Raw genomic sequence first — 114,156 nt, forward strand, 5'->3', positions numbered from 1 at the left:
TGATATCAATCCTGCGAGTGCCCACACAGATTGTCTGATAAATTGTTAAAGAGCAGTGCGAACAGTGCGTTAGCGTCCTGTCGCGAGGTGGCGTATATTACGCTTTCCTCCTGCAGAGTCAACCTCTATTTCAGAAGTTTTTCTCCGGCGGCGCAGTCTCCTGTGCCTTTCAACCCGTTTCCCGTTGCCGGTGTGCCGTGTCGATGGAGGCGCATTATAGGGAACGGCTCAGATAGCGCAAGTGCAAATGATAACTTTTTTACTGACCGTTCAATTTGCACTCAAAAGGTATGCTAAATAAGCAAAAACCCCGCAAAAGGGCAAAAAAAACGGGCCAGAGGCCCGTTTTTCGACTCACGTCATTACTGATGTGCAGTAATGACGTCGTTTTCCACATCCATTTCGATGGTTTTGCCTGGCACCAGCGAACCGGCAAGGATCTGCTGAGCCAGCGGGTTCTCAATCTGCTGCTGTATCGCACGTTTGAGAGGTCGTGCACCATAGACCGGATCGTATCCGTTCTCGGCCAGCAGTTTAATTGCATCATCGGAGATGTGCAGCTGATAGCCGCGTTCATCCAGACGTTTATACAGCCGCTGCAGCTGAATCTGCGCAATCGACGCGATGTGTTTTTCAGCCAGCGGATGGAACACCACCACCTCATCAATACGGTTGACGAATTCCGGACGGAAATGCTGTCCGACCACACCCATCACAATATCTTTCATTTCCGGGTAGCTGAGATTGCCGAACCGTTCCTGGATTAAATCTGATCCCAGGTTAGAGGTCATGATCACCACACTGTTACGGAAGTCGACCGTACGACCCTGCCCATCCGTCAGACGCCCATCATCCAGCACCTGCAGCAGAATGTTGAAGACATCAGGATGCGCCTTCTCGACTTCATCCAGCAGAATGACCGAATAAGGACGACGCCGTACCGCTTCGGTCAGATAACCGCCCTCTTCATAGCCGACATAGCCCGGAGGTGCGCCCACCAGCCGCGACACCGAATGTTTTTCCATAAATTCGGACATGTCGATACGCACCATCGCATCGTCACTGTCGAACAGGAAGTTAGCCAGCGATTTACACAGTTCGGTCTTACCTACCCCGGTAGGTCCCAGGAACAGGAAAGAACCAATAGGCCGGTTAGGATCAGAGAGACCTGCGCGACTACGGCGGATGGCATTGGATACTGCTTCAACCGCTTCATCCTGTCCGATGACCCGGCCATGCAGATCCTGTTCCATGCGCAGCAACTTATCGCGCTCACCTTCCATCATTCGTGCTACCGGGATACCGGTCCAGCGCGCCAGCACATCGGCAATCTCCACATCCGTTACGCGGTTGCGCAGTAACTTCATGGTTTTGCCTTCCGCCTGAGTCGCTGCGGCTAGCTGTTTTTCCAGCTCCGGAATTTTACCGTACTGCAGTTCTGACATCTGAGCGAGATCGCCCTGACGACGAGCCTGCTCTAAGTTCAGACGCGCCTGCTCAAGTTCAGCTTTAATATTCTGCGTGCCGGACAGCGAGGCTTTCTCGGTCTTCCACTCATCTTCCAGCTCGGCATATTCGCGCTCTTTCTGGTTCAGCTCAGTTTCCAGCATCTCCAGACGTTTGATACTGGCATCATCCGACTCTTTCTTAAGCGCCTGCTGCTCCAGCTTCAGCTGGATGATGCGGCGCTCAAGGCGATCCAGTGACTCCGGCTTCGAGTCCATCTGCATACGAATGCTGGATGCCGCCTCATCAATCAGGTCAATCGCTTTGTCCGGCAACTGGCGGTCAGCAATGTAACGATGAGACAGAGTCGCCGCTGCGACAATCGCCGGGTCAGTAATCTGCACATGGTGATGCAGTTCGTAACGCTCTTTCAGGCCACGCAGAATAGCGATGGTGTCTTCAACACTCGGCTCAGCCACAAAGACTTTCTGGAAACGACGCTCCAGCGCAGCATCTTTTTCAATGTACTGACGGTACTCATCAAGTGTGGTGGCGCCCACGCAGTGCAGTTCACCACGCGCCAGCGCAGGCTTAAGCATATTACCCGCGTCCATTGCACCGTCCGCTTTACCGGCACCTACCATGGTGTGCAATTCGTCAATAAACAGAATGACGTTGCCTTCCTGCTTCGACAGATCACTCAGCACGCCTTTCAGACGCTCTTCGAACTCACCGCGATATTTCGCCCCGGCCACCAGCGCACCCATATCCAGCGCCAGTACCCGGCGGCCTTTCAATCCTTCAGGGACTTCACCGTTAATGATGCGTTGCGCCAGCCCTTCGACTATCGCGGTTTTACCCACACCAGGCTCACCAATCAGCACCGGGTTATTTTTGGTACGGCGCTGCAGAACCTGGATCGTGCGACGAATCTCTTCATCACGACCAATCACCGGATCGAGTTTGCCCTTCTCGGCACGCTCCGTCAGGTCAATGGTGTATTTTTTTAATGCCTGGCGCTGATCTTCAGCCCCCTGATCGTTCACGTTGTCTCCTCCCCGCATCTGTTCAATCGCACTGCTGATTTTTTCGCGCGTTGCACCCGCTGCTTTAAGCAGATCGGCCAGTGAACCACGTGATTCAAGGGCGGCCAGAACAAATAATTCAGATGAAATGAAGTTATCGTTGCGCTTCTGCGCCAGCTTGTCGCACAGGTTTAATACCCGCACGAGGTCAGATGAGGGTTGTACATCCCCTTCGCTGCCTTCAACTTGTGGCAGGCGATCGATGGCCTGCTCAACCTGAGCGCGTAAGGGGGTAACGTTGACACCCGCAGAAGTCAGTAAAGGTGAAACCGATCCGCCTTCCTGTTTGAGCAATGCGCTCATCAGGTGCAGAGGTTCAATGAATTGGTTGTCGTGTCCCAGAGCCAGGGACTGCGCGTCGGCGAGAGCCAGCTGAAATTTATTAGTAAGACGATCCAGACGCATAATTCCTCCCATTACAGGTCAAAATGCTACTGGAGATTAGATGAGGTCATCCCTCAAAATTTCAAGGTTAATGACCTGAGATTTGAGTAAAAAATACGCTAACTGGACCGTCTTATGGCGTAAGGTTATAACAGCCAGATCAAAGTTGCCATACGCCCGGTGATCCCATCGCGGCGGAAGGAGAAGAAATCGTCGCGCTGCGTAAAGGTACAACGGCTGTCGGCACTGATTGATTTCACGCCTGCTGCCTGCAGTCGCATACGCGCCAGCAGCCCGATATCCGCGTAAAATTTGTCGCCTGAAGGGCGGAAAGCCTGCACGACGCGAGGATCCTGAGCCATAAAGGCCTCACGTACTTCTGCACCGACCTCAAATGCATCCGACCCGATTGCCGGACCCAGCCAGGTATGGATCTGGTCCGGCGGGGAACGAAACTGCGCCAGGGTATTTTCCAGTACACCCGCACACAGTCCGCGCCAGCCAGCATGTGCCGCCGCCACTTCCGTCCCATCCTGCGAACAGAACAGAACCGGCAGGCAGTCAGCGGTCATGATGGCGCAGACGACGCCGGGCTGATCGGTGATACAGGCATCGGCACGTAGTGGCGTACCTCCTCCTGTGGCCAGACGCACAACATCAGTGCCATGAATCTGATCCAGCCACTGCGGCATCGCAGGCAAGCCCGCCTCTTCCATCAGTAACTGTCGGTTACGCGTTACCGTATCCGGATCATCCCCCACGTGACCGCCGAGATTCAGTGCATCCCAGGGCGATGTGCTGATGCCGCCCTGTCGCTGCGTCGAGCAGGCCCGAACGCGTGACGGAGCGGGCCATTGAGGCGTAATCAGATTCATCACCAGTTCATCTGGTCTTTAAATTCTTCGGTGTCTGCTTTTAACGCCGCGATCAGATCAACCATATCCTGCGGAAGCGCCGCATGGAATTCCATTTCAATCCCGCTGATAGGGTGATAAAGACGCAGCATGGTGGCGTGCAGAGCCTGACGATCGAAACCGCGCAGCGTAGTGATAAATGCCTCTGATGCGCCTTTTGGCGGACGCGGACGGCCACCATAAAGCGGATCGCCCACCAGCGGATGGCTGATGTGAGACATATGCACACGGATCTGGTGAGTACGACCCGTTTCCAGCCGCAGACGCAGACGGGTATGCGCGCGGAAGTGCTCCATAATGCGGTAATGTGTCACCGCTGGCTTACCCATCGGGTGAACCGCCATGTGGGTGCGTTTGGTTGAGTGACGACTGATAGGCTGTTCAACCGTGCCGCCCGCCGTCATATTACCAATCGCGACCGCTTCATATTCACGAGTGATTTCGCGACGTTGCAGCGAGTCCACCAGATGCGTCTGAGCCGGTACAGTTTTCGCCACCACCATTAAACCGGTGGTATCTTTATCCAGGCGGTGTACGATGCCCGCGCGTGGCACATCCATAATCGCCGGATAGTGATGAAGTAAGGCGTTGAGTACCGTGCCATCCGGATTACCGGCGCCAGGATGAACCACAAAGTCGCGTGGTTTGTTGATGACAATAATGTCTTCATCTTCATAAACAATGTCGAGTGGCAGATTTTGCGGTTCCCAGCGCTGTGCCTCTTCGATCTCAGCGTCAATCGCGACCAGCTCGCCGCCCAGCACTTTTTCTTTAGGTGTGTCGACTATGACGCCGTTTACTGTTACGCGACGGTCGAGGATCCACTCTTTTATGCGGGAACGTGAATAATCAGGGAACAATTCCGCCAAAGTCTGATCTAAGCGTTGTCCGAGTTGTGATTCGGATACCGTTGCGGTGAGTTGAACTTGTTGTGCCATATACAGCTTCTTCGTTAACGTTGGGTTTTCACGGCGATGCCGTTTAATATAATGTGCTATCGTACCTGGTCATTACCGGGAGCTATACGGACAGCTTCCGCCATAACATTTGAGGATAATCACTTCGTCATGACGCGTATGAAACATCTGGTGGCTGCTGCCACACTGAGCCTGGCACTTGTTGGTTGTTCCGGCTCAAATGACGCGGTACCGGACAGCCCGCCTTCTGAAATCTATGCTACAGCGCAGCAAAAGCTGCAGGACGGTAACTTTAAAGCCGCGATTAAGCAACTGGAAGCGCTGGATAATCGTTATCCGTTCGGTCCTTATTCGCAGCAGGTGCAGCTGGATTTAATCTACGCGTACTATAAAAATGCCGATCTGCCCCTGGCACAGGCTGCCATTGCCCGCTTTATGCGTCTTAATCCTACACATCCGAACATTGACTACGTCATCTATATGAAAGGTCTGACGGACATGGCGCTGGATGACTCAGCACTGCAGGGCTTCTTTGGTATCGATCGTTCTGACCGCGATCCGACGCACGCTCATGATGCCTTCCGCGACTTCTCCCAGCTGCTGCGCAGTTACCCGAACAGTCAGTATGCAGCCGACGCTCAGAAACGTCTGGTTTATCTGAAAGACCGCCTGGCGAAATATGAGCTGTCAGTGGCGCAATTCTATACTAAGCGTGAGGCGTATGTCGCGGTTGTTAACCGGGTAGAAGGTATGATGCGCGATTATCCGGATACTCAGGCAACACACGATGCGCTGCCGCTGATGGAAAATGCTTACCGCAATCTGCAGCTGAACGCTGAAGCAGACAAAGTGGCCAAAATCATTGCAGCGAACAAAGGCTGATAGCCCGATAGTTTTTCAGCCATAAAAAAAGCAGCCTGCGATGGCTGCTTTTTTTTGCTCAAAGAACAGTCAGAAGTGGATCTGATGCCAGCGAGCTATCTCATCAAGCATGCCGTGTTAATCGTTTCGCTTCAAGCCATTTCAGCCAGTTTCTCAGCCTTTCTCACAGAATGTCGTGACTGACAAAAAGTGACATTTTTTCGTGACCGAAATCGCACATTCAACGCTTTTTCGCGCTATGCTGAAAAGACCAAGACGGAAATGACAGAGAGGTAAGAACGATGATTCTGAACATTACCAGTAAACAAATGGAGATCACTCCGGCAATCCGAAGCCATGTTGAAGACCGTCTCGCCAAGCTCGAAAAATGGCAAACTGACCTGATTAACCCGCATATTGTCCTGTCCAAAGAGCCCAAAGAATTCGTGGCTGACGCCACCATTAACACACCTAACGGGACTCTGGTGGCCAGCGCCAAGCATGATGATATGTACACCGCGATCAACGATTTGATTGCGAAGCTCGAACGTCAGCTGAATAAAGTTCAGCATAAGTCTGAAGCACGCCGCGCCAGTGCCAGCGTAAAAGATATTATCCCCGCCGACGAAGAGTCCTGAGTTTGTTAACGCGCCTTCGGGCGCGTTTTTTATTGACAGCTTTTAAGCAGTACGGTTACTCTCAGGTCACTCTCTTTTCGGACATTCCCATGAAACTTGATCTGTTTTTCTTCGCTTTCTTTTTTACCTTCCCCTGAACGGGAGGCCATTCGTCGTGTGAAAATGAAAGCGAAGACGAACAACGAAGCCTCCCAACCGGGAGGCTTTTTTATTGGATAGCATACAGGTGAGCCCTATGAATCCCGACAATCCATTGCTGGCGCTACGCGATAAGATCAGCGCAGTGGATAAAAAACTTCTGACGCTGCTGGCCGAGCGTCGTCTGCTGGCAGTGGAAGTCGCGCAAGCGAAACTGGCAACGCATCGCCCGATTCGCGATGTGGAGCGCGAACGTGCGCTACTGGAGAATCTGATTGTGCTGGGTAAAGCGCATAAACTGGATGCGCACTACATCACCCGCCTGTTCCAGCTGGTCATCGAAGATTCCGTGCTGACTCAGCAGGCACTGCTGCAGAAAAACCTCAACCATCCCCATGCGCATGCCGCCCGCATCGCTTTCCTTGGTCCGAAAGGCTCTTACTCACACCTTGCCGCACGCAACTACGCGTCACGTCATTTCGACAGCATGGTGGAGTGTGGCTGCCTGAAGTTTCACGACATCATCAAGCAAGTGGAAAATGGCGTGGCCGATTACGCGGTGATGCCGATTGAGAATACCAGTTCGGGCTCTATTAACGACGTCTACGATCTGCTGCAACAGACCAGCCTCTCTATCGTGGGCGAGCTGACATTACCTATCGACCACTGCGTGCTGGTGAATGGCCCTACCGCTCTGCAGCAGATTGAGACGGTGTACAGCCATCCTCAACCCTTCCAGCAGTGCAGCCAGTTCATTAACCGCTTCCCGCACTGGAAAATCGAATATACCGAGAGTACCGCGGCAGCGATGGAGAAAGTGGCAGCGATCAACTCACCTAAGGTGGCAGCGCTGGGTAGTGAAGCCGGTGGTGAGCTCTATCAGTTGCAGGTGCTGGAACGTAATCTGGCCAATCAGCAGCATAACCATACCCGCTTTATCGTGCTGGCCCGTAAACCCATTGAGGTATCGGATCAGGTCCCGGCGAAAACCACGCTGATCATGGCAACCGGCCAGCAGGCGGGTGCGCTGGTCGATGCGCTGCTGGTTCTGCGTCAGCACAATCTGATTATGAGCAAGCTGGAGTCCCGCCCGATTAATGGCAATCCGTGGGAAGAGATGTTTTACATTGATGTGCAGGGCAATCTGCAATCAGAGCGGATGCAGCAGGCACTTCAGGAATTGCAAACAATGACCCGTTCTCTGAAAGTTCTGGGCTGCTATCCCAGCGAGAATGTGGTGCCAGTTGACCCTGGCGAATAATAAGAAAAGAAAAAAGGCATCCGGTTGGATGCCTTCTTCATCTATGGACGGCTGTCATTGGCCGAACGCAGCAGGCTGCGACTTTCCACCAGGAAGCGTTTCGCGTGATCGCCAAACCACTGCTCTACCCGGTTAAAGCTGGCAATAAACGCCTGCTTGTCACCCTGCTCCAGCAGTGCAATCGCTTCACCAAACCGCTGGTAATAGCGTTTGATCAGCGCCAGATTGCTCTCAGATGACATGATGATATCCGCATAAAGCTGCGGGTCCTGCGCGAACAGCCGTCCCACCATCGCCAGTTCCAGCCGGTAAATCGGCGACGAGAGCGCCAATAGCTGATCGAGATTGACGTTCTCTTCAGCTAAATGCAGCCCATAGGCAAAGGTGGCAAAGTGGCGCAGCGCCTGTATAAAAGCCATGTTCTGGTCATGCTCAACCGCGCTGATACGGTGCAGACGCGCACCCCAGACCTGAATCTGCTCCAGGAACCATTGATACGCTTCCGGCTCTCTTCCATCACACCAGACCACTACCTGTTTTGCCAGGCTGCCGCTGTCCGGGCCAAACATCGGATGCAGCCCCAGCACAGGACCGTTATGAGCGGCCAGCATCGCCTGCAGAGGCCGGTTTTTCACTGACGCCAGATCCACCAGGATACAATCTTCAGGCAGTGGCGGCAGCTGAGCAATGACCTGCTCGGTCAGATGAATCGGCACACTGATGATCACCATGCCGGCATCACCAAGCAGTGACTCAGCCTGTGGCCAGTCCTCTTTATCCAGCGTTTTGACCGTATAGCCTGACAGCCCCAGCATTTTTTCAAACAGTCGGCCCATCTGGCCTTTTCCACCGACGATTACCACCGGGCGCAGTTCAGGACAGAGGGTTTTAAAGCCTTTGTCATTTTCGCTGGTATAGGATTCGCGCATCACACGACGCAGCACATCTTCAATCAGATCCGGCGGCACACCCAGGGCTTCAGCTTCTTTGCGACGAGAAGCCAGCATAGACGCTTCCCGTTCAGGGACATAGATAGGCAGACCGTAACGGCTCTTGACCTCCCCTACTTCCGCTACCAGTTCCAGCCGTTTAGCCAGCAGATCCAGTAGCGCTTTATCAACACTGTCAATTTGATCGCGTAATGCGGTCAGTTCAGCCATCATTGCTCTTACACCTCTTGTGACAGACGCGCCGACAGCACTCCCTGCAGATCCTGATGCATCTCACGCAGCAACGTTTCGGTCACTTCCCAGTTGATGCAGGCATCAGTTACGGAAACGCCATACTTCATTTCGCTGCGTGGCTGTTCAGAAGACTGGTTACCCTCATTGATATGGCTTTCCAGCATCAGACCAATGATTGAACGGTTACCGTCTTTGATCTGCGCAATAGCGGATTCCGCTACGCCAGGCTGACGGCTGTAGTCTTTGTTCGAATTGCCATGGCTGCAATCTATCATTAAGGCTGGACGCAGTCCCGCTTTGAGCATCTCTTTTTCACACTGCGCGACATCTTCAGGACCGTAGTTCGGCGCTTTGCCACCACGCAGAATCACGTGACCGTCCGGATTGCCCTGCGTCTGCAGCAGGCAGACCTGACCAGCCTGATTGATCCCGACAAAACGGTGCGGCATTGCAGCAGCACGCATGGCGTTGATTGCCGTTCCCAGACTGCCATCGGTGCCGTTTTTAAAGCCGACCGGCATCGACAGGCCCGAGGCCATTTCTCGGTGCGTCTGAGATTCTGTCGTCCGTGCGCCAATGGCAGACCAGCTGAACAGGTCGCCCAGGTATTGCGGGCTATTCGGATCCAGTGCTTCAGTCGCTAGCGGCAGGCCCATTTCAACCAGGTTCACCAGCAGCTGACGCGCTATGTGCAGACCCGCTTCCATATCAAACGAGTTATCCATGTAAGGATCATTAATCAGCCCTTTCCAGCCGACAGTCGTACGAGGCTTTTCAAAATAGACGCGCATCACGATATAAAGCTGATCTTTCAGCTCTTCAGAAAGAGTTTGCAGACGACGAGCATATTCAAGCGCCACTTCGGTATCGTGAATCGAGCAGGGTCCGCACACCACCAGCAGACGCGGATCGCGGCCGGCAATAATGTCAGAGATAGTCTGGCGGGACGCCGCGACCTGATCCTGCTGTTCAGTAGTCAGTGGAAACTTCGCTTTCAGCTCTTCAGGTGTAATGAGTACCTGTTCACCGGCGATATGCACATTGTTCAGCGCGTCTTTTTGCATGATGGCGATCCTTTAGCTCGTATTAGCTGATTGTGGCTCCTCATTGAGGAATGCAAATACTGTATCACAGGCAATACACAGCGCAATATTATATGTACACATTTATTACCACAGATCAAACACTGCGAAGCTTACTAATAAAATAATCTTATAATTCATGACTATAATTAAAAAACACACAAAACGGCGAGTCATCGTTGTGTAATTATATGTTTACACATGCGTGTGTTGCGTTTCTGCTCCCCACAGGCAGAATGAAAGAATTATTCTGTTAAAACTGAGAGAGTTATGTGCCCATCGCTACAGAAAATTTATCTGCGACCGTTTGAGCTCAGTGACATAGCGACATTTACTGCTGCGGTTAATGCCTCTCTGGACAGCCTGATCCCCTGGATGGTCTGGGCGCATCACGATTATCAGCCTCACGAAGCAGAAAGCTGGATCCGCTTTACTCACTGGCAGCGGATGAAGGAGGAAGCAGAAGAGTTTGCGATTGTCGATCAGCATGACCGGCTGCTGGGAGGCGCAGGCATACGCTTTGCCCGTCATCCGGGTGACACCAGCGCAATTGGCTACTGGGTTCGCAGTGACGCACAGCGTCAGGGGATCGCGAGCCGCGCGGTAGCAAAGCTGCTGCCGCTCGGATTTTCACACCCGGAGACACGGGTGATTGAAATTCTGGCCGCTGAGGATAACCTGGCTAGTCGGGGCGTAGCGCAGAAGTGCGGTGGCCAGTTTATTGGCTGCCGCTATGGCCTGATCGTATTAAAGGCGGGGCCGGTGAATACCGCGATTTATCATTTTCAGCGGCCGGATGCCGGTTAACTGCTGCCATCTGGCTTCCATCAGAAAAAAAAGGGGCTGGCAGATGCCAACCCCTTGTTTGCTATTAACTTTCAGATGTCGCGTTAGCGATACCTTAGTTAAGACGCTTTTTCAAGACACCATTGATACAAAAGGTTTTTATATATAAAACAGTTAGTTATTCCTATCTCTGGTGCAACCAAATGCTGACACGTACATGCTGAGTAGTCAATTTGTGGACATCAAACTTGTTAGGGGGTTAAGCGCTGCTGCTTCTTCTAAATGGTCAGGAGCGAAGTGAGCATACTTCATGGTTTCGCGGATGTTAGCGTGACCCAGTATTCTTTGCAGCACCAAAATATTGCCACCGTTCATCATAAAATGGCTGGCAAAAGTGTGCCGGAGCACATGAGTTTTTTGGCCTTCTATAAGCTGGATAGTTGTAGTAGCCAGCATCTTTTTGAAGTCCTGATAGCATGGCTTAAACATCCTGCCCTGTCGTTCCTTCAACTCGTCATAAAGCCATTGCTGGATAGGGACCGTTCTGTTCTTGCCGCCTTTGGTTTTAAAGAATGAAAGTTTATTGGGTGATAGCTGTGAACGGGTCAGGGATTCCGCTTCAGTCCAGCGCGCCCCAGTAGCCAGGCAAACTTTACATATCATTTTTAGGTCTGGCTTTCCGTAAAGCTCGCAGCCATTCAGAAGTTCAGTGATCTGCTTTAAGGTAAGCCAGGACATTTCCTTTTCATCTTCCCGAAACGTCCTGACTCCTTCCAGTGGGTTAGGTAAAGACCATTCCCCTAAACGCTTTAGCTCATTGAAAACAGCGGCAAGATAGTTTTGTTCTCTATTAACCGTTATAGGCTTTACTTTCCACTTTGATTGGTCATCGTGATAGCCGTTAGAAATCTCGCCTTTAAGGCGACGATCACGATAATGCGCCCAATCTTTGGCAGTCAGTTGAGAAGCTATTGGGTCTCCTAATCCGGCACACACAATATCTAATTTTGCCTTCCGCGATTTGACGGCCTTAAGTGACTGCCCGTGCAAAGAGTCCCAAAGTGTGATTAATTCGCTGAGCTTGCGGCGATCCTCCTTCTCTTTTATCCACGGTCTGTTTTCGGCCTCCGCACGGGTGTAATCTTCAAAAGCTACCGCTTCACCTTTCGTTGCAAAGGATTTGCGGACACGGCGACTGCCACGGCCATCTAAATAAAAGTCAGCTAACCATTCACCAGAGGGTATTTTTTTGATTGCCATTTAACCAACCCAAAGATTTATATTGAATCTATAACGAAACCATCAATGAATATTATTCACCTATCTAATTTTTTTGATTATAAAGTTTACGTTACCTTTCGGTATCACATCTGATACTGAGCATTCAAAGGATGCGGACTCACTTGAAAGCTTTAATTTATTCCCCGGAAGTCGGATGACATCATAAATATCTAAAACTCCATCAATACTAATAAGCCACATCCCATTACTTATAGTTTGAGAAGAAGTATCTAAGCAAAATATGTCACCGCTTTTATCTACTGCGATTTGATCATTAATATTTCCCAAAAATAACGATGCGTCGCCTAACCAATAACCAGTTTCAACTAACTGACCATTTGTTAAGTAATACTTGTGAACTTTAAGTGTTTCGTCATCATCCCTCGCTTGTGAAAAATCCTCTGGATACATTGAGCCGTAACCAGTAGCGAGCCAATATAGTGATACGCCTGTATCAAGTGCACATGCGATTACTACTTCGCCGGGAAAGTGTTCTCTTCTCAGCCAGGCACTCATCGTGCCAGAGGGGATACCTAAATGCTCACCCAGCTGCTTCTGCATAGTAAAACCATATGCATCCATCAGCCTTTTAAGTACGACCTTTCCACCTGATGACTGCATAGCTTCAAGTAAACGTTCGCCAGTGATTGAATGGCTGGCGCTTGCCTTCCGTTCTACTTTTGCATCATCACCATTTACGAGCCATCTTACATCTGCACCTGTATCAAGGGCGCACATCACTATGTAATCGCCGGGCAGCTTGCCGCGTTTAATCCAGTTATGAACTGTTCCCACAGGTATTTTTTTAAGTTCGGCATAAGCCTGCTGCGTTCTAACCCCATAAGAAATAAGCATTCTTGTGAGAATCTCACGTACATTTTCAAACACGCCGCTCATAAACCCCCTTAAAAAGCCAATTGGATCGTTTACAACAGATCAATTGACCAGTATTATCCCTACCAAGTTAACAAATGCACGCCAATGCACCAGACACACTACTAACAGGAGATAATCACGTATGAGTCCTCAAATTACAATACCGAGCGGTCCCGATCTGATGACATATGAGCAGTTCGCACAAGCTTATGGCTACAGCCTTCGTACCGTGAAACAGATGGTTGAAGACGGTGATCTGCTTGTTATGCCACGTAAAAAAATTGGTGGTGCTGCACGCATCAACATGGTTGCCTTCCGCGCGCGTTTGCTCGCTCAAGGTGTCAATTGCCGTTACGTCGCTGCGTAACAACTTAATTATTTAAGTTGAGCAAAGGAATGACCATGTTTGATTTCAAGACTTCCACCCATAATGACTTTGACGAAGCGTGCCGCAAGTTTGCGCTTACTCATAATATGACTGAGCTGGCTCAGCGCGCAGGGATGAAGGTGCAGACCCTTCGCAACAAGCTGAACCCAGAACAAGTCCATCAGCTAACCGTTCCTGAAGTGCTGCTACTGACCGATTTGACAGAAGACGCAACGCTGATGGATGGGATGCTGGCGCAACTTCACTGCCTGCCATGCGTGCCAGTAAATGAGCACGCCGCTGAAAAGTTTTCTGCTTATGTGCTCAATGCTTCTGCTCAGGTCGGAACCCTTGCTGCCAGTGCTGCTAATCACGCCAGCATTACCACCTCATGCCGTCGCGGAATTGTTGAAGCTGCTAATACCGGCATTCGCTGCATGATGCTGGCGGCTCTCGCTGTTCAGAGTCGCGTTCACTCTAACCCTGCGCTGTCAGGTACTGCTGACGTGTTAAGCGGTATCGGTGCATCAATCGGTATGGTCTGAGATATGGCGTTTTCAGTGGCTCCGCTTCTGAAGCGGCAAAGCCCGTCCCACGCATACGGCCACGGCTGGATTGCGGCAGATAAGGGCAGACGCTGGCACCCGGCAATTTCACAGGCCGAACTGCTGGCAGGTTTAACGGGTAAGAGGAAAGAATCATGGGTTACAAAGCTGAGAGTATCACTGTTCAGATGAACGCGGGGCAGCGTGCAAGTGCGCTTAATCATATCTCTGCGCTTCGTACCATGATGTACGGCGATTGCAGCCACGAACTCAAACGCTTTATCGCAGATATGCGTAATAAGCGCGATCACCAGGCTGAACAAAATGGCCGCGCACTAAGCGCACTATTCTTCCTGGCAAATATCAGCAAAGAACGTCACAGCGTTGATTTCAGTGAACTGACGAGTGACGAATTAACGGCGCTGATTAGCGCGATGAATCACTTAAAGGCAGTCGTGAGTTTATTTCCAAAGAATCTGACGTTACCTAATTAATTAACCCAACGAAATTAAATGGCGTAAACCCGCCGGGCATTTTTTTGCCCGAATTCAGGAGAAAGAGAAATGCGAAATATCCAGACCCGTAATTTTAAAGCAGACGAAGACGCGCTTAATGCCTTGCTGAGCAAGGCCAAAACTGAGCAGCGTTCTGATGATGCGCTGTCCGTTTCTATCCGCCTGGCCGCGCTGGCAATTCATGCCCGCAAACAGGAAATGTCAGCGGCGGAAATCATCGAGCTTCTGGACAAAGAAGCAGAACGCTTTGAGAACCAGGCGAAGGAGCTGCACTGATGGCTGATTCAATGGACATGGTACAGCAGCGCGTACAGGAAGAGCTGGCGCGCAATCTGGCTAACGCTACTCACCGCCCGACAGGGGCGAGTGAGTTTTTCTGCATGTCGTGCGGCGAAGAAATACCGGATAAGCGCCGCCGCGCACTGCCGGGCGTTTCCCTCTGCGTGACCTGCAAAGAAATCAGTGAGCTGAAAAGCGTGCATTACAAAGGGGCGGCATTATGAAAACCATCCTGAAATGGGCCGGCAGCAAGTCCGGCCTGATGCCTGAGCTGATTAAGCACCTGCCTGCAGGTGATCGTCTGGTTGAGCCGTTTGCCGGTTCCTGTGCCGTTATGATGAACACGGATTACCCTGCCTATCTGGTGGCGGATGTTAATCCTGATCTGATTAACCTTTATCGTCAGGTTAAAGAGCATACCCGCCCGTTTATTGTCGTGGCGTTATCGCTCTTTAATCAGAACAAAACGGAAGAGAATTATTATCAGGTCCGCGAAGACTTTAACTTCAACGCGGCACTGCCACTGCTGGAACGTGCTGCGCAATTCCTATACCTGAACCGCCACGGCCACCGTGGCCTTTGCCGCTATAACAAGCGCGGCGAATTCAATAATCCTTACGGCTATTACAAACAGCCATATTTCCCGCTGGCCGAAATCGAGGCTTTTGCCCTGAAGGCACAGCGCGCAACGTTTGAGTGCCAGGGTTACAGCGAAACATTGGGAATGGTCCGTGCCGGTGATGTCGTGTACTGCGATCCGCCGTATCACGGCACGTTCACCGCTTATCACACCGATGGATTCAGCGACGATGATCAGCATTCACTGGCCTGCATCCTGCTGGGTATCTCTGAGCGCAACCCGGTGATCGTTTCAAATAGCGACACCCTGTTTACACGCAGTATCTTCCGTGAATTTGACCTGACAAAAGTCACTGCCGCCCGCTCTATTGGCGTGGCCGCCGGTGAAGGCAAGCGCGCGTCCGAAATCATCGCAGTGCGTCACATGAGTCTGGCGGTGTAATGACTCAGGCTTTCGCATACCCCTGGAACGCCCCTAAAAAGGCAATAAATCCACAGCTGGACCCGGCGGAAGTTGCGCCGGTGTCCGCGCTTTCAAACCTGATCAGTCTTTATGCTGCAGATAACGAGCAGGAGCAGCTGCGCCGTGAGGCAATGAGTGATGAGGTTTGGGACCGCTACTTTTTCAACGAGTCCCGCGATCCTGTCCAGCGCGAAATTGTGCAGGACAGAATTGTCAGTCGGGCAAAGATGGCCCGCGAACAGCAGCAACACAATCCCGATTTGGTTATCGTGGCCGATGTCAGCGCCCAGCCTTCGCACATCAGCAAGCCACTTATGGAGCGCGTTAAGTTTTTCCATAATCTCGGCAGGCCGCAGGCTTATTCCCGTTATCTGCGCGAAACCATCCGCCCCTGCCTTGAAAGGCTGGCCCGCGTGCGCGAAAGCCAGAGTTCAGCCTCCTTCCGGTTTATGGCCGGTCATGACGGGCTGGACGGCCTGCTGGCGTTGCCTGAAATGAACCAGAATCAGGTCAAGCGTTTATCAACGCTGGTCGCTGCGCACATGAGCATGTGTCTGGATAAGGCCAGCGACCATCTGTTCGTCAGTGACGACGTGACGCCGGAGCAGGTCCGCCAGGCATGGGAACTGGTTGCGGCTGAAGCGATGCGTCTGGACGTAATCCCCCCGGCCTTTGAGCACCTGCGTCGCAAAAAGCGCCGACGCAAACCTGTGCCTTATGATCTGATCCCGCCCTCGCTGGCACGTATGCTCTGCGCGGACTGGTGGTATCGCAAGTTATGGCAGCTGCGTTGTGAATGGCGTGAAGAGCAGCTGCGCGCTGTCTGCCTGGTCAATAAAAAAGCATCCCCCTACGTCAGCTTTGAAGCGTTGATCCATAAGCGTGAGCAGCGCAGGAAGTCTCTGGAGTTCTTCCGCTCACATGAGCTGGTCAGCAATGAAGGCGATACGCTGGATATGGAAGATGTGGTGAATGCCAGTAGCAGTAACCCGGCACACCGCCGTAATGAAATGATGGCCTGCGTTAAGGGGCTGGAGCTTATCGCGGAAATGCGCGGCGACTGCGCCGTGTTTTACACCATCACCTGCCCGTCACGTTTCCACGCAACGCTTAACAACGGCAGGCCGAATCCAAAGTGGACCACGGCCACCGTTCGCCAGAGCAGTGATTATCTGGTCGATATGTTTGCCGCCTTCCGCAAGGCCATGCATAAAGCCGGAATGCGCTGGTATGGCGTGCGGGTTGCTGAGCCGCATCATGATGGCACCGTACACTGGCACCTGCTGTGCTTCATGCGTAAAAAGGAGCGCCGTTCAGTCACCGCACTGCTGCGGAAATTTGCCATTCGCGAAAATCGCGAAGAGCTTGGCAACAATACCGGGCCACGCTTTAAAGCTGAACTCATCAACCCGCGCAAAGGTTCACCGACCAGTTATATCGCTAAATACGTCAGTAAAAATATTGATGGCCGTGGCTTGGCTGATGAAATCAGTGCAGAAACAGGTAAATCACTGCGTGACAGCGCAGAGAACGTCGGGGCGTGGGCGTCACTTCATCGCGTTCAGCAGTTCCGCTTCTTTGGCATTCCGGGCCGTCAGGCTTACCGGGAACTGCGCCTGCTTGCCAGTCAGGCGCTGAGAAATCAGAGCGATAAAAAAGCAGGTGCGCCGGTGCTTGAAAACGCGCAGCTCGACGCCGTGCTGGCCGCAGCAGATGTGGGCTGCTTTGCCACCTACATCATGAAACAGGGCGGCGTACTGGTTCCACGTAAACATCACATCGTCAGAACCGCTTACGAGCTTAACGACGAGCCAACCCCTTACGGCGATCACGGCACCCGCATTTATGGCATCTGGTCCCCGTTAGTGGCTGGCCGCATCTGCACGCACGCAACGAAGTGGAAAATGGTTCGTAAGGCCGTTGACGTTCAGGAGGCGACAGCCGACCAGGGCGCTTGCGCCCCTTGGACTCGTGGCAATAACTGTCCCCCTGATGAAAAACTGAACATTTCAGGGGGCAATCCGGTATCTGTTGAACCTATAGAGCCAGTTGAAACGCCTCTGTATGGTCCGGCAGATTTCTACAATATGACCAGAAAGCAGCGCCGGGAACTGCTGGCGCGTCTCCGGGTGGTGAAGCCGCGCCAGAAAAAAAGTTATAAGCAGGAAATTGACGACGATCAGCGGGCGCTTTTGGTAGCGGAGTTACAGGTAAGAGGATTTACAGGTAAGGAAATGGAAATAAATCTGCTTCTGGCCAGTGGCAGTATCAGTTCTGGCGCGGGGATGAGAATTTTTTACCGGAACGGGCGGCTGCAGGAAGACGATAAGTGGCGTCAATGGATCTGAACTAATAAAGCTGGCATAAGCGAAGCCGCTAACGGCAGGTAATAAACGCTTTATCCAATCAAAATAACAGCTTGGAATCGCTGGAAATCGTAGTTTTCATTTTCAGATTAGGACCGATTGAAGGAAAAAACATTTCACATTTCGTAACGCATCTACTACTGTATGGTTATACAGTCTTTAGAGTAAAGGGAGGGATAAATGGACACTCAAGATTTGGCACCGATAAACCGTAAGATGGCTTGCGTTCAGTTCATTGCTGAGGTGTCGCTTATAGCGAATTGCAAGCAATCTGATATGAAACTGGCGATGAGTATCATCGCTGAGTTAGCGCATTCGAGCTGTGAAAAAGTCCCCGACGATGAGATTTTTTACGCTGCGGAATAGCCTGAGTCCACAGCCAGGCATATTGATAACGTTGCTGGCGGCAAAATTTTTTTTGGCGCTGGCAAGGTTGAACAACGAGTACCGCGAGGCGTTAGGCGATGGCCGGAAGCGATTCAAATTTTCAGGTAGTTTACAGGGGCGAAAACCTGACTGATTATGCGCTTGGCGGATTGGTTTTCTTTCAGCGGCCTAAAGAGAACGGCGGCGGTTTCTGGCTTGGCCGGACGTATGATAGGGTTTTCTGGTTTGAGATCTCAGCCCCTGTCTCTCTTTCGCAGGGTCTGCTTTACCTGCAGGCGATGAACAATCCTCTCCAAGTGGACAGGGAATATACGTCACTAGATAACAATCTATCCCTGTTCTGACTCTTTGCGCTTGAGTGCATTTCTATGCTGTATTATTTCTTAACTACAAATGCCTTCAAGTTAGCTTTGCCGCAAAATCATGTCTCATTTATAATCATCAGATGTTATTCTGAATCAAATTTAGTAAGTTGATTTATAAGGATTTTATGAAAGCGATAGATCTCTTCTGTGGCGCAGGCGGCTTAACCGTTGGTCTCAAAATGGCTGGCTTTGATGTAGTTTCGGCTGTTGAAAAGGAGCCTATTGTTTCTGAAACTTACCTAATGAATCATCCTGATGTTTCGCTACTAACTGGTGATATAAGGGAACTAGATCCTCTTGAAATCATGCAAGGTCTGGATTTGCAGCCTGGACAGTTAGATTTGCTTGCAGGATGTCCCCCGTGTCAAGGTTTTTCAAGTCTAAGAACAAGAAATAAAAACCCTTCTGTTAACGATGAAAGGAATGATTTAATTTTTTCGTTTTTGGATTTTGTTAAATGCTTTTTACCGAAAGTAGTGATGTTAGAAAATGTCCCGGCATTAGCCAAAGATTATCGTATAAAGGTTTTTGGAGATGAATTGAAAGCACTCGGCTATTTCATCGACTCAAATTCCGTTGCTATAGAAGACGCTTCTTTCTTTGGAGTCCCCCAAAGAAGAAGACGTATGGTTATGTTAGCCTCAAGATTAGGCAACTTGCCACGAGCAGAAAAAAATGGTGATAAAGTTACAGTTAAAGATGCTATCGGAAGCCTTCCATTGCCGGAATTAAGCGACGATGTATTACATAACATTAAAGAAAATAGAACAGAAAAAGTAAAAAAAATCATAAGCTTAATTCCAAAGGATGGAGGAAGCAGAGCCGATTTGCCGTATGAATATTGGCTTCCTTGCCATAAGAAATATCCTGACGGATTTAGAGACGTCTATGGTCGTATGAAATGGAATGCTGTATCACCCACTATAACAAGTGGATGTACGAATCCATCTAAAGGTAGATTTCTTCATCCTACACAGGATAGAGCAATCACATTAAGAGAAGCTGCTTTACTACAGACGTTTCCATCAGACTATTACTTTCCAATTATTCATGGAAAAGATAAAGCAGCCCTCATGATTGGTAATGCTTTACCACCCGAATTTATAAAACGACATGCTGAAGTAATAAAAAAACATCTCTTTGAATTAGGACAATAAAATATGGATAACTCTCTATTTCTAAGCTTTCACGGACGTATAATTGACCACTTGGGCATTCAAATGTATCAAAGCCCAACAGCAGCTATTGCGGAGATGGTTTCTAATTCATGGGATGCTGATGCTACTGAAGTCAATATTACCTTGCCAACACATGAAGATTTTTCCATTACAATAAAAGATAATGGTATTGGTATGACTCAGGATGAATGCCAGAATAAATTTCTTACTGTTGGATATGACAAACGAAAACATAATGCTAAAATTCTTTCGAGAGATCTTAAACGTCCATTGATGGGCAGGAAAGGTATTGGTAAATTTGCTGGATTTGGTATTGCGTCCGTTATAACTGTTACAACGATCAGTAAAGATACTGGTGAAAAGACTTCATTCGTACTCGATATTGATAAAATACGTGATTCATCTAATGACGATTATATTAGTACTTCGAAGCTTACCATAGATCTTATAGATAGAGTTGAACCTAATGATGAGCTAAAAGCTAATCACGGAACAATAATAAAATTGACGGGGCTAAAAATCCAGCGCTTGATTTCTGCTGATTTTTTTGCAACATCAATGGCACGGCGTTTTTCAGTTAATGCTGCTGCTGCAAATTTCTTTGTGAGTGTAGATGGAAATATTATTCCAACTGAAAACTTCCTAATAAAATCTGAAATGTCTTTCCCTAAAGATTACCGGCCAAATGAAAAACCTGAAGGTCTTACAGAGATAGACCAGGATGGCTGGGGTACTGAAATGATAGGTGAACATAAAATAAAATGGAGGGTTTTCTTCTTAAACGAAACTATCAAAGAAGAAGAACTACAGGGGATTTCTATATTCTCCCATGGAAAGCTTTCTCAAAGGCCTTTCATGTTTAACCTAACGGGCGGATTACCAAGCCAGAATGGCCCGGAATATATGACTGGAGCAGTCATAGCGGACTATCTCGACGAGTTTGAAGTAGATGTCATTTCAACAGAGCGCCAAAGATTAAATTGGGGCCATCATCACTTAGCGACACTGGAGGAGTGGGGTAAATCGCGTATCCGAAATTTGTTAAGAATATGGAAGGACCGCAGAGCGGAGGAAAAAACGAAATTAATCGAAGACAAAGTATCTGACTTCAGCTCAAGAATTGAAAAGCTCGCACCTAGCGAGAAAAAAATCATTATGACTGCATTGAAAAAACTAGCAAGCATCAATCAAATTAATGCAGAGCAGTTTAAAGATTTAGGCAATTCAATACTTACAGCTTGGGAAGGTGGTCGTCTCAAAGAGTTAATTAGACAAGTTGCTGAAGTTCCTGAGATGGATAGCGAAAAACTTCTTTCTATGCTTATAGAAGCCAATACAATTCAGGCACTTCATACGGCTGAATCAGTAAAAGCAAAACTAGATACAATAACTGGTTTAGATTCACGAATCCGAAATCGTGAATTAGAAAATGCTGTTCGAGATTATATTGCTAACAATCCGTGGCTGATTTCGCCAAAATGGGAAACATTCGCAAAAGAAAGAAATGTTTCTGATTTAGCGCTTGAGGCTGCCAGAGATTCAGGATTAGATAAAGACGAAGACTTTAATGGTCGGGTAGATTTAGTTCTTGCAAGTGGCGAACATCTATTGATTTTGGAGTTTATGCGTCCAGGTTTAACCATAGACCTAGACCATCTTGTAAGATTTGAGACTTATGTTGATACTTTTAGAGGTCATTTGGAAAGCTCAACAGGTTCTAGGTTCAATACTGCCACAGGTTATTTAGTTGCAGATAAGATAGCCAAAAAGAACCCAGCATTTTTAAAAAAGGTAAAAAAACTTAAAGAAGATGGCCTTGAAACTCTTACTTGGGGTGATTTGCTTTCTGAAGCAAAACGTCAGTGGCAAGAGTTTTTAGACCATCTCGTTGAGCGCTCTCCCGATGATAAGAGAATCCGAGCGTTGATCGGCCCGGAAGCATTGAAAAGTGCTGATGATGTAAAGCCTACTGACCCGGCTCAGCAAGTGCATTGAGCGCATGAATCCGCATGATCCCTGAAGGATCTTTTACCCTTAGGCCCGCCAGTAATGGCGGGCTTTTGTTTATGTCATGCAGGTGCATGAAAACCACTGCATAAAGCGGGCAGGCGTGGCGGGGCTACGAGCGCGCGCAGAAGCACCCACTCTCTGACAAACTATTGTTGACTTTATTAGACATCAACGTGATATTAAGATTTATCTTAAATCGTGAGGGTTCTAAAAATGAAAACTACATATGGTTACGATTATCAATATCTGCCTAAAGGGAATTCAAGGCCTATTGATGATGGAGATATAGTAAGCTGCTCATCAGAAGAGAACGCGTTGCTTATTCTCCCTAACGTAGGTGATTACGTAAATATCTCTAACGATGATTCCCGCTCTTCTTTCTCTGGAGTTGTCAAAACAAAGCTTTTCAATTACGTTAGGATGAACGATGATCACGTGCATTGCATTATTAATATTGTAGTTGAAGAGTCTGACCTCGACTGGGGTAGTCTTATTAAAGAATAGGGGAAAGCACCTGTTTCTCAGGTGCTTAAATTAATAAACGAATTTATTTAATCTCATATGATAAGCATAAACTCTAAGCTAGACTTCCCAATCATTACTCTTTTGACTGCTGTGCTATTTATAAATGCATATTGTTTTAAAGTCGGCGAAGCCATCTATTTCGGCTACCCCACATACTATATAAACCTTGACCTCACTAGTGTAATAAATATTTCTTTAAAGCTATTAATTTACTTTTTCACTATAATCGGTAGCGTAGTACACTTTTTTGGTAATGATGGGAAACTCAAGGCCGAAAACATTAAATATTTACTTTGGGTAATCATCGCATTTACTGTGCTCTCATATATATACAATATAAGAAGTGGAAAAACAGATCCGGTAATCTATCTTAATGGGGGCGTTTTTGGGATTGCATCTTGGTTCACAGTATATATTTCTTCAGGCATGCTAACTAAAAAAGAAGGTGCTCTTGAAGTAAACTTTTGGGCTTTGACTGGAACAGCTATTGTGATGGCGATATCAAGTTTTTTAGCTGGGGTCAACTATCATAACCAGTTTGCTTCAAGTTTATGGGAAACAGAAGATAAAAAATTAGTCGTAGGGGAATTTAGTGGGTTGTTTATTTTGAAGGAGTGTAAAGATGGTAAGGGCATTTTCTACTTAAAGGAGATAAAAGACAGTAAGTTTGTTGAGGTTATAAACAATGTGGAGCAGGTGTCCAACCCAAGGTGTTACAATATTAAAAAGGGTGCTTAACGCACCCATTTATCTATTAAAGGGTGTACGTTTCAAACCTTATAATCCTCTCGCCCACCCACTCATTCAATTCCTCAAAGCGTCTCTGCAATGGCATAAGTTCATTACGCACAAACACTTTGCTGGCCTTTTCAACGTCTCCAAACCCGCCCGTGTTGCTGGGGATAATCCCCATCAGCTGCGGCGGTACGCGATGCACGGCCAGCATGTCGTCGCGGCTCACGTTCTTGATGTTCAGAAACTCATCCTTCGCCGCCACCTCTGACAGCGGGATAATCTGGATGCCATCCTTTTTCCCGTTCGGGCTGTACATAAACAGGTTGCGGAAGTTGCCAGGGCCCTTTGCGCTTTTCATGGCACCGCGGATATTGTCCACGTCCTGCTGACTCTGCGCCGGGTCGGTCATGTACATGATGAAACCGGCATGACTGCCGTTAAGGTAATACTTACGACGGAACAGGGTGGCGGACTCGTTCAGCAGCGCCGACGGGATAGCCGACAGGTAGCCCGGCAGGCCGTAAATCTCCTGATTGATGTCCGGCTCCATCAGGTGAAACACGCTGTCCTTCGCAAACTCATACGGCTCCGTGTTAATGCCGTAGTGCGCATACCAGTAGGTGTCCAGGTCCAGACCGCGACGGGTGAACTTCGCCAGCGATGGCTCCAGCTTCAGCGCGTTACCGAGGCGGCTGGTCCGCTTCTCCAGGTAGGCATTGCCGAAAATCAGGTAATCAAGCGCAAAGCGGCTGAACGCCTGCTGGCTCAGCAGCCGGTGCGGGATAAAGGTACTCGCCAGAATATTACACTTTACGCTGATGGGTGAGCTGTGATGCACGGCGGCGCGGAACGTGCGCGCCAGCCCGTCTACGCTTACCGGCGGTTCATACCAGCGATCATTGATTACGCACTCCACGTAGTCCAGCAGTTCGCGGCGGTCCAGCACCGGGATCGGGTCGCCAAAGGTAAACGCCTCCGACGCTGCCCCGCTGGTCATGTTTTCCGGCTGCGGCACGGGCTGCGTGCGGGTGCGGTTCCTGCGTTTGCTCATTAATAAATCTCCACAATGTTCTGCGTGTGTGCCGCCTGTCCCTGCAGCGGCTCGTTTGCCAGCGCGTGCATGGTCGCCCAGGCTAAATCGCCGTGGCTGACTTCTTCGCTGCGGCTGGTTTCATAGGTCGGACGGTTGCCGCTGGCCGTGGTGGCCTTGCGGATAGACATAAACGACTGCGCGATGTCGAGGTGGCTGGCGTCAAACTCCAGCCGCCCGCTGGCGATGGTGTCGTAAGCCTTCAGCACCAGGGCGTTCTTCACGTTCGGGTTATAGACAAACTCCTTCACCTGCGGGAAAAATGCTTTGACGTTCTCATACACACCCAGCCCGACACCGGTGGAGTCGATGCCGATATAGGTGACGTTATACTGCTGCGTCAGCGTCCTGATGGCGTCAGCCTGCGCCCGGAAGTCCATCCCGCGCCACTGGTGGCACTCAAGGATGCGGAACTTACCGCCCGGCACGGCGGGTGGTGCCATGACCACACACCCGGCGCTGTCGCCGTTCTGCGTTCCCTTCGCCGGGTCATAGCCGATCCATACCTCTTTCCAGCCGAACGGCCGTAGCGCCAGCGCCTCAAAGTCGGTCCAGACTTCCCAGCTGTCCACCATGCACTTCTGCAGCATGGCCAGCTGGAACACCGACGCCAGATCGTCCATAAAGACGCACATCAGCAGGTTCTGGTAATCCTCCGGGCTGTAGCGCGTGCGCAGCTGCTCCAGGTCAAACAGGTCACAGCCGCCGCGCACCGCATCTTCAACCGTGACAATCTGGCGAAACTGGCCGTCTTCGCAGAGGCGACCGGCGGCCAGTGACTGATGGCTGAGGTCGATATCAACTTTTTCCGCTTTGGTCCGGCCCTTGTTGAACTGCGAACCGGACCAGAACGGATAGGCGCTGTGCGTGAGGCTGGACGGGGTGGAAAAGTAGGTTTCGCGCCACTTCTTGTGCAGCGCCATGCCGGACGCCACTTTCTGCAGTTCCTGAAACTTCGGGATCCAGAAATATTCATCCAGGTACAGATTGCCGTGATAGCTCTGCGCGGTGCGGGCGTTGGTGCCTAAGAAGTACAGACACGCGCCGTTGCTGAGCGTCATCGGATCGCCCTTCAGGTCTACGTCCACCTCGCGGGCAAACTCAATAATGTACTGCTTGAAGACGTGCGCCTGCGCCTTACTGGCTGACAGGAAAATCTGATTGCGGCCGGTGGTCAGCGCATCGATCAGCGCCTCGCGGGCAAAAAAGAAGGTCGCACCAATCTGGCGCGACTTCAGCAGGTTCCGGACCGAATATTTATTTCCGGCTTCCCACCACTGGCGCTGATAGCCGAACATCGAGCCGTGGAAAACCTCCTGCAGCTTCTCAATCTGCTCGTCGCTGAACAGATTCTTTTCAGGTGGCTTACGCGGGCCTTTGTTCCGGTTCTCCACGTTCGGATTGAGGTCCGCTTCATTGCCACCGTTGCTGAATTTACCGATCCGGGCGTGACGCTCTGACTGGCGCGCCAGCAGGTCGATTTCCTTAAAGTCCTTCCCTTCCTTCTGCTCCTTCATGATGAGCTGGCAGTAGCGTGCGGCGGTGGTCAGCTGCATCTGATCCAGCGGGCCATAGTCGCCCCACTTATCGCGTTTTTTCCAGCTGTGAACGGTTGCGGGTTTCTCTCCCAGCATTTCAGCAATGCGGGCGATGCGGTATCCCTGAAAGTACAGCAGTAAAGCCTGCCTTCGGGGATCGAGGTCGTCGGGGGCGGGTGTCATGTTCATGCAGCCAAAATACGGCCCCGCCGCCGCCTTTTCCGCCATCCCGCATTGTGTGGTTTCCCGCACAACGTCCGCGCGTTGTTTCGATACCCCTGCCGCCGCAACCATAGGGCCTCACAGAGTTTTACTGACCGGAGCCTGGACAATGGCAAAGAAAGCAAAGCGTTTTCGTATCGGGGTGGAAGGTGCCACCACGGACGGGCGCACCATCGAGCGCAGCTGGCTTGAACAGATGGCGGCAAATTACAGCCCTGAGCTGTACACCGCCGTGATCAACATGGAGCACATCAAGGGCTATACGCCTGACAGCCCGTTTCGCCGCTTTGGCGTAGTGGAATCGCTGGACGCCGAAGAAATCAGTGACGGCCCGCTGAAAGGCAAGCTGGGGCTATATGCCGTGATTAACCCGACGGATGAGCTGGTCACGCTGACCGGCACCATGCAGAAAATCTTTACCTCTATGGAAATCCGCCCGGAGTTCGCGGACACCGGCGCGGCCTATCTGATTGGCCTGGCCGTGACCGACGATCCGGCCAGCCTCGGCACGGAAATGCTGCAGTTCAGCGCCAGCGCCGGAGCGAACCCGCTGGCAAACCGCAAGCAGCATCCTGACAACGTTTTCTCTGCCGCTGAAGAAACCCTGATCGAGTTTGAGGACGTGGCCGACGTAAAGCCCGCGCTGTTTACCCGCATCAAGGCGATGTTCAGCAAGCACCAGCAGACCGACGCGGCCCGCTTCAGCGACGTGCATCAGGCCGTTGAGCTGATTGCCACGGAGCAGCAGGACCTGAGCGCGCGCATTGAAACGGCGCTGAGCGAACAGGCCGACAGCCTGAAATCACATTTCAGCAGTGCGCTGGGTGAGGAAGTGCTGAAGCGCGAACAGCTGCAGGCGGACTTCACCGAACTGCAGCAGCAGCTGAGCCGGGAAGATGGCCGCCAGCAGGTCCGCCCGCGCACGCAGGGTAACGGCAGCGGCGGCGAAGTGCGCACCGACTGCTGATACAGCGGCGGCAAACCTTTTTAACGAACAGAGAAAGCAAAGCGATGAAAAATACTACCCGTTTTAAGCTGAATGCTTACATGTCGGTGCTGGCAGAAATCAACAAGATTGACCTGTCCGCGCTGAACAGCAAATTCACCATTGAGCCGTCCGTGTCGCAGACGCTGGAAAGCAAAATTCAGGAGTCGTCCGCGTTCCTGCAGGCCATCAACATCATGCCGGTCAGTGAGCAGAGCGGCGACCGGCTGGGGCTGGGGATCGGTACCACCATTGCAGGCACAACCGACACCACCCAGAAAGAGCGCGAGCCGACCGATCCGACCTACATCGACGGCGACGGCTACAAATGCACCCAGACCAACTTTGACACGGCGCTGCCTTATTCAAAGCTGGACATGTGGGCGAAGTTCAGCGATTTCCAGGTGCGCATCCGTGACGCCATCGTGAAGCGTCAGGCGCTGGACCGCATCATGATCGGCTTCAACGGCCTGAAGCGTGAAAAAACCTCCAACCGCGTGCAGAACCCGCTGCTGCAGGATGTGAACATCGGCTGGCTGGAAAAAATCCGCCAGGAAAAACCGGCGCAGGTGCTCGGTCAGCATATCGGTGACGACGGCAAGGTGGTGTCGGACAAAATCACCGTGGGTAAAAACGGCCTGTTCCGTAACCTGGACGCTGTGGTGATGGGTGCGGTATCGGAAAAAATCGGCGTGCAGTATCAGGACGACACCGAACTGGTAGTGATCTGCGGACGCCAGCTGCTGGCTGACAAGTATTTCCCGCTGGTCAATCAGAGCCAGCCCAACACCGAAGCGCTGGCCGCTGATCTGATCATCAGCCAGAAGCGCATCGGCGGCCTGCAGGCCGTGCGCGCGCCGTACTTCCCGGCGAATGCGCTGCTGATCACCCGCCTGGATAACCTGTCCATCTACTGGCAGGAAGAGACGCGCCGCCGCTCCATCATCGACAACCCGAAACGTGACCGCATCGAAAACCTTGAGTCGGTCAACGAGGCTTACGTGGTCGAGGACTACGACTGCACCTGCCTGGTGGAAAACATCGAGCTACTGGAGCAGGAGCCGGAAAAAGAACCGGGCGAAATGAGCGAAACGGAAATTGCACGCATCGCCGCCGTGGCGGCCAGCGTGGTCAAGTCCATGAGCGGCGCGGACAGTTCAGCCGCCAGCGCGGACACCACGCAGACCGGTGATGCCGGTGATGGCAGCAAAGGCGGAGCGTAACCCGTGACCAACCCTTTCCGCGCGCATACGCGCTTTATTCAGGCACAGGAGGCCGCCCGGTCGGGCGGCAGTGGCCGCAGCACAAAGGGCTATGACCTGATGCTGTTGCAACTGAACGAAGACCGCCGCCGCCTCAAGGGCATTCAGTCCAACGTCCGTAAGGCCGAAATCAAGGTGGAGGTGCTGCCAAAGTACGCCGCGTGGGCTGAGGGCGTACTGAGTGCTGACGGCGCACAACAGGACGACGTGCTCATGTACGTGATGCTGTGGCGCGTTGATGCCGGTGATTATGCCGGTGCGCTGGCGATTGGCCGCCACGCACTGAAGCACGGCTGGGCGATGCCGCTGGGACAACGCACCACGGCGACAGTGCTGACTGAAGAAATTGCCGACGCGGCAAAGGCCGCCATTCTGGCAAAGACGCCTTTTGATCCGGCCCTGCTGCTGGAGGCGCTGGAAGTTGTGGACGCGCACGACATGCCCGATCAGTCACGTGCCCGCCTGCACAAGTCCATCGGCTGGGTGCTGACGGAAAGCAGCCCGGCATCCGCGCTGAACCATCTGAAGCGCGCCCTGCAGCTTGACGAAAAATGCGGCGTTAAAAAAGACATTGAGCAGCTGGAGCGGAAAATCCGTAACGCCAGCTGATAACCGGACGTGCCCACGCGCGGGGCGGCACGGGGTGGCGACAGGCAGCGCCGCATCAAAACCCCGTCCACCGCCCACCTATTCAGGAGTAACAGAGCAATGGAATTTATCGCGCCACAGAAGGCGACGGGAACCCCGGACATCATCCCCAATAACTCATTCTGGCCGGACGTTGATCTGGCGAAGTTCCGCAGCGTCATGCGCGTTGACGGCACCGTGACGCCGGAGCGTCTGCGTCAGGTGGTGCTGACCGCGATGGCGGAGGTTAACGCGGAGCTTTACCCGTGGCGTGAGCGGCAGGAGCTGGCAGGTCATAACGGCCTGGCTGACGTTCCGGCTGAGAAACTGGCCGGTGAGAGCGTGCGCCTGCATCACTACATGAACGCGGTGTGGTGCTGGACCCGCGCGGTGCTGAACGAGCGTTATCAGGATTTTGACGCCACCGCGACAGCGGTTAAGCGCGGCGAAGAACTGAGTGATGCCAGCGGCGATCTCTGGCGCGATGCGCGCTGGGCTGTCAGCCGCGTGCAGGACATGCCGCACTGCACCGTGGAGCTTATCTGATGAAAGTGCGTGCGCAGCAGTATGACACGGTGGACGCACTCTGCTGGCGTCACTACGGGCGCACGCAGGGCATGACGGAACAGGTGCTGCAGGCAAATCCGGGGCTGGCGGAGCACGGCCCCCTCTTACCGCACGGGCTGGAGGTGGAGTTGCCGGACGTGACAGCGACGGCCACCGTGCAGGCCGTCCAGCTTTGGGACTGAATCATGTGGGAAAAAATCAGCACCTTTTTAACCTGGTGCATTGCGGTGGTAATGGCGTGGCTGGGCGGCATGGACCTGAAAGACATGTCCACCGTGGCCGGTGTACTTATCGGCCTGCTGATGGCGCTTATCAGCTGGTACTACAAACACAAAACCTATCAGCTTCTGGCAAGCGGGCGCATTACGCGGAGTGAATATGAATCTGCAAACCGTTAAACGCTGCGCCGTTGGCGTGGTGCTGGCGCTAGCCGCCACGATGCCCGGTTTTCAGCTGCTGCATACCTCCGTGGAAGGGCTGCGGCTGATTGCCGACTATGAGGGCTGCCGCCTGCAGCCGTACCAGTGCAGCGCGGGAAAGTGGACCGACGGGATCGGCAACACGTCCGGCGTTGTGCCGGGTAAATCCATCACGGAACGGCAGGCGGCGGGGAATTTCATCACCAACGTGTTACGCACTGAGGCGGCACTGGCGCGCTGCGTGGCGGTCTCTATGCCGCAGCAGGTTTATGACGCGCTGGTGTCGCTGGCGTTCAACGTTGGCACCGGCAACGTGTGCGGCTCCACGATGGTGGCGTTGCTAAAAAAGGGCCAGTGGCGCGAGGCGTGTTATCAGCTGCCGCGCTGGGTGTACGTGAAAGGCGTATTCAATCAGGGGCTGGATAACCGGCGCGGGCGTGAGCTGGCCTGGTGCCTTAAAGGAGTCTGAAATGCAGATGATTAAAACATGGTGGTTTACGGCATTACTCACCGTCCTGCTGACGCTGGTCAGTATCAGTCACGGCAGCTTTGCGGGCTATCCGCTGGCGGCGATGTTGTGGGCGGAATTCATCGCATGGGCTTTCATCGGTTTTTCCGGGCTGTTCTGCGCAGCAACCCTAACCGGCAGGGAACGCAAGCGGACGTTTGCCTGGCTGCGGCGGTTTGCGCAGCTGGCTGACCGCGTGCCGCTGAGGTGGTATCACCGCCTAGTTATCGCCGTGGTGATGTGGACAGCGGGCTGGAAGCTGACGGTGCTCATGAGCCTGAACGCATTGTTTTATCGCTGGATGATCAGGCCTGAGCTTAAGCAGGCCGCAGCATGACGCGCGCACTGGCCGCCATCGTGCTGATCCTGCTACTTGTTGCCGGGGTGCAGTCTTACCGGCTGAGCAGCGCCCACAGCAGGATTGATACACAGCAGACCACTATTGCGGGCCAGGGCAAAAAGCTGAGCCAGAAAAACAGCCAGCTGATCGCCCTGAACATCCTGACGCAGACCAGAAGCCAGGCGCAGGCGCAGCTTTACGCTGCCGCCGAACGCAACGGCCAGCTGCTGCGCGAGCGGCAGCGAAAGATTGAGGAGTTGAAACGTGAAAATGAAAACCTTCGCCGCTGGAGCGATACCGCTTTGCCTGATCCTGTTGTCCGGCTGCGGCAGCGACCGGCCCTCGCAGGAGGTGAATCTTACCGTGAGTGGCTGTCCGAAAATCACCCGCTGCCAGCTGGACCCGGCAGCGCCGCGCACTAACGGCGACCTTCTGGCCCTGCTGGACGAAACGGAGGCCGCCTGGGCGGCATGTGCCGGTAAGGTAGATACCATCATCAGATGTCAGGAAAAAGACGATGAACAAGCCGCAGTCCTTACGCAGCGCCCTGAATAAGTCTGTCCAGTATGTGGCCGATAACCCGGACCGCCTGCACCTGTTCGTGGACAGCGGCCAGCTGGTCGCCACGTCCGCCGCGTCCCTGTCGTGGGAGTATCGCTATACGCTGAACGTGGTGATAACAGACTTCACTGGCGATCAGAACCTGCTGATGGCCCCGGTGCTTTTATGGCTGCAGGAAAACCAGCCCGACGCGCTGCAGAACAGCGGGGCGCGCGAAAGGCTGTTTTCGTTTGAGGTGGATATTCTGTCGAATGACCGCTGTGACATCAGCATGGACCTGAAGCTGACCGAGCGCGTGATAGCGACGGTTGAGGACGGGAAGGCACACATTGAGGCGGTGCCGGAGCCGGACGCGCCGGAGGAATTCTGGGCGGTGAAACGTGCCTGAACTGCATGAAGTGGATGCCTGGCTGGCGGCGCTGCTTTCCCAACTGGAACCGGCGGCCCGGAAAAAGATGATGCGGGAAGTGGCGCGCGATGTGCGCCGCATTCAGCAGGCAAACATCACCGCGCAGCGTTCCCCGGACGGCACCGCATGGGAGCCGCGCCGCGTCAGTGCCCGCAGCAAAAAGGGCCGCATACGTCGCGGCATGTTCGCGAAGCTGAAAACGGCAAAGTATCTGAAGGCGCAGGCGAATGCAGACGCTGCTGAGGTTGCCTTTGTTCCGGGGGTGCAGAAGCTGGCCCGCGTCCATCACTACGGCCTGCGGGACCGGGTAAGCCGTCGCGGCCCGGTTGTTAAATATGCTGAACGTCCGTTGCTAGGCCTGAATAATGATACAAAAAACATGATAAGAGAAAACTTGCTTCAATGGCTTGTTGCATAAGCGCTACTGTTTTGCTTACGGATGTATTTTAACGCTATTCCATTCCAACCCTTCTCGCGTAAGTTTTGGCGAGCATATTTCACTATCTCCCCAGACCGGCCTTTTTTCAGTATAAAATAACGTTCTGAAAGTATGTTGCATACGAAAATCGAACAGTTCTTTTCCATACTGACTTTCAAGAAGAATGTGAATGGCGGCGATTGAATTAATTAACTCTTCAAGAGTTGCTAAGTTTTTTGTACTACCTCTGTCATGTTTGACACTGTTATAAGCATGATACCAACTTAAAGACTGGGTTGGGTTGCTATTATTCCAGTTTGAAAATGGCTGGAAATTTCCAAGACCCGGATAAAAAGGCAAAGAAACTTCGTAATCATTTAGCTTAAGTAATGGCAAACACCATATATAATCTGTAGTAGTGTAATGTCTATTTTGAGCTGCAACGCCATTAGCTTTTAGTAAAGCTTTCCAAAGATACTCAACCTCAGTGCAAGCTATTATTAAAAGCTCTCTAATTCTATTTCCATAAGCACTGAAATTTCCTTGCTCCGGCTCTACCGTTCTGAAAATCTCAGTTAACTCCTGGATAATGTTATCGTATGCGAGCGTTTCGTCCGCCCTTTCAGTAGTAGCTATCTGTGTGTCACTCAGCAAAGGCTCGCCGAAATTCATTCTTGCATAGTAACTTCCTGCGTCACTTACTGTTATAGTTTTTATTATTTTTACTGGCCCACCAAAGCTATTGCTGCTTAAAAAAACACCCAAGGCATCATGTAACTCTTGCTCTGTGTAATGATATGGAATTGTATTGTTTGCAGAATTAATTCTTTCAAAAGCAAAATATTGTTCCCAATCCTGAACGCCAACATGCTCATTCGATTTAGGCTCATAAGGGTAGTAATATATTTTACCGTCTCGGATCTGCGCGTACCCTACCTGGCCGTTCTGAGTTTGGTATACGTAACTTTTCATAAAAAAACCTGAGGCATTTTGATTTGTGCCATACATCTTACACAGTACACAGCGTGTATGAAAAATATAATCATGCAAATCTATTAGCATGAACATAAATCTTACCGAAATCATGCGTCTTATCACCAACCTGATCCGCACCGGCACCGTGTCCGAAGTGGACCCGGTGAACTGGCTGTGCCGGGTGAAAACGGGCGATCTCGAAACTAACTGGATTAACTGGCTCACACTGCGTGCCGGTAATACACGCACATGGTGGAAGCCAACCGTGGGGGAGCAGGTCGTGCTGCTGAGCCTGGGCGGCAACCTCGAAACTGCCTTTGCGCTACCTGCCATCTATTCCGAAGCCTTCCCGCCGCCTGACTACTCGGAAAACGGCACCACTACCGTGTTTAAGGACGGCGGCTGGTTTCAGTACGAGCCGGAAACCGGCCAGTTGCTGATAAAGAACATCAGAAGCGTGCGCATTGAAGCGGCAGACGGCATTCAGCTGATCACCGATGCGCTGGGAATAGAGGCCAGCCAGACACGTATTAACGGTGACACCACGATGAACGGTGATGTGACCCACGGCGGCGGTTCAATGAGTTCAAACGGCGTAATTGCTGATAAGCACTTACATGACGGGGTGAAGAAAGGCACCGATACGTCAGGAGGCCCGCAATGATGTACCTCGGCATGAACCGCGACACCGGCGAAGCCATTACTGACATCGAACACATCCGCCAGAGCGTGCGCGACATTCTGATCACACCGGAAGGCAGCCGCATTGCCCGGCGTGGTTACGGTTCGATGTTGTCCGCGATGATTGACTGGCCGCAGAACGAAGCCACCGAACTGCAGGTAATGGCCGCCACCTATACCGCACTGAGCCGCTGGGAGCCACGCATCCGGCTGGCCTCGGTAAACATCACACGCAATGCGGACGGCTCTATGCAGGTTGATCTGAGCGGCCAGCGCGCCGACGGCTCACCGCTTTCTCTGACGGTTTCAACGGGGGTGAACAGTGGCGGTAATTGATCTTTCCCAGCTGCCCGCACCGCAGATTATTGAGGTGCCGGACTTTGAATCGCTGCTGGCAGAGCGTAAAGAGGCGCTGATTGCGCTTTATCCGGCGGATGAACAGGCCGCCATGCGCCGCGTGCTGGCGCTGGAATCTGACCCGATTGTTAAAAGCCTGCAGGAGAACGTCTACCGGGAAATTCTGCTGCGCCAGCGCATTAATGAGGCGGCCCAGGCGGTGATGGTGGCTTACGCAATCGGCAGCGATCTGGACCAGATGGCCGCCCGCAATAATGTGCAGCGCCTGACCGTTACCCCTGCAAACCCCGACGCGGTGCCGCCGGTGGATGCAGTAATGGAAGCGGACGATGATCTGCGCGTGCGCGTGCCGGAGGCGTTTGAGGGGCTGAGCGTGGCCGGACCGACGGGCGCGTATGAGTTTCACGCTAAAAGCGCCGATGGCCGGGTGCAGGACGTGTCCGCCATCAGTCCTTCACCGGCGACGGTGCTGATCACCGTCCTGAGCCGTGAGGGCGACGGAACGGCGGCAGCGGATTTGCTGACTACAGTGGACACCGCGCTGAACGCAGACAGCGTGCGCCCGGTGGCCGACCGCGTGACGGTTCAGGGGGCGACCATCCGCAGCTACAGCGTGAAGGCCAGACTGCACCTGTTCGACGGCGTGGCCGCCGGTCCCTGCCTTGAGGCGGCGAACGCGAAGCTGGCCGATTACCTGACCGAGCAGAAAAAGCTGGGCCGCAGCGTGCGGCGTGAGTCCTACGGGGCGGTGATGCGCGTGGCCGGTGTGGACTGGGTGGAAATCACCGAACCGGCGCAGGACATTATCATGGACCGCACGCAGGCGGGCTACTGCACTGGCACGGACATTTCCGTGGCGGGCGATCAGGGGGTGACATGAGCAACAGCAGCCTGTTGCCGCCCGGCTCGTCTGCGCTGGAGCGCCGCCTGGCAGAAGCCTGCAGCGGCATTTCCGGGCTGAGCGTGCCGCTGCGGGATTTATGGAACCCGGCCACCTGCCCGGCGGGCTTTCTGCCCTATCTGGCCTGGGCGTTTTCGGTAGATCGCTGGGACGAAAGCTGGGCGGAGAGCGTCAAGCGGCAGGTGGTGAGAGATGCGTTTTACATCCATCAGCATAAGGGCACCATCAGCGCCATCCGTCGCGTGGTTGAGCCGTTCGGCTTCCTGATCCGGGTTATTGAGTGGTGGAAAACTAACGAGCCGCCGGGCACGTTCCGGCTGGACATCGGCGTGCAGGACCAGGGCATAACTGAAGAAACCTATCAGGAACTTGAGCGGCTGATCAGCGATGCGAAGCCCTGCAGCCGTCACCTGCTGGGAATGTCCATCAATCTGCAGGTCAGCGGCGAAACACGCATAGCGGCGGCCAGTTACGACGGTGATGACCTGACCATTTATCCGTATACCCCGGAACTTATTTCCGTCAGCGGTGCAGTTTATGGCGGCGCGGCGGTTCACATTATTGACCTGATGGAAGTGGGACCATGACACAAAAATACTATGCAATCGTAACCAACCTGGGCGCGGCGAAGATTGCCAACGCTGCCGCACTCGGTACAAAACTGAATATCACGCAGATGGCCGTGGGCGACGGCGGCGGTACGCTGCCGACGCCGAACGCCAGCCAGACGAAGCTGGTTAACGAGGTGCGCCGCGCAGCCATCAATACGCTGAGCATTGACCCGGCCAACGCCAGCCAGATGATTGCCGAACAGGTGATCCCCGAAACGTCGGGCGGATTCTGGATCAGAGAAATGGGGTTGTTTGATGCCGACGGCACGCTGATCGCGGTCTGTAACACGCCGGAAACCTACAAACCTGCACTGCAGGAAGGCAGTGGCCGCACGCAGACCGTGCGCATGATCCTGATTATTAACAGCACCGACGCCATCACCCTTAAGATTGACCCGTCCGTGGTGCTGGCAACGCGTAAATATGTTGATGATGCTGTGATCGAGGTGAAAGCCTACGCTGACAACGTAATGAAGAATCATACCGATGCGAAGAACCCGCATGACCAGTACATGCAGACAGCGAATGCGCTGGCAGAAATCAAAGACGCCGGGCTGATTGCTGACCTTCTTAAAAATCTCGGTTTAACAGAAAAGTTTTCCGGGCGTATTATTGGCCGCCAGATTTTTACCACGCCGGGCGCGATCAACTATAAACCCACGGCAGGAACGAAACGCATCAGGATTATCCTGACCGGCGGCGGCGGCAGAGGTTACGGCTATCTCGCATGGGGTAGCAACTTAACAAGCCGTGGTGCAGGTGGTGGCGCAGGCGGAACGGTCATCGCATGGCTGAACGTGGACGACGACAAAACTTACCCCGGTGTGGTAGGCCGCGGCAGCGATGAAACCCTGTCAGCAACAAGCAGCACATTCAACGGCCTGCTGACGGCGGGCAACGGCGTTAACACTTCATCAGGTGATGCGGGCGGCGTGGGCGGAACAGCTGTCGGTGGTGATTTGAATATTCAGGGCGGTGACGGCAGCGATGCACCAGGCATTATCTCGACGACCACAAACCCTTATCGGGGCGGTTCTGGTGATGGCGGTGTAAGTTACTGGGGTGGCGGCAAGCGAAGCGGGGACGGTAATACATCCAGTAAAGGAAAAACTTTTGGTGCTGGAGGTGGCGGCTCTACCCGTGCCGATCCTTTTATCGGCAACTACGGCTCGGACGGCGTTATTTACATTGAGGAATTCAGCTGATGAAAATTTATGCCCGGATTGAAAATCAGTGCGTTGCTGAAATCGTATCGCTGAATGTGAAGCCTGAAAAACTCTATCATCCGTCACTGGTATGGGTTGATATCACCGCGCTGCCCGAAAAGCCTGATGTTAATTATAACTATAGCGACGGTGTATTTAGCGCCCCGGCTACAGAAGCTGAGAACGCGGTGCTGATTGCCAGCAGCAGGCTGGCCGCTGAAATGGATGTGGCAAACCGGACAATAGCGCCGCTGCAGGATGCAGTTGATATCAGCATTGCGACAGACGAGGAGACTACCCGACTGTCAGAATGGAAGCGTTACCGGGTGGAACTGAGCCGCATCGATACCAGTAAGGCACCGGATATCGAATGGCCCGCAAAACCGCAGTAACAATCAGGCCCGCAACGGGCCTTTTTTCATTGTGTGATTTTCCACACAATGCCATCAGGGTGCGCCCGCGCCCGCGACCTTTCACCATAGCGGAACCCCTTCACAGGAGAACCGCCACATGGCACAGGATTATCACCACGGCGTGCGCGTTGAGGAAATCAACGAGGGCACCCGAACCATCACCACAGTAAGTACCGCGATTGTCGGGCTGGTCTGCACCGGCGACGACGCCGACGCGGCCACCTTCCCGCTTAACCGCCCGGTGCTGTTAACCGACGTACTCACCGCCAGCGGCAAGGCCGGGGAATCAGGTACGCTGGCCCGCTCACTGGACGCCATCGCCGATCAGTCAAAACCCGTCACCGTCGTCGTGCGCGTGCCGCAGGGCGAAACTGAAGCGGAAACCACAGCTAACATCATCGGCGGCGTGACCGACGGCCAGCGCACCGGCATGAAGGCGCTGCTGGCCGCGCAGTCCGTTTGCGGCGTAAAGCCCCGCATTCTCGGCGTGCCGGGCCACGACACCAAAGCCGTCGCCACCGAACTGCTGGGCGTGGCGCAGAGTCTGCGCGGCTTTGCCTACCTGTCCGCGTATGGCTGCAAAAGCGTTGAAGAGGCGATTGCCTACCGCAGCAACTTCAGCCAGCGCGAAGGGATGCTGATCTGGCCTGACTTCATCAGTTTTGACACCGTGCTGAAGGCTGACGCAACGGCCTACGCTACCGCCCGCGCGCTGGGCCTGCGTGCCAAAATCGACGAGCAGACCGGCTGGCATAAATCCCTGTCAAACGTTGGTGTAAACGGCGTCACCGGCATTTCAAAAGACGTCTTCTGGGACCTGCAGGATCCGGCCACTGATGCGGGCCTGCTGAACCAGAACGACGTGACCACGCTGATCCGTAAAGACGGCTTCCGCTTCTGGGGTTCCCGCTGCCTTAGTGATGACGCGCTCTTTCAGTTTGAGTGTTACACCCGCACGGCGCAGGTGCTCATGGACACGATGGCAGAAGCGCAGATGTGGTCGGTTGACGGCGCGCTGAACCCGTCACTGGCCCGTGACATCATCGAAAGCATCCGCGCGAAGCTGCGCAGCCTGGTGAATCAGGGCTATCTGATTGGCGCGGACTGCTGGCTGGACGAGAGCGTGAACGATAAAGACACGCTCAAGGCGGGCAAGCTGCTGATCGATTACGACTACACGCCGGTGCCGCCACTGGAAAACCTGCTGCTGCGCCAGCGCATAAGGAGACTGAAAGATGGCATTACCCCGCAAACTCAAGCACCTGAATGTGTTCAACGCAGGCAACAACTGGCAGGGGCTGGTTGAGTCCGTGACGCTGCCGAAAGTCACCCGTAAGTTAGAAAAATATCGCGGCGGTGGCATGGCCGGTGCGGTGGACATCGACATGGGCCTGGATGATGGTGCGCTGGATACGGAGTTCACCGTAGGCGGCACTGAAGCGCTGCTGTTTAAGCAGCTTGGCACCGAAACCGTGGACGGCATCCAGCTGCGCTTTACCGGCGCCATTCAGCGCGACGATACCGGCGAAGTGCAGGCGGTAGAGCTGGTCACGCGCGGACGCTATAAGGAGCTGGACTCCGGCGAATGGAAAACCGGTGAATCCAGCACCACCAAAGTGTCCGCAACCAACAGCTACGCAAAGCTGACCATTAACGGCGAAGTGGTTTACGAGATCGACATCGTGAACATGATCCACATCGTGGATGGTAAGGACCTGATGGAAGCGCACCGCAACGCGCTGGGCCTGTAATCACAACGGCAGGCCGCGCGCCTGCCGCTTATCTCTATTTTTAACGGAAAAGCATCATGACTGATAAAACCGCTCCAAATGAAAAAGTCGTCGAGCTGGATACCCCGATCCTGCGCGGCAAAACCGAAATCACCTCCGTCACCGTGCGCAAGCCGCAGTCCGGTGCGCTGCGCGGCACCCGCCTGCAGGCGCTGCTGGACATGGACGTGAACGCACTGATCACCGTGCTGCCGCGTATCACCACCCCGGCCCTGACCACGGCGGAAATCAACGAAATGGACCCCGCCGATCTGGTGAGCCTGTCTGTAGAGGTGGTCACTTTTTTGCTGAAGAAGTCGGTCCTGTCGGATTTAGCGACGGCCTGACGGTAGACGATCTGGTGGCGGATATCGCTACCGTCTTTCACTGGCCGCCCTCCGTTACCGAGTCCATGACGCTGACGGAAGTTCTGGAGTGGCGGCACAAAGCAATCCTGCGACACAGGGCCAGCGATGAGTGATAAAAATCTGCGTTTGCAGGTCGTGCTGGGCGCAGTCGATAAGCTGACGCGCCCCTTCCGCAGCGCCCGCGACAGCACACGGGAGCTGGCTGGCACGCTGCGAGGCACCCGCAACACCCTTAAAGAGCTGGACGCACAGGCCGGGCGTATCGACGGCTTTCGCAAGACCCGCTCACAGCTTGCCATCACCGCGAATAACCTTAAAGCCGCCCGCGAAGAAGCGGCCCGGCTGGCCGTGCAGTTTACGGAAACAAACAGGCCCACAGCTGCACAGGCCCGCGTGCTGGAGCAGGCAAAAAACCGCGCCAGCCAGCTGCAGCAGACTTACAACGGGCTGCGCCTGTCGGTGCAGCGTCAGCGTGAGGCGCTGGGCGCTGCCGGTATCGACACGAAGAAACTGAGCCAGGCACAGCGCGAACTTAAAAGTCAGTCTGACGAGGCGCGCGCCGCCATTGACCGGCAACAGCAGTCGCTTAAAAAGCTGGGAGAACGGCAGGCAAAGCTGAGCGCGGTACGTGAGCGATATTCCCGATCGCTTGAGGTGCGCGATCGCGTGGCCGGTGCGGGAGCGGCAACGTCTGCCGCCGGGCTGGCAATGGGTGCGCCGGTACTGGCCGCCGTGAAATCTTCAGCGGCAATGGAAGACGCCATGAAAGGCGTGGCAAAGCAGGTTAACGGGCTGCGCGACGACAAAGGAAACCGCACAAAACAGTTCTATGACATGCAGGCCGCCGTCAAGGCCGCCAGTGAGCAGCTGCCGATGGAAAACGGCGCGATTGACTACGCCGCGCTGGTTGAGGGCGGCGCGCGCATGGGCGTGACGAACCAGAACGACTCCTATGAGGACCAGAAACGCGACCTGATGGCCTTTGCCACCACGGCGGCGAAGGCGTCGACCGCGTTTGAGCTGCCTGCCGGTGAGCTGGCCGAAGGGCTGGGCAAGATTGCGCAGCTGTACAAGATCCCTACGCGCAACATCGAGCAGCTGGGCGACGCGCTGAACTACCTGGACGATAACGCCATGTCCAAAGGTTCAGACATCATCGACGTGCTGCAGCGCATGGGCGGCGTGGCTGACAGGCTGGACTACCGCAAAGCGGCCGCGCTTGGTTCGACATTCCTCAGCCTGGGGGCGACGTCGGAAACCGCCGCCAGTGCAGCGAACGCCATGGTGCGCGAGCTGTCCGTAGCCACCATGCAGAGCGACCGGTTTATGGACGGCATGGATCTGCTGAAACTGGACCCGGCGAAGATTGAAAAGCAGATGACCACGGACGCCATGGGCACCATCCAGCGCGTGCTGGAAAAGGTCAACAACCTGCCGAAAGACAAACGCCTGACGGCTATGACGATGGTTTTCGGCAAGGAGTACGGCAAGGATGCGGCCAAACTCGCTAACAACATGCCGGAGCTGAGGCGTCAGCTGCAGCTGACGCAGGGCGACGGGGCGAAAGGCTCCATGCAGAAAGAGTCGGACATCAATAAAGACTCGCTTTCTGCACAGTGGATGCTGACCAAAACCGGCGTTTCCAACACCATGAGCGGCCTGGGCGATTCGCTGCGCACGCCTCTGATGGACATCATGAACATGGTGAAGAAAGTCACCGGCGTGACCCGTCGCTGGGTGGAAAATAACAAGGAGCTGGCTGGAACGCTGGTGAAGACTGCCGCTGTTCTCTCATTACTTGTGCTGGGTGCCGGGGCTTTTCTGGTGAGCCTCGCGGCTTTTTTTGGACCGCTTGCTTTGCTCAGGTTCAGCTTTAACGTGCTGGGGATAAAAGCATTCAGCGCCTTTGGGCTGATTAAAAGTGCCATCGGCTTCGTGGGTAACGGCGTGCTGTGGCTGGGACGGCTGATGATGGCAAACCCGATTCTGGCCGTTATCGGGCTGATTGCCGCCGGGGCGCTGCTTATCTGGCAGAACTGGGACACGCTGGGACCGAAACTTGCCGCCATCTGGGACGCTATCAGCACAAAGGTCAGCAGTATCTGGACCGCGATCCGCACCTACATCAGCACAAAGTGGGGGGAGATTGTCGCCGACGCGAAGGCGCTGCCCGCGCGTTTTCAGGAAGCAGGTTCACAGATGATTGACGGCCTGATGGCGGGCATCAGCCAGAAATGGGATGCGATTAAAAACAAGCTGTCGTCCCTGACCGACTACCTGCCGGACTTTCTGAAGCCGGGCGGTGATAAGACCGGCGGGCCGCAGCTGCCGCGACCGGCGACAGTAAAAACGGGCGGCGGTGTATCCCTGCCGCCGGGCGGGTTCCCCGGATTTGCGGGCATGTACGACAGCGGCGGCTTTATTCCGTCCGGGCAGTTCGGTGTTGCCGGTGAAAACGGGCCGGAACTGGTCAGCGGTCCGGCGAACGTGACCAGCCGCCGGAGCACTGCACGGCTGGCAGCACTGGCTGCACTGACGCTGGGCGGTGCCGGAGCGACGGCGGAGGCGAAGCCGCTGCACCCGCTCAGCCTGCCGGTTCAGGATTACCGGCAGGAAACACCACGCATGAGCGGCAGCGCTACACAGGGAGCTGCGCCGCAGATTCACGCCTCCTTCACCATCGTGCAGCAGCCGGGGCAGAGCCAGCAGGATCTGGTTGATGAGGTGATGCGCAGGCTTGAGGCAAAAGAGCGGCAGGCGCAGGCCCGCGCCCGCAGCAGTTACCGGGACAGGGGAGGATTTGAGGAATGATGATGACGCTGGGCTTATTTGTTTTCATGCTGAGGACGGTGCCCTATCAGGAGCTGCAGTATCAGCGCAGCTGGCGTTTCCCGTCAAACAGCCGCGTGGGCGTGAGGCCATCGCTGCAGTTCTTAGGCCCGGACAACGACACGCTGACGCTTTCCGGCGTGCTGCTGCCGGAGATTACCGGCGGCAGGTTGTCGCTGTTCGCGCTGGAGCAGATTGCGGAGCTGGGCCGCGCGTGGCCGCTTATCGAGGGCAGCGGGACGATTTACGGCATGTTCGTGATTGAAAGCCTGAGCCAGACCAAGGCGGAGTTCTTCAGCAGCGGTGTGTGCCGCCGCATTGAATTCACGCTGACGCTGAAGCGCACCGATGAATCGCTGGGCGAGATGTTTGGCAGCCTCAGCGATCAGCTGTCTGCCATGCAGGGCGCAGCCGCCACCGCCGCCGGTAAGGTGAGCGCCGCAGCGGGAGGATTATTTTCATGATGACCAGCCCGTGGATTAACGGCCAGCAGAACTCACCGGCGTTTCGGCTGACAATGGACGGCGCAGACATCACGCAGAAGCTGGAAAAGCGCCTGCTGAGCCTGACGCTCACTGACAACCGGGGGTTTGATGCGGACCAGCTGGACATCGAGCTGGACGACGCAGACGGCCAGCTGCAGCTGCCGCGACGTGGCGTCGTGCTGTCGCTGTCGCTGGGCTGGCAGGGAGAGGCGCTTTTTCCGAAAGGCAGCTATGTGGTTGACGAAATCGAGCACAGCGGCACACCTGACCGCCTGACGCTGAGGGCGCGCAGCGCGGACTTCCGGCAGACGCTGAACACGAAGCGGGAGAAGTCCTGGCACAAAACTACCGCAGGCGAAATTGTCCGGGACATGGCCGGGCGGCACAAACTGAAGGCGGCGATGGGTGAGGACATGGCGGCCGCAGAAATTGACCACCTTGACCAGACCAACGAATCAGACGCCAGCTTTCTGATGCGCCTGGCTAAACAGTGCGGCGCAGTGGCCTGCGTCAAGGACGGCAATCTGCTGTTTATCCGCCAGGGACAAGCGAAGACGGCAAGCGGTAAGGCGCTGCCGGTGATCACCCTTCAGCGCAGGGACGGCGACAGCCACCGCTTCAGCCTGGCAGACCGCGACTCTTACACCGGCGTAATCGCCAGCTGGCTACACACCCGCGAACCGGCAAAGAAGCCTGTAGCGAAGGTGAAGCGCAGGCGACGTAAAACCACGGCGAAGAAGAAAGAGCCGGAGGCAAAGCAGGGTGATTACCTGATCGGCACGGATGAAAACGTGCTGGTACTGAGCCGCACTTACGCAAACCGGGGCAACGCAGAGCGTGCTGCCAAAATGCAGTGGGAACGCCTGCAGCGCGGTGCTGCAACGTTTTCTATTCAGCTGGCAAAGGGGCGCGCGGAGCTATACACGGAAATGCCGGTGAAGGTCAGCGGCTTCAAACAGCAGGTAGATGCCGGGGAATGGATCATCACAACGCTGACGCACAGCCTGAGCGCGGACAGCGGATTTACTACAAGCTTAGAACTGGAAGTAAAAATCGATGAATTAAGTATGCAATAGTAGATTTAGCTATTCAATTGATCGCTAAATCGTTAATATTTGCTGAAAATTTCAAGAGGAAGTATCTGAAATGATGAACTGTCCAAAGTGTTCCCATGCAGCCCACACGCGCAGTAGTGTTGTGCTTTCAGAGAACACAAAAGAACGTTACAACCAGTGCCAGAACATCAACTGCGGTTGTACCTTCAAATCCTTAGAAACTGTTACTGACATAATTATGTGCCCTGGAAAAATCAACCCTGCCCCACCACATCCAACGCGCATAAGAGCTGCTCAAACACAGGGCAATTTATGGCTTTAAAATTCTTGTAATACGCCAGATTGAGGGCACTGATTATTCAGTGCCCTTTTTTGTTTGGTCATTAGAATGTGGGTTTAAAAGTTGCAGCAGCCAGACGATCATCCATAAAAGCAACACCCTCTTCAGTATTCATGCTTGCCATCTGTTCACAGCTTTTGTCCCCATCCTCATATGTAAAGCCCTGCGTAACTGAATCGTTGGTGACCGTAATATCTTTTATTACCCCAGCTTTCCACGAACGTTTAGGTGGATTATCTCCGTAGTAAGCGAAGCAAACCGTGTCAACCAAACTACGTGCCTGCAGTAACTCTATTTTTTTGAAATTATACGAGACGTATAAAGTGCCATTAACAAGGGATGGTGGTCGGGAAAGATTTAGCTGCTTGAGGCTGTGTAAGAGAGGTGCAGGGATCTGGTCAGGTTTAGCAGCATAAGCTGAAGCCCCAAGAGTCAAACCAGCAAGACAGATGCAAAACTTTTTCATTGGGTATTCCTTCACGTTTGAGTCGCAGTAATCACAACGATTATGACCACAACTGACCGCAAAAAAAATCTGCGTAGCCAATCCGTGGACAAGGCCATAAAAAAAGGGGCTGGCATCACGCCAACCCCTTGTTTGCTATTAACTTTCAGATGTCGCGTTAGCGATACCTTAGTTAAGACGCTCTTTAATACGAGCAGACTTACCAGTACGCTCACGCAGGTAGTACAGTTTGGCTTTACGCACAGCGCCACGACGTTTAACAGCGATGCTGTCAATGACAGGTGAATGAGTCTGGAATACACGCTCAACGCCTTCGCCGTTAGAAATTTTGCGAACAGTGAATGCAGAGTGCAGACCGCGGTTACGAATAGCGATAACCACGCCCTCGAATGCCTGCAGACGTTTTTTAGAACCTTCAACGACCCATACTTTCACTTCCACAGAATCACCCGGGCGGAAGGAAGGTACGTCCTGTTTCATCTGCTCTTGTTCAATTTGCTTGATAATGTTGCTCATAATTAAATCTCATATCCTGGGTAAACTGATAGTCGGGGAAGATCACTCTTCCACATCATCGTTTTGTTGCTGCCGAGATTCCCGCTGGAACTCATTCAGCAACCTTGCTTGCTCTTCAGTCAGAGCCAGGTTTTCCAGAAGTTCAGGTCTTCTCAGCCAGGTACGGCCTAGCGACTGTTTCAGACGCCAGCGGCGAATATCAGCATGGTTACCTGACAGTAATACTGCCGGGACTTCCACGCCGTCTAACACTTCAGGACGGGTATAGTGCGGACAATCCAGCAAACCGTCAGAGAACGAATCCTCATCGGCTGACGCCTGCTTGCCGAGTACGCCTGGAATAAACCGGGCAACTGCGTCAATCATCGTCATTGCTGGCAGTTCCCCGCCACTGAGAACGTAATCACCGATTGACCATTCTTCATCAATTTCGGAATGAATTACACGCTCATCAATTCCTTCATAGCGGCCACAGACCAGAATTAACTTGTCCCGTGCCGCCAGTTCGCAAACGCCCTGTTGGTCCAGTTTACGACCCTGAGGTGAAAGATATATCACTCTGGCGCCATCACCTGCCGCTGCTTTCGCTGCGGAGATGGCATCCCGTAAGGGTTGTACCATCATCAGCATTCCCGGTCCGCCGCCGTAAGGACGATCATCCACGGTACGGTGCCGGTCGTGCGTGAAGTCACGAGGACTCCAGCTCTGAATGCTGAGCAGACCGTTTTTTACAGCCCGGCCAGTTACCCCGTAATCGGTAATAGCGCGAAACATTTCTGGAAACAGGCTGATAACACCAATCCACATTGTATTCGCCGTTACGTTACCGTTCGATTCGGAGATCAAAAACCAGGATCCCAATCTACCTCAATGACGCCAGTAGAGAGATCGACTTTCCTGATAACCTGTTCATCAAGAAACGGAATTAACCGCTCCTGAGCACCGAATGCATCTTTCAGGTTTGCCTTAACGACGAGTACGTCGTTCGAGCCGGTTTCCATCATATCGATGACTTTACCCATCTCGTAACCTTCGAGGTTAACCACCTTGCAGCCCATAAGGTCTTTCCAGTAGTAGTCGCCCTCTTCCAGCGATGGCAACTGCGTCGAGTCAACCTGAATTTCGCAATTGGTTAACTGAGCCGCCGCATCCCGATCGTCAATGCCTTTGACTTTGATGATCAGGTCCTGATTGTGGTGCTTCCAACCTTCCAGTTCGACCTGCTGCCATTTACCGGCGCGCTGGATGAACCAGGGTTGGTAGTTGAAGATGCTTTCAGCGTCTTCAGTGGAGGAAAACACTTTGAGCCAGCCGCGAATACCGTAGGCGGCTCCCATCTTACCCAATACAATCGGGTTAACAGGAGGCTGTGCGGCAAGTTGTCTGCTCATGCTCACCACCGTGACAGATTAAGCTGCTTTCTTAGCTTCTTTGACCAGCGCGTTAACGCGATCAGAGAGTGTTGCGCCCTGGCCAACCCAGTGCTCGATACGGTCCAGATCCAGACGCAGACCTTCAGCCTGACCAGATGCGATCGGGTTGAAGAAACCAACGCGCTCGATGAAACGACCGTTGCGTGCATTGCGGCTGTCAGTAACGACGACCTGATAGAACGGACGCTTTTTAGCGCCGTGACGTGCCAAACGAATTGTTACCATAACATCCTCTTCAGTTAATAAAACACCCGGCCCCCATCGAGGAACGGGGTCCGGGTGCTGTATAAAAAGCCCGAAAATTTTACTCATTTTGGCGAAAAAAGCAACCTAAACCGTGCCTTTCCGGGCTTTTTTGTGGAACGCTTAGCGGCCGGGGAATCCTGGTGGCATCATACCCTTCATGCCGCGCATCATTTTCGCCATACCGCCTTTCTTCATTTTCTTCATCATACGCTGCATGTCGTCGAACTGCTTCAATAAGCGGTTAACGTCCTGCACCTGCATTCCGGAGCCGGTTGCGATGCGGCGCTTGCGCGAGCCTTTGATAATTTCTGGTTTCTCACGCTCTTTTCGTGTCATCGAGTTGATGATGGCTTCCATACGTACCAGCACTTTGTCATCCATCTGCGATTTCACATTGTCAGGTAACTGTCCCATACCCGGCAGTTTGCCCATCAGGCTGGCCATGCCGCCCATGTTGCGCATCTGCTTCAGCTGCTCAAGGAAGTCATTGAGATCAAAACCGTCGCCGGTTTTCAGCTTCTTAGCCAGTTTCTCCGCCTGGTCGCGGTCAACCTTGCTTTCGATATCTTCGATCAGTGACAGCACGTCACCCATGCCAAGGATACGTGACGCAATACGGTCGGGATAGAATGGTTCAAGCGCTTCGGTTTTTTCACCGACACCCATGAATTTAATCGGCTTGCCGGTGATATGGCGAATTGACAGCGCTGCACCACCGCGGGCATCACCGTCGACCTTGGTCAGGATAACCCCGGTCAGCGGCAGCGCTTCATTAAAGGCCTTCGCCGTATTTGCGGCATCCTGACCGGTCATGGCATCGACCACAAACAGCGTTTCTACCGGCTTAATTGCGGTATGAACCTGTTTGATTTCGTCCATCATCGCTTCGTCAACGTGCAGACGACCGGCGGTATCCACCAGCAGCACATCGTAGAACTTAAGGCGGGCTTCACGCAGCGCATTGTTGACGATGTCGACCGGCTTCTGACTGAGATCGGACGGACAGAAATCCACGCCAACCTGCTGTGCCAGCGTTTCCAGCTGTTTGATTGCCGCCGGACGATAGACGTCGGCAGAAACCACTAAAACTTTCTTTTTGTGCTTCTCACGCAGGAACTTACCCAGCTTAGCGACGCTGGTGGTTTTACCGGCACCCTGCAGGCCCGCCATCAGGACTACGGCTGGTGGCTGAGCCGCCAGGTCGAGTGCGTTGTTCTCTGCACCCATCGCCGCAACCAGCTCGTTACGAACGATTTTGATGAACTCCTGACCTGGCGTCAGGCTTTTATTCACATCATGGCCGACCGCGCTCTCTTTCACACGGTTGATGAAGTCACGCACCACTGGCAGTGCAACGTCAGCTTCAAGCAGCGCCATGCGCACTTCACGCAGGGTCTCTTTGATGTTCTCTTCAGTCAGCCTTCCGCGGCCGCTGATATTTCGCAGGGTTTGCGACAAACGATCGGTTAAATTATCAAACATGGTCTCTCACTAAAAAAAAGATCGCGAGGTGCCTGATCGGCAGAATGCGGCGGATTATAACACGAAGCCTCGGCGATCTCTGCAATTGCCCCTCAGATCGTTTGGAGCCTGCTTCGGCTGGCGCTATACTGCCTTTTTCCTTATCTGACTGACCTGAAAGGATCTATGTTCGTTTTCGCGATAGTGGCGCTATTCGCCTACTCCTTAAGTCTTGCCCTTATCATTCCCAGCCTGTTGAAACGTAACGGCGGCTGGCGGCGAATGGCGATGTTTTCTGCCTGTGTGGCGCTGGTGACACACGCAGTCGCCCTGCAGCAACGCATATTTGCGGTTGATAGCGGACAGAATTTAAGCCTGCTCAACATTGGCTCACTCGTGAGCCTGTTGATCTGCGCCATCATGACCATTGTGGCGTCACGTAACCGTGGCTGGCTGCTGCTGCCGATTGTCTACAGCTTCGCGCTGATTAATCTGGCCTTCGCCACCTTCGTCCCCAATGCGTTCATTACCCATCTGGAAACCACGCCAGGCATGATGATCCATATCGGTCTGTCGCTTTTTGCCTATGCGACGCTGATTATTGCCGCGCTCTATGCGCTGCAGCTGGCGTGGATTGATTACCAGCTGAAAAACAAGCGACTGGCATTTACCCAGGATATGCCGCCGCTGCTGACCATCGAACGTAAGATGTTTCACATTACCCAGGTCGGCGTCGTGCTGCTGACGCTGGTGCTCTGCACCGGTCTGTTTTATATGCAGGATCTCTTCAGCGCAGAAAACGTCGATAAAGCCGTTCTCTCCATCATTGCGTGGTTTGTTTATATCGTTTTGCTCTGGGGGCACTATCATGAAGGCTGGCGTGGTCGCCGCGTCGTCTGGTTTAACTGCAGCGGTGCGGTGCTGTTAACCATGGCTTACTTCGGCAGTCGCATCCTGCAGCATCTGCTTGTCCCCACCTCTCGTTAAAAAGGAAGTTCTGCGTTGGAGAATGTTTCAACCACCACGCTGATTATTATTCTCTGCGTCATGGTTCTGGTTTCCGCCTGGTTTGCCGGGTCGGAAACCGGAATGATGACGCTTAACCGCTATAAGCTGCGCCATCAGGCAAAAAACGGTAATCGCGCCGCACGCCGTGTAGAGAAGCTACTACGTCGTCCTGACCGGCTGCTCAGTCTGGTTTTAATCGGTAACAACCTGGTCAATATTCTGGCCTCCGCCCTCGCCACCATCGTGGGCATGCGTATTCACGGTGATGAAGGCGTCGCAATTGCGACCGGCATCCTGACCTTTGTGGTGCTGGTCTTTGCTGAAGTGCTGCCAAAAACCGTAGCGGCGCTCTATCCCGAGCGCGTCGCCTTTCCCAGCAGCCTGCTACTGGTCCCGCTGCAATACATCATGCTGCCGCTGGTCTGGCTGCTCAACACCATTACCCGACTGCTGATGAGGATAGCGGGTATCCGCGCTGACGGTGCCATTAACTCTGCACTGAGCAAAGAGGAGTTACGTACCATCGTCTATGAGTCGCGTAGCCTGATGTCACGCCGGAACCAGGACATGCTGCTCTCTGTGCTCGACCTGGAGAAAGTCAGCGTTGATGACATCATGGTGCCGCGTAATGAGATCGTCGGCATCAACATCAACGATGACTGGAAGTCGGTCGTACGTCAGTTGAGTCACTCGCCTCACGGCCGCATCGTGCTGTTCCGGGATTCGCTGGATGACTGCGTCGGTATGCTGCGGGTACGCGAAGCATGGCGCATGATGACGGAGAAAAAAGAGTTCACCAAAGAGACGCTGCTGCGCGCCGCCGATGAGATTTACTACATCCCGGAAGGTACACCGCTTAACACCCAGCTGGTAAAGTTTCAGCGCAATAAAGAGAAGGCGGGCGTGGTGGTGGATGAATATGGCGACATCAAAGGGCTGGTGACGATTGAGGACATTCTGGAGGAGATTGTTGGTGACTTTACCACCTCCATGTCACCGTCGCTGGCAGAAGAAGTAATGCCGCAGAATGATGGATCGGTGCTGATTGAAGGCAGTGCTAACGTGCGTGAAATCAACAAGGCATTTAACTGGCAGTTGCCAGAGCAGGAAGCCCGCACCATCAACGGCATGCTGCTGGAAGCGCTGGAAGAGATCCCCGCCATTGCCACCCGGGTTCAGATCGGCCATTACAACGTCGATATTCTGGACGTGCAGGACAACATGATCAAACAGGTGCGCATCACGCCAAAGACGCCCCTGAAAAAATCGGTCGGTTCCTGAAGCCATAAAAAAACGCCGCCATCGACAGGATGCGGCGTTTTTTTTAGCAGAGAAGCCCTGACTAGATGTGCAGTTCTTTCAGCTTTTCAGCAGGCAGCTTCAGATCGTCGTTGCGGTTAACGCCGATCTCATGCGCCAGCACATTGCGGGCAATCTGCTGCGCTTCGTCCAGTGAGTGCAGTTTGTAGCTGCCACACTGGTATTCATTCAGCTCAGGGATCTGGTTCTGATCTTTCACTTTCAGAACATCTTCCATCGCCCCTTTCCACGCTTTCGCAACGCGCTGCTCGTCTGGCGTACCAATCAGGCTCATGTAGAAGCCGGTGCGGCAACCCATCGGCGAGATATCGACGATTTCCACACCGTCACCATTCAGGTGGTCACGCATGAATCCGGCAAAGAGATGCTCCAGCGTATGAATGCCACGTTCAGTGAGGATATCAATGTTCGGGCGACAAAAGCGCAGGTCAAAGACGGTAATCGTATCGCCATGCGGAGTCTTCATGGTTTTTGCAACGCGTACTGCCGGTGCGCCCATGATGGTGTGATCAACGGTAAAACTGTCCAGTAGTGGCATACGTCACCTCCTGTTCTGAGAATTTTTTTTAAAACGATGAAACTTTTCTGTTCGCCCAACGTCTGAATATATGAAAGACGCGCATTTGTTATCATCATCCCTGACAACAGAGATGTTAATTTGGCCACATTGATGTGGCCTTTTTCTTTTCTACCCTTCCCGGCTTGCCAGATACGCTTCAAAATCCAGCTTATCATTCGCTTCCAGCTGTTGCTGTGCAGCAACAGATTCCTGCGCCTGACGCGTGAAATCGTCTTCTGTCAGCACTTCCAGCGGCTCTTCGCAGAGCAGATGGCGGTACTGTTCAGCCAGCGCCACGCCCGTCCCGGTGACACCATTGTCCTTCATTGCCTGAAGGATGCGCGCCGAATAGGTTAGCTCAGGATCGTCGAATGATGCTACCAGTTGATCGCAAACCTGCTGATATTCCGTGCTGTCCTGATTATTGCTGTCCAAGACTTCAGCAACGCGACGCAGATCGGCAAACAGAGTCTTGCCTACTTCCACCAGCGAATGCTCTGCATCTCCACAGCCCACAGCAATTTTCTGATCCGGTTTACGCCCTTCCAGCACCACCCGGTTCCAGTTTTTGCGGGTGCACTGCAACTCATCGGCACTCATTTCCGGCGCATCCGCCAGGGTACACCAAATCAGGAACAGGTCGAGGAAGCGCACCTGATTCTCATCAACGCCGATGGCAGAGAATGGGTTGATATCCAGCGAGCGCACTTCAATGTATTCAATGCCGCCACGTAGCAGCGCATCCGAAGGCGCCTCACCCGAACGCGTCACACGCTTAGGGCGGATGGGCGCATAAAGCTCATTCTCAATCTGCAATACGTTGGTGTTGAGCTGCAGCCAGTTACCGTCGGCATCTTTGGTGCCCATCGCCGCATACTCTTCGGATGGCGTCCTGATCGCATTCTTCAGCGCGGTGACATAACCTTCCAGTGAGTTAAACGTGATGCCCAGTGAGCTCTGCGATTTATTGGTGTAGCCTAAATCGCTAAGACGCAACGAGGTGGCGTACGGCAGCCACATTGTATCTTTGTCATTGGTTTCGAACGGTAGCGCGCTCTCACGGCCCTGCAGGAAGCTGGAGCTGATAGCCGGCGATGCGCCAAACAGATACGGGATTACCCAGCCGAAGCGATAATAGTTGCGGATCAGCCGCAGGTAGCCCGCTGAGATGGTCTCTTTTCCGCTTTCCTGATCTTTTACGTCAGCCCACTCCTGCCAGAATGAAAGCGGCAGCGAGAAGTTATAGTGAATGCCGGAGATGGTCTGCATCAACGCGCCATAGCGGTTTTTCAGCCCTTCGCGGTAGAGCGTCTTCATCTTACCGATATTGGAGGTGCCATATTGCGCCAGCTCAATATTGTCCGCGTCGTCAATCTCGCACGGCATACTGAAGGGCCACATGCGTTCATCACCCAGTTCACGGGCAACGTGACGATGGATATCGCGCAGGAAAGCCAGCATATGATCGATGCTGTGATCCACTGGCGTGATGAATTCCAGCAACGTTTCGGCAAAATCAGTGGTGATCCAGTCATGCTTCAGCGCCGAGCCCAGAGATTCAGGGTGGCCGGTTTTTGCCAGATCGCCATTTTCCTGTACACGCAGCGTTTCACGCTCGATGCCACGGCCAATACCTTTCAGAGCATTGGGATGCGCTTCCAGCCAGGAGAGCGCTTTAGATACGTCCGGGATCACATTACCCCCCCGCTGTGTTAATAATTTATTTTTGTTCAGCATAATGTTAACCGTAGCCTCGAATCTGTGCGAATCAATGCCACCATTGCATACCCTGTAATGTGGCAGTCGCGATAACGATATAACGCAGTGTTTTGCCGACGGCGAGAAACAGCATCGCAGGTAGCCAGGCGAAACGTAACCAGCCTGCGAGAACGCAGAGCAAATCACCTATCACCGGCAGCCAGCTGAATAACAGTGCTGCAGGTCCCAGTCGGTGCAACCACGTCATTGCTGTGTCATGCCATCGCCCCTGACGTTTTAGCGGCAGCAAGCGACCAATAAGAATGTTGGTTAAGCCGCCCAAGGTGTTTCCCAGTGATGCGGCCAAAAGCAACCCGTAAACCGATGTCTTTTTTGCTATCAATAGTGCTATCAGCAGTGCTTCGGAACTTCCTGGCAGGAGCGTCGCACTCAGAAAACTGCTGCCGAACATTGATGCATAGGCGAGAACGTCACTCACAGTAAGCGGACATCCACCACGTCCATGCCTGCCGCCTTCGCGGCCTGAATTCCAAAGTCCGCATCCTCGAACACCACACAACGTGTCGGCGCCACACCCAGCAGCTCAGCGCAGCGTAAGAAGGTTTCAGGCTCAGGTTTATGACGCTGAACGTCGTCAGCGCCGACAACTGCTGAGAAGAGCTCACGCACGCCCAGCTGCGTCAGTAACGCCTCTGCCATGCTGTGTTCGCTTCCGGTACCCACCGCCATCGGACGACGCCCGTGATACGCTTTTACCACCTCCATTAATGGCAGTGGCCTGACGTTTTCCAGTAGCATCGCTCTCACAGCAGCCGTTTTTTCTGCGGCAAGAAGATGAGGGTCGAGTGACGACTGATTGGATTCAATGATGAACTGCGCCAGACGCCACGCGGGAGCGCCATTGAAGTCGATAATACGAGCTTCATCCAGCGTTAATCCATAACGCGCCAGTACCTGACGCCACGCTTTTCGATGTGTCGGCTCAGTATCAAGAATCGTGCCGTCCATATCGAAAATCAGGGCGTCATATTGATCGTACATTGTCACTCCGGACATTCACCAAATGAGACATTACTTTAGCCTAATGTGGACAGGTTGTCGCCAGGAGGGATGAACAGCAAATGCTTTGAAAGCATTAACAATTTTTGTTTTCAGATAAAGGTGATCGTGCGCGGCCAGGGATAACCGTACGAATTTGCAGCGTTTTTTTACATTATTTTGGCAGACAGGCGGCGGCGGACGGGCGTGAGCAGCAAAACAGAGAGTGCTGACGCGTGAAACAGGCGCTGTAATTCGCTTAAGTCAGAATGATGAATCAGTGAGGTGGGTTAAGCAGGAAAACAGTACGGGTAGAGCCAGAGAGGAACAGCTGGGGAGAGTTCTGTAAACCTGCTTAGTGTTGGGTCACGGGCGGTTACTGATTCGGCAGTAAAGTGTTTAGTGAGGTCTTCGCGATGATCACGCCATGATACATTGAGGATTTTTGAGATAATAAGGATGGTGCATCCAGGAGGATTCGAACCTCCGACCGCTCGGTTCGTAGCCGAGTACTCTATCCAGCTGAGCTATGGATGCATTGGGGTCTATCTTTTGAGGTGCAACTTTTAATGGAATTACAGAAACCAACCTGAGGATGTTACAAAGAATGGTGCATCCAGGAGGATTACTCAGCTTTCGCTTCGCCCTGCAGGCCGTTGCTAAAGCAACGTTATCCTCCTTAGTGCGGACTGAACGCTATTCACGTCATGTCACACCGAGGCACTTCGCCATATTTGAAAATATGGTGCATCCAGGAGGATTCGAACCTCCGACCGCTCGGTTCGTAGCCGAGTACTCTATCCAGCTGAGCTATGGATGCATAAATCTGATTCTTGTACAGCGCAGGGTGCTAACTACTCACCATGAAAGGAATTGCTAATTCGCATTGTTTTTTCGATGGTGCATCCAGGAGGATTACTCAGCATGCGCTTCGCGCTGCGGGCCGTTGCTGATGCAACGTTATCCTCCTTAGTGCGGCCTGAACGCGAATGCGTCATGTCACACCGAGGCACTTCTCCATATTCGAAAATATGGTGCATCCAGGAGGATTCGAACCTCCGACCGCTCGGTTCGTAGCCGAGTACTCTATCCAGCTGAGCTATGGATGCATCGAAAATGGCGGTGAGGGAGGGATTCGAACCCTCGATACAGCTTTTGACCGTATACTCCCTTAGCAGGGGAGCGCCTTCAGCCTCTCGGCCACCTCACCTTACGCTTTCTTTCGAACCGTGCGTCTGAACTTGTTTCTGCTCATCGGCACTGCGTGGCGCACATATTACTTTCCCGGACTTTTAAGTCAAACAATTTTTCCGAAACTTTGTTTGATTGAGCAAATCACACACAATCGGGACAAAATGGCGACAAAAAGAGTGAATTATCAACAATGAAAGATGATGTCATTAACGAAACAAGGAAGAGAAAGCAGAAAAGAAAAGGCAGGATTTTTTCAGAAAGCGGTAGCGCCTCGCACAGGTGCGAGACGCTGAATCCGTTAAACGCTGGTTTGTTGCGTTTTTTCAGCCTGGATGCGTTGATAGATCTCTTCGCGATGCACAGACACTTCTTTCGGCGCGTTAACCCCTATGCGAACCTGGTTACCCTTAACACCCAGCACCGTTACAGTTACCTCATCACCAATCATGAGGGTTTCACCAACTCGACGAGTTAGAATAAGCATTCTTTGCTCCTTGAAAGATTAAAAGAGTCGGGCTTGTACAGGCTCCCGGCATTATCCATCATTTAACGCTGCACATTGACTATGAGAAATACACCAATGCACATCGATGCGCCAATACATTCTGCTGATAGTTAGTTTAGCCGAAATACACTACATCAACCTGACTTTGTCATTTGTTGCTTTAGCATCGTATTAAAAAGCGCCGGAACCGGGGTTCTGACGCTTCAGACAATGCCTTGCTCTATTTACATTACAGGCGGCTGTTAACCCAGCTCTCGACCCCTGCCAGAGCGCCTTTCAGCGCCTCAGCATCAGTACCACCAGCTTGTGCCATATCAGGACGACCACCGCCCTTCCCGCCAACCTGCTGTGCCAGACCGGCAATCAACTCACCCGCCTTAACACGGTCAGTCAGATCTTTGGTCACACCCGCAATCAGCGACACCTTACCTTCAGCAACTGTCGCCAGCACAATAATCGCCGATCCCAGCTGATTCTTAAGATCATCAACCATGGTACGCAACATTTTAGGCTCAACATTGCTGAGTTCACTGACCAGCAGTTTCACACCCTTAACATCGATGGCATTGCTGCTCAGTGAGGCGCTCTCCTGCGCGGCCTGCTGATCGCGCAGTTGCTGCAACTCTTTCTCGAGAGCACGCACGTGATCGACCAGACCTCGCACCTTCTCGTTCAGGTTGCTGCTGTTTGCTTTTACCAGCTGCGCAATATCCTGCAGCTGGCTGCTCTGCGCATTGACCTGTGCCAGCGCCCCTTCACCGGTAATCGCTTCGATACGACGGATACCGGCTGCCGTTCCTGATTCAGCCTGAATACGGAACAAGCCGATATCACCGGTGCGCGCAGCATGCGTACCCCCGCACAGCTCAACCGAGAAATCACCCATGGTCAGAACGCGTACGCGCTGATCATATTTCTCGCCAAACAGTGCCATTGCACCCTTAGACTTCGCTGCTTCAAGATCCATCACTTCAGTTTCAACCGGCAGGTTGCGACGAATCTGCGCATTGACAATATCTTCGACCTGACGAATCTCCTGAGGTTTCATCGCTTCGAAATGCGAGAAGTCGAAACGCAGGTATTTGTCATTAACCAGCGAGCCTTTCTGCGCCACATGCTCACCTAAAACCTGACGCAATGCGGCATGCAATAAGTGGGTCGCAGAATGGTTAAGACGAATGCGCGCACGACGTGCCGCATCAACCTGGGCCTCAAGGCGATCGCCGATACGCAACTGCCCTGCGGTCAGCTTACCGACATGACCGATTGCCTGACCATATTTTTGTGTATCCTGGACGCTAAATTCAGCATTCTTCCCTTTCAGCAGACCGGTATCGCCGACCTGACCACCGGATTCGCCATAGAATGGGGTTTCATCCAGCACGACTACGGCATCCTGACCTGCGGTCACTTCATCAACTGCCTCGCCCGCAACGTAGAGCGCTTTCACCGTGGCAGCCAAATCAAGCTGGTCGTAACCTTTGAAGGAAGAGGCGGCATCAATGCGGATAACGTTGCTGTAGTCAGCGCCGAAGCCACTTGCTTCACGTGCGCGCTGACGCTGCTGTTCCATCGCCTGCTCAAAGCCGGCTTCATCGATTTTCAGGTTGCGTTCGCGGCAGACGTCAGCCGTTAAATCAGCCGGGAAGCCAAAGGTATCGTAAAGACGGAAGACGATTTCGCCATCCAGCGTGTCGCCCTGCAGTTTTTCCAGCTCTTCGTCCAGCAGCGCCAGTCCACGCTCCAGCGTTCTGGCAAACTGATCCTCTTCGCTTTTCAGCACCTGCTCAACCTGAGCCTGCTGGCGCTGTAATTCTTCGCCCGCAGCACCCATGACTTCAACCAGTGGCGCAACCAGCTTATAGAAGAAGGCCTCTTTGGCGCCCAGCATGTTGCCATGACGTACGGCACGACGAATGATACGACGCAGCACATAGCCACGGTTCTCATTCGATGGAATCACACCATCGGCAATCAGGAAAGCACAGGAGCGGATATGGTCGGCAATCACGCGCAGCGATTTATTACTCAGATCGGTTGCGCCGGTAACCCGTGCCACAGCCTGAATCAGTTTCTGGAACAGGTCGATTTCATAGTTGGAGTTGACGTGTTGCAGAACGGCAGAAATACGCTCAAGGCCCATACCGGTATCAACCGACGGTTTTGGCAGCGGCAGCATAGTGCCGTCAGCCTGACGGTTGAACTGCATAAAGACGATGTTCCAGATCTCAATATAACGGTCACCATCTTCTTCCGGGCTGCCTGGCGGGCCACCCCAGATGTGATCGCCATGATCGTAGAAAATTTCACTGCATGGACCACAAGGACCGGTATCGCCCATCTGCCAGAAGTTATCTGACGCGTACGCGCTGCCCTTATTGTCGCCGATGCGGATGATGCGCTCACGTGGCACGCCGATTTCATCCGCCCAGATATTGTAGGCTTCATCATCGGTTTCATAGACCGTCACCCACAGACGCTCTTTCGGCAGGCTGAACCACTGCTCGCTCGTCAGCAGTTCCCAGGCAAAACCAATCGCCTCTCTCTTGAAGTAGTCACCAAAGCTGAAGTTACCCAGCATTTCAAAGAAGGTGTGGTGACGCGCGGTGTAGCCGACGTTTTCAAGATCGTTGTGTTTACCGCCTGCGCGAACGCAGCGCTGTGACGTGGTCGCACGTGTGTAATCACGTTTGTCCTGACCGAGGAACACATCTTTAAACTGGTTCATCCCGGCGTTGGTAAACAACAACGTTGGATCGTTATTCGGTACGAGGGAGCTGCTGGTTACAACCTCATGTCCCTTGCTATGAAAAAAGTCGAGAAACGCCTGACGGATCTCAGCAGTGCTCTTGCTCATAAATGTCCTGGAATCACGCTAACGAACGTTCCCTCTGATCGGCGCGGCCACATTCTCGTGGTGCCTGATTAGCGGAACAAAAAGTGGGAATAAGATAAATTTTCTTCAGTGGGAAGTAAAATTACATCGGCTTTTAGTCATCAAAATTTCTGAAAACAGACTGGATATCGTCGGTCTGAAAGCCCTTTGACTGCAGATAGCGTAGTACTTTCGCTTTCTCTTTCCACTCTGTGGGCAGCGGATGTCCGAATTTTCGTTCAGCCAGCTGTGCAGCGCAGGCTGCCCAGTCAACATCCGTCTCTTCCATCGCAATATCAATGGCTTCACGATCAATGCCTTTCTGGGCCAGTTCAAGCCGTACGCGCTGCGACCCAAAACCTTTACGGCTTCGGCTCTGAATAAACCGATCGGTGAAACGCTCGTCATTTAACCAGCCGCTTTCCTGACACCAGTCCAGTACCTGCTCCAGCAGCGCTTCAGTGATAATTTCAGGCTCTTTTTTCTGCGCCCATGCGGCACGCTGAGCTGACTGTTGCAGCTTACGGGATAACTCTGCACGGCTGTGATCGCGCTGACCCAGAATGCGCATCGCACGGTCAAGCAGACGAGAATAAGATACAACATTGGGTTGGGGCTGAGAGGATTCAGTCATACTGCGCACCTTCTACAAACAGAGGGAGATTATGGCGACAGAACAGGACAGAGGGAAGGCAGGAAAGGTATCAGGGGGGATAAAACAGCGGGAGAGGCTTTTGCCCCTCCCGCATCATAAATCAGAAGTCTTCGTTCGCTTCACTTGCCGCGTCTTCTTTCTCAGCAGACTTATCGGCTGCTGCGAGTTTCTCATCCGCGCCGTTGAGCAACATCTCACGTAACTTCAGATCAATTTCGTTTGCCACAGCAGCATTCTCTTTCAGGAAGTTGCCGGCATTCGATTTACCCTGACCAATCTTGTCGCCATTGTAGCTGTACCATGCACCCGCTTTTTCAATCAGCTTGTGCTTCACGCCCAGGTCGACCAGCTCACCAAAGGTATTGATACCTTCGCCGTACATAATCTGGAATTCAGCCTGTTTAAATGGCGCAGCGATTTTGTTTTTCACTACCTTAACGCGGGTCTCACTGCCCACCACGTTATCGCCCTCTTTGATGGCACCGATACGGCGGATATCAAGACGGACAGACGCATAGAACTTCAGCGCGTTACCACCGGTAGTGGTTTCCGGGTTACCAAACATCACACCAATTTTCATACGGATCTGGTTGATGAAGATCAGCAGCGTATTGGACTGCTTCAGGTTACCGGCCAGTTTACGCATCGCCTGGCTCATCATACGTGCCGCGAGGCCCATATGTGAGTCACCGATTTCACCTTCAATTTCCGCTTTCGGCGTCAGCGCCGCAACGGAGTCGACGATGATGACATCAACGGCACCAGAGCGCGCCAGCGCATCACAGATTTCCAGCGCCTGCTCACCCGTGTCGGGCTGAGAACAGAGCAGGTTTTCAATATCTACGCCCAGCTTCTTGGCGTAAACCGGATCAAGCGCATGCTCAGCATCGATAAAGGCACAGGTTTTGCCTTTACGCTGTGCAGATGCGATAACCTGCAGGGTCAGCGTGGTTTTACCGGAAGACTCGGGTCCGTAGATCTCAACGATACGGCCCATTGGCAGACCGCCTGCACCTAATGCGATATCCAGCGAGAGCGAACCGGTAGAGATGGTTTCCACATCCATTGAGCGGTCTTCACCCAAGCGCATGATGGAGCCTTTACCAAATTGCTTCTCAATCTGGCCCAGCGCGGCAGCTAAAGCCTTCTGTTTGTTTTCATCAATCGCCATTTCAACTCCTAATCAAGCCGGGTAAACACGCACTTAGGGTGCCTGCACTCTTTCTGTTGCCGACAATTATACTGTATAGTCATACAGTATCAAGTTTAATTTGTCAGAAATTCGCCATACAGTTTCTGCAGAGCCCATGCCACCGACTGGCGGCGGACGGCATCACGATCGCCGCTAAAATGCTGCTGAAAAGTCAATACGTTATCCTGCGGCCCGGCAAAGCCAAACCACACCGTGCCGACCGGTTTTTCTTCACTGCCGCCATCCGGGCCGGCAATGCCGCTGACGGAGATCGCGTAGTCAGCATGGGCAGCCTTGCGGGCACCCAGCGCCATCTCACGCACCACCGCATCACTCACCGCGCCATACTGCGCCAGCGAGTCGGCCTTAACATCCACCAGCTGCTGTTTCGCCTCATTACTGTAGGTGACAAAACCGCGTTCGAACCAGGCGGAGCTGCCGCTGATATCGGTAAAGACTTTGGCAATCCAGCCGCCAGTGCAGGATTCCGCACAGGTTACGGTGGCATTACGCTGCTTCAGCTTCTCACCTATCTGCGCGCTTAACGCCTGCAATTGCTGATCGTCCATTTCGACTCTCCCTTTGGTCGTGGGTTGAAGGTGGTGCAGAAAAACCACTTTTTCAAGGGCTCATATCATTATTGCCCTGATTTTGCGGCCTGCTTTCCAGCGCCCTCACCTTTTTTTCACTGCCACCATAAAAAGTCGCGGGAAGGCGAGCAGAACCTGACCATCGGCCTGAGCCGGATAAGCGGTAAGTAAGCGCTGATGATAATCAGACAGAAAAGCCGTCTGTTCAGACTCATTCAGCATCGCCAGGAAAGGCCGTAAGCCGGTCGCCTGCAGCCAGCTGATAATCGCCTGTGCGTCGGCCATCACGTGATAATAGGTGGTTCGCCAGATATCCACCTCACAGCCGGCCTGGGTCAGCAGATCATAATATTCGCCCGTAGAAAGCAGCTGTGTACGTTCAGCGGCACTGGCATTAATGCGTGACGACCAGCGATCGGTAGCCGCCACCTCGCGCATCAGCTGGTGCGACGGCTCATTGAGGTTATCAGGCATCTGGATCGCCAGCACGCCACCGGGTGCCAGCTGACTGACCAGATGAGGAAACAGCGTGACGTGATTATCCAGCCATTGCAGAGACGCGTTGGCATAAATCACCTGCTGCGGCGCATCCGCCTGCCATGTGCGGATATCGGCCTTGATAAAGCGGCAGTGCGGCAGGCGTTCACCCGCCTGAGTTAGCATCGCCGCAGAACTGTCGAGTCCGGTAATCTGCGCCAGCGGCCAGGCATCGGCGAGCAGCTCGGTGCTGTTGCCGGGTCCGCAGCCCAGATCGGTCACCTGCTCAACCTGTTCCAGGCTGATGCGCGCCAGCAGCTCGCGGGTCGGACGGGTTCGTTCCGCTTCAAATTTGCGATACAGCACGGGATCCCACTCTTTCATCATCACCTCTCGCTCAGTTGTCAGAAGCATCCGCTTACTGAGACGAACGAAAAACGAAAAAGTGCGACCCGTTGCTCACTTTTGAATCATGTGCTGGCAGAGACTGGCTGGAGTCATTACGTTAAAACACTGTTTCATTTTTAACATTCGCAGCAGGAGTCAATTATGCGCGAAAAATCAGCCTTTGCCGGTGTCTGGTGTCCTACCGTCACCCCGTTTAATGCGCAGGAAGTGCCGGGATGATTTCAGGCCTGAATAATATTGTGCCGGAGTACTTTGCAGAGATGATGGCGGCATGGTGAACGGGCAATCTGCCTGAGCTGACGCGTCTGCAGCGGCAGATCGGCCGGCTGATGGCGATTTACAATATTGGCGATGATTTTGTGACCACCATTAAAACGGCCGTGGCATGACGCTATGACTCGATGAGCAGTAACTCGCGTAATTACGGTGATGCTCTGAACGCGGAACAGTGCGCCGCAATTGATCGGCTGTTCAGCTAAAAGAAAGGCGGGCACATCCCTGCGCCCCGGATCTCAGTTCTTTTTCACGAACTCAGATTTTAATTTCATCGGTCCAAAACCATCGATTTTACAGTCGATGTTGTGGTCCCCTTCAACCAGGCGAATGCTTTTCACTTTGGTGCCGATTTTCAGCGATGAGGAACTGCCCTTCACCTTAAGATCTTTGATCACCGTGACGCTGTCGCCATCTGCCAGCAGATTACCGTTGGCATCACGCACTTCCAGCGATCCGTTGCTGCTGTCAACCTCTCCTTCGGTCCAGATATGACCGCAGGAGGGGCAGTTGAGGTTTTCGCCATCTTGCCATGTGTAATCGGCGTGACAGGCTGGGCAGGCAGGTAAAGACATAACGACTCCAGAGATATCAGTGGCTGTATGGCCTGAAAAAGAGCGTCATCATATAACCTTACAGTTAACAAGGATAGCCTTTATAACAGGCCGCCCTGTCGTGCCTTGCTCACCGCCTCACCCAGCTGCCATACCGCCATCGCGTAATGAGTACTGTGGTTGTAGCGGGTAATCACATAGAAATTGGGTAAACCGTACCAGTACTGGTAGCTGGTGCCTGAATCAAGACGCAGCAGACTGACCTGATTGTTACCGTCCAGCGAGCCCTGCGGTGACAGGCCTGACGCCGCCAGCATGCTCACGCTGTAATTGGTTTTGAAGCCATCTTCCAGCATCGGTGCCTGACCGCTGGCCGGGACCGCCACATTTTCACTGCTGCGCCAGCCATGCTTCTGGAAGTAGTGCGCCACGCTGCCGATCGCATCCACCGGATCCCACAGGTTTGCATGGCCGTCGCCGTTGAAATCAACCGCATAATCATTGTAAGAGGAAGGCATAAACTGACCATAGCCCATCGCTCCGGCGAAAGAGCCTTTCAGCGCCAGCGGGTCATCCTGCTCTTTGCGCGACATCAACAGGAAGGTTTCCAGCTCGCTGCTGAAGTACGCCGCACGGCGCGGATAATTAAACGATAAGGTTGCAAGCGCATCCAGGATCCGCGTTTTCCCCATCACGCGGCCCCAGCGGGTTTCCACGCCAATGATGCCGACAATAATCTCCGGCGGCACGCCATAGACCTGCTGCGCGCGTTGCAGCGCATCCTGATACTGGTTCCAGAACGCCACGCCGTTTTGCACGTTATCCGGCGTAATGAACTTGTTGCGATAGCGGATCCAGGCCCCGTTAGGGCCCGGCGCTGGCGTATAGCTCGGTGCCTGACGATCCATCAGCCGCAGCACATAATCCAGTCGCTTAGCCTGACCAATGATGTTGTGCAGTTGCTCACGGTCGAAGTCATGCTTTTCAACCATCTTATCGATAAACTGCTCTGCGGCCGGGTTACCGGCAAAGTCGCCGAACATCGCCTGTCCGCTGTGCGACGGCTGCAGTAAAAAACCGCCCTGCGGCGCAGCCAGCATCTTCTGCTGGGTCGGAACGTCAGGTTTGCTGCTGCAGGAGGCCAGAAGCGGGATGAACGCAAGAAGGGCTAGCTTAAGACGCATCGGTTATCCATAAACGAGGGTAAATTCAGATGCGGTAATAGTAGTCGTTCAGCGCATTGACATACAGTCCGGAATCTTAAAAAAACGTCAATGCAGCCGTAGGTTAAAAAGTGCTGCGGGGCAGTATCTCCCCGCAGCACTTCCGGGGTTAGCGGCGGTTTCTCACCAGCTGATAACGGCGGGTCAGATACTCAACCGGCGCACTCCAGATATGCACCAGACGGCAGAACGGGAACAGCAGGAACAGCGTCATGCCCAGTACCATATGCATGCGATAGATAAACGCGACGCCCTCAAGATGCTGCGATGCACCACCGTGGAAGGTCACCACCGCCTGCGCCCAGCCCACCAGCTTCATCATCTCACTGCCGTCCATATGCTGGGCGGAGAACGGAATGGTCAGCAGACCCAGCGTAGCCTGCGCTACAAGCAGCGTGAGGATCAGAATGTCGCCGACGCTGCTGGTCGCCCGAACCCGTGGATTGGTCAGACGGCGCTTCAGCAGCAGTGCCCCACCCGCCAGCGTCATCGCACCAAACAGGCCACCGGCTATCATCGCCAGCTTCTGCTTCACGTCGATCGGAAGGAAGGACTCATAGATCCAGTGCGGGGTGAGCATCCCGACGATATGACCGAAGAAAATCCCGATGATGCCGATGTGGAACAGGTTAGAGGCAAGCCGCATTCCTTTTTTGTCCAGCATCTGACTGGAACCGGCCCGCCAGCTGTACTGCCCGTAGTCATAGCGCAGCCAGCTCCCGACCAGAAAAACCGTTCCGGCCAGGTAAGGGTAAATATCGAAGAAGAAAGTGTTAATAAAATTCATGCTGATTCTCCTGTGGTGCGCGCCGTCGCCGCGGCGATATCCAGATACTGCGGCGCGACCGCATCGGCGAAGCGACGCTGATGCATCGCCTGCTGCGCTGAGGCACAACCCTGTTCGCTGAGAAATTTAATCTGCTCTTCTTCCCACACCGCATCGAGCGCGGCCGGGGTATCGTCGCGCGCTTCCTGCGCCACCTGAGGCTTAAGGGCCGCAGGATCAACCGCGCTACCGGACAGCGTCAGTAACACCGTGAAGAGCTCGGCGTAAGGGCTCTGACGATCTTCCAGCCGCGCCGCCAGCAACGCCAGGATCGGCACGATGTCGTCCAGCCCCTGACGCGCCGCTTCATCGCGTTTACAGGCGAGATATTCCAGGTAGAGCGGCAGATAATCGGGCAGCTCTTTGCTGTCCAGCTCCAGACCGTCGGCCCGGTACTGTTCCAGCAGATCAACCATCGCCTGACCGCGATCGCGGGACTCCCCGTGCACATGTTCAAACAGCAGCAGCGAGGTAGCGCGGCCGCGATCAAACAGTTCGCAGTAGTCAGCCTGCACGTCCAGCAAGGGCCGGGCGCAGAGCTGATTAATAAAGCGCACCAGCCGTGCGCTCTGCTGCAGGTTGAGTTCGCTGGCCTCTTCCAGCGCCGCGATCAGATCGGGATAGTGGGTAAACAGCGCCTCGTCCGGGTAGTCCAGCAGGCGCGACACAATACGCAGCGTGATCATGAGGCATCCTCCGAACGGCTGGTTTTCCTGCTGACGTCAATGGCATCAATACGGCGGCTGTTGAACAGGTTAAATTTGCTGTCGCTGCCGTGGCAGCCATCGCCAAAGCTGAAGCCACAGCCTTTGCTTTCCGGGAAGGCTTCACGTGCCAGTTCACGATGGCTGGAAGGCACCACAAAGCGATCTTCATAGTTGGCGATCGCCAGATAACGGTACATCTCCTGCGCCTGCGCTTCGGTCAGACCGACCTGCTCCAGCGCCCGGATATCATGCTCACCGTCCACGCTTTCTGCGCGCTTGTAATGGCGCATCGCCAGCATGCGTTTCAGTGCCAGCAGCACCGGCGCGGTGTCGCCCGCCGTCAGCAGGTTAGCCAGATACTCAACCGGAATACGCAGGCTTTCCACATCCGGCAGCACGCCAGTGTGCGCCAGCGCCCCGCCATCCACCGCCGACTGAATCGGTGACAACGGCGGCACATACCAGACCATCGGCAGCGTGCGGTATTCAGGGTGAAGCGGCAGAGCCAGCTTCCACTCCATCGCCATTTTATAAACCGGTGAACGCTGGGCCGCGTCGATCACGCTCTGTGCGACGCCATCTTTCAGCGCCTGGGCGATCACCATTGGATCGTGGGGATCAAGGAAGATATCCAGCTGGCGCTGATAAAGATCTTTCTCGTTTTCCGCTGCGGCCGCCTGTTCAATGCGATCCGCATCATAGAGCAGCACGCCAAGATAGCGGATACGGCCGACACAGGTTTCTGAGCAGACGGTGGGCTGGCCCGCTTCGATACGTGGATAACAGAAAATGCATTTTTCTGACTTGCCGCTTTTCCAGTTGAAGTAGATCTTCTTGTACGGACAGCCGGTGAGGCACATCCGCCAGCCGCGACATTTATCCTGGTCGATCAGCACGATGCCATCTTCGCCGCGCTTGTAGATCGCGCCGCTCGGACAGGTCGCCACACACGCCGGGTTGAGGCAATGCTCACACAGGCGCGGCAGATACATCATGAAGGTGTGCTCAAACTGACCGTAAATCTCCTTCTGAATATTATTGAAGTTCTTATCCTGTGAGCGTTTAGCAAACTCGCCGCCGAGGATCTCTTCCCAGTTGGGGCCGTTTTCGATCTTTTTCATCCGCTGACCGGTGATCAGCGAGCGCGGACGCGCAATCGGCTGATGTCTACCGGCAGGCGCGTTGTGCAGATGCTGATAATCGAAATCGAACGGCTCGTAGTAATCATCCAGTGCAGGCACATCCGGGTTGGCGAAGATCTTCGACAGCAGGCCGACGCGACTGCCCATACGCGGCTCCAGTTTGCCGTTGATTTTACGGATCCAGCCGCCCTTCCACTTCTGCTGATCTTCCCAGGCGTGCGGATAGCCGACGCCAGGTTTGCTTTCGACGTTGTTGAACCAGGCGTACTCCATGCCCTCGCGACTGGTCCAGACGTTTTTACAGGTTACCGAGCAGGTGTGGCAGCCGATACATTTGTCGAGGTTCAGCACCATGCCAACCTGTGAACGAATTTTCATGGTTTTACCTCCTGCTGGCTGCCCTGGCAGGCATCGTTGCCTTCCCCATCTAACCAGTTAACATTGTTCATTTTTCTGACCACCACGAACTCATCGCGGTTAGAGCCGACGGTGCCGTAGTAGTTAAAGCCCCAGGAGAGCTGCGCATAACCGCCGATCATATGGGTCGGTTTCGGGCAGGTGCGCGTCACGGAGTTATGGATGCCGCCGCGCTGGCTGGTGATTTCCGAACCGGGGATATTCACGATGCGTTCCTGAGCGTGGTACATCATGGTCATACCGGCCGGGATACGCTGGCTCACCACCGCACGTGCGGTCAGTGCACCGTTGGCGTTGAACGCCTCGATCCAGTCGTTATCCACAATGCCCAGCTCGCAGGCATCATCTTCACTCATCCAGACAATCGGGCCGCCGCGTGACAGCGTCAGCATCAGCAGGTTGTCGCTATAGGTGGAGTGAATGCCCCACTTCTGATGTGGCGTCAGGAAGTTCAGCGCCTTCTCCGGGTTACCGTTGGGTTTGCTGTTCAGCAACGGCTTCGCCGCACGCGTATCGATAGGCGGACGGTAGACCATCAGGCTCTCACCGAAGGCGCGCATCCACTCATGATCCTGATAGAGCTGCTGACGACCGCTCAGGGTTCGCCACGGGATCAGCTCATGAATGTTGGTGTAGCAGGCGTTGTAGGAGACATGTTCATCTTCCAGACCTGACCAGGTCGGACTGGAGATAATTTTACGCGGCTGCGCCTGAATATCGCGGAAGCGGATCTTCTCATCTTCTTTGTTCAGTGCGAGATGTGTGTGATCGCGGCCGGTAATCGCGCCCAGCGCCTGCCAGGCTTTGACCGCCACCTGACCATTGGTTTCCGGTGCCAGCGCCAGGATCACTTCGGCTGCATCAATCGCCGTGTCGATATTCGGCCGTCCCGCTGCCGGGCCATCCGCTTTGACATAGTTCAGCTGTTTGAGGAAATCGACCTCTTTGCTGGTGTTCCAGCTGATCCCTTTGCCGCCGTTACCCTGGGTCTCCAGCAACGGTCCCAGCGAGGTAAAGCGTTCCCAGGTCGCCGGATAGTCGCGTTCCACCACCATAATGTGTGGCGCGGTTTTGCCCGGAATCAGGTCGCACTCCCCTTTTTTCCAGTCTTTTGCTTCAAACGGCTGTGCCAGTTCGGCTGGCGAGTCATGCAACATCGGCAGCGTCACCACATCCGTTTCAACACCTAAATGACCAGGGCAGAGATCGGAGAAGGCTTTGGCGATGCCTTTGTAGATCTCCCAGTCGCTTTTAGAATCCCAGGCCGGATCAACAGCGGCCGAAAGCGGATGAATAAACGGATGCATATCCGACGTATTCATATCGTCTTTTTCATACCAGGTGGCGGTTGGCAGCACGACGTCAGAGTAGAGACAGGTGCTCGACATACGGAAGTCGAGTGTGACCACCAGATCCAGTTTGCCTTCAGCGCCCTGATCCAGCCACTCCACCTCTTCGGGTTTCACGCAGCCCTGCTGACCTAAATCTTTTCCCTGAATGCCGTTTTCGGTGCCCAGCAGATATTTCAGCATGTACTCATGCCCTTTACCTGAGGAGCCGAGCAGGTTGGAACGCCAGACAAACAGGTTACGCGGGAAGTTCTGCGGGTCGTCCGGCTGTTCAGCGGCAAACCGCATCGTGCCCTGCTTCAGGCTCTCCAAGGTGTAGTCCAGCGGTAACTGACCGGCGGCTTTCGCCTGCGCCGCGATATGCAGCGGGTTGACGTTAAGCTGAGGCGCGGAAGGCAGCCAGCCCATGCGTTCGGAACGGACGTTAAGGTCGATCAGGCTGCCGCTGTAGCGACGTTTATCCGCCAGCGGTGATAGCAGTTCGCTGGTGGCCAGGGTTTCATAGCGCCACTGACTGGAGTGGTTGTAGAAGAAGGAGGTGCTGTTCATCTGGCGCGGCGGACGCTGCCAGTCGAGGCCAAAGGCCAGCGGAGTCCAGCCGGTCTGCGGACGGAGTTTCTCCTGACCGACATAGTGCGCCCAGCCCCCGCCGCTCTGACCCACGCAGCCGCAGAAAATCAGCATGTTCATCAGGCCACGGTAGTTCATGTCCATGTGGTACCAGTGGTTCATACCGGCACCGACGATAATCATTGAACGGCCACGGGTTTTCCCGGCGTTTTCGGCAAACTCACGGGCAATGCGGATGATGTTCTGCCGGGAGACGCCGGTAATCTGCTCTGCCCAGGCCGGGCTGTAGGCTTTGATCTCGTCGTAGCTTTGCGCACAGTTGGCGTCATCCAGACCGCGATCCAGACCGTAATTCGCCAGCGTCAGATCGTAGACGCTGGTGACCAGCGCTTCGCTGCCATCCGCCAGTTGCAGGCGTTTCACCGGCAGCTTGTGCAGCAGAATCTCATCCAGCGCGACGCTGTTAAAATGCTCGCTGATGATGCCGCCAAAGTAAGGGAAACCGACCTCAACCACCTCATCGTGGCTGCCGAGCAGGCTGAGTTGCAGCTCCACTTCTTTTTGCGACAGGCCGTCACGCTGCTCCAGATTCCATTTGCCTTTTTCGCCCCACCTGAAGCCGATTGAACCCTGCGGGGCAATCAGTTCACCGGTCGTCTGATCCAGGGCCACGGTTTTCCATTCCGGATTATTTTCCTGACCCAGGCCATTCACCAGATCGCTGGCGCGCAGCTGGCGGCCTGCCGCGTAGTAACCGCCCTCGCGTGGCTCAAGCATGACCAGCATCGGCATATCGGTGTAGCGGCGCACGTAGTCACGGAAATAGCCGACTTCGCGATCAAGATGAAACTCTTTCAGCATCACGTGGCCCATCGCCAGCGCCATCGCGCTATCGGTGCCCTGCTTCGGACTCAGCCACTGGTCGCACAGTTTCGCGACTTCGGCATAGTCCGGGGTGATTGCCACGGTTTTTGTCCCTTTATAGCGGACCTCCGTGAAGAAGTGCGCATCCGGGGTACGGGTCTGCGGCACATTCGAGCCCCAGGCAATGATGTAAGCGGAGTTGTACCAGTCAGCCGACTCCGGCACGTCGGTCTGCTCGCCCCACGTCATCGGTGATGCTGGCGGCAGATCGCAATACCAGTCGTAAAAGCTCAGGCAGGTGCCACCAATCAGTGACAGATAACGAGCGCCGGCAGCGTAAGAGACCATCGACATCGCCGGAATCGGCGAGAAACCCATAATCCGGTCAGGGCCGAAGGTCTTCGCGGTGCAGATGTTCGCAGCAGCGATCATCTCGTTCACTTCCTGCCAGCTGGAACGCACAAATCCACCGCGTCCGCGCGCCTGCTTGTAGCTTTTCGCTTTCTCTGGACTGCTGATGATGGATGCCCAGGCTTCTACCGGATCGCTGTGCTGCGTTTTCGCGTCGCGCCACAGCTGAATCAGCTTCTTGCGCATCAGCGGATATTTCAGGCGGTTAGCGCTGTAGAGATACCAGGAGTAGCTTGCTCCGCGTGGGCAGCCACGCGGCTCATGGTTAGGCAAATCGGGACGGGTACGCGGATAGTCAGTCTGCTGGGTTTCCCAGGTGACCAGTCCATTTTTGACGTAGATCTTCCAGCTGCAGGAGCCGGTACAGTTAACACCGTGGGTGGAGCGCACGACTTTATCGTGCTGCCAGCGGCTGCGGTAGCCATCTTCCCAGTCGCGGTTACTGTTTAAGGTCTGCCCATGCTGGCCGGAAAAAGGCTCAGCCAGCTGTTTAAAATAACGAAATCGATCAAGAAACTTGCTCATCCGGAATACTCCTGAAGGCCTGGTATGACATTGCTGACTCTGCATCTGTCGCGACACAGAAAGTAAAATGGTGCCGGTGCGCCACACCGGCTTTATCGTTATCAGGCGCGGGCTTTTCGTCCGTAAACCAGCCAGGTCACGGCGATGCAGCAGAGATAAAAGACCAGGAAGATTTTCATCGCGCCAGCGGGTGAACCGGTCATGGCGAGCGACAGGCCAAAGGTCTGTGGAATAAAGAAGCCGCCCAGTGCGCCAATCGCGGAGATAAAGCCCAGCGCAGCCGAGGTTTCTGTCGCCGCTTCACGCTGCGCATGCGCATCGTCGCCACCTTCAGCTTTGATACGTTCCAGCGTCAGCTTGCGGAAGATCACCGCAATCATCTGGTAGGTGGAACCACTGCCCAGACCGGCGGTCAGGAACAGACCCATAAACACGGCGAAAAAGGCGATGAACGAGCCATCATGTCCGTCCCCCGGCAGCGTGAGGAACAGCAGCGCGGCAAACAGCGCCATCAGGATGTAGTTGACCAGCGTGACACGGGTACCGCCGAGGCGGTCAGAAACGATGCCGCCTGCTGAACGGGCCAGCGCACCAATCAGCGGGCCTAAAAAGGCGTAATGCATGATCACCACATCCGGAAACTGCGTTTTCGTCAGCATGGCGAAACCGGCAGAAAATCCGATAAAGGAACCGAAAGTCGCCAGATAGAGCAGCGCCATGATCCACAGGTGTGGACGTTTCAGCACCGGCAACTGCTCACGCAGCGAGGATTTCACCGCCGCGAGATCGTTCATGCCTGACCAGGCCGCCAGCGTGCCGACCGCCAGGAAAGGCACCCAGATCCAGGACGCATTTTCCAGCCAGAGGCTGTCGCCGGTGACAGTGGTATGGCCCACATCGGCAAAGCCAAAAATGGCACAGGAGATTGCCAGCGGTGCGACAAACTGCATCACGCTGACGCCAAGATTACCGAGACCACCGTTAATACCCAGCGCGCCGCCCTGATGGGCTTTAGGGAAAAAGAAGCTGATGTTGCCCATGCTCGACGCGAAGTTAGCGCCACCAAATCCGCACAACAGAGAGATCACCATAAATGTCGCGAATGAGGTCTGGCTGTCCTGTACTGCAAAGCCGAGCCACAGGCAGGGAATGATCAGGATGCCGGTGCTGAAGGCGGTCCAGCGGCGGCCACCAAATATGGGAATAACAAAAGAGTAAGGCACACGCAGCAGCGCGCCGGACACCGACGGCAGCGCGGTTAGTAAAAAGAGCTGCTCCGTAGTGAAGTTAAAGCCGACTTTATTCAGGTTAACCGCGACGGTGCTGAACAGCATCCAGACGCAGAAGCCCAGCAGCAGGCAAAAAACAGAAATCCACAGATTACGGCTGGCGATACGCTTGCCGCGCGCCTGCCAGAACGCCTCGTTTTCCGGTTGCCAGTCCTGGATTAACGCGCCGCGCGTCGGGGTTTGCAATGGGGCAGATTGGGTCATAAATCTCTCATCAGCAGAATAATAATTGTGCATATCCTGCGCATCCGGCCTGGCGGCTTGCTTGATACAAATCAACGGCAATGCAGGTTACAAAGGCATGGCCATCTCTGATCATCCTGGTTAAGTAGTTAACTGAATGCAGATAACCCTTATAAATCATGCGGTTTAATTACTGCTGTGAACACCTTCAGCAAAAGGGCATCTGAATGGAAATAAAGGAGTAGTCCTTTGGGGGTATATAGCGACCCCACTTCACCGGTAAGATAGGCACCTTCGCCCGCACAGGGCTGGCGTACAGGACAAATTGTGACGGCAGAGAAATTTACGCTCTTATTAATTGATGACCACCCCATGCTGCGCAACGGTCTGAAGCAGCTGATTGCACTGGATGAACGACTGCAGGTGGTGGCCGAAGCGGGTAACGGCATTGATGGTCTGGCGCTGGCACAACAGCACGATCCCGACCTGATCCTGCTGGATCTTAATATGCCGGGTCTGAACGGGCTGGATACCCTGACCCAGCTGCGCGAAATCGCCCTTTCTGGCCGGGTGGTGGTGTTCAGCGTTTCCGATAATGAAGAGGATGTGGTCAGCGCACTGAAGCGCGGCGCGGATGGTTATCTGCTGAAAGATATGGAACCGGAAGCCCTGCTGAAAGCGCTGCATCAGGCCGCCGCCGGACAGATCGTACTCAGCGAAGCGTTAACCCCGATTCTGGTTGCGCGGTTGCGCGATTCGCAGCCTGCTCAGACGCGCGATATCAGCCAGCTGACCCGACGTGAACGCGACATCCTGCAGCTGATCAGCGATGGAATGACCAATAAAGCCATTGCCCGCAAACTGGCTATCAGTGAAAGCACAGTCAAGGTTCACGTCAAATATCTGCTAAAAAAAATGAACCTCAAATCCCGCCTTGAAGCCGCCGTCTGGGCGCTGCAGAACGGGCTGCACTGAGTATTTTTCTTCTGCTGTACGCTGTGGCGCCGCCCCGCACACCGTAAACTGACGCAGAAATCGCGAGCCGCCTCGCAGCAGCGCGGCAGCGTCATGAAAAACGCCACTTTTCTGTCGCCAGCCGTCGCCACATTTGCCAGGATGCCTGTCAGGTTACACCCGGTCAGGATCAGGGCGATTATCAGGCTGGCATATGTCCTGCCCTATTCGTTATCATCTGGTTATCCTGCGCGCCTGGAATCCTTTTCGGTTTCATGGGCGTTGACCGCCAGAAATTTGCTGCATTAAAGATGAGTTAAAACCTTATGCAAGAGCCAACCGAAAAGGACTTTCCTTCCCACACCCCAATGATGCAGCAGTACCTGCGCCTCAAGGCGGAGCATCCTGATATTCTGCTGTTTTACCGGATGGGTGACTTCTACGAGCTGTTTTATGACGACGCAAAACGCGCCTCGCAGCTGCTGGAGATTTCACTTACCAAACGCGGCGCATCCGCGGGCGAACCGATCCCGATGGCGGGTGTGCCCTATCATGCGGTTGAAGGCTATCTGGCTAAGCTGGTGCAGCTGGGCGAATCGGTTGCCATCTGTGAGCAGATAGGCGACCCGGCGCTGAGCAAAGGCCCGGTCGAGCGCAAAGTGGTGCGCATCGTAACACCCGGTACCATCAGTGATGAGGCGCTGTTGCAGGAGCGGCATGACAATCTGCTGGCGGCGATTGTGCAAAGTCCGCGCGGTTTTGGCTTCGCCACGCTGGATATCAGCTCAGGCCGTTTTCGCTTAAGCGAACCGGCTGATGCAGAAACCATGGCGGCAGAGCTGCAGCGCACCAATCCCGCCGAGCTGCTCTATCCTGAAGATTTTCAGGCGATGTCGCTGATTGATCAGCGTCGTGGCCTGCGCCGTCGTCCGTTGTGGGAGTTTGAGATCGACACTGCACGCCAGCAGCTGAACCTGCAGTTTGGCACCCGCGACCTCAATGGTTTCGGCGTGGAGAATGCGAATCTGGGGCTGAGCGCGGCGGGCTGCCTGCTGCAATATGTCAAAGATACCCAGCGCACCACGCTGCCCCATATCCGCTCTCTGAGTATGGAGCGGCAGCAGGACAGCATCATCATGGATGCCGCCACCCGCCGGAATCTGGAGATCACCCAGAACCTGGCAGGCGGCACCGACAACACCTTAGCGGCCGTGCTCGATAAAACCGTCACGCCAATGGGCAGCCGGATGCTAAAGCGCTGGTTGCATATGCCGTTGCGCGATGTGTGCATCATTAACCAGCGTCAGGAGTCGATTGCTGAGCTGCAAAATCTTAGCGACGTGCTGCAGCCGGTGCTGCGTCAGGTCGGCGACCTGGAGCGTATCCTGGCCCGCCTGGCCCTGCGCACCGCCCGTCCGCGCGATCTGGCCCGCATGCGTCATGCGTTTCAGCAACTACCTGAACTGAACCAGCTGCTGGCCGACGTAAAAGCGCCTCAGCTACAAAAGCTGCGCAAGCAGATGGGCGAGTTCACCGCACTACGCGAGCTGCTGGAGCAGGCGGTGATTGAGTCACCGCCGGTACTGATTCGCGACGGCGGCGTGATTGCGCCCGGCTACAATGCGGAGCTGGATGAGTGGCGCGCGCTGGCTGATGGCGCAACCGACTACCTTGACCGGCTGGAGATCCGCGAACGCGAGAAACTGGGACTGGATACGCTGAAGGTCGGCTTTAACGGTGTACATGGCTATTATATTCAGGTGAGCCGGGGACAGAGCCATCAGGTGCCGATGCATTATGTCCGCCGTCAGACGCTGAAAAATGCTGAACGCTATATCATTCCGGAACTGAAAGAGTACGAAGACAAAGTCCTCACCTCGAAGGGCAAAGCGCTGTCGCTGGAGAAGAGCCTGTATGAGGCGCTGTTCGATCAACTGCTGCCGCACCTTGAAGCGCTGCAGCTCAGTGCCGCTGCGCTGGCTGAGCTGGACGTGTTAAGCAACCTGGCAGAACGCGCCTGGACCCTGAACTATTGCCGTCCGGTACTGCAGGATAAAGCCGGCATTAAAATCAGCGGCGGTCGCCATCCGGTGGTTGAGCAGGTTCTGAAAGAGCCGTTTATTGCTAATCCGCTGTCACTGGCACCTCAGCGCAGAATGCTGATCATTACCGGTCCCAACATGGGCGGTAAAAGTACCTATATGCGACAGGCAGCACTGATTGCGCTGATGGCATGGATTGGCAGTTTTGTTCCTGCAGATGAGACGCTGATTGGCCCGCTGGATCGAATCTTTACCCGCGTCGGTGCGGCTGACGATCTCGCCTCCGGGCGCTCGACCTTTATGGTGGAGATGACCGAGACCGCCAACATCCTGCACAACGCCACTGAAAACAGTCTGGTGCTGATGGATGAGATTGGACGGGGCACTTCAACCTACGACGGTTTATCGCTAGCCTGGGCCTGTGCTGAAAACCTGGCGAACCGCATCAAGGCGATGACGCTGTTTGCCACCCACTACTTCGAGCTGACAACATTGCCGGAAAAAATGGAAGGCGTGGTCAACGTCCATCTGGATGCGGTTGAGCATGGCGACACCATTGCCTTTATGCACAGCGTTCAGGAAGGTGCAGCCAGCAAGAGTTATGGTCTTGCCGTAGCCGCGCTGGCCGGCGTGCCTAAAGAGGTGATCAAGCGGGCGCGCAACAAGCTGAAAGAACTGGAGACCGTTTCAAACCACTCGGCATCATCAACGATAGATGGTTCTCAGCTGCCGCTGCTGGTTGAAGATACCTCGCCAGCAATGGAGGCGCTTGAGGCGCTGGATCCGGATACGCTGACACCGCGTCAGGCACTTGACTGGATTTATCGGCTTAAATCGCTGGTGTGATAGCACGCCGCATCGTGTGAACGCACGGTGCGGCGCTGACATTTCTCTGTAAATCACTTTTCTGCACGCATAAAAAAAGCGGTGGTTTTAACCACCGCTTTTTGCATTCGAACTCAGACCATCTTACAGACGATTATTCACGAAACAGTGCTTCAATGTTGAGACCCTGCGCCTGCAGGATTTCGCGCAGACGGCGCAAACCTTCAACCTGAATCTGACGTACACGCTCACGGGTTAAGCCGATTTCACGACCCACATCCTCAAGCGTTGCCGCTTCATAGCCCAACAGGCCGAAACGACGAGCCAGCACTTCGCGCTGCTTGGCGTTCAGTTCGAACAGCCACTTAACGATGCTTTGTTTCATATCATCGTCCTGCGTGGTGTCTTCCGGGCCGTTATCTTTCTCATCGGCCAGAATATCCAGCAGCGCTTTTTCAGAATCACCGCCTAATGGCGTATCAACTGAGGTAATGCGTTCGTTGAGACGTAACATACGGCTTACGTCATCAACCGGTTTATCAAGCTGCTCGGCGATCTCTTCCGCACTTGGCTCATGGTCGAGCTTGTGGGAAAGTTCACGCGCGGTACGCAGATAAACATTCAGTTCTTTTACAATGTGAATCGGCAGACGAATGGTACGGGTTTGATTCATGATCGCCCGTTCAATAGTCTGACGAATCCACCAGGTGGCGTACGTTGAGAAACGGAACCCACGCTCCGGGTCAAATTTCTCTACGGCGCGAATCAGGCCGAGGTTACCTTCTTCAATCAGGTCCAGCAGTGCTAAACCACGATTGCTGTAACGACGGGCGATTTTCACCACCAGGCGTAAGTTACTTTCGATCATGCGACGACGGGAAGGGATATCACCCCGCAATGCACGGCGAGCGAAGAAAACTTCTTCCTCTGCCGTTAACAACGGAGAATAGCCAATCTCCCCAAGATAGAGCTGCGTCGCATCTAACACACGCTGCGTCGCACCCTGTGATAGCAACTCTTCTTCCGCTACGTCGCTATCACTGGCTTCATTTTCAACAAGGGCCTTCTCGTCAAAAATTTCAGCTCCGTTCTCATCGAATTCCGCGTTCTCATGTAACTCGTTTACTTTCAGCGTATTCTGGCTCATAAGCGGCTCCTACCCGTGATTCCAGGGCAGAACATAAAAAGGGTTTGTTCTGCCGGATTATCGCTGCGGTAAATAACGCAACGGGTTTACGGATTTCCCCTTGTAACGAATTTCAAAGTGTAATCTGACTGAACTGGTTCCGGTGCTACCCATGGTAGCGATCTTTTGCCCCGCCTTAACTTCCTGTTGTTCCCGAACCAGCATGGTATCGTTGTGGGCGTAGGCGCTCAGGTAATCATCGTTGTGTTTAATGATGATTAAATTACCGTAACCCCGGAGTGCGTTACCTGCGTAAACCACTCGTCCTGAAGCAGTGGCAACCACAGACTGTCCGCGCGTTCCGGCGATATCGATACCTTTATTGCCACCTTCGGCGGCAGAGAAGTTATCGATAATCTTCCCGTCAGTCGGCCAGCGCCAGCTTCCGACCGGCGTTGAACTGTTGGTAGTACTGCTAACCGTTGGGGGTGCGGTAACCGCCGGAGCTGTTGTCGTTGCAACATTTGCTCCTTTCGAAGGCAACAATTTGCTGCCGCCCGAATTACCTGAATCATCAGAATACGTAATAACAGGTTGCTGTGCAACAGCAGGCGATTTAATTTGTGGCGCCGCCGGAACGCCGCCCTGCGTTGCATCAGCAACGGTAATGGGATTGCCACCGGTAATCGGCTGACCCGACCCGTTACTAATCTGTAAAGTCTGACCCACATTCAGGCTGTATGGCGCGGCAACGTTGTTGCGCTGGGCTAAATCACGGAAATCATTGCCGGTAATCCAGGCAATGTAAAACAAGGTGTCTCCGCGCTTAACGGTATACGTTTCACCGGAGTAGCTACCCTTGGGAATATTCTGGTAACTGCGGTTGTACACTATCCGGCCGTTCTGCGTCTCAACATTACTGTTGGTACTAATCATTCCGTCATTGCCGGGGACAGATGCTGAATTTCTGCTTAACATTTGTCCCTGAGACGGCGCAGCAGGAACACCACCCGAAACCGGGCCTGCGCCAGCCTGGCTGTTCATCATGCCGCCATCATCGCCAACGCGACTGATAGGTGCCTGTGAGTTGTCGCCAGAGCTGCAGCCTGCCAGCCAGAATCCTACCAGTGAAAGTGCCGCCAGACGGCGTAACTGAAAAAGTGTGCTTCCCGTGCTCATTAATCCCCCGTGATGGCAACGCTGATCTATCTGTTTCACTGTACCGGCCAGCACAATGCTCTGCGTGGCGCGATAAAATCTGTGTTTTCGTTGAATAAACTGGATAGTAACAATATCAACCAGGTGGTGCCATGAAACAGTTGTGAAGAAATACGAAGAGCGTCAGGCGAGATCGCCCTGTACCAGCGGAACAAAACGCACCGGTTCAATAATCTCTTCCGTAACCTCTTCGCCCTGACGACGCAGGCGCTTCAGTACCTGCTGATCTTCGCCAACCGGCAGCACCATAATGCCGCCTTCTGCCAGTTGTGCTATCAGCGCAATCGGAATTTCCGGTGGAGCGGCGGTAACAATGATGGCATCGAACGGACCGCGAGAAGGCCAGCCCTGCCAGCCATCGCCATGACGGGTTGAGACATTATGCAGATCCAGCTGTTTCAGACGACGTTTGGCCTGCCATTGCAGCCCTTTGATGCGTTCTACTGAATAAACATGGTCTACCAGATGGGCAAGAATCGCTGTCTGATATCCGGAACCCGTACCAATCTCCAGTACACGCGAATGCGGATTCAGCCCGAGCAATGCGGTCATTCGCGCGACCATATAAGGCTGTGAGATCGTCTGACCAGAGCCGATAGGCAAGGCCACATTGTCCCAGGCTTTATGCTCGAACGCCTCGTCGATAAACCGTTCGCGCGGCACCTCGCTGATGGCTTTCAGCAGGTTTTCATCATCAATACCCTGCTGACGCAGTTGTGACAGCAATGTCTCAATACGCCGATTTACCATGCCAGGCTCACCTCAGCTTTAGCCAGCCAGTCACTGAGCACGTTCTGCGCGCTGTGCGCCGTTAAATCGACATGCAGTGCGGTTACAGAAACATACCCTTGATCCACGGCGGCAAAGTCCGTATCCGGGCCCGCATCCAGTTTTTCGCCCGGCGGGCCAATCCAGTAGAGGGTATTGCCACGCGGATCCTGCTGCGCAATTACCTGATCCGCCGGATGGCGGCTGCCACAGCGCGTCACGCGGATGCCTTTGAGTTCGGCTAGCGGCAGATCGGGGACATTGATGTTAAGAATACGGCCGGTGCTCAGCGGTTCATGCGTCAGCGCCCTGAGGATAGCGCTGGTCACCGCTGCCGCAGTAGCGTAGTGCTGATGACCGTTAAGTGAAACCGCTATCGCCGGTAAACCAAGATGCCGCCCCTCCATCGCCGCCGCCACCGTGCCGGAGTAGATGACATCATCACCCAGATTGGGGCCGGCATTGATGCCTGACACGACGATGTCAGGACGCGGCTGCATCAGCGCATTCACCCCCAGATAGACGCAATCGGTCGGGGTGCCCATCTGAACCGCGATATCGCCGTTTTCATGGGTAAAAGTACGCAGGGGTGTTTCCAGCGTTAAGGAGTTAGAGGCACCGCTTCGGTTACGATCGGGAGCAACAACCTGCACGTCAGCAATCTGCCGCAGAGCGTTTGCCAGAGTCTGAATGCCTGGCGCATGAATGCCGTCATCGTTGCTGAGCAATATCCGCATTTCGTTCTGACCTTTTTTTATTCGACTGGTCGCCGTGACTGAACCTGTTTGAACGGCATGGCAACAGGTGATGAATGGACAGCGATTTTTGCATTCTAGCGAGGCACGCAAGGAAGTGGTAGGCGTAAATCACACGATGGTGGGGGTTTGCCGCAACATTACCCACAAGTCGGGTCATGTTGCAGCAAAGATTACTCATCAGGCTGATCGGGCGAATCCGTTTGAGTCAGCAGCTCCCGGACAACGCTGGTGGCAAAGCTTCCCGCAGGCAGCCAGAACGACAGTTCAAGCGTGACCTCATCCCACCAGCTCCACTGCATATCGCGTGGCACCACCAGCATAGCGCGGCGGGCAGCATCGACCTTCTCACGTTCAATCAATCCCTGCAGCAGCGACTCATCCGCCAGCGCCTGCCGTTCAAAGGCCAGTGCGTCAGCCTGCGGACCAGGCTCACCGCGTCCCGGCAGCGGCGCGGTAATGCGCAGCTCATGCTGTTCAACCCGACGCTGTAATTCTGCAAGTTCATCAGGCTGGGCGACAAACCAGCTGCCACGGCCAGTCAGCTGCAAAGCATCACCGTTGAGCACCTGCGTCAGGCTGCCCTGCTGTTGCAGTCGCACACTGGTCACCTGATTAAACAACGCACTGCGTGCGGCAGAGAGCATCAGGCTGCGTTTGTTGCGGTCGCGAATAATAATCTCATTGCGCGCCCACTTCTCCGCCATCACCAGGTTATTGCCGCCGCGACCAAAACGCTGTTCACCAAAATAGTTGGGCACGCCCGCATCGCGAACCTGCACCAGACGCGTTTCAACCGCATCGCGGTCGCTGATCTGGCGGATAACCAGCCGGAACGCATTGCCCGCCAGTGCGCCGATGCGCAGCTTACGCTTGTGGCGCACCACCTGCAGAATGTCGACGCCCTCAAGCGAAAAACCTCGCAGATCGGGCATCGCATTGCCTGGCAGACGAAAACAGAGGGTCTGCTCCGTAACCGCATGGCGGTCTTTCATCCCGGCATAGCTCATATCGCGCTGATGAATACCAAGATACTTAGCCAGCGCCTCCGCCACAAAGCGGGTATTGGCCCCGACTTTACGGATGCGCACCAGCAGATGCTCACCTTCCCCATCCGCGCCATACCCAAGGTCTTCCACCACCACGAAATCTTCCGGGTTGGCTTTAATCACGCCGACGGCTGTGGGCGTGCCGTACAGGTAATTCAGCGTCATTGGCTGTCAGCTTTCAGGACTAACGCGACCGCTTCACAGGCGATGCCTTCGCAGCGCCCGGTAAAGCCGAGCTTCTCTGTGGTGGTCGCTTTGACGTTGACCGCATCCATGTGGCAGCCTAAGTCTTCTGCGATGTTGATACGCATCTGTGGCACGTGCGGCAGCATTTTCGGTGCCTGAGCAATAATCGTGACGTCGACATTACCGATACGATAGCCTTTGGCTTCGATACGACGCCAGGCCTCACGCAGCAGGCCGCGGCTGTCCGCTCCTTTGAAGGCCGGATCCGTGTCGGGAAACAGCTTGCCGATATCGCCCATCGCTACTGCGCCCAGCAGTGCGTCAGTCAGCGCATGCAGCGCCACATCGCCATCGGAATGGGCGATAAAACCGTGTTCAAACGGGATCCGCACACCGCCAATCACTAACGGACCTTCTCCGCCAAAGGCGTGAACGTCAAAACCGTGACCGATACGCATCATGCGCTCTCCTTTAATTGAATCTGACTCAGATAAAAAGCCGCCAGCGCCAGATCTTCTGGCCGGGTGACTTTAATGTTATCACTGCGTCCGCTGACTAACAGCGGATGGTAGCCGCAATACTCCAGCGCCGAGGCTTCATCGGTGATGGTCGCACCTTCTGCCAGCGCCCGCGTCAGGCAGGCGGTGAGCAGCGCATGGGGGAAAAATTGCGGCGTTAAGGCGTGCCAGAGATCGTCACGTTCTACGGTATGGGCCACTGCTGCTTTGCCCGGCTCGCCCCGCTTCATCGTGTCGCGCACTGGCGCGGCCAGAATTCCGCCTACGTGGCTCTGTTCACGCACGTTGAGCAGTTGCTGGAGATCGTCAGGATGCAGACAGGGACGCGCAGCGTCATGCACCAGCACCCAGGCGGAACCCTGTGCGGCCTGGAGTCCGGCCAGCACCGATTCGGCACGGGTTTCTCCGCCTGTCACCCTGAGCACGCGCGGATCGCGCGCCAGTGGCAGGGAAGCAAAGTGCTCGTCATCGGGGCTGAGGGCAACAATCACCTGTCTGATGGCGGGATGGGAAAACAGACGTGCAATGCTGTGTTCCAGAAGGGTGTGCTGACCAATCGTCAGATACTGCTTCGGACAGGTTGCCTGCATGCGGCTGCCGATCCCGGCAGCGGGCACCACGGCAATCACATCCGCAAGGGAGGCCAGAGTGTTCATGTTTTATCGTTGTTGGTTTTGCGCTGCTTGTTGCGCGTTGCGTTTGTTCTGGTCAGGCACCAGACGATAGAAGGTCTCACCGGGCTTAATCATGCCCAGTTCATTGCGTGCACGTTCCTCGATCGCTTCCGAGCCGCCATTGAGATCGTCAATTTCGGCGAACAGTTGATCGTTTCGCGATTTCAGTTTGGCATTGTTTGCCTGTTGCACCGCGACATCATCATTGACGCGCGTATAGTCATGGATGCCATTTTTCCCCAGCCACAATGAATATTGCAGCCAGCCTAGCAGCACCAATAACAGTAACGTCAGTTTTCCCATCCCGCCCCCTAAAAACGGCCCAATCATCCCATAACTTTGCACAGGACTCCACACCAGCGGCGAAAATGGCATGCTTTGCTGCGCGTATACGCAAAATATGAATGCGTACCGATTCTGGCGGGAAAAGATTTGTAACCTGCCGATGCGTTTGCACATCAGCACGGGCGCAGTGATGGCTTACCAGCCGGAGAGAAAGGAGAACATTAACCAGAAAAGTGTGACCACTATAATCACGGTGGCGAGCGCCGCCCAGAGCCACTGTCCGCTCAGCAGCGTATTCAGTGCAATACCCGTAACCACGGCGACGGGCAACAGCGCCAGAAAGAATGGCCAGGTATAGAGAAAGAAAAACAGCGTGTTAGAGCCGAACAGCAGGAAAGGGATCGCCAGCGCACACCCGTAAGCAAGAAAACCGATAACGCCGCCCGGCAGCAGTGAGCGTGGCTCATCCGGGGCGGAGTCATCTTTACGGGCGAGCATTGGGGTAATGTTCTGCATAGGCATCCTGTTGGCGCGAGGGCGGCAGCTCAGACGATCTGCCGCTGTCTCTTCAGGATCTGATGATATCGCGGTCGCGCAGCAGGTCTAACAATTGGGCGGCCAGTTTTGTAACCAATTGTTCACCATCCAGCTGAATTTCCGGGCTGTCTGGCGCCTCATAGACGCTGTCGATGCCGGTGAAGTTACGCAGCTCACCGGCGCGCGCTTTGCGATATAACCCTTTCGGATCGCGCGCTTCACACACCGCTAACGGCGTATCGACAAACACCTCGAAAAACTGCCCTGGCTCCAGCAGGTCGCGCACCATCTGACGCTCGGCGCGATGCGGCGAAATAAAGGCGGTGAGCACCACGAGTCCGGCATCCACCATCAGTTTCGCCACTTCACCGACCCGGCGGATGTTCTCTTTGCGGTCATCATCGCTGAAGCCAAGGTCACGACAGAGGCCGTGACGCACATTGTCACCATCCAGCAGATAGGTGCTGACACCGATGCGGTGCAGCGCCTGCTCCAGCGCACCTGCAACGGTGGATTTCCCCGAGCCCGAAAGCCCGGTGAACCACAGCACCACGCCCTGATGGCCGTGCTGCTCCTCACGGGCCGCGCGTGTTACCGGATGGTCATGCCACACCACGTTATCATCGTGCTGCGCCATTATTGACCGCCCAGCAGATCGCGCGCGTTCCAGTGTGGGAAGTGACGACGCACCAGCGCATTCAGTTCCAGCTCAAACGCACTGAACTCACCGCTGTTAACCGGCGCACCATGGTTTGGCTGATGGATCATGCCGGCACCCACCGTAACGTTGCTCAGGCGATCGATAAAGATCATGCCGCCGGTTACCGGGTTCTGCTGATAGCTGTCAAGCACCATCGGTTCGTCAAAGGTGATCTCAATGCAACCAATACCGTTCAGCGGCAGCGAATCGACCTGACGCGTTTCCAGCGAGTTGATCTCAACCTGATGCAGCACCTTCTCAACGCGACCACGCGTTTTCTTACCGGCGATTTTCAGGTCATAGCTTTGACCAGCCTGCAGCGGCTGTTCCGCCATCCAGACCACATCAACGCTGGCAGACTGCACCGCCGACAGCGCTTCGCTGGCATCGACCAGCAGATCGCCACGGCTGATATCAATCTCATCCTGCAGCACCAGGGTGATCGCTTCACCTGCACCCGCTTCCTGCAGATCGCCATCAAAGGTGACAATGCGGGCAATAGTCGACTCCACGCCAGACGGCAGCACTTTGACGCGCTGACCGACCTGCACGCTGCCCGACGCCAGCGTACCGGCATAGCCACGGAAATCCAGGTTGGGACGGTTGACATACTGCACCGGGAAACGCATCGGCTGATGATCGACAATGCGCTTCAGCTCCACGGTTTCCAGCACATCCAGCAGGGTCGGGCCGCTGTACCACGGCATAGTCTGGCTGGCAGAGGCGACGTTATCCCCTTCCAGCGCTGACATCGGCACAAAGCGGATATCAAGGTCTTCCGGCAGCTGGGCAGCAAAGTCGAGATAATCCTGTTTGATCTGCTCGAAGCGTGCCTGATCGTACTCCACCAGGTCCATCTTGTTGATCGCCACCACCAGGTGCTTGATGCCCAGCAGCGTCGAGATAAAGCTGTGGCGGCGGGTCTGATCCAGTACGCCCTTACGCGCATCGATCAGCAGAATCGCCAGATCGCAGGTTGACGCGCCGGTCGCCATATTGCGGGTGTACTGCTCATGTCCCGGCGTATCCGCGATAATGAATTTACGCTTTTCGGTCGAGAAGTAGCGGTAGGCCACATCAATAGTAATGCCCTGCTCACGCTCTGCCTGCAGGCCATCTACCAGCAGCGCCAGATCGAGTTTCTCGCCCTGGGTACCGTGACGTTTGCTGTCGTTGTGCAGTGATGAAAGCTGATCTTCATAGATCTGACGGGTGTCGTGCAGCAGACGACCAATCAGGGTACTTTTTCCATCGTCAACGCTGCCGCAGGTCAGAAAACGCAGCAGGCTCTTATGCTGTTGAGCGGTCAGCCAGGCTTCAACGCCGCCCTGGTCGGCAATCTGTTGTGCAATTACGGTATTCATCTGGCGTCTCCTTAGAAATAACCCTGGCGTTTTTTCAGTTCCATCGAACCGGACTGATCGCGATCGATCATGCGGCCCTGACGCTCGCTGGTGGTGGAGACCAGCATCTCTTCGATGATCTCCGGCAGCGTCTGCGCTTCAGATTCTACCGCACCGGTCAGCGGCCAGCAGCCGAGCGTACGGAAACGGACCATTCGCTGGGTGATCTCTTCACCCGGCTGCAGGTTAATGCGATCGTCATCGATCATCATCAGCATGCCATCACGCTCCAGCACCGGACGCGGAGCGGCGAGATAGAGCGGCACGATCTCGATGTTTTCCAGGAAGATGTACTGCCAGATATCCAGTTCAGTCCAGTTCGACAGTGGGAAGACGCGGATGCTTTCGCCCTTGTTGATCTGGCCGTTGTAGTTGTGCCACAGCTCAGGACGCTGGTTTTTCGGATCCCAGCGGTGGAAGCGGTCACGGAAGGAGTAGATACGCTCTTTGGCGCGTGACTTCTCTTCATCACGACGTGCGCCGCCAAACGCCGCATCGAAACCATATTTGTTCAGCGCCTGCTTCAGCCCTTCGGTCTTCATGATGTCAGTGTGTTTGGCACTGCCGTGGACAAAGGGGTTAATCCCCATCGCCACGCCTTCCGGGTTGCGGTGAACCAGCAACTCTGCGCCCATCGCTTTCACGGTGCGGTCGCGAAACTCGTACATTTCACGGAATTTCCAGCCGGTATCCACATGCAGCAGCGGGAACGGCAGCGTGCCCGGATAAAAGGCTTTACGCGCCAGATGCAGCATCACCGAGGAGTCTTTGCCGATGGAGTACATCATCACCGGATTGCTGAACTCCGCCGCCACTTCGCGAATGATGTGGATACTCTCCGCCTCCAGCTGACGCAGATGAGTGAGTCGTTTTTGGTCCATGATTTTCCCTCAAGCCAGATTGACAACGGCGGACTCACGAGTCCCCTGCTGTGCTGAATGTTTAAACCAGGCGAGTTGCCCGTGCAGATTAACCACCTCTCCGATCACCAGCAGCGCCGGAGTAGGTGCCGAGGCGGCCAGCGCCTCAAGTTGTTCTAAGGTGCCGGTCAGCACCTGTTGATCCTGACGGGTGCCGCGACTGATCACCGCCACTGGCGTTGATGGTGCACGACCGTGCTGAATCAGCGCCGCGCTGATAGCAGCCGCTTTAACCGTGCCCATGTAGATCGCCAGCGTCTGACGCGCGCGCGCCAGCGATGGCCAGTCGATATCATCGCCATCGGGACGGCAGTGTCCGGTAATAAACATCACGCTCTGCGCGTAGTCGCGATGGGTCAGCGGAATCCCGGCATAGGCCGTCGCACCGGCAGCCGCGGTGACGCCCGGCACCACCTGGAACGGCACGCCCGCCTGCTTTGCCGCCTGCAGCTCTTCGCCGCCGCGGCCAAAGATAAAGGGATCGCCGCCCTTGAGGCGGACAACGCGCTTACCTTTCAACGCCAGTGAAACCAGCAACTGATTAATCTCCTCCTGCGGCAACGTATGCGCGCTGGCGCGTTTACCAACGCAGATGCGGTCGGCGTCGCGACGCACCAGGTCCAGCACTTCTTCGCTGACCAGATGGTCGTAGAGCACCACATCGGCTAGCTGCATTACCTGCAGGCCACGCAGCGTCAGCAGGCCGCTGTCACCCGGCCCGGCACCGACCAGAAAGATCTCGCCCTGACGGGTTGGCTCTTCCTGCAGTTCACGATCCAGCGTGCGCTTCGCCTCTTCAACGTTACCGGCTGACATCTGACTGGCGAACTGACCGTCGAAGGCCCGCTCCCAGAAACGACGACGATCGGACATGCGGCTGAAGCGCTGTTTGACCTTATCGCGCCAGAGTCCGGCTACCTTCGCCATCTGACCAAGACTGGCAGGGAGCAGCGTTTCGATTTTTTCCCGCAGCATGCGTGCCAGTACCGGTGCAGTGCCGCTGGAGGAGATCGCCACCACCAGCGGTGAGCGGTCAACAATCGACGGGAAGATAAAGGTACATTTTGGCTGGTCATCGACCACGTTAACCAGCTTATGCCGCGCGTTTGCGGCTTCAAAAACCCAGGCGTTGAGCTGGTTGTCGTCAGTGGCGGCAATCACCAGGAAAACACCATCCAGCTGAGCCGGGTCAAACGCGGTCGCCACCCACTCTAACTCCTGCTTATCCAGCAGTGCCTGCAGTTCCGGGCAGAGTTCACGAGAAGCGATCTGAACGCGCGCGCGCGCGCGACGCAGCAGTTCAATTTTTCGCGCCGCAATATCTCCACCGCCGACAACCAGAACCGGGCGGCCAGAGAGATCGGCAAAAAGAGGCAAATAGTCCACGTTAACCCTGATGATTTAACTTTGTATTAACGCGACTATACGTCGCTGAGTTTATCCAGATGAAATTACGAATTGGAATGAGTAGTTACCGAATGGAATAACGACACCGCAAAGCACAGAACAATTTGATCTTAGCAGATGAAATTTAATGGCTTTTTCGTGAACAGGCTCACACATTCCGGTCCGCGCCTGCGAACGTAAAAGCAGATAAGTGCCAGCGATAAATGTGCGTGGGTGCTTTCCCTCTCAGCCGCGCCCGATTCCGCTAACCAGCTCGCACAACAAAAGGGGTATAATGCGCACGGCATGAGCAGGCCTGGCCCGCATGCCTGTTGGCTCCCGGATAATGAAAAAAAAAGGATGCACTATGTTTTGTTCCCTCCGCCTGAGGGTCGCGACAGTTTTGTTGAGCGCACTCATTTCCCCGCTGGCCCTGGCCGCGCCAGCGGGTCAGTTTGCCGAACAGCAGGTCCGGCACATCGCCACTTATTTTCCTGGCCGCATGAGTGGTAGTCCGGCTGAGCTGATGGCCGCTGACTATCTGCAACAGCAATTTACCGCGCTGGGGTATAAAACCGATACCCGCCAGTTCAACACCGGCTATAAGTGGCAGGAAGATGACGGCACGCAGCGCTGGCATAAGCTCACGGCCACCTCGGTGATTGCTGCGCGTGCCGGCAGCGTGCCGCAGGAGATTCTGATCGTGGCGCATCTGGATACCTGGACGCCGCAGAACAGCAGCCAGGTCCATCATAATCTGGGCGGCTTACGTCTGCAGGGCGTCGACGATAATGCGTCAGGTCTTGGCGTGATGCTGGAGCTGGCGCAGCAGCTGAGTCGTAAACCGCTGCACTACGGCATCCGCTTTGTGGCGCTCAGCGCCGGAGAAGCCAACCTGCACGGCATGGATGATTACGTTGAGCGGATGAGCACGCGCGAGAAGAAGAACACGCTGCTGGTCATCGATCTCAATAGCCTGATCACCGGCGATCATCTCTATTTCAACAGCGGCATGAATACGCCCCGGGTGGTGCGCAAGCAGACCAGCGATCGCGCGCTGCTACTGGCCCGTCAGCAGGGTATTCCCGCTGCCAGTCATCAGCTGACTCGCAAAGATTTCAACGGTCTGAATGCCTTCGACAGGGCGGGCTTTCCGCTGCTGGATGTGACCGCCAGCAACTGGACGCTGGGGAATAAAGATGGCGCATTACAGCGTCATCGCAGCCACCACTTTCCGGATGGCGTGACCCGTCATCAGACTGGCCTGGATAATCTGAGCTATCTTGACCGCTGGCTGCCGGGCCAGATAGCGCTGCGAACCCGCGACAGCGTCCGCGTGCTGCTGCCGCTGATTAGCGAACTGACCAATCCCAAAGTGTGAGGATCTGACATGTACGTGGTTTTTCTGAATTATGTTCGTCCGACAGAAGAGGTTGAAGCGCTGCTGGCTGGGCATATCGACTGGCTCGATCGCTATTTTGATGCGGGCTTTTTTATTGCCGCGGGACGTAAAGATCCACGCACGGGCGGCATGTTGCTGGTCAGAGAGATAGAACGTGAAAAGCTGGATGCGATATTAGCGGAAGATCCGTTTGTTGCCGTGGCAGAGTATGAGGTGACGAAGGTGAATGTGACTCGCGAAGCGGAGGCGTTTGCCGGATTAAAAGGCGTTTAACTTCCTGACTGACTGCGTGAAGACATTCTCTCCCCCTGGCGGGGGAGAGAAGAACGGCATCAGCCTTCGTGCAGACCACACTCGCGCTTGAGACCGAAAAAGCGCGTCTCTTCTTCTGCCATACCCGGCTCCCACTTGCGGGTGGTATGGGTATCACCTACTGAAAGATAGCCTTCATCCCACAGCGGATGGTACTTCAGCTTGTGCTGTTTCAGGTACTGATGAATCTGGCGGTTATCCCAGTCAATAATCGGCAGCAGCTTAAAGACGCCACGCTGCACGCCCAGCACCGGCAGATTCGCCCGGCTGCCGGACTGGTCACGGCGCAGGCCGGCAAACCAGGTCTGTGCACCCAGGGTTTCGATAGCCCGGTTCATCGGCTCGACTTTATTGATCTCATTATATTTCTCAATCCCCTCGACGCCCTGCTCCCACAGTTTGCCATAGCGCGCTTCCTGCCAGGCCGGTGAGGTTTCGGCGCGGAACACTTTGAGGTTGAGATTGAGCTGGTCCGCCAGCTCATCAATAAAACGATAGGTCTCCGGGAACAGATAGCCGGTGTCGGTCAGGATCACCGGAATATCGGGCTGCTGACGCGTCACCAGATGCAGCGACACCGCCGCCTGAATGCCAAAGCTGGAAGAGAGCACGTAGACGCCCGGTAAATTCTCCAGCGCCCAGTTGACCCGCTCTTCCGCTGATGACTTCTCCAGCTGCGCATTGGTCGCGGCCAGCGCCATCGCACGCTGGACTTTGGACATCTCATTCAATGCTGCGAGGTCGGGCTGACTCATTTTGCTTCCTCCCAGAAGTCGCGTGCCGGGTCCAGCACCGGCGCAACAATGCCTGCGCGGATGGTGAAGTCACCAAAGCCTTCAGCGGCCTGGCGTTCGGTGGCCCAGCGTCCCACCAGCTCATCAATGGTGGCGAGAATTTCGCTTTCGTTAATGTTTTCACGATACATACGGGGAATACGCGTTCCGCTGCGATTTCCGCCCAGATGCAGGTTGTAGCGGCCTGGCGCTTTACCCACCAGACCCAGCTCCGCCAGCATGGCACGGCCACAACCGTTGGGACAACCGGTAACGCGTAACACTATGTGCTCATCGCCGACGCCATGCGCGTGCATGATGCCCTCGACTTTGGTCACAAACGCGGGCAGGAAGCGTTCAGCTTCTGCCATCGCCAGCGGACAGGTCGGGAACGCAACGCAGGCCATGGAGTTTTCACGCTGTGGCGTCACATGATCCATCAGTCCATGTTCGCGGGCGATCGCTTCAATCTGCGCTTTTTCGCTTTCCGGCACGCCCGCCACAATCAGGTTCTGGTTGGCGGTCAGGCGGAAGTCGCCCTGATGGATTTTCGCAATTTCCGCGATGCCGCTTTTCAGCGGTCGGCCCGGATAGTCGAGCAGGCGACCATTTTCGATAAACAGCGTCAGATGCCATTTGTTGTCGATGCCTTTAATCCAGCCAATGCGATCGCCACGGGTGGTGAATTCATAGGGACGGATCGGCTCAAACGTCAGGCCAGCGCGTTTTTCAACTTCCGCTTTAAAGGTCTCGACGCCAACACGTTCCAGGGTGTACTTGGTTTTGGCGTTTTTACGGTCAGTCCGGTTACCCCAGTCACGCTGCGTCGTCACGACCGCCTCGGCAACATCGAGGATCTTTTCAACCGGGAAATAACCAAATTCGCTGGCGGTGCGCGCGTAAGTCGCTTTATTACCGTGCTCGATCGACAGGCCGCCCCCCACCAGCAGGTTGAAGCCCACCAGCTTGCCGTTCTGGGCGACGGCGACAAAGTTCAGATCGTTGGCGTGCAGATCCACATCGTTATGCGGCGGGATCACCACGGTCGTTTTGAACTTACGCGGCAGATAGGTTTCACCGAGAATCGGTTCTTCGTCTGTTGTCGCGACTTTTTCTTTATCCCACCAGATCTCGGCATAGGCACGGGTACGCGGCAGCAGATGCTCGGAGAGCTTTTTCGCCCACTCATACGCCTCCTGATGCAGTTCCGACTCAACCGGGTTCGACGTACAGAGCACGTTACGGTTGACGTCGTTGGCGGTCGCCAGCGAATCCAGCCCCACTTCATGCAGCATCTGATGCGTCGGCTTGACGTTCTTTTTCAGAATACCGTGAAACTGGAAGGTCTGACGGTTGGTCAGACGGATGCTGCCATAAAGGGTTTTATCGGTGGCAAATTTGTCGATGGCCAGCCACTGCGTCGGCGTGATGATCCCGCCCGGCAGTCGGCAGCGCAGCATCATGGCGTGGCGCGGCTCCAGCTTCTGTTCCGCACGTTCGGCACGAATGTCGCGATCGTCCTGCTGGTACATGCCGTGAAAACGGATTAGCAGGAAGTTGTCGCCGGTAAAGCCGCCGGTCAGACCCTCTTCCAGATCTTCTTTGATGGTGCCGCGCAGATAATTGCTCTGCTTCTTCAGACGCTCAGCGTCTGCTAATTTGCCTTCTACAACCAGCGGTCCAGGGTGTTTATCGCTCATTAGTAAACGTCTCGCTGATAACGGCGCTCAATGCGCAGCTCACTTAAAAATTCGTCGGCCGTTTCACGATCCATTCCGCCGTGTTCGACCACCACATCCAGCAGGGCCTGCTCGACGTCTTTTGCCATACGATTCGCGTCGCCACAGACATAAAGATGCGCGCCCTCTTCTATCCAGCGCCAGACTTCGGCCCCTTTCGCGCGGATCTTATCCTGTACGTAAATCTTCTCTGCCTGATCGCGTGACCAGGCGAGATCGATATGGGTCAGCAGGCCATCCTTCACATATTTCTGCCACTCCACCTGATAGAGGAAATCGTCGGTGAAGTGCGGATTACCAAAGAATAGCCAGTTTTTGCCGCTGGCACCGTCGTTGTCGCGCTGCTGCATAAAGGCGCGGAACGGCGCGATGCCGGTGCCCGGACCAATCATGATTACCGGCGCGTCAGGATTAGCCGGCAGGCGGAAATTATCGTTGTGTTCGATGAAGACGCGGACTTCTCCCTCTTCTTCAATGCGATCGGCCAGCCAGGTCGATGCACCGCCGCCGCGCTGGCGACCTTCAATATCGAAGCGCACCGCACCCACAGTGATGTGCACTTCGGTGTCGGTTTCGGCCTGCGAAGAGGCGATAGAGTAGAGTCGCGGCGTCAGTGGTCGCAGCAGCCCGGTCAGCTGTTCTGCCGTGAGTTCAGCCGGAGCCAGCCGCACCATATCCACAATCGGATAGTTCTGCGCATAGTGCTGCAACCGGGCTTTATCATCCACCAGCGCCAGCAGCTCAGCGTTACGTGACAGCTGGGCGTACTGCGCGACGATCTGCGCCGTGTTCACCGTCAGCTCGAAATGCTTTTGCAGCGCCTCCGCCAGCGGCAGGGTTTTGCCCTGAATCTCTACCGGCTCATCGCCTTTCAGCCAGACCAGTTCCAGCAGTTCGCTGACCAGCGCCGCGTCATTTTCATACCAGACGCCCAGCGCATCGCCAGGCTGATAGCGCAGACCGGCGTCACCCAGATCGATTTCGATATGGCGCACATCTTTGTCTGAGTCACGTCCGGTAATTTTCTGATTCACCGCCAGACTGGCGCTGAGAGGAGACTCTTTGCTGTAGGGACTGGTGGTCACTTCATTGACGCTGCCTGCCGCTGTCGCCGCAGCCTGCGCCGGGGATTCGGTGGGCACGCGCTGTTTGAGAATGTCGGTCAGCGCACTGCGCCAGGTCGTGGCCTGTTCCGCATACTCGACATCCGCATCGACGCGATCCAGCAGGCGCTCGCCACCCAGTTCCGCCAGACGGCTGTCAAAATCTTTGCCCGCCTGACTGAAGAATTCATAAGAGGTGTCGCCCAGGCCAAACACCGCAAAGGCCGCACCCTCCATTTTCGGTGCCTTCTTCGACATCAGGAATTTATGCAGCGCTACCGCCTCTTCCGGCGGCTCGCCTTCGCCCTGAGTAGAGGTGACGACCACCAGCATTTTTTCCTGGCCAATCTGCTTAAACTTGTAATCACCGGCATTCACCAGGTTTACGTTCAGCTTCGCAGCCAGCAGGTCATCACGCAGCTGCTCTGCCAGGCGACGGGCGTTACCGGTCTGGGAAGCAGAAAGCAGGGTAATAACCGGCGTTTCAGCGGCGGGGGCAGACGGTGCGCTACTGGCGACGGCGCTACCCGGCGTCTGCTCAACCCGGCCCCAGAAATAGCCTGACAGCCACGCCAGTTGAGTCGGGGAATAATCTGTCGTCGCCGCCTGTAAGCGGGCAAGTTGTTCCGGGGAGAGCGGAAGCAGTGAACCAGGTGCCTGAGTCGTCATCGCGTTAAAAATTCCAGTATCAGAAGTCCGGACCGTAAAGTGGCGGAAGAGTGCGTAGGTTACCGGGCTGTATATTAACGATTAAAGACGCCTTCGACATATCAAATAACCAAAATGACTAAGTGGTTTTTCTGGTAGAGATAATCGTTAAAACTGGTAAGTAAACGGGTGATTTATCAGTTAATTAGCTGGACACGATCCGGCAATCGGATGTGAACGTATTGCTTAGTGCGGCGCGGGTGCGAAAAAAGCGGTAATCAGGTAGAATTCAGCGGTTTTTTAATGTCTGAGAACCACTATGTCTACCACCTTGTTTAAAGAGTTCCAGTTCGAAGCCGCGCACCATCTTCCGAATGTGCCGGCCGGACACAAATGTGGCCGTCTGCACGGTCATTCGTTCCTGGTTCGTCTGGAGATTACCGGCGAAGTGGATGCGCATACCGGCTGGGTTATGGATTTTGCTGAACTGAAGGCGGCGTTTAAGCCTCTGTACAATCGGCTGGACCACTACTATCTGAATGATATTGCTGGCCTGGAAAATCCCACCAGCGAAGTGCTGGCAAAATGGATCTGGGATCAGATGAAGCCGCAACTGCCGCTGTTAAGCGCGGTCATGATCAAAGAAACCTGCACCGCAGGCTGCGTTTACCGCGGCTAAGCCTGTCGGATCGAGCCTTTCGATCCGACGCTGTTTCGTTTCCATCCCGCATCAAGCCCCTTCCCTGTGGTTAACCGCTCAGCACACCCTTCATCAGGCGATATTGAGATATTTATGGGTCTGCATCGACAGACGCCAGTTGCGTGCAATACAGGTCTCAATGCAGAGTCGGGTAGCATCGTCTTTGCGGCTGATAGGCTGCAGAGCGATGATTCGGGCTTTGGTGTCGTCAATCCCCGCCAGCAGCAGATCCAGCGCATCCACATCACGCTGACGCGCCACCGGATGTTTAATTTCATCAGCCCGGCTCAGCGCCTGGGGCAGCACATCGTAGCCGCCGCGCATGTTGACCTTCGGCGAAACGGTGACCCAGGTCTGTTCGGAGCAGTGGATCGCGTGAGTGCCGCTGGTCTCAATCTGGCACTGGAAACCGTGCTGTTCCAGAATCGTGGTTAATGGACGCAGGTCGTAAATCGCCGGTTCGCCACCGGTGATCACCACATGACGCGCCGTCCAGCCCTGCTGTTCGATGGTAAGAAGCAGTGTGGCGGCATCGGCATCGCCCCAGGCGTCGCTCTCCACCGTTTTGATCAAAATATCGCCCAGCGACGTTTCCCGATCTGCCCGCTTTTCCCAGGTGTGTTTGGTATCGCACCAGCTACAGCCCACCGGGCAGCCCTGCAGGCGGATGAAAATGGCAGGCACGCCGGTGTAATAACCTTCGCCCTGCAGTGTCTGGAACATTTCGTTAATCGGGTAGAACATTTTTTACTCGCCTGGATAAATCGGGGCGCTGATTATGCCAGCGTGTGTCGCACAACAACAGCTGCGCGACACGAAAAAGCAAAAGCCCCGCACAAGGCGGGGCTTTCAGCGTATGCGATGCCGCTTAACGCGCCATCAGCACAGGGTCATTACTGACCTTTAACTTCTTTCAGACCGTTGAATGGCGCTTTAGAACCCAGCGCTTCTTCGATACGGATCAGCTGGTTGTACTTAGCAACACGGTCAGAACGGCTCATTGAACCGGTTTTAATCTGGCCCGCTGCAGTACCTACCGCCAGGTCAGCGATGGTTGCATCTTCAGTTTCGCCTGAACGGTGAGAGATCACGGCAGTGTAGCCCGCGTCTTTCGCCATTTTGATCGCAGCCAGGGTTTCGGTCAGAGAACCGATCTGGTTGAATTTGATCAGAATGGAGTTAGCGATACCTTTATCGATACCTTCTTTCAGGATTTTGGTGTTGGTTACGAACAGATCGTCACCCACCAGCTGGATTTTGTCGCCCAGCACTTTGGTCTGGTAAGCGAAGCCGTTCCAGTCAGATTCGTCCAGGCCATCTTCGATGGAGACGATCGGATACTGTTTAGTCAGATCTTCCAGGAAGTGGGTGAACTCTTCAGAGGTGAACGCTTTACCGCCTTCACCGGCCAGAACGTATTTGCCATCTTTGTAGAACTCAGATGCCGCACAGTCCATCGCCAGGGTGATGTCTTTGCCCAGCTCGTAACCTGCTGCTTTTACCGCTTCAGCGATAACTGCCAGCGCTTCGGCGTTGGAACCCAGGTTAGGCGCGTAGCCGCCTTCGTCACCCACTGCCGTGCTCATGCCTTTGCTTTTCAGCACTTTTGCCAGGTTGTGGAATACTTCAGAACCCATACGGATAGCTTCTTTAACGTTAGAAGCGCCAACCGGCTGGATCATGAATTCCTGGATGTCGACGTTGTTGTCGGCATGTTCGCCGCCGTTGATGATGTTCATCATAGGCAGTGGCATAGAGTATTTGCCTGGGGTGCCGTTCAGCTCCGCAATGTGCTCATACAACGCCTGACCTTTAGAAGCTGCAGCTGCTTTAGCCGCTGCCAGTGAAACAGCCAGAATGGCGTTAGCACCGAAGTTAGATTTGTTCTCAGTACCGTCCAGGTCGATCATGATCTTATCGATGTTCGCCTGATCTTTCGCGTCTTTGCCTTTTACCGCTTCAGCAATCGGACCGTTTACTGCAGCAACGGCTTTGGTTACGCCTTTGCCCAGAAAACGTGATTTGTCACCGTCACGCAGTTCCAGCGCTTCGCGTGAACCGGTAGAGGCACCTGATGGCGCAGCGGCCAGGCCGACAAAACCGCCTTCCAGATGCACTTCAGCTTCAACAGTCGGGTTACCACGTGAGTCGATAATTTCGCGACCGATGACTTTTACGATTTTGGACATTACGATTTTCCTCAGTACAAGTTAGTCAATCCTAAGACAGACAACGCGCGAAAAGTTCGCGCGCTGCCTGTGAAACTTACTTCGCTAAACGCTTCTGATGCTCATGCGCGGCTTTAACAAAGCCGGCAAACAACGGATGGCCGTCGCGTGGGGTCGAGGTAAACTCAGGGTGGAACTGGCAGGCCACAAACCACGGATGGTTCGGGATCTCGATAATCTCAACCAGTTGATCATCACCAGAGCGACCTGCTACGCGCAGACCGGCTGCTTCAATCTGCTTTAACAGCATATTGTTCACTTCATAGCGGTGGCGATGGCGCTCAACGATGGTGTCAGAGCCGTAGAGCTGGCGAACCTGGCTGCCCGGCGTTAACTGACACTGCTGGCTGCCCAGACGCATGGTGCCGCCCAGATCGCTCTGCTCGCTGCGGACTTCGACGTTGCCTTCTTCGTCACGCCATTCGGTGATTAATGCCACCACCGGGTATTTACAGTCTGGCACAAATTCAGTGGAGTTGGCGCCCGGCATGCCCGCGACATTGCGCGCGAACTCCATCAGCGCGACCTGCATGCCCAGACAGATGCCGAGGTACGGCACGTTGTTTTCACGTGCGTACTGTGCGGTCATCAGCTTGCCTTCCACACCACGGTAGCCGAAGCCGCCTGGGATCAGAATCGCATCCAGATCTCTCAGTAATTCGACACCGCGGGATTCAACATCCTGCGAATCGATCAGTTTGATGTTCACGGTGACGCGATTTTTCAGGCCACCATGTTTCAGCGCTTCGATCACTGACTTATAGGCATCCGGCAGCTCAACATACTTGCCCACCATACCGATGGTGACTTCACCACCCGGATTGGCTTCTTCGTAAATTACCTGCTCCCACTCGGCCAGGTTGGCTTCCGGTGCATTCAGGCTGAAGCGCTTGCAGATATAGTCATCCAGGCCCTGCGATTTCAGCATGCCAGGAATCTTGTAGATGGAATCGACGTCTTTCAGCGAGATAACCGCTTTTTCAGGGACGTTACAGAACAGCGCGATTTTAGCGCGTTCGTTGGCCGGAACGGCACGATCAGAACGGCAAATCAGCACGTCTGGCTGGATACCAATCGACAGCAGCTCTTTTACGGAGTGCTGAGTTGGCTTGGTTTTCACTTCACCCGCCGCCGCCATGTAAGGCACCAGCGTCAGGTGCATATACATGGTGTGTTCGCGACCCACATCCACGGCCATCTGGCGAATCGCTTCCAGGAACGGCAGTGATTCAATATCCCCTACCGTGCCGCCGATTTCAACCAGCACTACATCATGACCTTCACCGCCTTCAATAATGCGTTCTTTGATGGCGTTGGTGATGTGCGGGATAACCTGAATGGTAGCGCCCAGATAGTCGCCACGGCGCTCTTTGCGCAGGACTTCTGAGTAAATACGGCCGGTTGTGAAGTTGTTACGACGCGACATTTTGGTGCGGATGAAGCGCTCGTAGTGACCCAGATCGAGATCGGTTTCAGCGCCGTCATCAGTGACGAAAACTTCGCCGTGCTGGGTCGGGCTCATGGTGCCTGGATCCACGTTGATATACGGGTCCAGCTTCATGATGGTCACGTTCAGACCACGAGCTTCAAGAATGGCTGCGAGGGAGGCGGCGGCAATGCCTTTACCCAGAGAGGAAACGACCCCGCCGGTCACAAAAATATAATTCGTTGTCATGCTGAACCTGAGAGTTTAGGTTTAAAGACGGTGGAATAACCAGGACGGGAAAACAGTATACTGGAAACCGCTATCAGCCACAATTGATGAATCACAGCCATCCTCCAACGCATTGCTGCGTCCTAACATAGCGGATAGCTGCCAATGAAATGTTGATGTGCGTCACAAAGTTGCTGCCGCGCTGAAACGAGTAAGCATATCTGGCTACTTTATGCACAGCGATGGAATAATCAGCGCTTCTCGCCTTGTTTTACCTGCTGCCATGCCGCTTCCATCTGCTCCAGCGTCGCACCCGGCATGCTTAACCCCTGTGCTGCGATGATCGCTTCGACTTCACGGAACCGGCGCTCGAACTTGTCATTCGCCTTTTGCAACGCCGTTTCCGCTTTGCTGCCAAGATGACGTGACAGGTTAACCGTGGCAAACAGCAGGTCGCCAATCTCCTCTTCAAGCTTTTCGCCGTCCACCACGCTCTGCTGTGCCTCGTGCATCACTTCATCAATCTCTTCATGCACTTTCGCCACTACCGGCCCCAGCGTGGTCCAGTCGAATCCCACATTGTGACAACGCTTCTGTATCTTATGGGCACGCATCAGTGCAGGCAGCGCTTTAGGAATGTCATCCAGCGCCGAATGCTGCGCTTTATCCGCCCGCTCGGCGGTTTTAATCGCTTCCCAGTTTTTCAGCACGTCACTGCTGGTTTCTGCCGTAGCATCGCCAAAAATGTGCGGATGGCGGCGCTCCAGCTTGGAGCTGATGGCGTGACAGATATCCTCAAAATTAAAGCGATCCTGTTCGCTGGCCATCTGCGCATAGAACACCACCTGAAACAGCAGATCGCCCAGTTCGCCGCGCAGATCGTCAAAATCTTCGCGCTGGATGGCGTCCAGCACTTCATAGGTCTCTTCCAGCGTATAGGGCGCGATAGAGGTGAAGGTCTGTTCACGATCCCACGGGCAGCCGTGTTGGGGATCGCGCAGGGTTTTCATGATGCCAAGCAGGCGCTCAATAGCGTTCATTCAGACGGGTCCTTGAGTAGTCAGGTGACAGGCAGCGAGAAAGGAGGCGAGGCGTATAACAGTGCCGGACGGGGTGAACCGAGTCCGGCACTGTTAAGTACCGCAGAAAACGCCCGCGCAACCTCCGGTTGCCGGTTGCCGCCGTGCAGCTGAATATCAGTGCAGGCGGCGGGCGTCAATAATATCAGAGACCTGGTTCAGACGCGCCAGGACACGTCCCAGTACCTGATGGTTGTAGATCTCAATATCCATGTCGATGGTTGCCAGCTGCTTTTTAGTGTCGCTGCGGCTTGAGACGCCCAGTACATTTACTTTCTCGTTGGCGAGAATGGTGGTGATGTCACGCAGCAAGCCGCTGCGATCGTTGGCGGTGACACGCACCACCAGCGAGTAACCGCTGGAGTAGCTTTCGCCCCATACGGCATCGACGATACGTTCCGGCGCATGTGAAATCAGTTCAGAGAGCTGGTCGCAGTCGGCGCGATGAATTGAGATGCCGCGCCCCTGGGTGATGAAGCCGACAATATCATCGCCCGGAATTGGCTGACAGCAGCGGGCAATGTGGTGCATCAGATTGCCCACGCCCTCAACGACCACGCGCCCACTCTCTTTGCGTGCGGGCTGTGAGTACGATTTCTGGGTCAGCTGCCGCAGCGCTTCGCGATCTTCCTCTTCAGCGCTCGGCTTGTTCAGCTTCGCCTGAAGGAAGTTAACCATCTGGTTAAGACGAATATCGCCGCCACCAATCGCCGCCAGCAGCTCTTCCAGCGAGGTCACGTTGTAGCGCGGCAGCAGCAGTTTCTCTGCTTCGCGCAGGCTGATATCAAGCTGATTCAGTTCGTTATCCAGAATCTGCCGTCCGGCAACAATGTTCTTGTCGCGATCCTGCTTGCGGAACCAGTTGTGGATCTTCGAGCGTCCACGGCTGGTCGTGATGTAGCCCAGATTCGGGTTGAGCCAGTCGCGGCTCGGGTTCGGCTGTTTCTGGGTGATCACTTCAACCTGATCGCCCATCTGCAGCTGATAGGTGAACGGTACGATGCGGCCACCGATTTTTGCACCGATACAGCGGTGACCGATGTCACTATGAATATGATAGGCAAAGTCGAGCGGCGTCGATCCGGCCGGCAGATCCACCACATCACCTTTCGGAGTAAAGACGTAGACCCGGTCGTCGAATACCTGGCTACGGACCTCTTCCAGCAGCTCGCCAGAGTCCGCCATCTCTTCCTGCCAGCTAATCAGCTTACGCAGCCAGGCAATACGCTCTTCGTGACCCGCGGCGCCGCGCGCGCTGCTGGAGGTTGGCCCCTCTTTATATTTCCAGTGTGCCGCCACGCCCAGCTCGGCATCTTCATGCATCTGGCGGGTACGGATCTGGATCTCCACTGTTTTGCCCTGCGGCCCTAACACCACCGTATGAATCGACTGATAGCCGTTGGGTTTGGGGTTAGCGACGTAGTCATCAAATTCGCTGGGCAGATGGCGATAGAGAGTATGCACCGTGCCCAGCGCGCCGTAGCAATCCTGCAGGCGATCGGCTACGATGCGCACCGCACGCACGTCAAACAGCTCATCAAAGGCCAGCGATTTTTTCTGCATCTTGCGCCAGATGCTGTAGATGTGTTTCGGACGACCGTAGACTTCGGCGCGCACGCCCTCTTTAACCATCTCTTTACGCAGATTATTGACGAAATTATCGATGTACTGCTCACGATCGATGCGACGCTCATGCAGTAATTTAGCAATGCGCTTATATTCGTCGGGATGCAGGTAGCGGAAGCAGTAATCTTCCAGTTCCCATTTGAGCTGTCCAATACCCAGACGGTTGGCCAGAGGCGCATAGATGTTGGTGCTTTCTTTGGCGGCCAGCACCCGCTCATCTTCCGGCGCATCTTTCATTTCGCGCAGGTTCATGATGCGTTCGGCCAGCTTGAGCACCACGCAGCGGAAATCTTCCACCATCGCCAGCAGCATGCGGCGGACGTTATCGACCTGTTCAGAGGCCATGGAGTCGTTATGGATCGCTTTCAGCTGGCGGATGGCATCCATATCGCGCACGCCGTGTACCAGCGAGACAATGCCTTTGCCAACGGCGCTTTCCAGCTCCTCTTCACTCACCACTTCATCGTTAGCCAGCGGGAAAATCAGCGCCGCACAAAGGCTTTCAATATCCATGCTGAGCATGGAGAGGATTTCCACCATCTCGATACCGCGCCACAGGAGCAGTGACTGATCGGGATGGCCCTGCGTCTGCGCTTCGCAGTAGCGCCAGGTCTCTGCAACGCGTTGACAGGATTGCGGGTTGGCAATGCCGAGACTGGCGATCCACTGGTCGAGGGCGAAATCCCCCTCAGTATTTAAATGCGCACTTCTGACCGCAACCATAACCTCTCCTGCACAACGACATTCGTCGCTTATGTTTTTCTGAACAGCACCATGGATTCGAGATGGCGGGTATGTGGGAACATATCCAGCATCGCGACCCTTTCCAATTGGTAGCCTGCCGACAGCAATGTCTGGCTGTCGCGGGCGAGTGTTGTGGGATTACACGAAACATAGACCACGCGTTCTGGTGCAAGTTTAACCACATGCGCCATGACGCCCGCAGCCCCGGCGCGTGCCGGATCGAGTAATACCTTGTTAAATCCCTGTGCCGCCCATGGCTGGCGCGACACCTCTTCTTCCAGATTATGCTGAAAGAAACTGACATTTTTAAGATTATTCAAATCAGCATTATACGCTGCCTGCCGCACTAATGCTGCAATCCCCTCCACACCAACGACATTTTGTACGAAAATTCCTACAGGAAGTGTGAAGTTTCCCATGCCGCAAAACAGATCCAGCACCCGGTCTTCAGGTTGCAGGTCGAGCCAGGCGATCGCCTTCGCGACCATCTGCTGATTAACCGCATCGTTAACCTGGACAAAATCCTGTGGGCTGAAGGTGAGCTTAAGCTGATGCGAGTGATAAAACGGCACTGACTCACTTAACACTGTCAGTTCTTCTTCACCCGCATCCAGGAACAGCATCAGCTGATGCTTATGCGAAAACTGTTCCAGTTTTTGACGATCATCGGCATGCAGCGCATCAAGATGGCGCAGAATCATCAGCGGGCCGTTATCCGCCAGCACCAGTTCCACATGTCCGAGACGCCTGACTGCGCGCAACGCACTGAGGCACTGGTGCAGCGGAACCAGTAACGCTTCAAGTTCGGGCGCTAAAATGGGGCAGTGCTGAATAGCGACCAGATCGTTGCTGGCTTCCTGGCGGAAGCCCATCTGTAAGCGTTGCGCTTTATTTTGCCATTGCAGACCCAGACGGGCGCGACGGCGGTAGCCCCAGGGCTGACCGGCAATCACCTCATCTACCGCCACGTTCTGTGCTGCAGCCTTGCTCAGCATCCGGCTCAGCGCCTGGGCTTTGCTCTGCTGTTGCAGCGCCACATCCGCATGCTGCTGCTGACAGCCACCACAGCGTTCATAGTGCGGGCAGCGCGGCGTAACGCGGTCCGGACTGCGGCTAATCAGTCGTGTCACTTTCGCCCGGGCAAATTGACGTTTATCCTCTGTCAGTACGACCTCCGCCTGTTCACCCGGCAGAGCACCCGTGACAAAAAGGGTTTTACCCTTGTGGCGCGCCACGCCCTGTCCGAACGGGTCGAGCTCATCAATGGTGACGGAGATCCGTTGTTGCGTCGTCACGCGCTGTTTTGCAACGTAAAATTGCGCCATAGTGTTATTCATTCTCTTTATCGAAAACGGCCTGCATCGTTTTGTCGACAGCATGCACAGGGACGTTAATGCCGGAGTAGCCAGGCGACTATTATGACCAAATACAGCCTGCGGGCGCGAATGATGATTTTAATCCTGGCACCTACGCTGATGGTTGGCCTGCTGCTCAGCTCATTTTTTGTGGTGCACCGCTACAACGAACTGCAGCGCCAGGTGATCGATGCCGGGGCCAACATCATCGAACCCCTGGCGATCTCCAGTGAATACAGCATGACGTGGCACAACCGTGATACCATGCGTGAACTGGTCAGCCTGCTGCACCGTCGCCATTCCGGCATCGTCCGGGCCATCTCGGTGTTTGATAATCACAATCAGCTCTATGTCACCTCTAACCACAAGCAAAACCTCAGCCTGCTGCAACAGGATGATATCCGTGCCCTGCCTGACGATGTCTCAATGGAGCGCCACGGCAGCCTATTAATTCTGCGCACGCCGATTACCTCCGAGCGTTACGATGTAGACGAATTACCGGATGAAAATGCCAAGCCAGCGGGCAATCCGCTGGGCTATGTGGCGATTGAACTGGATCTGCAGTCGGTGCGCCTGCAGCAGTACAAAGAGGTGTCTGTTGCCACGCTGATGCTGCTCTTCTGCCTCTGTCTTGCCATGCTGTTTGCTTACCGCCTGATGCGCGATGTCACCGGCCCGATCCGCAATATGGTCACCACTGTTGACCGCATCCGTCGCGGCCAGCTCGACAGCCGCGTTGAGGGCTACATGCTGGGTGAACTCAGCATTCTCAAAAACGGCATTAACGCGATGGCGATGTCGCTGACCGCCTATCACGAAGAGATGCAGCACAATATCGACCAGGCAACCTACGATTTAAGGGAGACGCTGGAGCAGCTGGAAATTCAGAACGTTGAACTGGATCTGGCGAAGAAACGCGCGCAGGAAGCCGCGCGTATCAAATCTGAGTTTCTGGCCAATATGTCGCATGAGTTGCGAACGCCGCTCAATGGCGTACTGGGTTTTACCCGGCAGATGCTGAAAACCCAGCTGCGCACCACCCAGCGCGACTATATGCAAACCATTGAACGATCAGCCAATAACCTGCTCAGTATTATCAACGATGTGCTTGATTTTTCGAAGCTGGAAGCGGGCAAGCTGATGCTGGAGGCGATCCCCTTCCCGCTGCGCGCCACGCTGGATGAAACCCTGGTGCTGCTGGCGCCGTCGGCGCATGAAAAGGGGCTGGAGCTGACGGTGGTGTGTGACAGTAGCGTGCCGGACAACGTAATTGGCGATGCGCTGCGCCTGCAACAGATTCTGATCAACCTGATTGGTAACGCCATTAAGTTTACCGGGCAGGGTTACATCGGCCTGCGCGTCGGACAGCGGGTGATTACCCAGTCACGCGTCGAGCTGGAGATTCAGGTTGAGGATAGCGGCATCGGCATCTCTGAGCAGCAGCAGACACAGCTGTTCCAGGCGTTCCGTCAGGCTGACGCCAGCATTTCGCGGCGTCATGGCGGCACCGGGCTGGGGCTGGTTATCACCCAGAAGCTGGTGCGGGAGATGGGGGGTGAAATCACCTTCAGCAGCCAGCCGGATCAGGGTTCTATCTTTATGATTCGCCTGCAGCTGGATCTCAATCCCAATGCGCCCGGCATGCCCCGCGTGCTGGATGCGCTGTCCCATGCGCGCATTGCCTATGTGGAAGCGGATGCTAACGTTGCCAGCGCCGCGCTGGAAATGCTGAGCGCTACCCCATTGCAGATCGACTACAGCGAAACGCTGGAGGGATTGAAAGCGTCTCACTATCCGCTGCTGCTGATGGCGATGCCGGTCAGTATCAGCCAGCCTGAACTGCTCAATGAGCGCCTGATCAATGGGCTGCTGGATCGCGCAGACAACGTACTGATGGCGCTCCCCAGCCCGATGATGTTGCTGGCTGATGAACTAAAGGTACGCGGCATTGACGGCTGCATCGCTAAACCGATCTCTCTGACGCGGCTTCTGCCAATGTTACTGGATATCCATACCCGCCAGGTCAGCGAACTACCGCTGTCACCGCGTCTGCCGCTGACGGTGATGGCGGTGGATGATAATCCCGCCAACCTCAAGCTGATTGGCGCGCTGCTGGAGGAGCAGGTGCAGAACATCCTGCTGTGCAGCAGCGCCGAACACGCCATCCGCGAAGCGCGTCAGCAGTCGCTGGATGTGATTCTGATGGATATTCAGATGCCTGAGATTGATGGCATTCGCGCCAGCGAAATTATCCGGGGATTACCGCATCACGCAAATACACCGATTGCGGCGGTGACCGCACATGCGATTGATGGTGAGCGTGAACAGCTGATCAAGGCGGGTATGAATGACTATCTTGCCAAGCCGATTGATGAGAGCAAGCTGAGACAGCTACTGGCGCGCTATACGCCGCCGCCGGTGGTCTCCCTGCCGGAACTGCAGCCAATATTACCGACGCTGGACTGGCAGCTGGCGCTGCGACAGGCGGCTAACAAACCCGAGCTGGCGCGCGATCTGCTACGAATGCTGCTGGAGTTTTTACCGGAAGTGCATGCGAAGATGGCGCAGTTTATGGCGACCAATGAGGTCAACGCCCTGCGTGAAATTATTCACAAGCTGCACGGCAGTGCCAGCTACAGCGGCGTGCCGCGCATGAAGCAACTTTGTCATCAGCTGGAACAGGGGCTGCTGGAGGCCAGCGATATCGACGCGCTGGAGCCGGAACTGCTGGAGCTGCAGGATGAGATGGAGAACGTCGCCAGAGAAGCCCGACGTCTGTTAGGGGTCGGGGAAGTCTGACCGGCCTGCTGCCACGCCCGCTATACGCGCAAACACTAACCGGCAGGTGCTTTTGCTTCCGCTGACGTACCTGCCGCCGAAGTAAAGGACTGACGCCGTAAAACTGTGCCTGTCCACCCGCATCATCGTGCCCGCATTGCCTGGCCGGATAGTCCTGACGGTCAGTGAAATCCGGCCAGTTTCAGCGTCGCGGCCACGTTACGCGCCGTCATCTCAACATTTTTCCCGGCATTCGCGAGTGCCTCATCCAGCGTACAGATGCTGTAGAGCACGCTGAATACCGCATCAATCCCGTGCTGATGCACCACGCCGACATCCGCCGTCAGGCTTCCGGCGATGCCAATCACCGGCTTGTTAAAGCGCTTTGCCACGCTGGCGACCCCAATCGGCACCTTGCCATTAATACTCTGGCTGTCGATACGCCCTTCACCGGTAATCACCAGATCCGCATCTTTGACCTCTTCAGCCAGCCCCAGCGCCTCAGTAACAATCTCAATGCCGCGCCGCAGCTCCGCCTGACAGAAGGCGTGCAGCGCCGCACCCATCCCGCCCGCTGCACCACCGCCGGGAATATGCAGCACATCGATATCGAGATCGCGGTGAATAATCGCGGCGTAATGGGCCAGCGCCTGATCGAGCTGCTGCACCAGCGCCGGGGTCGCCCCTTTCTGCGGACCGAAAATGGCCGATGCGCCCTCTTTGCCGGTCAGCGGGTTAGTCACATCACAGGCCACTTCGATGCGGCACTGATGGATGCGGGCATCCAGCGCGTCAATATCAATGCTGGCGAGGTCAGAGAGCGCGCCGCCACCGTGACCAATCTCGTTGCCCTGGGCGTCGAGCAATCGGGCACCCAGCGCCTGCATCATCCCGGCACCGCCATCGTTAGTGGCGCTACCGCCGATACCAATAATGATGTGAGCAACGCCTTTATCCAGTGCATTCCTGATCAACTCGCCGGTGCCAAACGACGTCGTTATCAGCGGGTCACGCTGTGAAGCGGGCACCCGCTCCAGTCCGCTGGCCGCCGCCATTTCGATATAGGCGGTACGTTCATCTCCCGACAGACCATAAAAGGCATCAACTTGCGTGCCTAACGGACCTGTCACCTTCAGCCTGACGATCTTTCCCTTCGTCGCCGCCACCATCGCTTCTACCGTGCCTTCGCCACCGTCGGCGACCGGTATTTTCACGTAATGCGCATCGGGAAAAATGTCACGGAAACCCGCTTCAATCGCCGATGCCACATCCAGGGCGGATAAACTCTCTTTATATGAATCCGGTGCGATTACGATTTTCATAGGCAATCCGAGCGCAGTTGAGTAATTGAAACGGCTCTTAACCCGTCCGGTTTCAGAAAACCGGTACCGGGTTTTAGCGGGCGATTTCAACCTTCGCTAACTTCTCATAATAGCAGGCCAGCGCACTGTGGTCGGCGGTACCCTGACCATCGTTGCGCAGCGCCTGCATCATCTCCATCACCGCCGCCGTCAGCGGCAGATGCGCGCCGATGCTGTGCGAGGTATCCAGCGCGTTCGCCAGATCTTTGATATGCAGATCGATACGAAAGCCCGGTTTGAAGTTGCGGTCCATCACCATCGGCGCTTTGGCATCAAGCACCGTGCTGCCCGCCAGGCCACCGCGAATCGCCTGATAAACCAGATCCGGATTCACCCCCGCTTTAGTCGCCAGCGACAGCGCCTCGGACATAGCCGCAATGTTCAGCGCCACAATCACCTGGTTTGCCAGCTTGGTGACGTTACCTGCACCGATGTCGCCAGTATGCACGACCGATCCCGCCATTGATTTCATGATGTCGTAGCAGGCATCGAACACGGCTTTATCGCCGCCAACCATCACAGAAAGCGTGCCTTCAATCGCTTTAGGTTCGCCGCCGCTGACCGGCGCATCCAGCATTTTGATGCCTTTTTCTGCCAGCGCATCGTGGACCTCACGGCTCGCCAGCGGCGCAATCGAACTCATGTCGATCACCACCAGGCCCGGTTTCGCCCCTTCGACAATGCCATTTTTACCCAGGCAGACCTCGATCACCTGCGGCGAGTTAGGCACCATGGTAATCACCACGTCGCACTGTTCAGCCACCTCTTTGGGCGATTTCGCCACGGTCGCGCCCAGTTCCGTCAGTTCCGCTTCGTTTTCGGCGTTGTGATCGCGTACCACCAGCGAATAACCGGCTTTCACCAGATTTTTACTCATGGGTTTGCCCATAATGCCCAGGCCAATAAATCCAATTTTCATTGCGTTTCTCCTTGATCGATTAGCGCTTAAATTTTTCGCATAACGCCTGCGAGGCGTTGCGGAACATTCCGACATCGCTGCCGACGGCCACAAAGGTGGCTCCCCACTCCAGATAGCGACGCGCGTCCGCTTCCACCGGTGCCAGGATGCCGCTCGGCTTACCGGCCGCTTTGGCACGTTCAAAAATGTGTTTAATCACTTTCAGCACTTCAGGATGTGCAGGCTGACCGAGATAGCCCAGCGCAGCGGAGAGATCGCCCGGCCCGACGAAAATACCGTCGACGCCATCCACCGCCGCGATGGCGTCAATGTTGTCGACCGCCTGCTGGGTTTCGATCTGAACCAGCACCGTGATGTTGTCATTAATGGTGCTGTTGTAATCCGGCAACGTGCCGTACATGTTGCTGCGGTGGGACACCGAGACACCGCGAATCCCGGCGGGCGGATAGCGGGTAGAGGCCACGGCACGGAGGGCTTCCTCTTCGGTTTCGACAAACGGCACCAGAAAATTGTTAAAGCCGATATCCAGCAGACGCTTAATGATCACCGGCTCGTTGCAGGGCGGGCGCACCACGGGGGCGCTGTGACTGCCTTTCAGCGCCATCAGCTGCGGCACAAAGGTCGTGATGTCGTTGGGCGCGTGTTCGCCATCCAGTACCAGCCAGTCGAAACCGGCCAGCCCCAGGATTTCAGTTGAGATCGGGCTGGCCAGCGCACACCAGCTGCCAATCAGGGTGTCGCCCGCTAACAGGCGACGACGAAATCCATTGGGCCAGGCTGCATTACTCATGGTTGAACTCCTGTGACGGTGGCTCCGCGGCGGGAGCCAGAAAGGTTAACGTACCAGGCACGGGCGTTTATTGTCGAAAGTCCATCCCGGTACTAAAAATTGCATCGCTTCAGCATCGTCACGCGCACCCAGCCCCTGCTTCTGATAGAGCGCATTGGCCTGCATCACCTGATCCATATCCAGCTCTACGCCAAGACCCGGCTTCTGCGGCACCTGCACCATGCCGCCTTTAATCTGGAACGGCTCTTTGGTCAGGCGCTGATTGCCTTCCTGCCAGATCCAGTGGGTGTCAATGGCGGTGATCGCGCCCGGTGCGGCGGCGGCAACGTGGGTAAACATGGCCAGCGAAATGTCGAAGTGGTTATTGGAGTGCGAGCCCCACGTCAGGCCAAAGTCGTGACACATCTGCGCCACCCGCACCGAGCCCTGCATGGTCCAGAAGTGCGGGTCAGCCAGCGGAATGTCCACCGACTGCAGCGACAGGGTATGCCCCATCTGCCGCCAGTCGGTGGCGATCATATTGGTGGCGGTGGGCATGCCGGTCGCACGGCGAAACTCCGCCATCACTTCACGCCCTGAGTAGCCCTGCTCTGCGCCACAGGGATCTTCTGCGTAGGCCAGCACATCTTTGAGCTGTTTGCCGAGCATGATCGCCTCGTTGAGCGACCAGGCCCCGTTGGGATCGAGGGTAATGCGAGCTTCAGGAAAACGTTTTGCCAGCGCCGTAACCGCTTCGGCCTCTTCACCGCCGCGCAGCACGCCACCTTTGAGTTTGAAGTCGTTAAAACCATATTTCTCATAGGCCGCTTCCGCCAGACGCACTACCGCATCCGGAGTCAGCGCCTCTTCGTGGCGCAGGCGATACCAGTCGCACGGATCGTCTTGCTGATTCTGATAAGAGAGCGAGGTTTTAGTGCGGTCGCCGATGTAGAACAGGTAACCGAGCATCTCAACACGGTCACGCTGTTGCCCGTCACCCAGCAGCGAGGCAACGTTGACGTCCATGTGCTGACCCAGCAAATCAAGCAGCGCCGCTTCGATGCCGGTCACCACATGAATCGTAGTACGCAGATCAAAGGTCTGGTTGCCGCGTCCACTCGCATCGCGATCGGCAAAAGTACTGCGCACCAGGCTGAGGGTATTTTTGTACTCGCCCAGCGTTTTGCCGATCACCAGCGAGGCGGCATCTTCCAGCGTCTGACGGATTTTCTCGCCGCCCGGGATTTCACCGACACCGGTATGTCCGGCGTTATCTTTGATAATCACAATGTTGCGGGTAAAGAATGGCGAGTGAGCGCCGCTGAGGTTCAGCAGCATGCTGTCATAGCCTGCGACCGGAATAACCTGCATGGCGGTCACTTTCGGTGTTGAACTCATCTCCTGCTCCTTATGCTGTTTCCCGGCCAAATGCCGGGCGCTTGCGGTCAAAAGTCCAGCCGGGGATCAGATACTGCATCGCCGTCGCGTCATTACGAGCCCCGGCGGGCAGTGACTGATAAAGCTGATTGGCTTTGTTTACCTGGTCCCAGTCGAGCTCAATGCCCAGACCCGGTGCATCCGGTACGGCAATTTTTCCGTTGCGGATTTGCAGCGGATTTTTCGTCAGGCGCTGATCGCCCTCCTGCCAGATCCAGTGGGTATCAATCGCGGTGGGATTGCCCGGCGCCGCCGCACCCACATGGGTGAACATCGCCAGGGAAATATCGAAGTGATTATTGGAGTGGCAACCCCAGGTGAGACCCCACTCATCGCACAGCTGGGCGACACGCACGGCACCGCTCAGCGTCCAGAAGTGCGGATCCGCCAGCGGAATATCGACCGCATTCAGCATCACCGCGTGGTTCATCTCGCGCCAGTTGGTAGCGATCATATTGGTGGCGACCGGCAGGCCGGTGGCGCGCCGGAACTCGGCCATGACTTCACGCCCTGAATAGCCCTGCTCCGCGCCACAGGGATCTTCGGCGTAGCTCAGCACATCCTGCATCCCTTTACACAGCGCAATCGCCTCATCCAGCAGCCAGGCACCGTTGGGGTCAACTGTGATGCGGGCGTCGGGAAAGCGCTGCTTGAGCGCCGCCGCCGTGGCAATCTCCTGCTCGCCCGGCAGTACCCCGCCTTTAAGCTTGAAATCTTTAAAGCCGTACTTATCCTGTGCCGCCTCAGCCAGCCGCACCACGGCATCGCTGGTCAGCGCTTCCTGATGGCGCAGGTGATACCAGTCGTGACTGGCCTGCTCACCAGTGAGATAGGGCAGATCGGTTTTGCGCCGATCGCCGAGATAGAACAGATAGCCCAGCACCGTGACTTCATCACGCTGTTTGCCCGGCCCCAGCAGTTCAGCCACAGGGACGCCCAGACACTGTCCCAGCAGATCGAGCAGCGCCGCTTCCAGCGCGGCCACCGCATTGACCCGCAGCTCAAAGGTCCAGGCACCCTTGCCAAAGGTGGTGAAGTCAGCCGACTGATTCCCCTTGTGTACCTGCTGCACCAGACGGTTCATGCGGGCAATTTGCTGGCCTTTCACCTGCGGAATCGCCTCCACCAGCGTCTGATAGATGGTGTCACCGCCGGGCGCCTCACCCACGCCGGTATGGCCGGCGCTGTCGGTGAGGACCACAATGTTGCGGGTAAAACAGGCGTTGTGGGCACCGCCAATATTAAGCAGCATGCTGTCGTAACCGGCGATCGGGATAACCCGCATCTCCGTGATTACCGGCGAACTTTGCGTATTCATGATGCGTCCTTACCGTGCCAGGATTTCAGTTCGACACGTTTGATATCGCCGGCAATGACCAGGAAGCTGAATGCCGCAACAAAGGCATGAATGCCGACATAGATCAGTGCACCTTCAAAGGAACCACTGGTGGCGATGATGTAGCCGATAGCAATTGGGGTCACGATGCCGGAGAAGTTACCGAACATGTTAAAAAGGCCGCCGCTGAGGCCGCTGATCTCTTTCGGCGCGGTATCTGCCATCACCGCCCAGCCCAGCGCACCAATGCCTTTACCAAAGAACGCCAGTGCCATAAAGAACACCACCACCCATTCGGTCTCGGTGTAGTTGCACATCACCATCGAAATAGAGAGCAGCATGCCGAGCACGATTGGCGTTTTACGCGCAATATTCAGCGAGCCGGTTTTACGCATCAGCCAGTCGGAGATGACTCCGCCCAGAACGCCGCCGAGGAAACCGCACACTGCCGGAATCGAGGCGATAAAGCCCGCTTTGAGAATCGACATGCCGCGTGCCTGCACCAGATAAACCGGGAACCAGGTGATGAAAAAATAGGTTAAGGCGTTAACACAGTACTGACCGAGGTAGATACCCAGCATCATGCGTGACGTCAGCAGCTGCCTGATCTGGAACCACTTTTCGCTCCAGCTCACCTTACGGTTATCCTTTTTAACATCCATGTTAATCAGCGCACCGCCCTGTTCCATGTATTCCAGTTCAGCTTTGTTCACGCCGGGGTGGTCGGTGGGATCGTGGATCACTTTCAGCCAGATAAAGCTGAGGATAATGCCCAGGCCGCCCATGAACCAGAATACGTGCGCCCAGCCCACTTCAGAGACCAGCCAGCCCATGATGGGTGCAAAGATGACGGTGGCGAAGTATTGCGCGGAGTTGAAGATCGCCACCGCCGTGCCGCGCTCCTGCGCCGGGAACCAGGCGGCTACAATCCGGCTGTTGCCGGGGAAGGAAGGCGCTTCAGCCAGCCCCACCAAAAAACGCAGAATAAACAGCGACATGATGATGCCGAAGCCGCTGAAGATATCCACGAAGCCCTGCAGCAGCGTAAACAGCGACCAGGTAAAGATGCTCCAGAAATAGACGCGTTTAGAGCCGAAGCGGTCAAGCAGCCAGCCGCCCGGAATCTGGCCAATAACGTACGCCCATGAGAAGGCAGAGAAGATATAGCCAAGTCCGACCGAATCGAGGCCGATATCTTTGGACATCGCGGAACCGGCAATCGAGATGGTTGCGCGGTCACCGTAGTTGAATGAGGTGACGATAAATAACATCACCACAATCCAGTAGCGGGCATTGGTGCGCTTCTGCACCGTTTCCGCGGTCTGGCTGAAACTATTCATGATGCACTCCTGAAATATAGCGTGAGCTACATTCGCTCTGACTGCATACACATCGCGTTGGGTATCAGAGAGAAGTTGGGTTAAACACGGCGATCTTGTTGTTCTGGCAAACCTTTATTTATCCATCTGCGAGGTGGCAGCCAATGCGCTTCTGCGATCTCTGCGGATGAGTAATACGTCGTGACAGATAACCTGACTTTGGCTAACGGAATCCAGTATAAGAACAGCCTGAAGCGAGCACATTGGAACATCGCCCTGGAATATCACCCGTGCAGAAGTGATTGTGTGGCGGATGCACAAAACCCTGCGGGATGGCTCACGAAAGCGGCAAATAACTGAGTAAAAACCGCCTCAGGTAACGTTTTCCCCCGCTGTTTGTGAGGTTCTTCACTTGCTTCTGGATAATCGCCTCAAATCGATAAGGTGAATTGTCTCAATGGTGGTCATTTGCACAATGCGCCCCTCATGCAACCTCCCTATACTGAAGATGGCAAACAAACGTGTGACAGGTCAGAACATTACAGCGTGCCGCACAAGTACGGCACGACAGACGGGAAGGTGAGCGATGTACCCCAAATCAGATGAACAACCGCTCTATATCAAAGTTCATGAGCACGACAATGTGGCGATTGTAGTTAACAGCCAGGGTCTGCCGGCTGGCACGCAGTTTGCGGATGGTCTGACACTCACAGAGCATGTGCCACAGGGTCACAAAGTCGCGCTGCGCACGATTAACCAGGGCGCAGAGATCGTGCGTTACGGTGAAGTCATCGGCTATGCCTTACGGGATATTGCCCAGGGCAGCTGGATTGATGAGTCGCTGGTCGCACTGCCGGAAGCGCCTCCGCTGGCGAGTCTGCCGTTAGCCACACAGGTTCCGCCTGAATTGCCGCCGCTGGAAGGCTATACCTTTGAAGGTTATCGCAATGCGGATGGCAGCGTCGGCACGCGTAACCTGCTCGGCATCACCACCAGCGTCCACTGTGTGGCCGGTGTGGTGGATCATGTCGTACAGATCATTGAACGGGATTTACTGCCACGCTATCCGAATGTGGATGGCGTGGTCGCGCTCAACCACCTTTATGGTTGCGGCGTGGCGATTAATGCACCCGCGGCGGTCGTGCCGATTCGCACCATTCATAACCTGGCGCTGAATGCCAATTTCGGTGGCGAAGTCATGATCGTCAGCCTGGGCTGTGAGAAGTTACAGCCGGAGCGTCTGCTGACCGGCACGCCCGACGCGCAGGCTATTTCGCTGGACGATCATGACATCGTGCGCCTGCAGGATGAAAAGCTGGTGGGTTTTGGGGCAATGGTGAATGAGATTCTGCAGGTAGCGGAGCGTCATCTCCAGCGGCTCAATCAGCGCCAGCGCGAAACCTGTTCTGCTGCAGAACTGATTATCGGCAT

General features: G+C 54.8%; 114 protein-coding genes, 4 tRNA genes, 1 pseudogene and 1 other annotated feature (1 of these 120 only partly in view). Of the genes and pseudogenes, 54 read left to right on the forward strand and 65 right to left on the reverse strand.

From position 1 onward, the window contains the following. Positions 1-362: 362 nt before the first annotated feature. From clpB to rluD, 3 genes are all read right to left on the reverse strand, one after another. Entirely contained in the window at positions 363-2,948 is a 2,586-nt protein-coding gene (clpB, locus tag QSK07_RS07370) for an ATP-dependent chaperone ClpB (RefSeq protein ID WP_285721228.1), read from the reverse strand. Positions 2,949-3,061: 113 nt separating this feature from the next. Next, complete coding sequence (gene yfiH / locus QSK07_RS07375) at positions 3,062-3,790, reverse strand: purine nucleoside phosphorylase YfiH (RefSeq protein ID WP_285721229.1); 729 nt, start codon at positions 3,788-3,790, stop codon at positions 3,062-3,064. Next, positions 3,790-4,767 (reverse strand): 23S rRNA pseudouridine(1911/1915/1917) synthase RluD, encoded by a 978-nt coding sequence (gene rluD / locus QSK07_RS07380; RefSeq protein ID WP_285721230.1) that lies wholly within the window; start codon positions 4,765-4,767, stop codon positions 3,790-3,792. Before rluD ends, yfiH begins: the two co-directional genes overlap by 1 nt. A 129-nt stretch (positions 4,768-4,896) precedes the next feature. Here rluD and bamD point away from each other — a divergent pair, with 129 nt between their 5' ends. The 4 genes from bamD to pheA all read left to right on the forward strand — a co-directional run bounded on the left by bamD (position 4,897) and on the right by pheA (position 7,644). Beyond that, positions 4,897-5,628: an outer membrane protein assembly factor BamD gene (bamD, locus tag QSK07_RS07385; RefSeq protein WP_285721231.1), complete on the forward strand. Its 732-nt coding sequence runs from the start codon at positions 4,897-4,899 to the stop codon at positions 5,626-5,628. Positions 5,629-5,909: 281 nt separating this feature from the next. Beyond that, a complete protein-coding gene (gene raiA, locus QSK07_RS07390; protein ID WP_013358812.1) occupies positions 5,910-6,245 on the forward strand; it encodes a ribosome-associated translation inhibitor RaiA in 336 nt (111 codons plus the stop codon). A gap of 88 nt (positions 6,246-6,333) precedes the next feature. Further along, positions 6,334-6,458 (forward strand) — a sequence feature (Phe leader region). Next, on the forward strand, positions 6,335-6,382 hold the full coding sequence (gene pheL / locus QSK07_RS07395) for a pheA operon leader peptide PheL (protein WP_187507180.1): 48 nt from the start codon (positions 6,335-6,337) through the stop codon (positions 6,380-6,382). It overlaps the preceding feature by 48 nt. Before the next feature lie 22 nt (positions 6,459-6,480). Further along, positions 6,481-7,644 carry a bifunctional chorismate mutase/prephenate dehydratase gene (pheA, locus tag QSK07_RS07400; RefSeq protein ID WP_285721232.1) on the forward strand — a complete coding sequence of 388 codons (1,164 nt, stop codon included), beginning with the start codon at positions 6,481-6,483 and terminating at the stop codon, positions 7,642-7,644. A 41-nt stretch (positions 7,645-7,685) separates the two neighbouring features. On the opposite strand, the gene tyrA is transcribed toward pheA, so the two are convergent. Next, entirely contained in the window at positions 7,686-8,807 is a 1,122-nt protein-coding gene (tyrA, locus tag QSK07_RS07405; RefSeq protein ID WP_285721233.1) for a bifunctional chorismate mutase/prephenate dehydrogenase, read from the reverse strand. A 5-nt stretch (positions 8,808-8,812) separates the two neighbouring features. After that, positions 8,813-9,892 carry a 3-deoxy-7-phosphoheptulonate synthase gene (locus QSK07_RS07410; protein WP_285721234.1) on the reverse strand — a complete coding sequence of 360 codons (1,080 nt, stop codon included), beginning with the start codon at positions 9,890-9,892 and terminating at the stop codon, positions 8,813-8,815. A gap of 288 nt (positions 9,893-10,180) precedes the next feature. On the opposite strand from QSK07_RS07410, the gene QSK07_RS07415 reads away from it, so the two are divergent. Then, the gene (locus QSK07_RS07415) at positions 10,181-10,717 is read left to right on the forward strand and encodes a GNAT family N-acetyltransferase (RefSeq protein ID WP_285721235.1); all 537 of its coding nucleotides are present in this window, start codon (positions 10,181-10,183) and stop codon (positions 10,715-10,717) included. A gap of 207 nt (positions 10,718-10,924) precedes the next feature. Here the strand turns inward: QSK07_RS07415 and QSK07_RS07420 are convergent, their stop codons facing one another. After that, complete coding sequence (locus tag QSK07_RS07420; RefSeq protein WP_285721236.1) at positions 10,925-11,956, reverse strand: phage integrase; 1,032 nt, start codon at positions 11,954-11,956, stop codon at positions 10,925-10,927. Between the two features lie 60 nt (positions 11,957-12,016). Beyond that, positions 12,017-12,874, reverse strand: a complete 858-nt coding sequence (locus QSK07_RS07425) for a helix-turn-helix domain-containing protein (RefSeq protein ID WP_285721237.1) — start codon at positions 12,872-12,874, stop codon at positions 12,017-12,019. A gap of 121 nt (positions 12,875-12,995) precedes the next feature. On the opposite strand from QSK07_RS07425, the gene QSK07_RS07430 reads away from it, so the two are divergent. The 13 genes from QSK07_RS07430 to QSK07_RS07490 all read left to right on the forward strand — a co-directional run bounded on the left by QSK07_RS07430 (position 12,996) and on the right by QSK07_RS07490 (position 23,170). Continuing rightward, positions 12,996-13,220: a QIAIP family phage-derived DNA-binding protein gene (locus QSK07_RS07430; RefSeq protein ID WP_285721238.1), complete on the forward strand. Its 225-nt coding sequence runs from the start codon at positions 12,996-12,998 to the stop codon at positions 13,218-13,220. Positions 13,221-13,255: 35 nt separating this feature from the next. After that, positions 13,256-13,765, forward strand: a complete 510-nt coding sequence (locus QSK07_RS07435; protein WP_285721239.1) for a phage regulatory CII family protein — start codon at positions 13,256-13,258, stop codon at positions 13,763-13,765. Positions 13,766-13,768: 3 nt separating this feature from the next. Beyond that, positions 13,769-13,957 (forward strand): phage filamentation protein Fil family protein, encoded by a 189-nt coding sequence (locus tag QSK07_RS07440; protein ID WP_134161862.1) that lies wholly within the window; start codon positions 13,769-13,771, stop codon positions 13,955-13,957. Then, positions 13,921-14,259 carry a DUF5347 family protein gene (locus QSK07_RS07445; RefSeq protein WP_285721240.1) on the forward strand — a complete coding sequence of 113 codons (339 nt, stop codon included), beginning with the start codon at positions 13,921-13,923 and terminating at the stop codon, positions 14,257-14,259. Before QSK07_RS07440 ends, QSK07_RS07445 begins: the two co-directional genes overlap by 37 nt. Before the next feature lie 69 nt (positions 14,260-14,328). Further along, positions 14,329-14,556 (forward strand): DUF2732 family protein, encoded by a 228-nt coding sequence (locus tag QSK07_RS07450; protein WP_285721241.1) that lies wholly within the window; start codon positions 14,329-14,331, stop codon positions 14,554-14,556. Further along, positions 14,556-14,783 (forward strand): TraR/DksA family transcriptional regulator, encoded by a 228-nt coding sequence (locus QSK07_RS07455; RefSeq protein WP_285721242.1) that lies wholly within the window; start codon positions 14,556-14,558, stop codon positions 14,781-14,783. The genes QSK07_RS07450 and QSK07_RS07455 overlap by 1 nt, the downstream gene beginning before the upstream one ends. Then, entirely contained in the window at positions 14,780-15,580 is an 801-nt protein-coding gene (locus QSK07_RS07460) for a DNA adenine methylase (RefSeq protein ID WP_285721243.1), read from the forward strand. The genes QSK07_RS07455 and QSK07_RS07460 overlap by 4 nt, the downstream gene beginning before the upstream one ends. Then, entirely contained in the window at positions 15,580-17,949 is a 2,370-nt protein-coding gene (locus QSK07_RS07465; protein WP_285721244.1) for a replication endonuclease, read from the forward strand. The genes QSK07_RS07460 and QSK07_RS07465 overlap by 1 nt, the downstream gene beginning before the upstream one ends. Before the next feature lie 198 nt (positions 17,950-18,147). After that, the gene (locus tag QSK07_RS07470; protein ID WP_064690404.1) at positions 18,148-18,333 is read left to right on the forward strand and encodes a hypothetical protein; all 186 of its coding nucleotides are present in this window, start codon (positions 18,148-18,150) and stop codon (positions 18,331-18,333) included. Positions 18,334-18,431: 98 nt separating this feature from the next. Further along, entirely contained in the window at positions 18,432-18,698 is a 267-nt protein-coding gene (locus QSK07_RS07475) for a hypothetical protein (protein WP_285721245.1), read from the forward strand. A 146-nt stretch (positions 18,699-18,844) separates the two neighbouring features. Beyond that, the gene (locus tag QSK07_RS07480; RefSeq protein ID WP_285721246.1) at positions 18,845-19,876 is read left to right on the forward strand and encodes a DNA cytosine methyltransferase; all 1,032 of its coding nucleotides are present in this window, start codon (positions 18,845-18,847) and stop codon (positions 19,874-19,876) included. Positions 19,877-19,879: 3 nt separating this feature from the next. Beyond that, entirely contained in the window at positions 19,880-21,892 is a 2,013-nt protein-coding gene (locus QSK07_RS07485) for an ATP-binding protein (RefSeq protein WP_285721247.1), read from the forward strand. Between the two features lie 621 nt (positions 21,893-22,513). Next, entirely contained in the window at positions 22,514-23,170 is a 657-nt protein-coding gene (locus tag QSK07_RS07490; RefSeq protein WP_285721248.1) for a hypothetical protein, read from the forward strand. Positions 23,171-23,186: 16 nt separating this feature from the next. Here the strand turns inward: QSK07_RS07490 and QSK07_RS07495 are convergent, their stop codons facing one another. Both QSK07_RS07495 and QSK07_RS07500 read right to left on the reverse strand, forming a co-directional pair. Continuing rightward, complete coding sequence (locus QSK07_RS07495) at positions 23,187-24,218, reverse strand: phage portal protein (RefSeq protein WP_285721249.1); 1,032 nt, start codon at positions 24,216-24,218, stop codon at positions 23,187-23,189. Then, entirely contained in the window at positions 24,218-25,984 is a 1,767-nt protein-coding gene (locus QSK07_RS07500; RefSeq protein WP_285721250.1) for a terminase ATPase subunit family protein, read from the reverse strand. Before QSK07_RS07500 ends, QSK07_RS07495 begins: the two co-directional genes overlap by 1 nt. Positions 25,985-26,126: 142 nt before the next feature. On the opposite strand from QSK07_RS07500, the gene QSK07_RS07505 reads away from it, so the two are divergent. From QSK07_RS07505 to QSK07_RS07560, 12 genes are all read left to right on the forward strand, one after another. Next, entirely contained in the window at positions 26,127-26,984 is an 858-nt protein-coding gene (locus tag QSK07_RS07505; RefSeq protein WP_285721251.1) for a GPO family capsid scaffolding protein, read from the forward strand. 44 nt (positions 26,985-27,028) lie between these two features. After that, positions 27,029-28,225: a phage major capsid protein, P2 family gene (locus QSK07_RS07510; protein WP_285721252.1), complete on the forward strand. Its 1,197-nt coding sequence runs from the start codon at positions 27,029-27,031 to the stop codon at positions 28,223-28,225. A gap of 3 nt (positions 28,226-28,228) precedes the next feature. Then, positions 28,229-28,873: a phage terminase small subunit gene (gene gpM, locus QSK07_RS07515; RefSeq protein WP_285721253.1), complete on the forward strand. Its 645-nt coding sequence runs from the start codon at positions 28,229-28,231 to the stop codon at positions 28,871-28,873. 99 nt (positions 28,874-28,972) lie between these two features. Continuing rightward, on the forward strand, positions 28,973-29,437 hold the full coding sequence (locus QSK07_RS07520) for a head completion/stabilization protein (RefSeq protein ID WP_285721254.1): 465 nt from the start codon (positions 28,973-28,975) through the stop codon (positions 29,435-29,437). Then, the gene (locus QSK07_RS07525) at positions 29,437-29,640 is read left to right on the forward strand and encodes a tail protein X (protein WP_033786650.1); all 204 of its coding nucleotides are present in this window, start codon (positions 29,437-29,439) and stop codon (positions 29,638-29,640) included. Before QSK07_RS07520 ends, QSK07_RS07525 begins: the two co-directional genes overlap by 1 nt. Positions 29,641-29,643: 3 nt before the next feature. Further along, positions 29,644-29,856 (forward strand): phage holin family protein, encoded by a 213-nt coding sequence (locus QSK07_RS07530; protein ID WP_060680980.1) that lies wholly within the window; start codon positions 29,644-29,646, stop codon positions 29,854-29,856. Further along, complete coding sequence (locus QSK07_RS07535; protein WP_060680978.1) at positions 29,837-30,346, forward strand: lysozyme; 510 nt, start codon at positions 29,837-29,839, stop codon at positions 30,344-30,346. Before QSK07_RS07530 ends, QSK07_RS07535 begins: the two co-directional genes overlap by 20 nt. A 1-nt stretch (position 30,347) precedes the next feature. Beyond that, entirely contained in the window at positions 30,348-30,722 is a 375-nt protein-coding gene (locus tag QSK07_RS07540; RefSeq protein ID WP_285721255.1) for a DNZ54_00345 family protein, read from the forward strand. Then, positions 30,719-31,147, forward strand: coding sequence for an Rz-like lysis system protein LysB (lysB, locus tag QSK07_RS07545; protein WP_285721256.1), 429 nt, complete (start codon positions 30,719-30,721; stop codon positions 31,145-31,147). Before QSK07_RS07540 ends, lysB begins: the two co-directional genes overlap by 4 nt. Next, on the forward strand, positions 31,041-31,280 hold the full coding sequence (gene lysC, locus QSK07_RS07550; protein WP_285721257.1) for an Rz1-like lysis system protein LysC: 240 nt from the start codon (positions 31,041-31,043) through the stop codon (positions 31,278-31,280). Before lysB ends, lysC begins: the two co-directional genes overlap by 107 nt. Then, positions 31,243-31,674 (forward strand): phage tail protein, encoded by a 432-nt coding sequence (locus QSK07_RS07555; protein ID WP_285721258.1) that lies wholly within the window; start codon positions 31,243-31,245, stop codon positions 31,672-31,674. Before lysC ends, QSK07_RS07555 begins: the two co-directional genes overlap by 38 nt. Next, positions 31,667-32,113 (forward strand): phage virion morphogenesis protein, encoded by a 447-nt coding sequence (locus QSK07_RS07560; protein ID WP_285721259.1) that lies wholly within the window; start codon positions 31,667-31,669, stop codon positions 32,111-32,113. Before QSK07_RS07555 ends, QSK07_RS07560 begins: the two co-directional genes overlap by 8 nt. A 15-nt stretch (positions 32,114-32,128) precedes the next feature. On the opposite strand, the gene QSK07_RS07565 is transcribed toward QSK07_RS07560, so the two are convergent. Then, complete coding sequence (locus QSK07_RS07565; RefSeq protein WP_285721260.1) at positions 32,129-33,085, reverse strand: hypothetical protein; 957 nt, start codon at positions 33,083-33,085, stop codon at positions 32,129-32,131. 88 nt (positions 33,086-33,173) lie between these two features. Here QSK07_RS07565 and QSK07_RS07570 point away from each other — a divergent pair, with 88 nt between their 5' ends. The 14 genes from QSK07_RS07570 (at position 33,174) to QSK07_RS07635 (ending at position 44,084) form a co-directional block, all read left to right on the forward strand. Next, complete coding sequence (locus QSK07_RS07570; RefSeq protein WP_285721261.1) at positions 33,174-33,752, forward strand: phage baseplate assembly protein V; 579 nt, start codon at positions 33,174-33,176, stop codon at positions 33,750-33,752. Continuing rightward, complete coding sequence (locus tag QSK07_RS07575; RefSeq protein WP_285721262.1) at positions 33,749-34,105, forward strand: GPW/gp25 family protein; 357 nt, start codon at positions 33,749-33,751, stop codon at positions 34,103-34,105. The genes QSK07_RS07570 and QSK07_RS07575 overlap by 4 nt, the downstream gene beginning before the upstream one ends. After that, positions 34,092-35,006 (forward strand): baseplate J/gp47 family protein, encoded by a 915-nt coding sequence (locus QSK07_RS07580; protein ID WP_285721263.1) that lies wholly within the window; start codon positions 34,092-34,094, stop codon positions 35,004-35,006. Before QSK07_RS07575 ends, QSK07_RS07580 begins: the two co-directional genes overlap by 14 nt. Beyond that, positions 35,003-35,614 (forward strand): phage tail protein I, encoded by a 612-nt coding sequence (locus QSK07_RS07585; RefSeq protein ID WP_285721264.1) that lies wholly within the window; start codon positions 35,003-35,005, stop codon positions 35,612-35,614. The genes QSK07_RS07580 and QSK07_RS07585 overlap by 4 nt, the downstream gene beginning before the upstream one ends. Beyond that, positions 35,611-36,843 (forward strand): phage tail protein, encoded by a 1,233-nt coding sequence (locus tag QSK07_RS07590; RefSeq protein WP_285721265.1) that lies wholly within the window; start codon positions 35,611-35,613, stop codon positions 36,841-36,843. The genes QSK07_RS07585 and QSK07_RS07590 overlap by 4 nt, the downstream gene beginning before the upstream one ends. After that, on the forward strand, positions 36,843-37,235 hold the full coding sequence (locus QSK07_RS07595; protein ID WP_285721266.1) for a tail fiber assembly protein: 393 nt from the start codon (positions 36,843-36,845) through the stop codon (positions 37,233-37,235). The genes QSK07_RS07590 and QSK07_RS07595 overlap by 1 nt, the downstream gene beginning before the upstream one ends. 118 nt (positions 37,236-37,353) lie before the next feature. After that, positions 37,354-38,562, forward strand: coding sequence for a phage tail sheath protein (locus tag QSK07_RS07600; protein WP_285721267.1), 1,209 nt, complete (start codon positions 37,354-37,356; stop codon positions 38,560-38,562). Continuing rightward, complete coding sequence (locus tag QSK07_RS07605; RefSeq protein ID WP_285721268.1) at positions 38,492-39,007, forward strand: phage major tail tube protein; 516 nt, start codon at positions 38,492-38,494, stop codon at positions 39,005-39,007. The genes QSK07_RS07600 and QSK07_RS07605 overlap by 71 nt, the downstream gene beginning before the upstream one ends. 56 nt (positions 39,008-39,063) lie before the next feature. Then, the gene (locus QSK07_RS07610; RefSeq protein ID WP_137244587.1) at positions 39,064-39,372 is read left to right on the forward strand and encodes a phage tail assembly protein; all 309 of its coding nucleotides are present in this window, start codon (positions 39,064-39,066) and stop codon (positions 39,370-39,372) included. 14 nt (positions 39,373-39,386) lie between these two features. Next, entirely contained in the window at positions 39,387-39,506 is a 120-nt protein-coding gene (locus QSK07_RS07615) for a GpE family phage tail protein (RefSeq protein ID WP_033786692.1), read from the forward strand. After that, the gene (locus QSK07_RS07620) at positions 39,499-42,204 is read left to right on the forward strand and encodes a phage tail tape measure protein (protein WP_285721269.1); all 2,706 of its coding nucleotides are present in this window, start codon (positions 39,499-39,501) and stop codon (positions 42,202-42,204) included. Before QSK07_RS07615 ends, QSK07_RS07620 begins: the two co-directional genes overlap by 8 nt. Then, positions 42,201-42,686, forward strand: a complete 486-nt coding sequence (locus tag QSK07_RS07625) for a phage tail protein (protein ID WP_060680943.1) — start codon at positions 42,201-42,203, stop codon at positions 42,684-42,686. The genes QSK07_RS07620 and QSK07_RS07625 overlap by 4 nt, the downstream gene beginning before the upstream one ends. Continuing rightward, entirely contained in the window at positions 42,683-43,783 is a 1,101-nt protein-coding gene (locus QSK07_RS07630) for a phage late control D family protein (RefSeq protein WP_285721270.1), read from the forward strand. Before QSK07_RS07625 ends, QSK07_RS07630 begins: the two co-directional genes overlap by 4 nt. A 70-nt stretch (positions 43,784-43,853) precedes the next feature. Continuing rightward, entirely contained in the window at positions 43,854-44,084 is a 231-nt protein-coding gene (locus tag QSK07_RS07635; protein WP_260059901.1) for an ogr/Delta-like zinc finger family protein, read from the forward strand. A 61-nt stretch (positions 44,085-44,145) separates the two neighbouring features. On the opposite strand, the gene QSK07_RS07640 is transcribed toward QSK07_RS07635, so the two are convergent. From QSK07_RS07640 to ffh, 6 genes are all read right to left on the reverse strand, one after another. Next, the gene (locus QSK07_RS07640) at positions 44,146-44,568 is read right to left on the reverse strand and encodes a hypothetical protein (protein WP_285721271.1); all 423 of its coding nucleotides are present in this window, start codon (positions 44,566-44,568) and stop codon (positions 44,146-44,148) included. A 168-nt stretch (positions 44,569-44,736) separates the two neighbouring features. After that, complete coding sequence (rplS, locus tag QSK07_RS07645) at positions 44,737-45,084, reverse strand: 50S ribosomal protein L19 (RefSeq protein ID WP_003849035.1); 348 nt, start codon at positions 45,082-45,084, stop codon at positions 44,737-44,739. Positions 45,085-45,126: 42 nt separating this feature from the next. Further along, positions 45,127-45,891 (reverse strand): tRNA (guanosine(37)-N1)-methyltransferase TrmD, encoded by a 765-nt coding sequence (trmD, locus tag QSK07_RS07650; RefSeq protein WP_050496505.1) that lies wholly within the window; start codon positions 45,889-45,891, stop codon positions 45,127-45,129. A 35-nt stretch (positions 45,892-45,926) separates the two neighbouring features. Further along, positions 45,927-46,475, reverse strand: a complete 549-nt coding sequence (gene rimM / locus QSK07_RS07655) for a ribosome maturation factor RimM (RefSeq protein ID WP_098052540.1) — start codon at positions 46,473-46,475, stop codon at positions 45,927-45,929. Positions 46,476-46,493: 18 nt separating this feature from the next. After that, a complete protein-coding gene (gene rpsP, locus QSK07_RS07660; RefSeq protein WP_003849041.1) occupies positions 46,494-46,742 on the reverse strand; it encodes a 30S ribosomal protein S16 in 249 nt (82 codons plus the stop codon). A 141-nt stretch (positions 46,743-46,883) separates the two neighbouring features. Beyond that, positions 46,884-48,245 (reverse strand): signal recognition particle protein, encoded by a 1,362-nt coding sequence (gene ffh / locus QSK07_RS07665; protein ID WP_195857729.1) that lies wholly within the window; start codon positions 48,243-48,245, stop codon positions 46,884-46,886. Between the two features lie 165 nt (positions 48,246-48,410). Here ffh and QSK07_RS07670 point away from each other — a divergent pair, with 165 nt between their 5' ends. Together QSK07_RS07670 and QSK07_RS07675 are read left to right on the forward strand one after the other, a co-directional pair. After that, the gene (locus tag QSK07_RS07670) at positions 48,411-49,211 is read left to right on the forward strand and encodes a cytochrome C assembly family protein (RefSeq protein ID WP_013358820.1); all 801 of its coding nucleotides are present in this window, start codon (positions 48,411-48,413) and stop codon (positions 49,209-49,211) included. A gap of 15 nt (positions 49,212-49,226) precedes the next feature. Beyond that, complete coding sequence (locus QSK07_RS07675) at positions 49,227-50,513, forward strand: HlyC/CorC family transporter (RefSeq protein ID WP_013358821.1); 1,287 nt, start codon at positions 49,227-49,229, stop codon at positions 50,511-50,513. 61 nt (positions 50,514-50,574) lie between these two features. On the opposite strand, the gene luxS is transcribed toward QSK07_RS07675, so the two are convergent. From luxS to tam, 14 genes are all read right to left on the reverse strand, one after another. Then, positions 50,575-51,090 carry an S-ribosylhomocysteine lyase gene (luxS, locus tag QSK07_RS07680; RefSeq protein ID WP_003849049.1) on the reverse strand — a complete coding sequence of 172 codons (516 nt, stop codon included), beginning with the start codon at positions 51,088-51,090 and terminating at the stop codon, positions 50,575-50,577. Between the two features lie 150 nt (positions 51,091-51,240). Further along, entirely contained in the window at positions 51,241-52,848 is a 1,608-nt protein-coding gene (gene gshA, locus QSK07_RS07685; protein ID WP_098052537.1) for a glutamate--cysteine ligase, read from the reverse strand. A 31-nt stretch (positions 52,849-52,879) separates the two neighbouring features. Beyond that, positions 52,880-53,308: a YqaA family protein gene (locus tag QSK07_RS07690; RefSeq protein WP_098052536.1), complete on the reverse strand. Its 429-nt coding sequence runs from the start codon at positions 53,306-53,308 to the stop codon at positions 52,880-52,882. Next, positions 53,305-53,871, reverse strand: a complete 567-nt coding sequence (gene yqaB, locus QSK07_RS07695) for a fructose-1-phosphate/6-phosphogluconate phosphatase (protein ID WP_285721272.1) — start codon at positions 53,869-53,871, stop codon at positions 53,305-53,307. The genes QSK07_RS07690 and yqaB overlap by 4 nt, the downstream gene beginning before the upstream one ends. A gap of 457 nt (positions 53,872-54,328) precedes the next feature. Next, positions 54,329-54,405: transfer RNA gene (locus QSK07_RS07700), tRNA-Arg, on the reverse strand. Positions 54,406-54,611: 206 nt separating this feature from the next. Next, a tRNA-Arg gene (locus tag QSK07_RS07705) sits at positions 54,612-54,688 on the reverse strand. Between the two features lie 212 nt (positions 54,689-54,900). Beyond that, positions 54,901-54,977, reverse strand: a tRNA-Arg gene (locus QSK07_RS07710). Between the two features lie 8 nt (positions 54,978-54,985). Continuing rightward, positions 54,986-55,078: transfer RNA gene (locus QSK07_RS07715), tRNA-Ser, on the reverse strand. Positions 55,079-55,360: 282 nt separating this feature from the next. Next, a complete protein-coding gene (gene csrA, locus QSK07_RS07720; protein WP_008927091.1) occupies positions 55,361-55,546 on the reverse strand; it encodes a carbon storage regulator CsrA in 186 nt (61 codons plus the stop codon). A gap of 250 nt (positions 55,547-55,796) precedes the next feature. Next, entirely contained in the window at positions 55,797-58,424 is a 2,628-nt protein-coding gene (gene alaS / locus QSK07_RS07725; protein WP_285721273.1) for an alanine--tRNA ligase, read from the reverse strand. 133 nt (positions 58,425-58,557) lie between these two features. Next, the gene (locus tag QSK07_RS07730; protein ID WP_285721274.1) at positions 58,558-59,076 is read right to left on the reverse strand and encodes a regulatory protein RecX; all 519 of its coding nucleotides are present in this window, start codon (positions 59,074-59,076) and stop codon (positions 58,558-58,560) included. A 121-nt stretch (positions 59,077-59,197) separates the two neighbouring features. Further along, positions 59,198-60,268 (reverse strand): recombinase RecA, encoded by a 1,071-nt coding sequence (gene recA / locus QSK07_RS07735; protein ID WP_013358828.1) that lies wholly within the window; start codon positions 60,266-60,268, stop codon positions 59,198-59,200. Between the two features lie 95 nt (positions 60,269-60,363). After that, positions 60,364-60,858 carry a nicotinamide-nucleotide amidase gene (gene pncC, locus QSK07_RS07740; protein ID WP_110330805.1) on the reverse strand — a complete coding sequence of 165 codons (495 nt, stop codon included), beginning with the start codon at positions 60,856-60,858 and terminating at the stop codon, positions 60,364-60,366. Positions 60,859-60,963: 105 nt separating this feature from the next. After that, on the reverse strand, positions 60,964-61,740 hold the full coding sequence (gene tam, locus QSK07_RS07745; RefSeq protein ID WP_285721469.1) for a trans-aconitate 2-methyltransferase: 777 nt from the start codon (positions 61,738-61,740) through the stop codon (positions 60,964-60,966). Between the two features lie 224 nt (positions 61,741-61,964). Between tam and QSK07_RS07750 the strand changes: the two are divergent. Next, positions 61,965-62,243, forward strand: a pseudogene (locus QSK07_RS07750) (dihydrodipicolinate synthase family protein); the annotation flags it as partial. Between the two features lie 33 nt (positions 62,244-62,276). Here the strand turns inward: QSK07_RS07750 and QSK07_RS07755 are convergent. From QSK07_RS07755 to QSK07_RS07785, 7 genes are all read right to left on the reverse strand, one after another. Next, complete coding sequence (locus tag QSK07_RS07755; RefSeq protein ID WP_285721275.1) at positions 62,277-62,612, reverse strand: zinc ribbon domain-containing protein YjdM; 336 nt, start codon at positions 62,610-62,612, stop codon at positions 62,277-62,279. 80 nt (positions 62,613-62,692) lie between these two features. Continuing rightward, on the reverse strand, positions 62,693-63,775 hold the full coding sequence (mltB, locus tag QSK07_RS07760; RefSeq protein ID WP_285721276.1) for a lytic murein transglycosylase B: 1,083 nt from the start codon (positions 63,773-63,775) through the stop codon (positions 62,693-62,695). Positions 63,776-63,923: 148 nt separating this feature from the next. Beyond that, positions 63,924-64,601, reverse strand: coding sequence for a respiratory nitrate reductase subunit gamma (gene narI, locus QSK07_RS07765; protein WP_285721277.1), 678 nt, complete (start codon positions 64,599-64,601; stop codon positions 63,924-63,926). Then, a complete protein-coding gene (gene narJ, locus QSK07_RS07770) occupies positions 64,598-65,326 on the reverse strand; it encodes a nitrate reductase molybdenum cofactor assembly chaperone (protein WP_285721278.1) in 729 nt (242 codons plus the stop codon). Before narJ ends, narI begins: the two co-directional genes overlap by 4 nt. Next, positions 65,323-66,867 carry a nitrate reductase subunit beta gene (gene narH, locus QSK07_RS07775; protein ID WP_285721279.1) on the reverse strand — a complete coding sequence of 515 codons (1,545 nt, stop codon included), beginning with the start codon at positions 66,865-66,867 and terminating at the stop codon, positions 65,323-65,325. Before narH ends, narJ begins: the two co-directional genes overlap by 4 nt. Continuing rightward, positions 66,864-70,625: a nitrate reductase subunit alpha gene (locus tag QSK07_RS07780; RefSeq protein WP_285721280.1), complete on the reverse strand. Its 3,762-nt coding sequence runs from the start codon at positions 70,623-70,625 to the stop codon at positions 66,864-66,866. The genes narH and QSK07_RS07780 overlap by 4 nt, the downstream gene beginning before the upstream one ends. A gap of 101 nt (positions 70,626-70,726) precedes the next feature. Further along, a complete protein-coding gene (locus tag QSK07_RS07785; protein ID WP_285721281.1) occupies positions 70,727-72,118 on the reverse strand; it encodes a NarK family nitrate/nitrite MFS transporter in 1,392 nt (463 codons plus the stop codon). A 306-nt stretch (positions 72,119-72,424) separates the two neighbouring features. On the opposite strand from QSK07_RS07785, the gene narL reads away from it, so the two are divergent. Both narL and mutS read left to right on the forward strand, forming a co-directional pair. Then, the gene (gene narL / locus QSK07_RS07790) at positions 72,425-73,072 is read left to right on the forward strand and encodes a two-component system response regulator NarL (RefSeq protein ID WP_285721282.1); all 648 of its coding nucleotides are present in this window, start codon (positions 72,425-72,427) and stop codon (positions 73,070-73,072) included. A gap of 305 nt (positions 73,073-73,377) precedes the next feature. Continuing rightward, complete coding sequence (gene mutS, locus QSK07_RS07795) at positions 73,378-75,939, forward strand: DNA mismatch repair protein MutS (protein WP_285721283.1); 2,562 nt, start codon at positions 73,378-73,380, stop codon at positions 75,937-75,939. 133 nt (positions 75,940-76,072) lie between these two features. Here mutS and rpoS read toward each other — a convergent pair whose 3' ends face one another. The 13 genes from rpoS to cysG all read right to left on the reverse strand — a co-directional run bounded on the left by rpoS (position 76,073) and on the right by cysG (position 87,443). Next, positions 76,073-77,065 (reverse strand): RNA polymerase sigma factor RpoS, encoded by a 993-nt coding sequence (rpoS, locus tag QSK07_RS07800; RefSeq protein ID WP_009086923.1) that lies wholly within the window; start codon positions 77,063-77,065, stop codon positions 76,073-76,075. 57 nt (positions 77,066-77,122) lie between these two features. Further along, entirely contained in the window at positions 77,123-78,223 is a 1,101-nt protein-coding gene (nlpD, locus tag QSK07_RS07805; RefSeq protein ID WP_285721284.1) for a murein hydrolase activator NlpD, read from the reverse strand. Between the two features lie 162 nt (positions 78,224-78,385). Next, positions 78,386-79,012, reverse strand: coding sequence for a protein-L-isoaspartate(D-aspartate) O-methyltransferase (locus QSK07_RS07810; protein WP_013358862.1), 627 nt, complete (start codon positions 79,010-79,012; stop codon positions 78,386-78,388). Then, the gene (gene surE, locus QSK07_RS07815) at positions 79,006-79,767 is read right to left on the reverse strand and encodes a 5'/3'-nucleotidase SurE (protein ID WP_098052520.1); all 762 of its coding nucleotides are present in this window, start codon (positions 79,765-79,767) and stop codon (positions 79,006-79,008) included. Before surE ends, QSK07_RS07810 begins: the two co-directional genes overlap by 7 nt. Positions 79,768-79,958: 191 nt before the next feature. After that, positions 79,959-80,999, reverse strand: coding sequence for a tRNA pseudouridine(13) synthase TruD (gene truD, locus QSK07_RS07820; RefSeq protein WP_098052519.1), 1,041 nt, complete (start codon positions 80,997-80,999; stop codon positions 79,959-79,961). After that, the gene (ispF, locus tag QSK07_RS07825; protein WP_285721470.1) at positions 80,996-81,478 is read right to left on the reverse strand and encodes a 2-C-methyl-D-erythritol 2,4-cyclodiphosphate synthase; all 483 of its coding nucleotides are present in this window, start codon (positions 81,476-81,478) and stop codon (positions 80,996-80,998) included. The genes truD and ispF overlap by 4 nt, the downstream gene beginning before the upstream one ends. Next, the gene (ispD, locus tag QSK07_RS07830) at positions 81,478-82,194 is read right to left on the reverse strand and encodes a 2-C-methyl-D-erythritol 4-phosphate cytidylyltransferase (RefSeq protein ID WP_098052518.1); all 717 of its coding nucleotides are present in this window, start codon (positions 82,192-82,194) and stop codon (positions 81,478-81,480) included. The genes ispF and ispD overlap by 1 nt, the downstream gene beginning before the upstream one ends. Before the next feature lie 3 nt (positions 82,195-82,197). Beyond that, positions 82,198-82,515 carry a cell division protein FtsB gene (gene ftsB, locus QSK07_RS07835; protein WP_013358867.1) on the reverse strand — a complete coding sequence of 106 codons (318 nt, stop codon included), beginning with the start codon at positions 82,513-82,515 and terminating at the stop codon, positions 82,198-82,200. A gap of 177 nt (positions 82,516-82,692) precedes the next feature. Beyond that, a complete protein-coding gene (locus QSK07_RS07840; protein WP_098052517.1) occupies positions 82,693-83,013 on the reverse strand; it encodes a DUF3561 family protein in 321 nt (106 codons plus the stop codon). A 52-nt stretch (positions 83,014-83,065) separates the two neighbouring features. Beyond that, the gene (gene cysC, locus QSK07_RS07845; protein WP_275221309.1) at positions 83,066-83,671 is read right to left on the reverse strand and encodes an adenylyl-sulfate kinase; all 606 of its coding nucleotides are present in this window, start codon (positions 83,669-83,671) and stop codon (positions 83,066-83,068) included. Continuing rightward, on the reverse strand, positions 83,671-85,098 hold the full coding sequence (gene cysN, locus QSK07_RS07850) for a sulfate adenylyltransferase subunit CysN (protein ID WP_285721285.1): 1,428 nt from the start codon (positions 85,096-85,098) through the stop codon (positions 83,671-83,673). The genes cysC and cysN overlap by 1 nt, the downstream gene beginning before the upstream one ends. A gap of 11 nt (positions 85,099-85,109) precedes the next feature. Further along, complete coding sequence (gene cysD / locus QSK07_RS07855; protein WP_033733611.1) at positions 85,110-86,018, reverse strand: sulfate adenylyltransferase subunit CysD; 909 nt, start codon at positions 86,016-86,018, stop codon at positions 85,110-85,112. A 9-nt stretch (positions 86,019-86,027) separates the two neighbouring features. Beyond that, the gene (gene cysG / locus QSK07_RS07860) at positions 86,028-87,443 is read right to left on the reverse strand and encodes a siroheme synthase CysG (RefSeq protein ID WP_285721286.1); all 1,416 of its coding nucleotides are present in this window, start codon (positions 87,441-87,443) and stop codon (positions 86,028-86,030) included. A 367-nt stretch (positions 87,444-87,810) separates the two neighbouring features. Between cysG and QSK07_RS07865 the strand changes: the two genes are divergently transcribed. After that, positions 87,811-88,824, forward strand: a complete 1,014-nt coding sequence (locus tag QSK07_RS07865) for an aminopeptidase (protein ID WP_285721287.1) — start codon at positions 87,811-87,813, stop codon at positions 88,822-88,824. 9 nt (positions 88,825-88,833) lie between these two features. Next, the gene (locus QSK07_RS07870) at positions 88,834-89,118 is read left to right on the forward strand and encodes a YciI family protein (protein ID WP_285721288.1); all 285 of its coding nucleotides are present in this window, start codon (positions 88,834-88,836) and stop codon (positions 89,116-89,118) included. Between the two features lie 59 nt (positions 89,119-89,177). Here the strand turns inward: QSK07_RS07870 and QSK07_RS07875 are convergent, their stop codons facing one another. The 3 genes from QSK07_RS07875 to cysJ are packed head-to-tail and all read right to left on the reverse strand — an operon-like array spanning position 89,178 to position 93,441. Beyond that, on the reverse strand, positions 89,178-89,912 hold the full coding sequence (locus QSK07_RS07875; RefSeq protein WP_285721289.1) for a phosphoadenylyl-sulfate reductase: 735 nt from the start codon (positions 89,910-89,912) through the stop codon (positions 89,178-89,180). Next, complete coding sequence (gene cysI / locus QSK07_RS07880) at positions 89,909-91,630, reverse strand: assimilatory sulfite reductase (NADPH) hemoprotein subunit (protein WP_275221316.1); 1,722 nt, start codon at positions 91,628-91,630, stop codon at positions 89,909-89,911. The genes QSK07_RS07875 and cysI overlap by 4 nt, the downstream gene beginning before the upstream one ends. Beyond that, a complete protein-coding gene (cysJ, locus tag QSK07_RS07885) occupies positions 91,630-93,441 on the reverse strand; it encodes an NADPH-dependent assimilatory sulfite reductase flavoprotein subunit (RefSeq protein WP_285721290.1) in 1,812 nt (603 codons plus the stop codon). Before cysJ ends, cysI begins: the two co-directional genes overlap by 1 nt. Before the next feature lie 298 nt (positions 93,442-93,739). Between cysJ and queD the strand changes: the two genes are divergently transcribed. Continuing rightward, the gene (gene queD / locus QSK07_RS07890) at positions 93,740-94,099 is read left to right on the forward strand and encodes a 6-carboxytetrahydropterin synthase QueD (RefSeq protein ID WP_285721291.1); all 360 of its coding nucleotides are present in this window, start codon (positions 93,740-93,742) and stop codon (positions 94,097-94,099) included. Between the two features lie 93 nt (positions 94,100-94,192). On the opposite strand, the gene queE is transcribed toward queD, so the two are convergent. The 6 genes from queE to rlmD all read right to left on the reverse strand — a co-directional run bounded on the left by queE (position 94,193) and on the right by rlmD (position 102,776). Further along, positions 94,193-94,864, reverse strand: coding sequence for a 7-carboxy-7-deazaguanine synthase QueE (gene queE / locus QSK07_RS07895; protein WP_285721292.1), 672 nt, complete (start codon positions 94,862-94,864; stop codon positions 94,193-94,195). A gap of 149 nt (positions 94,865-95,013) precedes the next feature. After that, complete coding sequence (gene eno, locus QSK07_RS07900; RefSeq protein ID WP_285721293.1) at positions 95,014-96,309, reverse strand: phosphopyruvate hydratase; 1,296 nt, start codon at positions 96,307-96,309, stop codon at positions 95,014-95,016. 76 nt (positions 96,310-96,385) lie between these two features. Then, positions 96,386-98,023 carry a glutamine hydrolyzing CTP synthase gene (gene pyrG / locus QSK07_RS07905; RefSeq protein ID WP_098052506.1) on the reverse strand — a complete coding sequence of 546 codons (1,638 nt, stop codon included), beginning with the start codon at positions 98,021-98,023 and terminating at the stop codon, positions 96,386-96,388. Positions 98,024-98,253: 230 nt separating this feature from the next. Beyond that, positions 98,254-99,042: a nucleoside triphosphate pyrophosphohydrolase gene (gene mazG / locus QSK07_RS07910; RefSeq protein WP_285721294.1), complete on the reverse strand. Its 789-nt coding sequence runs from the start codon at positions 99,040-99,042 to the stop codon at positions 98,254-98,256. Between the two features lie 156 nt (positions 99,043-99,198). Next, complete coding sequence (gene relA, locus QSK07_RS07915) at positions 99,199-101,430, reverse strand: GTP diphosphokinase (protein WP_098052504.1); 2,232 nt, start codon at positions 101,428-101,430, stop codon at positions 99,199-99,201. Positions 101,431-101,459: 29 nt separating this feature from the next. Continuing rightward, positions 101,460-102,776, reverse strand: a complete 1,317-nt coding sequence (gene rlmD / locus QSK07_RS07920) for a 23S rRNA (uracil(1939)-C(5))-methyltransferase RlmD (protein WP_285721295.1) — start codon at positions 102,774-102,776, stop codon at positions 101,460-101,462. A 93-nt stretch (positions 102,777-102,869) separates the two neighbouring features. Here rlmD and barA point away from each other — a divergent pair, with 93 nt between their 5' ends. Continuing rightward, positions 102,870-105,605, forward strand: coding sequence for a two-component sensor histidine kinase BarA (barA, locus tag QSK07_RS07925; RefSeq protein ID WP_285721296.1), 2,736 nt, complete (start codon positions 102,870-102,872; stop codon positions 105,603-105,605). A gap of 161 nt (positions 105,606-105,766) precedes the next feature. Here the strand turns inward: barA and QSK07_RS07930 are convergent, their stop codons facing one another. The 6 genes from QSK07_RS07930 to QSK07_RS07955 form a co-directional block, all read right to left on the reverse strand. Then, complete coding sequence (locus QSK07_RS07930) at positions 105,767-106,906, reverse strand: glycerate kinase (RefSeq protein ID WP_098052501.1); 1,140 nt, start codon at positions 106,904-106,906, stop codon at positions 105,767-105,769. Positions 106,907-106,979: 73 nt separating this feature from the next. Then, positions 106,980-107,939, reverse strand: a complete 960-nt coding sequence (gene garR / locus QSK07_RS07935; RefSeq protein WP_336748708.1) for a 2-hydroxy-3-oxopropionate reductase — start codon at positions 107,937-107,939, stop codon at positions 106,980-106,982. Further along, positions 107,884-108,654: a 2-dehydro-3-deoxyglucarate aldolase gene (gene garL / locus QSK07_RS07940; RefSeq protein ID WP_098052499.1), complete on the reverse strand. Its 771-nt coding sequence runs from the start codon at positions 108,652-108,654 to the stop codon at positions 107,884-107,886. Before garL ends, garR begins: the two co-directional genes overlap by 56 nt. Positions 108,655-108,699: 45 nt before the next feature. Further along, the gene (gene gudD / locus QSK07_RS07945) at positions 108,700-110,031 is read right to left on the reverse strand and encodes a glucarate dehydratase (protein ID WP_285721297.1); all 1,332 of its coding nucleotides are present in this window, start codon (positions 110,029-110,031) and stop codon (positions 108,700-108,702) included. Between the two features lie 10 nt (positions 110,032-110,041). Continuing rightward, a complete protein-coding gene (locus QSK07_RS07950) occupies positions 110,042-111,388 on the reverse strand; it encodes an enolase C-terminal domain-like protein (protein WP_285721298.1) in 1,347 nt (448 codons plus the stop codon). Next, positions 111,385-112,746 carry an MFS transporter gene (locus QSK07_RS07955; RefSeq protein ID WP_285721299.1) on the reverse strand — a complete coding sequence of 454 codons (1,362 nt, stop codon included), beginning with the start codon at positions 112,744-112,746 and terminating at the stop codon, positions 111,385-111,387. The genes QSK07_RS07950 and QSK07_RS07955 overlap by 4 nt, the downstream gene beginning before the upstream one ends. A gap of 565 nt (positions 112,747-113,311) precedes the next feature. Here QSK07_RS07955 and garD point away from each other — a divergent pair. Then, on the forward strand, positions 113,312-114,156 hold the 5' portion of the coding sequence (gene garD, locus QSK07_RS07960) for a galactarate dehydratase (RefSeq protein WP_285721300.1). 715 nt of this gene lie beyond the right edge of the window; 845 of the gene's 1,560 nt are visible here — the first part of the coding sequence; it begins with the start codon at positions 113,312-113,314; the stop codon falls past the right edge of the window.

Source organism: Pantoea sp. QMID4 (assembly GCF_030270445.1).
Taxonomy (GTDB): Bacteria; Pseudomonadota; Gammaproteobacteria; order Enterobacterales; family Enterobacteriaceae; genus Pantoea; species Pantoea vagans.

Excerpts from the sequence above, each read along its gene's own strand:
- clpB (WP_285721228.1), bottom strand. The coding sequence starts at position 2,948 with ATGGGAGGAATTATGCGTCTGGATCGTCTTACTAATAAATTTCAGCTG.
- yfiH (WP_285721229.1), bottom strand. The coding sequence starts at position 3,790 with ATGAATCTGATTACGCCTCAATGGCCCGCTCCGTCACGCGTTCGGGCC.
- rluD (WP_285721230.1), bottom strand. The coding sequence starts at position 4,767 with ATGGCACAACAAGTTCAACTCACCGCAACGGTATCCGAATCACAACTC.
- bamD (WP_285721231.1), top strand. The coding sequence starts at position 4,897 with ATGACGCGTATGAAACATCTGGTGGCTGCTGCCACACTGAGCCTGGCA.
- raiA (WP_013358812.1), top strand. The coding sequence starts at position 5,910 with ATGATTCTGAACATTACCAGTAAACAAATGGAGATCACTCCGGCAATC.
- pheA (WP_285721232.1), top strand. The coding sequence starts at position 6,481 with ATGAATCCCGACAATCCATTGCTGGCGCTACGCGATAAGATCAGCGCA.
- tyrA (WP_285721233.1), bottom strand. The coding sequence starts at position 8,807 with ATGATGGCTGAACTGACCGCATTACGCGATCAAATTGACAGTGTTGAT.
- QSK07_RS07410 (WP_285721234.1), bottom strand. The coding sequence starts at position 9,892 with ATGCAAAAAGACGCGCTGAACAATGTGCATATCGCCGGTGAACAGGTA.
- QSK07_RS07415 (WP_285721235.1), top strand. The coding sequence starts at position 10,181 with ATGTGCCCATCGCTACAGAAAATTTATCTGCGACCGTTTGAGCTCAGT.
- QSK07_RS07420 (WP_285721236.1), bottom strand. The coding sequence starts at position 11,956 with ATGGCAATCAAAAAAATACCCTCTGGTGAATGGTTAGCTGACTTTTAT.
- QSK07_RS07425 (WP_285721237.1), bottom strand. The coding sequence starts at position 12,874 with ATGAGCGGCGTGTTTGAAAATGTACGTGAGATTCTCACAAGAATGCTT.
- QSK07_RS07430 (WP_285721238.1), top strand. The coding sequence starts at position 12,996 with ATGAGTCCTCAAATTACAATACCGAGCGGTCCCGATCTGATGACATAT.
- QSK07_RS07435 (WP_285721239.1), top strand. The coding sequence starts at position 13,256 with ATGTTTGATTTCAAGACTTCCACCCATAATGACTTTGACGAAGCGTGC.
- QSK07_RS07440 (WP_134161862.1), top strand. The coding sequence starts at position 13,769 with ATGGCGTTTTCAGTGGCTCCGCTTCTGAAGCGGCAAAGCCCGTCCCAC.
- QSK07_RS07445 (WP_285721240.1), top strand. The coding sequence starts at position 13,921 with ATGGGTTACAAAGCTGAGAGTATCACTGTTCAGATGAACGCGGGGCAG.
- QSK07_RS07450 (WP_285721241.1), top strand. The coding sequence starts at position 14,329 with ATGCGAAATATCCAGACCCGTAATTTTAAAGCAGACGAAGACGCGCTT.
- QSK07_RS07455 (WP_285721242.1), top strand. The coding sequence starts at position 14,556 with ATGGCTGATTCAATGGACATGGTACAGCAGCGCGTACAGGAAGAGCTG.
- QSK07_RS07460 (WP_285721243.1), top strand. The coding sequence starts at position 14,780 with ATGAAAACCATCCTGAAATGGGCCGGCAGCAAGTCCGGCCTGATGCCT.
- QSK07_RS07465 (WP_285721244.1), top strand. The coding sequence starts at position 15,580 with ATGACTCAGGCTTTCGCATACCCCTGGAACGCCCCTAAAAAGGCAATA.
- QSK07_RS07470 (WP_064690404.1), top strand. The coding sequence starts at position 18,148 with ATGGACACTCAAGATTTGGCACCGATAAACCGTAAGATGGCTTGCGTT.
- QSK07_RS07475 (WP_285721245.1), top strand. The coding sequence starts at position 18,432 with ATGGCCGGAAGCGATTCAAATTTTCAGGTAGTTTACAGGGGCGAAAAC.
- QSK07_RS07480 (WP_285721246.1), top strand. The coding sequence starts at position 18,845 with ATGAAAGCGATAGATCTCTTCTGTGGCGCAGGCGGCTTAACCGTTGGT.
- QSK07_RS07485 (WP_285721247.1), top strand. The coding sequence starts at position 19,880 with ATGGATAACTCTCTATTTCTAAGCTTTCACGGACGTATAATTGACCAC.
- QSK07_RS07495 (WP_285721249.1), bottom strand. The coding sequence starts at position 24,218 with ATGAGCAAACGCAGGAACCGCACCCGCACGCAGCCCGTGCCGCAGCCG.
- QSK07_RS07500 (WP_285721250.1), bottom strand. The coding sequence starts at position 25,984 with ATGAACATGACACCCGCCCCCGACGACCTCGATCCCCGAAGGCAGGCT.
- QSK07_RS07505 (WP_285721251.1), top strand. The coding sequence starts at position 26,127 with ATGGCAAAGAAAGCAAAGCGTTTTCGTATCGGGGTGGAAGGTGCCACC.
- QSK07_RS07510 (WP_285721252.1), top strand. The coding sequence starts at position 27,029 with ATGAAAAATACTACCCGTTTTAAGCTGAATGCTTACATGTCGGTGCTG.
- QSK07_RS07520 (WP_285721254.1), top strand. The coding sequence starts at position 28,973 with ATGGAATTTATCGCGCCACAGAAGGCGACGGGAACCCCGGACATCATC.
- QSK07_RS07525 (WP_033786650.1), top strand. The coding sequence starts at position 29,437 with ATGAAAGTGCGTGCGCAGCAGTATGACACGGTGGACGCACTCTGCTGG.
- QSK07_RS07530 (WP_060680980.1), top strand. The coding sequence starts at position 29,644 with ATGTGGGAAAAAATCAGCACCTTTTTAACCTGGTGCATTGCGGTGGTA.
- QSK07_RS07535 (WP_060680978.1), top strand. The coding sequence starts at position 29,837 with ATGAATCTGCAAACCGTTAAACGCTGCGCCGTTGGCGTGGTGCTGGCG.
- QSK07_RS07540 (WP_285721255.1), top strand. The coding sequence starts at position 30,348 with ATGCAGATGATTAAAACATGGTGGTTTACGGCATTACTCACCGTCCTG.
- lysB (WP_285721256.1), top strand. The coding sequence starts at position 30,719 with ATGACGCGCGCACTGGCCGCCATCGTGCTGATCCTGCTACTTGTTGCC.
- QSK07_RS07555 (WP_285721258.1), top strand. The coding sequence starts at position 31,243 with ATGAACAAGCCGCAGTCCTTACGCAGCGCCCTGAATAAGTCTGTCCAG.
- QSK07_RS07565 (WP_285721260.1), bottom strand. The coding sequence starts at position 33,085 with ATGAAAAGTTACGTATACCAAACTCAGAACGGCCAGGTAGGGTACGCG.
- QSK07_RS07570 (WP_285721261.1), top strand. The coding sequence starts at position 33,174 with ATGAACATAAATCTTACCGAAATCATGCGTCTTATCACCAACCTGATC.
- QSK07_RS07575 (WP_285721262.1), top strand. The coding sequence starts at position 33,749 with ATGATGTACCTCGGCATGAACCGCGACACCGGCGAAGCCATTACTGAC.
- QSK07_RS07585 (WP_285721264.1), top strand. The coding sequence starts at position 35,003 with ATGAGCAACAGCAGCCTGTTGCCGCCCGGCTCGTCTGCGCTGGAGCGC.
- QSK07_RS07590 (WP_285721265.1), top strand. The coding sequence starts at position 35,611 with ATGACACAAAAATACTATGCAATCGTAACCAACCTGGGCGCGGCGAAG.
- QSK07_RS07595 (WP_285721266.1), top strand. The coding sequence starts at position 36,843 with ATGAAAATTTATGCCCGGATTGAAAATCAGTGCGTTGCTGAAATCGTA.
- QSK07_RS07600 (WP_285721267.1), top strand. The coding sequence starts at position 37,354 with ATGGCACAGGATTATCACCACGGCGTGCGCGTTGAGGAAATCAACGAG.
- QSK07_RS07605 (WP_285721268.1), top strand. The coding sequence starts at position 38,492 with ATGGCATTACCCCGCAAACTCAAGCACCTGAATGTGTTCAACGCAGGC.
- QSK07_RS07610 (WP_137244587.1), top strand. The coding sequence starts at position 39,064 with ATGACTGATAAAACCGCTCCAAATGAAAAAGTCGTCGAGCTGGATACC.
- QSK07_RS07620 (WP_285721269.1), top strand. The coding sequence starts at position 39,499 with ATGAGTGATAAAAATCTGCGTTTGCAGGTCGTGCTGGGCGCAGTCGAT.
- QSK07_RS07625 (WP_060680943.1), top strand. The coding sequence starts at position 42,201 with ATGATGATGACGCTGGGCTTATTTGTTTTCATGCTGAGGACGGTGCCC.
- QSK07_RS07630 (WP_285721270.1), top strand. The coding sequence starts at position 42,683 with ATGATGACCAGCCCGTGGATTAACGGCCAGCAGAACTCACCGGCGTTT.
- QSK07_RS07635 (WP_260059901.1), top strand. The coding sequence starts at position 43,854 with ATGATGAACTGTCCAAAGTGTTCCCATGCAGCCCACACGCGCAGTAGT.
- QSK07_RS07640 (WP_285721271.1), bottom strand. The coding sequence starts at position 44,568 with ATGAAAAAGTTTTGCATCTGTCTTGCTGGTTTGACTCTTGGGGCTTCA.
- rplS (WP_003849035.1), bottom strand. The coding sequence starts at position 45,084 with ATGAGCAACATTATCAAGCAAATTGAACAAGAGCAGATGAAACAGGAC.
- trmD (WP_050496505.1), bottom strand. The coding sequence starts at position 45,891 with ATGTGGATTGGTGTTATCAGCCTGTTTCCAGAAATGTTTCGCGCTATT.
- rimM (WP_098052540.1), bottom strand. The coding sequence starts at position 46,475 with ATGAGCAGACAACTTGCCGCACAGCCTCCTGTTAACCCGATTGTATTG.
- rpsP (WP_003849041.1), bottom strand. The coding sequence starts at position 46,742 with ATGGTAACAATTCGTTTGGCACGTCACGGCGCTAAAAAGCGTCCGTTC.
- ffh (WP_195857729.1), bottom strand. The coding sequence starts at position 48,245 with ATGTTTGATAATTTAACCGATCGTTTGTCGCAAACCCTGCGAAATATC.
- QSK07_RS07670 (WP_013358820.1), top strand. The coding sequence starts at position 48,411 with ATGTTCGTTTTCGCGATAGTGGCGCTATTCGCCTACTCCTTAAGTCTT.
- luxS (WP_003849049.1), bottom strand. The coding sequence starts at position 51,090 with ATGCCACTACTGGACAGTTTTACCGTTGATCACACCATCATGGGCGCA.
- gshA (WP_098052537.1), bottom strand. The coding sequence starts at position 52,848 with ATGCTGAACAAAAATAAATTATTAACACAGCGGGGGGGTAATGTGATC.
- yqaB (WP_285721272.1), bottom strand. The coding sequence starts at position 53,871 with ATGTACGATCAATATGACGCCCTGATTTTCGATATGGACGGCACGATT.
- csrA (WP_008927091.1), bottom strand. The coding sequence starts at position 55,546 with ATGCTTATTCTAACTCGTCGAGTTGGTGAAACCCTCATGATTGGTGAT.
- alaS (WP_285721273.1), bottom strand. The coding sequence starts at position 58,424 with ATGAGCAAGAGCACTGCTGAGATCCGTCAGGCGTTTCTCGACTTTTTT.
- QSK07_RS07730 (WP_285721274.1), bottom strand. The coding sequence starts at position 59,076 with ATGACTGAATCCTCTCAGCCCCAACCCAATGTTGTATCTTATTCTCGT.
- recA (WP_013358828.1), bottom strand. The coding sequence starts at position 60,268 with ATGGCGATTGATGAAAACAAACAGAAGGCTTTAGCTGCCGCGCTGGGC.
- pncC (WP_110330805.1), bottom strand. The coding sequence starts at position 60,858 with ATGGACGATCAGCAATTGCAGGCGTTAAGCGCGCAGATAGGTGAGAAG.
- tam (WP_285721469.1), bottom strand. The coding sequence starts at position 61,740 with ATGAAAGAGTGGGATCCCGTGCTGTATCGCAAATTTGAAGCGGAACGA.
- QSK07_RS07755 (WP_285721275.1), bottom strand. The coding sequence starts at position 62,612 with ATGTCTTTACCTGCCTGCCCAGCCTGTCACGCCGATTACACATGGCAA.
- mltB (WP_285721276.1), bottom strand. The coding sequence starts at position 63,775 with ATGCGTCTTAAGCTAGCCCTTCTTGCGTTCATCCCGCTTCTGGCCTCC.
- narI (WP_285721277.1), bottom strand. The coding sequence starts at position 64,601 with ATGAATTTTATTAACACTTTCTTCTTCGATATTTACCCTTACCTGGCC.
- narJ (WP_285721278.1), bottom strand. The coding sequence starts at position 65,326 with ATGATCACGCTGCGTATTGTGTCGCGCCTGCTGGACTACCCGGACGAG.
- narH (WP_285721279.1), bottom strand. The coding sequence starts at position 66,867 with ATGAAAATTCGTTCACAGGTTGGCATGGTGCTGAACCTCGACAAATGT.
- QSK07_RS07780 (WP_285721280.1), bottom strand. The coding sequence starts at position 70,625 with ATGAGCAAGTTTCTTGATCGATTTCGTTATTTTAAACAGCTGGCTGAG.
- QSK07_RS07785 (WP_285721281.1), bottom strand. The coding sequence starts at position 72,118 with ATGACCCAATCTGCCCCATTGCAAACCCCGACGCGCGGCGCGTTAATC.
- mutS (WP_285721283.1), top strand. The coding sequence starts at position 73,378 with ATGCAAGAGCCAACCGAAAAGGACTTTCCTTCCCACACCCCAATGATG.
- rpoS (WP_009086923.1), bottom strand. The coding sequence starts at position 77,065 with ATGAGCCAGAATACGCTGAAAGTAAACGAGTTACATGAGAACGCGGAA.
- nlpD (WP_285721284.1), bottom strand. The coding sequence starts at position 78,223 with ATGAGCACGGGAAGCACACTTTTTCAGTTACGCCGTCTGGCGGCACTT.
- QSK07_RS07810 (WP_013358862.1), bottom strand. The coding sequence starts at position 79,012 with ATGGTAAATCGGCGTATTGAGACATTGCTGTCACAACTGCGTCAGCAG.
- surE (WP_098052520.1), bottom strand. The coding sequence starts at position 79,767 with ATGCGGATATTGCTCAGCAACGATGACGGCATTCATGCGCCAGGCATT.
- truD (WP_098052519.1), bottom strand. The coding sequence starts at position 80,999 with ATGACGCTGAATTACCTGTACGGCACGCCCACAGCCGTCGGCGTGATT.
- ispF (WP_285721470.1), bottom strand. The coding sequence starts at position 81,478 with ATGCGTATCGGTCACGGTTTTGACGTTCACGCCTTTGGCGGAGAAGGT.
- ispD (WP_098052518.1), bottom strand. The coding sequence starts at position 82,194 with ATGAACACTCTGGCCTCCCTTGCGGATGTGATTGCCGTGGTGCCCGCT.
- ftsB (WP_013358867.1), bottom strand. The coding sequence starts at position 82,515 with ATGGGAAAACTGACGTTACTGTTATTGGTGCTGCTAGGCTGGCTGCAA.
- QSK07_RS07840 (WP_098052517.1), bottom strand. The coding sequence starts at position 83,013 with ATGCAGAACATTACCCCAATGCTCGCCCGTAAAGATGACTCCGCCCCG.
- cysC (WP_275221309.1), bottom strand. The coding sequence starts at position 83,671 with ATGGCGCAGCACGATGATAACGTGGTGTGGCATGACCATCCGGTAACA.
- cysN (WP_285721285.1), bottom strand. The coding sequence starts at position 85,098 with ATGAATACCGTAATTGCACAACAGATTGCCGACCAGGGCGGCGTTGAA.
- cysD (WP_033733611.1), bottom strand. The coding sequence starts at position 86,018 with ATGGACCAAAAACGACTCACTCATCTGCGTCAGCTGGAGGCGGAGAGT.
- QSK07_RS07865 (WP_285721287.1), top strand. The coding sequence starts at position 87,811 with ATGTTTTGTTCCCTCCGCCTGAGGGTCGCGACAGTTTTGTTGAGCGCA.
- QSK07_RS07870 (WP_285721288.1), top strand. The coding sequence starts at position 88,834 with ATGTACGTGGTTTTTCTGAATTATGTTCGTCCGACAGAAGAGGTTGAA.
- QSK07_RS07875 (WP_285721289.1), bottom strand. The coding sequence starts at position 89,912 with ATGAGTCAGCCCGACCTCGCAGCATTGAATGAGATGTCCAAAGTCCAG.
- cysI (WP_275221316.1), bottom strand. The coding sequence starts at position 91,630 with ATGAGCGATAAACACCCTGGACCGCTGGTTGTAGAAGGCAAATTAGCA.
- cysJ (WP_285721290.1), bottom strand. The coding sequence starts at position 93,441 with ATGACGACTCAGGCACCTGGTTCACTGCTTCCGCTCTCCCCGGAACAA.
- queD (WP_285721291.1), top strand. The coding sequence starts at position 93,740 with ATGTCTACCACCTTGTTTAAAGAGTTCCAGTTCGAAGCCGCGCACCAT.
- queE (WP_285721292.1), bottom strand. The coding sequence starts at position 94,864 with ATGTTCTACCCGATTAACGAAATGTTCCAGACACTGCAGGGCGAAGGT.
- eno (WP_285721293.1), bottom strand. The coding sequence starts at position 96,309 with ATGTCCAAAATCGTAAAAGTCATCGGTCGCGAAATTATCGACTCACGT.
- pyrG (WP_098052506.1), bottom strand. The coding sequence starts at position 98,023 with ATGACAACGAATTATATTTTTGTGACCGGCGGGGTCGTTTCCTCTCTG.
- mazG (WP_285721294.1), bottom strand. The coding sequence starts at position 99,042 with ATGAACGCTATTGAGCGCCTGCTTGGCATCATGAAAACCCTGCGCGAT.
- relA (WP_098052504.1), bottom strand. The coding sequence starts at position 101,430 with ATGGTTGCGGTCAGAAGTGCGCATTTAAATACTGAGGGGGATTTCGCC.
- rlmD (WP_285721295.1), bottom strand. The coding sequence starts at position 102,776 with ATGGCGCAATTTTACGTTGCAAAACAGCGCGTGACGACGCAACAACGG.
- barA (WP_285721296.1), top strand. The coding sequence starts at position 102,870 with ATGACCAAATACAGCCTGCGGGCGCGAATGATGATTTTAATCCTGGCA.
- QSK07_RS07930 (WP_098052501.1), bottom strand. The coding sequence starts at position 106,906 with ATGAAAATCGTAATCGCACCGGATTCATATAAAGAGAGTTTATCCGCC.
- garR (WP_336748708.1), bottom strand. The coding sequence starts at position 107,939 with ATGTCGGAATGTTCCGCAACGCCTCGCAGGCGTTATGCGAAAAATTTA.
- garL (WP_098052499.1), bottom strand. The coding sequence starts at position 108,654 with ATGAGTAATGCAGCCTGGCCCAATGGATTTCGTCGTCGCCTGTTAGCG.
- gudD (WP_285721297.1), bottom strand. The coding sequence starts at position 110,031 with ATGAGTTCAACACCGAAAGTGACCGCCATGCAGGTTATTCCGGTCGCA.
- QSK07_RS07950 (WP_285721298.1), bottom strand. The coding sequence starts at position 111,388 with ATGAATACGCAAAGTTCGCCGGTAATCACGGAGATGCGGGTTATCCCG.
- QSK07_RS07955 (WP_285721299.1), bottom strand. The coding sequence starts at position 112,746 with ATGAATAGTTTCAGCCAGACCGCGGAAACGGTGCAGAAGCGCACCAAT.